General features: G+C 58.8%; 102 protein-coding genes and 1 pseudogene (2 of these 103 cut by a window edge). 57 read left to right on the top strand and 46 right to left on the bottom strand.

Translation table 11 applies throughout. The features are described from left to right. Together NTD87_RS25730 and NTD87_RS25725 are read left to right on the top strand one after the other, a co-directional pair. A protein-coding gene (locus tag NTD87_RS25730; protein WP_262116993.1) for a GNAT family N-acetyltransferase crosses the window boundary here: on the top strand, positions 1-1,196 show its 3' portion. Its footprint begins 19 nt before the window's first position; only the last 1,196 of its 1,215 coding nucleotides appear in the window; its start codon lies off the left edge, out of view; the stop codon is at positions 1,194-1,196. Then, entirely contained in the window at positions 1,168-1,962 is a 795-nt protein-coding gene (locus NTD87_RS25725; protein ID WP_262116992.1) for a carbohydrate deacetylase, read from the top strand. Before NTD87_RS25730 ends, NTD87_RS25725 begins: the two co-directional genes overlap by 29 nt. A 63-nt stretch (positions 1,963-2,025) precedes the next feature. Here the strand turns inward: NTD87_RS25725 and NTD87_RS25720 are convergent, their stop codons facing one another. Then, positions 2,026-2,184 (bottom strand): hypothetical protein, encoded by a 159-nt coding sequence (locus NTD87_RS25720; RefSeq protein WP_262116991.1) that lies wholly within the window; start codon positions 2,182-2,184, stop codon positions 2,026-2,028. 613 nt (positions 2,185-2,797) lie between these two features. Between NTD87_RS25720 and NTD87_RS25715 the strand changes: the two genes are divergently transcribed. Beyond that, entirely contained in the window at positions 2,798-3,484 is a 687-nt protein-coding gene (locus tag NTD87_RS25715; protein ID WP_262116990.1) for an N-acetyltransferase, read from the top strand. Positions 3,485-3,799: 315 nt separating this feature from the next. Further along, positions 3,800-5,140, top strand: coding sequence for a phosphate ABC transporter substrate-binding/OmpA family protein (locus NTD87_RS25710; RefSeq protein ID WP_262117035.1), 1,341 nt, complete (start codon positions 3,800-3,802; stop codon positions 5,138-5,140). A gap of 15 nt (positions 5,141-5,155) precedes the next feature. On the opposite strand, the gene cobF is transcribed toward NTD87_RS25710, so the two are convergent. Further along, positions 5,156-5,923, bottom strand: a complete 768-nt coding sequence (cobF, locus tag NTD87_RS25705; protein WP_262116989.1) for a precorrin-6A synthase (deacetylating) — start codon at positions 5,921-5,923, stop codon at positions 5,156-5,158. Next, positions 5,920-6,507, bottom strand: coding sequence for a histidine phosphatase family protein (locus NTD87_RS25700; protein WP_262116988.1), 588 nt, complete (start codon positions 6,505-6,507; stop codon positions 5,920-5,922). Before NTD87_RS25700 ends, cobF begins: the two co-directional genes overlap by 4 nt. 340 nt (positions 6,508-6,847) lie before the next feature. Here NTD87_RS25700 and NTD87_RS25695 point away from each other — a divergent pair, with 340 nt between their 5' ends. The 7 genes from NTD87_RS25695 to astA all read left to right on the top strand — a co-directional run bounded on the left by NTD87_RS25695 (position 6,848) and on the right by astA (position 14,138). Further along, positions 6,848-7,702: a MurR/RpiR family transcriptional regulator gene (locus NTD87_RS25695; RefSeq protein WP_262116987.1), complete on the top strand. Its 855-nt coding sequence runs from the start codon at positions 6,848-6,850 to the stop codon at positions 7,700-7,702. 2 nt (positions 7,703-7,704) lie between these two features. Next, entirely contained in the window at positions 7,705-8,349 is a 645-nt protein-coding gene (locus tag NTD87_RS25690; RefSeq protein ID WP_262116986.1) for an isochorismatase family cysteine hydrolase, read from the top strand. After that, positions 8,346-9,698 (top strand): glutamine synthetase family protein, encoded by a 1,353-nt coding sequence (locus NTD87_RS25685; protein WP_262116985.1) that lies wholly within the window; start codon positions 8,346-8,348, stop codon positions 9,696-9,698. The genes NTD87_RS25690 and NTD87_RS25685 overlap by 4 nt, the downstream gene beginning before the upstream one ends. Beyond that, positions 9,682-10,434, top strand: coding sequence for an N-formylglutamate amidohydrolase (locus tag NTD87_RS25680; protein ID WP_262116984.1), 753 nt, complete (start codon positions 9,682-9,684; stop codon positions 10,432-10,434). Before NTD87_RS25685 ends, NTD87_RS25680 begins: the two co-directional genes overlap by 17 nt. Positions 10,435-10,579: 145 nt before the next feature. Next, positions 10,580-11,929, top strand: a complete 1,350-nt coding sequence (locus tag NTD87_RS25675) for an APC family permease (RefSeq protein WP_262116983.1) — start codon at positions 10,580-10,582, stop codon at positions 11,927-11,929. 132 nt (positions 11,930-12,061) lie between these two features. Further along, positions 12,062-13,078 (top strand): arginine N-succinyltransferase, encoded by a 1,017-nt coding sequence (locus tag NTD87_RS25670; protein ID WP_262116982.1) that lies wholly within the window; start codon positions 12,062-12,064, stop codon positions 13,076-13,078. 25 nt (positions 13,079-13,103) lie between these two features. Beyond that, on the top strand, positions 13,104-14,138 hold the full coding sequence (gene astA / locus NTD87_RS25665; RefSeq protein WP_262116981.1) for an arginine N-succinyltransferase: 1,035 nt from the start codon (positions 13,104-13,106) through the stop codon (positions 14,136-14,138). Positions 14,139-14,542: 404 nt separating this feature from the next. Here astA and NTD87_RS25660 read toward each other — a convergent pair whose 3' ends face one another. Next, complete coding sequence (locus NTD87_RS25660; protein ID WP_262116980.1) at positions 14,543-15,424, bottom strand: LysR family transcriptional regulator; 882 nt, start codon at positions 15,422-15,424, stop codon at positions 14,543-14,545. Between the two features lie 148 nt (positions 15,425-15,572). Between NTD87_RS25660 and NTD87_RS25655 the strand changes: the two genes are divergently transcribed. The 3 genes from NTD87_RS25655 to NTD87_RS25645 are packed head-to-tail and all read left to right on the top strand — an operon-like array spanning position 15,573 to position 18,167. After that, on the top strand, positions 15,573-16,271 hold the full coding sequence (locus NTD87_RS25655; RefSeq protein WP_262116979.1) for a CoA transferase subunit A: 699 nt from the start codon (positions 15,573-15,575) through the stop codon (positions 16,269-16,271). 31 nt (positions 16,272-16,302) lie between these two features. Further along, positions 16,303-16,962, top strand: a complete 660-nt coding sequence (locus NTD87_RS25650; protein ID WP_071550730.1) for a CoA transferase subunit B — start codon at positions 16,303-16,305, stop codon at positions 16,960-16,962. A 23-nt stretch (positions 16,963-16,985) separates the two neighbouring features. Next, positions 16,986-18,167 (top strand): acetyl-CoA C-acetyltransferase, encoded by a 1,182-nt coding sequence (locus NTD87_RS25645; RefSeq protein ID WP_262116978.1) that lies wholly within the window; start codon positions 16,986-16,988, stop codon positions 18,165-18,167. 93 nt (positions 18,168-18,260) lie between these two features. Here the strand turns inward: NTD87_RS25645 and NTD87_RS25640 are convergent, their stop codons facing one another. Further along, positions 18,261-19,130: a LysR substrate-binding domain-containing protein gene (locus NTD87_RS25640; RefSeq protein WP_262116977.1), complete on the bottom strand. Its 870-nt coding sequence runs from the start codon at positions 19,128-19,130 to the stop codon at positions 18,261-18,263. A 133-nt stretch (positions 19,131-19,263) separates the two neighbouring features. Here NTD87_RS25640 and NTD87_RS25635 point away from each other — a divergent pair, with 133 nt between their 5' ends. Next, on the top strand, positions 19,264-20,160 hold the full coding sequence (locus NTD87_RS25635) for a DMT family transporter (RefSeq protein WP_262116976.1): 897 nt from the start codon (positions 19,264-19,266) through the stop codon (positions 20,158-20,160). Between the two features lie 266 nt (positions 20,161-20,426). Here NTD87_RS25635 and NTD87_RS25630 read toward each other — a convergent pair whose 3' ends face one another. Beyond that, complete coding sequence (locus NTD87_RS25630; RefSeq protein ID WP_262116975.1) at positions 20,427-20,975, bottom strand: DUF4174 domain-containing protein; 549 nt, start codon at positions 20,973-20,975, stop codon at positions 20,427-20,429. A gap of 338 nt (positions 20,976-21,313) precedes the next feature. Between NTD87_RS25630 and NTD87_RS25625 the strand changes: the two genes are divergently transcribed. Both NTD87_RS25625 and NTD87_RS25620 read left to right on the top strand, forming a co-directional pair. Continuing rightward, complete coding sequence (locus NTD87_RS25625; protein ID WP_262116974.1) at positions 21,314-21,442, top strand: hypothetical protein; 129 nt, start codon at positions 21,314-21,316, stop codon at positions 21,440-21,442. A 62-nt stretch (positions 21,443-21,504) separates the two neighbouring features. Next, positions 21,505-22,551 (top strand): class I SAM-dependent methyltransferase, encoded by a 1,047-nt coding sequence (locus tag NTD87_RS25620; RefSeq protein ID WP_262116973.1) that lies wholly within the window; start codon positions 21,505-21,507, stop codon positions 22,549-22,551. Positions 22,552-22,667: 116 nt separating this feature from the next. Here the strand turns inward: NTD87_RS25620 and NTD87_RS25615 are convergent, their stop codons facing one another. Next, positions 22,668-23,453 (bottom strand): sulfite exporter TauE/SafE family protein, encoded by a 786-nt coding sequence (locus tag NTD87_RS25615; RefSeq protein WP_262116972.1) that lies wholly within the window; start codon positions 23,451-23,453, stop codon positions 22,668-22,670. 184 nt (positions 23,454-23,637) lie between these two features. Between NTD87_RS25615 and NTD87_RS25610 the strand changes: the two genes are divergently transcribed. The 7 genes from NTD87_RS25610 (at position 23,638) to NTD87_RS25580 (ending at position 30,281) form a co-directional block, all read left to right on the top strand. Next, positions 23,638-24,762: a patatin-like phospholipase family protein gene (locus tag NTD87_RS25610; protein WP_262116971.1), complete on the top strand. Its 1,125-nt coding sequence runs from the start codon at positions 23,638-23,640 to the stop codon at positions 24,760-24,762. A gap of 299 nt (positions 24,763-25,061) precedes the next feature. After that, positions 25,062-25,838, top strand: coding sequence for an ABC transporter substrate-binding protein (locus tag NTD87_RS25605; RefSeq protein ID WP_262116970.1), 777 nt, complete (start codon positions 25,062-25,064; stop codon positions 25,836-25,838). Between the two features lie 106 nt (positions 25,839-25,944). Then, entirely contained in the window at positions 25,945-26,634 is a 690-nt protein-coding gene (locus NTD87_RS25600; protein WP_262116969.1) for an ABC transporter permease, read from the top strand. Positions 26,635-26,651: 17 nt separating this feature from the next. Then, the gene (locus NTD87_RS25595) at positions 26,652-27,347 is read left to right on the top strand and encodes an ABC transporter permease (RefSeq protein WP_262116968.1); all 696 of its coding nucleotides are present in this window, start codon (positions 26,652-26,654) and stop codon (positions 27,345-27,347) included. Positions 27,348-27,356: 9 nt separating this feature from the next. Then, complete coding sequence (locus tag NTD87_RS25590) at positions 27,357-28,469, top strand: succinylglutamate desuccinylase/aspartoacylase family protein (RefSeq protein ID WP_262116967.1); 1,113 nt, start codon at positions 27,357-27,359, stop codon at positions 28,467-28,469. Positions 28,470-28,487: 18 nt separating this feature from the next. Then, complete coding sequence (locus NTD87_RS25585; protein ID WP_019689777.1) at positions 28,488-29,252, top strand: ABC transporter ATP-binding protein; 765 nt, start codon at positions 28,488-28,490, stop codon at positions 29,250-29,252. 120 nt (positions 29,253-29,372) lie between these two features. Next, positions 29,373-30,281 carry a MurR/RpiR family transcriptional regulator gene (locus tag NTD87_RS25580; protein WP_262116966.1) on the top strand — a complete coding sequence of 303 codons (909 nt, stop codon included), beginning with the start codon at positions 29,373-29,375 and terminating at the stop codon, positions 30,279-30,281. Between the two features lie 9 nt (positions 30,282-30,290). Here the strand turns inward: NTD87_RS25580 and NTD87_RS25575 are convergent, their stop codons facing one another. The 3 genes from NTD87_RS25575 to NTD87_RS25565 form a co-directional block, all read right to left on the bottom strand. Continuing rightward, positions 30,291-30,602, bottom strand: a complete 312-nt coding sequence (locus NTD87_RS25575; RefSeq protein WP_262117034.1) for an AzlD domain-containing protein — start codon at positions 30,600-30,602, stop codon at positions 30,291-30,293. Next, positions 30,602-31,300, bottom strand: coding sequence for an AzlC family ABC transporter permease (locus tag NTD87_RS25570; protein WP_262116965.1), 699 nt, complete (start codon positions 31,298-31,300; stop codon positions 30,602-30,604). Before NTD87_RS25570 ends, NTD87_RS25575 begins: the two co-directional genes overlap by 1 nt. A gap of 137 nt (positions 31,301-31,437) precedes the next feature. Continuing rightward, complete coding sequence (locus NTD87_RS25565) at positions 31,438-32,229, bottom strand: SDR family NAD(P)-dependent oxidoreductase (RefSeq protein ID WP_262116964.1); 792 nt, start codon at positions 32,227-32,229, stop codon at positions 31,438-31,440. A gap of 122 nt (positions 32,230-32,351) precedes the next feature. On the opposite strand from NTD87_RS25565, the gene NTD87_RS25560 reads away from it, so the two are divergent. The 7 genes from NTD87_RS25560 to NTD87_RS25530 all read left to right on the top strand — a co-directional run bounded on the left by NTD87_RS25560 (position 32,352) and on the right by NTD87_RS25530 (position 37,379). Then, positions 32,352-33,290 (top strand): GlxA family transcriptional regulator, encoded by a 939-nt coding sequence (locus NTD87_RS25560; protein ID WP_262116963.1) that lies wholly within the window; start codon positions 32,352-32,354, stop codon positions 33,288-33,290. 206 nt (positions 33,291-33,496) lie between these two features. Further along, positions 33,497-34,216, top strand: coding sequence for a phosphatidylcholine synthase (gene pcsA / locus NTD87_RS25555; RefSeq protein WP_262116962.1), 720 nt, complete (start codon positions 33,497-33,499; stop codon positions 34,214-34,216). Positions 34,217-34,226: 10 nt separating this feature from the next. Further along, positions 34,227-34,628: a DUF488 domain-containing protein gene (locus NTD87_RS25550; protein ID WP_262116961.1), complete on the top strand. Its 402-nt coding sequence runs from the start codon at positions 34,227-34,229 to the stop codon at positions 34,626-34,628. Between the two features lie 208 nt (positions 34,629-34,836). Then, the gene (locus tag NTD87_RS25545) at positions 34,837-35,142 is read left to right on the top strand and encodes a panthothenate synthetase (protein WP_315975346.1); all 306 of its coding nucleotides are present in this window, start codon (positions 34,837-34,839) and stop codon (positions 35,140-35,142) included. Between the two features lie 248 nt (positions 35,143-35,390). After that, positions 35,391-36,140 (top strand): hypothetical protein, encoded by a 750-nt coding sequence (locus NTD87_RS25540; protein ID WP_262116959.1) that lies wholly within the window; start codon positions 35,391-35,393, stop codon positions 36,138-36,140. An 83-nt stretch (positions 36,141-36,223) separates the two neighbouring features. Then, entirely contained in the window at positions 36,224-36,625 is a 402-nt protein-coding gene (locus tag NTD87_RS25535) for a hypothetical protein (RefSeq protein ID WP_262116958.1), read from the top strand. Between the two features lie 262 nt (positions 36,626-36,887). After that, positions 36,888-37,379, top strand: a complete 492-nt coding sequence (locus NTD87_RS25530) for a pyridoxamine 5'-phosphate oxidase family protein (RefSeq protein ID WP_262116957.1) — start codon at positions 36,888-36,890, stop codon at positions 37,377-37,379. Positions 37,380-37,500: 121 nt separating this feature from the next. Here NTD87_RS25530 and NTD87_RS25525 read toward each other — a convergent pair whose 3' ends face one another. Beyond that, the gene (locus NTD87_RS25525) at positions 37,501-37,695 is read right to left on the bottom strand and encodes a hypothetical protein (RefSeq protein ID WP_262116956.1); all 195 of its coding nucleotides are present in this window, start codon (positions 37,693-37,695) and stop codon (positions 37,501-37,503) included. A 268-nt stretch (positions 37,696-37,963) separates the two neighbouring features. Between NTD87_RS25525 and NTD87_RS25520 the strand changes: the two genes are divergently transcribed. Then, the gene (locus NTD87_RS25520; RefSeq protein ID WP_410017526.1) at positions 37,964-38,911 is read left to right on the top strand and encodes a Dyp-type peroxidase; all 948 of its coding nucleotides are present in this window, start codon (positions 37,964-37,966) and stop codon (positions 38,909-38,911) included. A gap of 57 nt (positions 38,912-38,968) precedes the next feature. Here the strand turns inward: NTD87_RS25520 and NTD87_RS25515 are convergent, their stop codons facing one another. The 4 genes from NTD87_RS25515 to NTD87_RS25500 all read right to left on the bottom strand — a co-directional run bounded on the left by NTD87_RS25515 (position 38,969) and on the right by NTD87_RS25500 (position 44,041). Further along, positions 38,969-39,145 carry a DUF2474 domain-containing protein gene (locus NTD87_RS25515; protein ID WP_262116955.1) on the bottom strand — a complete coding sequence of 59 codons (177 nt, stop codon included), beginning with the start codon at positions 39,143-39,145 and terminating at the stop codon, positions 38,969-38,971. After that, complete coding sequence (gene cydB, locus NTD87_RS25510; RefSeq protein WP_262116954.1) at positions 39,132-40,148, bottom strand: cytochrome d ubiquinol oxidase subunit II; 1,017 nt, start codon at positions 40,146-40,148, stop codon at positions 39,132-39,134. The genes NTD87_RS25515 and cydB overlap by 14 nt, the downstream gene beginning before the upstream one ends. Positions 40,149-40,163: 15 nt before the next feature. Then, entirely contained in the window at positions 40,164-41,585 is a 1,422-nt protein-coding gene (locus NTD87_RS25505; RefSeq protein WP_262116953.1) for a cytochrome ubiquinol oxidase subunit I, read from the bottom strand. A 131-nt stretch (positions 41,586-41,716) separates the two neighbouring features. Further along, on the bottom strand, positions 41,717-44,041 hold the full coding sequence (locus tag NTD87_RS25500) for an FdhF/YdeP family oxidoreductase (RefSeq protein WP_262116952.1): 2,325 nt from the start codon (positions 44,039-44,041) through the stop codon (positions 41,717-41,719). 415 nt (positions 44,042-44,456) lie between these two features. Here NTD87_RS25500 and moaA point away from each other — a divergent pair, with 415 nt between their 5' ends. From moaA to NTD87_RS25480, 4 genes are read left to right on the top strand one after another with little or no spacing between them, the layout of a single operon-like run. Further along, positions 44,457-45,455: a GTP 3',8-cyclase MoaA gene (gene moaA, locus NTD87_RS25495; RefSeq protein WP_262116951.1), complete on the top strand. Its 999-nt coding sequence runs from the start codon at positions 44,457-44,459 to the stop codon at positions 45,453-45,455. 44 nt (positions 45,456-45,499) lie between these two features. Next, the gene (locus NTD87_RS25490; RefSeq protein ID WP_262116950.1) at positions 45,500-46,399 is read left to right on the top strand and encodes a bestrophin family protein; all 900 of its coding nucleotides are present in this window, start codon (positions 45,500-45,502) and stop codon (positions 46,397-46,399) included. A 46-nt stretch (positions 46,400-46,445) separates the two neighbouring features. Further along, complete coding sequence (moaC, locus tag NTD87_RS25485) at positions 46,446-46,952, top strand: cyclic pyranopterin monophosphate synthase MoaC (protein ID WP_262116949.1); 507 nt, start codon at positions 46,446-46,448, stop codon at positions 46,950-46,952. Then, positions 46,949-47,200 (top strand): MoaD/ThiS family protein, encoded by a 252-nt coding sequence (locus NTD87_RS25480; RefSeq protein WP_262116948.1) that lies wholly within the window; start codon positions 46,949-46,951, stop codon positions 47,198-47,200. Before moaC ends, NTD87_RS25480 begins: the two co-directional genes overlap by 4 nt. Positions 47,201-47,235: 35 nt before the next feature. On the opposite strand, the gene glp is transcribed toward NTD87_RS25480, so the two are convergent. Both glp and moaB read right to left on the bottom strand, forming a co-directional pair. Beyond that, positions 47,236-48,441 (bottom strand): gephyrin-like molybdotransferase Glp, encoded by a 1,206-nt coding sequence (glp, locus tag NTD87_RS25475; protein ID WP_262116947.1) that lies wholly within the window; start codon positions 48,439-48,441, stop codon positions 47,236-47,238. Further along, the gene (gene moaB, locus NTD87_RS25470; RefSeq protein ID WP_262116946.1) at positions 48,438-48,977 is read right to left on the bottom strand and encodes a molybdenum cofactor biosynthesis protein B; all 540 of its coding nucleotides are present in this window, start codon (positions 48,975-48,977) and stop codon (positions 48,438-48,440) included. The genes glp and moaB overlap by 4 nt, the downstream gene beginning before the upstream one ends. Positions 48,978-49,281: 304 nt before the next feature. On the opposite strand from moaB, the gene NTD87_RS25465 reads away from it, so the two are divergent. The 4 genes from NTD87_RS25465 to NTD87_RS25450 all read left to right on the top strand — a co-directional run bounded on the left by NTD87_RS25465 (position 49,282) and on the right by NTD87_RS25450 (position 52,395). Then, positions 49,282-50,169, top strand: coding sequence for a LysR family transcriptional regulator (locus tag NTD87_RS25465; protein ID WP_262116945.1), 888 nt, complete (start codon positions 49,282-49,284; stop codon positions 50,167-50,169). 104 nt (positions 50,170-50,273) lie between these two features. Further along, on the top strand, positions 50,274-51,101 hold the full coding sequence (fdhD, locus tag NTD87_RS25460) for a formate dehydrogenase accessory sulfurtransferase FdhD (RefSeq protein WP_262116944.1): 828 nt from the start codon (positions 50,274-50,276) through the stop codon (positions 51,099-51,101). A 104-nt stretch (positions 51,102-51,205) separates the two neighbouring features. Next, positions 51,206-52,057 (top strand): CAP domain-containing protein, encoded by an 852-nt coding sequence (locus NTD87_RS25455; RefSeq protein ID WP_262116943.1) that lies wholly within the window; start codon positions 51,206-51,208, stop codon positions 52,055-52,057. A 143-nt stretch (positions 52,058-52,200) separates the two neighbouring features. After that, a complete protein-coding gene (locus NTD87_RS25450; protein WP_262116942.1) occupies positions 52,201-52,395 on the top strand; it encodes a DUF1059 domain-containing protein in 195 nt (64 codons plus the stop codon). Between the two features lie 121 nt (positions 52,396-52,516). On the opposite strand, the gene NTD87_RS25445 is transcribed toward NTD87_RS25450, so the two are convergent. Continuing rightward, the gene (locus tag NTD87_RS25445; RefSeq protein ID WP_262116941.1) at positions 52,517-53,635 is read right to left on the bottom strand and encodes a polyamine ABC transporter substrate-binding protein; all 1,119 of its coding nucleotides are present in this window, start codon (positions 53,633-53,635) and stop codon (positions 52,517-52,519) included. Positions 53,636-53,746: 111 nt separating this feature from the next. Beyond that, a complete protein-coding gene (locus NTD87_RS25440) occupies positions 53,747-54,562 on the bottom strand; it encodes a carbon-nitrogen hydrolase family protein (protein WP_262116940.1) in 816 nt (271 codons plus the stop codon). A 210-nt stretch (positions 54,563-54,772) separates the two neighbouring features. On the opposite strand from NTD87_RS25440, the gene NTD87_RS25435 reads away from it, so the two are divergent. From NTD87_RS25435 to NTD87_RS25425, 3 genes are all read left to right on the top strand, one after another. Then, entirely contained in the window at positions 54,773-55,453 is a 681-nt protein-coding gene (locus tag NTD87_RS25435) for a glutathione S-transferase family protein (RefSeq protein ID WP_262116939.1), read from the top strand. Positions 55,454-56,145: 692 nt separating this feature from the next. Continuing rightward, the gene (locus NTD87_RS25430) at positions 56,146-57,522 is read left to right on the top strand and encodes a cystathionine beta-synthase (protein WP_262117032.1); all 1,377 of its coding nucleotides are present in this window, start codon (positions 56,146-56,148) and stop codon (positions 57,520-57,522) included. Then, on the top strand, positions 57,519-58,697 hold the full coding sequence (locus NTD87_RS25425) for a cystathionine gamma-synthase (protein ID WP_262116938.1): 1,179 nt from the start codon (positions 57,519-57,521) through the stop codon (positions 58,695-58,697). The genes NTD87_RS25430 and NTD87_RS25425 overlap by 4 nt, the downstream gene beginning before the upstream one ends. Positions 58,698-58,764: 67 nt before the next feature. Here NTD87_RS25425 and mqo read toward each other — a convergent pair whose 3' ends face one another. Continuing rightward, positions 58,765-60,414 carry a malate dehydrogenase (quinone) gene (gene mqo, locus NTD87_RS25420; protein ID WP_262116937.1) on the bottom strand — a complete coding sequence of 550 codons (1,650 nt, stop codon included), beginning with the start codon at positions 60,412-60,414 and terminating at the stop codon, positions 58,765-58,767. 426 nt (positions 60,415-60,840) lie between these two features. Next, positions 60,841-62,568 (bottom strand): gamma-glutamyltransferase, encoded by a 1,728-nt coding sequence (ggt, locus tag NTD87_RS25415; RefSeq protein ID WP_262116936.1) that lies wholly within the window; start codon positions 62,566-62,568, stop codon positions 60,841-60,843. Positions 62,569-63,180: 612 nt separating this feature from the next. On the opposite strand from ggt, the gene NTD87_RS25410 reads away from it, so the two are divergent. Continuing rightward, a complete protein-coding gene (locus NTD87_RS25410; protein WP_262116935.1) occupies positions 63,181-66,711 on the top strand; it encodes a hypothetical protein in 3,531 nt (1,176 codons plus the stop codon). A gap of 390 nt (positions 66,712-67,101) precedes the next feature. On the opposite strand, the gene NTD87_RS25405 is transcribed toward NTD87_RS25410, so the two are convergent. From NTD87_RS25405 to NTD87_RS25385, 5 genes are all read right to left on the bottom strand, one after another. Beyond that, the gene (locus NTD87_RS25405) at positions 67,102-67,581 is read right to left on the bottom strand and encodes a hypothetical protein (protein ID WP_262116934.1); all 480 of its coding nucleotides are present in this window, start codon (positions 67,579-67,581) and stop codon (positions 67,102-67,104) included. 9 nt (positions 67,582-67,590) lie between these two features. Continuing rightward, positions 67,591-68,658 (bottom strand): endonuclease NucS domain-containing protein, encoded by a 1,068-nt coding sequence (locus NTD87_RS25400; protein WP_262116933.1) that lies wholly within the window; start codon positions 68,656-68,658, stop codon positions 67,591-67,593. Positions 68,659-69,347: 689 nt separating this feature from the next. Next, positions 69,348-69,620, bottom strand: a complete 273-nt coding sequence (locus tag NTD87_RS25395; protein ID WP_262116932.1) for a hypothetical protein — start codon at positions 69,618-69,620, stop codon at positions 69,348-69,350. 371 nt (positions 69,621-69,991) lie between these two features. Further along, on the bottom strand, positions 69,992-70,483 hold the full coding sequence (locus NTD87_RS25390) for a DUF2269 family protein (RefSeq protein ID WP_262116931.1): 492 nt from the start codon (positions 70,481-70,483) through the stop codon (positions 69,992-69,994). 2 nt (positions 70,484-70,485) lie between these two features. Further along, entirely contained in the window at positions 70,486-71,613 is a 1,128-nt protein-coding gene (locus tag NTD87_RS25385) for a saccharopine dehydrogenase NADP-binding domain-containing protein (RefSeq protein WP_262116930.1), read from the bottom strand. A 152-nt stretch (positions 71,614-71,765) separates the two neighbouring features. Here NTD87_RS25385 and NTD87_RS25380 point away from each other — a divergent pair, with 152 nt between their 5' ends. The 9 genes from NTD87_RS25380 to nhaA all read left to right on the top strand — a co-directional run bounded on the left by NTD87_RS25380 (position 71,766) and on the right by nhaA (position 83,114). Continuing rightward, positions 71,766-71,942, top strand: a complete 177-nt coding sequence (locus NTD87_RS25380) for a hypothetical protein (RefSeq protein ID WP_262116929.1) — start codon at positions 71,766-71,768, stop codon at positions 71,940-71,942. Between the two features lie 471 nt (positions 71,943-72,413). Continuing rightward, on the top strand, positions 72,414-72,506 hold the full coding sequence (gene kdpF, locus NTD87_RS25375) for a K(+)-transporting ATPase subunit F (protein WP_262116928.1): 93 nt from the start codon (positions 72,414-72,416) through the stop codon (positions 72,504-72,506). After that, positions 72,503-74,275: a potassium-transporting ATPase subunit KdpA gene (kdpA, locus tag NTD87_RS25370; protein WP_262116927.1), complete on the top strand. Its 1,773-nt coding sequence runs from the start codon at positions 72,503-72,505 to the stop codon at positions 74,273-74,275. Before kdpF ends, kdpA begins: the two co-directional genes overlap by 4 nt. A gap of 10 nt (positions 74,276-74,285) precedes the next feature. After that, a complete protein-coding gene (gene kdpB / locus NTD87_RS25365; RefSeq protein WP_262116926.1) occupies positions 74,286-76,364 on the top strand; it encodes a potassium-transporting ATPase subunit KdpB in 2,079 nt (692 codons plus the stop codon). Positions 76,365-76,376: 12 nt separating this feature from the next. Next, positions 76,377-76,949 (top strand): potassium-transporting ATPase subunit KdpC, encoded by a 573-nt coding sequence (gene kdpC / locus NTD87_RS25360; RefSeq protein ID WP_262116925.1) that lies wholly within the window; start codon positions 76,377-76,379, stop codon positions 76,947-76,949. Positions 76,950-76,975: 26 nt separating this feature from the next. Beyond that, on the top strand, positions 76,976-79,675 hold the full coding sequence (gene kdpD, locus NTD87_RS25355; protein ID WP_262116924.1) for a two-component system sensor histidine kinase KdpD: 2,700 nt from the start codon (positions 76,976-76,978) through the stop codon (positions 79,673-79,675). Next, a complete protein-coding gene (gene kdpE / locus NTD87_RS25350; RefSeq protein ID WP_262116923.1) occupies positions 79,672-80,361 on the top strand; it encodes a two-component system response regulator KdpE in 690 nt (229 codons plus the stop codon). Before kdpD ends, kdpE begins: the two co-directional genes overlap by 4 nt. Positions 80,362-80,674: 313 nt before the next feature. Next, positions 80,675-81,877: a sodium/glutamate symporter gene (gene gltS / locus NTD87_RS25345; RefSeq protein ID WP_262117031.1), complete on the top strand. Its 1,203-nt coding sequence runs from the start codon at positions 80,675-80,677 to the stop codon at positions 81,875-81,877. 73 nt (positions 81,878-81,950) lie between these two features. After that, entirely contained in the window at positions 81,951-83,114 is a 1,164-nt protein-coding gene (nhaA, locus tag NTD87_RS25340; RefSeq protein ID WP_262116922.1) for a Na+/H+ antiporter NhaA, read from the top strand. A 38-nt stretch (positions 83,115-83,152) separates the two neighbouring features. Here the strand turns inward: nhaA and NTD87_RS25335 are convergent, their stop codons facing one another. From NTD87_RS25335 to NTD87_RS25265, 15 genes and pseudogenes are all read right to left on the bottom strand, one after another. Beyond that, positions 83,153-84,187 carry a DUF2955 domain-containing protein gene (locus NTD87_RS25335; RefSeq protein WP_262116921.1) on the bottom strand — a complete coding sequence of 345 codons (1,035 nt, stop codon included), beginning with the start codon at positions 84,185-84,187 and terminating at the stop codon, positions 83,153-83,155. After that, positions 84,177-85,313 (bottom strand): HlyD family secretion protein, encoded by a 1,137-nt coding sequence (locus NTD87_RS25330; protein ID WP_262116920.1) that lies wholly within the window; start codon positions 85,311-85,313, stop codon positions 84,177-84,179. The genes NTD87_RS25335 and NTD87_RS25330 overlap by 11 nt, the downstream gene beginning before the upstream one ends. Positions 85,314-85,319: 6 nt before the next feature. After that, positions 85,320-86,852, bottom strand: coding sequence for an efflux transporter outer membrane subunit (locus NTD87_RS25325; RefSeq protein ID WP_262116919.1), 1,533 nt, complete (start codon positions 86,850-86,852; stop codon positions 85,320-85,322). Beyond that, a complete protein-coding gene (locus tag NTD87_RS25320; RefSeq protein WP_262116918.1) occupies positions 86,849-87,952 on the bottom strand; it encodes an AI-2E family transporter in 1,104 nt (367 codons plus the stop codon). Before NTD87_RS25320 ends, NTD87_RS25325 begins: the two co-directional genes overlap by 4 nt. Before the next feature lie 316 nt (positions 87,953-88,268). Then, positions 88,269-92,231 (bottom strand): RHS repeat protein, encoded by a 3,963-nt coding sequence (locus tag NTD87_RS25315; RefSeq protein WP_262116917.1) that lies wholly within the window; start codon positions 92,229-92,231, stop codon positions 88,269-88,271. Positions 92,232-92,389: 158 nt separating this feature from the next. Then, positions 92,390-93,292: an RHS repeat-associated core domain-containing protein gene (locus NTD87_RS25310; protein ID WP_262116916.1), complete on the bottom strand. Its 903-nt coding sequence runs from the start codon at positions 93,290-93,292 to the stop codon at positions 92,390-92,392. Positions 93,293-93,508: 216 nt separating this feature from the next. Continuing rightward, positions 93,509-93,619: pseudogene (locus NTD87_RS25305) on the bottom strand (IS5/IS1182 family transposase); the annotation flags it as partial. A 277-nt stretch (positions 93,620-93,896) separates the two neighbouring features. After that, on the bottom strand, positions 93,897-95,219 hold the full coding sequence (locus tag NTD87_RS25300; RefSeq protein ID WP_262116915.1) for a DUF1329 domain-containing protein: 1,323 nt from the start codon (positions 95,217-95,219) through the stop codon (positions 93,897-93,899). Between the two features lie 399 nt (positions 95,220-95,618). Next, the gene (locus NTD87_RS25295) at positions 95,619-97,265 is read right to left on the bottom strand and encodes a fatty acid--CoA ligase (RefSeq protein ID WP_262117030.1); all 1,647 of its coding nucleotides are present in this window, start codon (positions 97,263-97,265) and stop codon (positions 95,619-95,621) included. Between the two features lie 48 nt (positions 97,266-97,313). Beyond that, a complete protein-coding gene (locus tag NTD87_RS25290; RefSeq protein WP_262116914.1) occupies positions 97,314-99,092 on the bottom strand; it encodes an acyl-CoA dehydrogenase C-terminal domain-containing protein in 1,779 nt (592 codons plus the stop codon). A 96-nt stretch (positions 99,093-99,188) separates the two neighbouring features. Continuing rightward, the gene (locus tag NTD87_RS25285) at positions 99,189-101,645 is read right to left on the bottom strand and encodes an efflux RND transporter permease subunit (RefSeq protein WP_315975344.1); all 2,457 of its coding nucleotides are present in this window, start codon (positions 101,643-101,645) and stop codon (positions 99,189-99,191) included. 31 nt (positions 101,646-101,676) lie between these two features. After that, the gene (locus NTD87_RS25280; RefSeq protein WP_262116913.1) at positions 101,677-102,750 is read right to left on the bottom strand and encodes a WD40/YVTN/BNR-like repeat-containing protein; all 1,074 of its coding nucleotides are present in this window, start codon (positions 102,748-102,750) and stop codon (positions 101,677-101,679) included. Between the two features lie 154 nt (positions 102,751-102,904). Further along, complete coding sequence (locus NTD87_RS25275; RefSeq protein ID WP_262116912.1) at positions 102,905-104,263, bottom strand: DUF1329 domain-containing protein; 1,359 nt, start codon at positions 104,261-104,263, stop codon at positions 102,905-102,907. A 40-nt stretch (positions 104,264-104,303) separates the two neighbouring features. After that, entirely contained in the window at positions 104,304-106,325 is a 2,022-nt protein-coding gene (locus tag NTD87_RS25270) for a DUF1302 domain-containing protein (RefSeq protein WP_262116911.1), read from the bottom strand. A 128-nt stretch (positions 106,326-106,453) separates the two neighbouring features. Next, the gene (locus NTD87_RS25265; RefSeq protein WP_262116910.1) at positions 106,454-107,020 is read right to left on the bottom strand and encodes an RBBP9/YdeN family alpha/beta hydrolase; all 567 of its coding nucleotides are present in this window, start codon (positions 107,018-107,020) and stop codon (positions 106,454-106,456) included. 376 nt (positions 107,021-107,396) lie between these two features. On the opposite strand from NTD87_RS25265, the gene NTD87_RS25260 reads away from it, so the two are divergent. The 4 genes from NTD87_RS25260 (at position 107,397) to NTD87_RS25245 (ending at position 111,010) form a co-directional block, all read left to right on the top strand. Next, positions 107,397-108,434 (top strand): AraC family transcriptional regulator, encoded by a 1,038-nt coding sequence (locus NTD87_RS25260; RefSeq protein ID WP_262116909.1) that lies wholly within the window; start codon positions 107,397-107,399, stop codon positions 108,432-108,434. Positions 108,435-108,700: 266 nt separating this feature from the next. Continuing rightward, the gene (locus NTD87_RS25255; protein WP_262116908.1) at positions 108,701-109,270 is read left to right on the top strand and encodes a hypothetical protein; all 570 of its coding nucleotides are present in this window, start codon (positions 108,701-108,703) and stop codon (positions 109,268-109,270) included. Beyond that, positions 109,236-110,354, top strand: coding sequence for a T6SS phospholipase effector Tle1-like catalytic domain-containing protein (locus tag NTD87_RS25250; protein ID WP_262116907.1), 1,119 nt, complete (start codon positions 109,236-109,238; stop codon positions 110,352-110,354). Before NTD87_RS25255 ends, NTD87_RS25250 begins: the two co-directional genes overlap by 35 nt. 2 nt (positions 110,355-110,356) lie before the next feature. Beyond that, the gene (locus NTD87_RS25245) at positions 110,357-111,010 is read left to right on the top strand and encodes a DUF2931 family protein (protein ID WP_262116906.1); all 654 of its coding nucleotides are present in this window, start codon (positions 110,357-110,359) and stop codon (positions 111,008-111,010) included. Between the two features lie 184 nt (positions 111,011-111,194). Here NTD87_RS25245 and NTD87_RS25240 read toward each other — a convergent pair whose 3' ends face one another. The 5 genes from NTD87_RS25240 to NTD87_RS25220 form a co-directional block, all read right to left on the bottom strand. Next, complete coding sequence (locus NTD87_RS25240; RefSeq protein ID WP_262116905.1) at positions 111,195-112,205, bottom strand: YeiH family protein; 1,011 nt, start codon at positions 112,203-112,205, stop codon at positions 111,195-111,197. Next, entirely contained in the window at positions 112,202-112,528 is a 327-nt protein-coding gene (locus NTD87_RS25235; protein ID WP_262116904.1) for a Rieske (2Fe-2S) protein, read from the bottom strand. The genes NTD87_RS25240 and NTD87_RS25235 overlap by 4 nt, the downstream gene beginning before the upstream one ends. Beyond that, positions 112,525-113,187, bottom strand: a complete 663-nt coding sequence (locus NTD87_RS25230) for a DsbA family oxidoreductase (protein ID WP_262116903.1) — start codon at positions 113,185-113,187, stop codon at positions 112,525-112,527. Before NTD87_RS25230 ends, NTD87_RS25235 begins: the two co-directional genes overlap by 4 nt. Next, positions 113,184-114,518 (bottom strand): MFS transporter, encoded by a 1,335-nt coding sequence (locus NTD87_RS25225; protein WP_262116902.1) that lies wholly within the window; start codon positions 114,516-114,518, stop codon positions 113,184-113,186. The genes NTD87_RS25230 and NTD87_RS25225 overlap by 4 nt, the downstream gene beginning before the upstream one ends. Before the next feature lie 103 nt (positions 114,519-114,621). Further along, positions 114,622-115,343, bottom strand: the 3' portion of a protein-coding gene (locus NTD87_RS25220; protein ID WP_262116901.1) for a 3-keto-5-aminohexanoate cleavage protein. The gene runs 331 nt beyond the window's last position; the window shows 722 of its 1,053 coding nt (coding positions 332-1,053); the start codon falls outside the window, past its right edge; it ends in the stop codon at positions 114,622-114,624.

Raw genomic sequence — 115,343 nt, 5'->3', positions numbered from 1 at the left:
GGCGCGCGTCGCTCTGTGCCGCAGACTTTCCGGCCACAGCCTTTGATGCCTTGCGCCAGCGGGTGACGGATCATACGCCGTTCAACACGCTGGCCTGGTTGTGTGCCGCCGAACGTTCGCTACAACGCGGCGCGACATTGCACGTGCTGCTGGGCTGGCAAGGCGAACAGCTCTGCGTGTGTCTGCCACTGATCGCCTTGCGCGAACGTTTCGGGGGGCTGTCATTTCGCGTTTTGCACCACCTCGGCCATCCCCTCGCAGACCGCATTGTCCTGCTCGCCTGCCTGGACGCACAGAGCATCCGCCAGGCATTGAAGGAGATCCGCCGGCACTTGCCGCACGCGTTGCTGCAACTCAACGAGCTGCCGCAACACCCGGACCATGAAAGCGTGCTGACGCAATGGATGCTGCTCAGTTCCACGGGCGAGCATCGCATCAGTTGCCGGGTGCCGGTGCACCTGATCAGCGACAACGACCGTCAGGAAGTCTCCGGTGATCCGCGTTACAAACTGCGCCGGGCGCGCAAACGCATTGCAGCCTGTGGCGCCGAAGTCCGGCGATTGACCCCGGACGCGCAGAGCATGAGGCCCTTGCTGCACGCCATCAGCGAGGTCGAGGCGGTCAGCTGGAAAGGTGACGAAAGTGTCGGGATTTTCTCCGACGTCCGGCACCGACAATGGATGGACGACGCCTTTACCGCCCTCGCCGCTCAGGGGCTGGTACGCGTGGTCGTGCTGGAGCTGGACGGGCGTTGCATCAGCTATCGCCTCGGCCTGCTGGAGCAAGGTCGGCTCTACGACTACAACCTGGCGTTCTTGCCGCAATACGCCGATCTGGGCAGTGGCCGGGTGCTGCTTGAGGAGTGGATTCGCTGGGGCCTGGACGAAGGCTGGACGTGGATCGATGCCTCGCGGGTGAGCCTTCACAACTCCCGCCATCAACTGCATGAACGCATGACCGGGCAGCTCGAACACTGGCGCTGGAGCTTCTACTCCTGGCGCCCCAGCGGGCTGCTGCTGGGCCTTGGCCTGCGGCTCTGGCACCACCTCAAACCGCGACAGCAACGGTGGCAAGCCAAACGGGCGGCAGTGGTCGCAGCCAGCACACCCGTCGTGACCCGCGGCGATAAAAACATCGCACCCAGTGCACACTCCATGGAGGGTAAAAATGCCTCGCCAAGTCATAGTCAACGCTGACGATTTCGGTCTCAGCATGAATGAAAATACGGTCATCCTGCGGGCCTTCCAGTCCGCAGTGATCAGCTCCGCCACGGCCATGGCCAACATGCCGGCCTTCGAAGCCGCCTGTGCGCTGGCGCAACAGCCACTGCTCAAGGGACGCGTAGGCCTGCACTTCAACCTCACCTATGGCCGACCCCTGAGCCGGGCGATTCTCGAGCAGCCCACCTTCTGCAACGCAGCCGGCGAGTTCGACCTGAATCTGCCCCGCCACAGCCTATGGCTCGCCCGTCAGCAACGCGATGCGGTGCTGCAAGAGCTCGAAGCGCAATGGCAGCACTGCCTGGACCACGGCCTGCGCCCCAGCCACCTCGACTCCCATCAGCATGTTCACAATATCTGGCCGATCGGTGAGATCGTCGCGCGCTTTGCCGCGCGCCAGGGTGTGCCGGTTCGTCTGGCGCGCAACCTGGGGCAAAACCTCAGCCTGCCCAAGCGCCTGTTCAAACACCTGCTCAACCAACGTTTACGCGGCCTCGCCGGTGCGACAGCGGACTACGTCTGTACCCCGGTGGATGTGCGCAACGCCGCGCCACCGGCAGACGGACTGCTGGAAATCGTCGCCCATCCGACGATGCTCGGCAGGGACTTTGGCGACGCGTATCTGAATCAGGGCGAATCCTTGAGCAAGTTGCTCGATAACCGCCTGCCCGGCGTTCGCCGGGTGTCCTATAGCGTGCTCGCACGCCCGCAGCCGGCAGACACCACGACAGCCCTGGAGTAAGCGCAACGTCGGCAACACACTGCCCGGGACGGGTCACGGGCAGTGTGCAAAGGGCTGTGGAGCTCAGGGTTTCAGAGGCCACTCTTCGTCGAGATCTGAAAGGCTTTTCCCGTCGTCCGGATGCTTCCAGGTAGGATCCGGCGGATTCTCTTCCGGGGTCGCCTCGTCTGGACTTTCGTCTTCGGAATCTTCGTATTGCTCATACTTCTTTTCGTTTGCCATAGGTCCTCCTCCTGAGGTTTGTCTTCAACTTTCAGGATAGAACAATGCCACTGCTTCGCTATGGGCCAGGGGTTTCAACAGCTCGGAACACTGTCCGGATTCTGGCGTTTCGACGAACGGTCATTACTGAACGTTAATGAATGTTTGACGCTTGATAACCGTCAGTGTGCCAGACAATGGCGAACCCTCATCGTGTACGCGGAAGCCGGCCAGACAAGGCATTGGGCCATTACTTGCCGGGGTTTCGAGACCCGCATGAACACCTGAATCGATAAAACAGCCGGCCTTTTGAATCGCCATTCGCGATAAGCACGCAAGGCGGTTATTCGAATCGTATGAATGCCCTTGGCACTCCTCAGGCCGCTGGTTGACTTCGCCCATAAGCTGATCCAGATTCTCAAACAAGCAACCGCCATTAAATTGCCGATTTGCTCCACAGCACCTCAAGAGCGTCAAAAAAGCAGTCACGAAACTGGTTTCAATGCACGCAGACATGGACGTGAGCGCTCTTCGTCTTCTACTGATTCTGCGTCCGGCTCTACCCCGCTGCGCAGCCCCGTGTGCCTTCCACACCTCGCCGCCAGCCAACCGACGAGCGACATCAGGAGGCTACATGAGCGTATTGCATACACTTCGTGACCGTATCCGGCAAAAAGGCCTGCACCGCACCCTCAAGAAACTCTGGGAGCGCTATGTGTTCTTTCACCTGGAACTGCTGTGGATGGAGCGCGATCTGGTCAGCCCGATCAAACCACACACGCTCAAACCCTATTCGCCGTTAAGCCTGGTGACCATCACCGCGCAGAACGCCGATGCCTTCGCCAAACATTTTGGCGACCGCGTCGAGACCATGCGCGAGCTGGCGGCCGAGGACCACACCGGGCACATGTACCTGGACGACGAAGGCCACGCGGTCGCCTTCATCTGGGGCAGCAAACGCGACTACTTCGATCGCCATTACTACCGCTGCCGGTTCCCGGTCAAAGCCGGTGAATTCTTCGAATTCGGCGGTGAGATGGCACGCCCCTACTTTGGCACCAGCCTCTCGGTGGACGTGCAGGTCAACCTCTGGAACGCCATGCAGGCCCAGGGCTGCGACAAGGTGGTGGACGTCTGCGAGACCCGCAACATCCCGGCCCTCAAACTGCACATTCGCATGGGTTACCACGAGCAGGGTCGGGTGACTCACGTCTATGGCTTGTTGGGTCGCTGGCGCCTGTTCCGCGAAACCCGCTACGACGGTTCGCGCCTGGAGCCGCTGCGCAAGCCCGGGCAACCGGTGGTGACGGCGCCAGCCTGAGAAATACGCTGCAGGACTGCTTCCGTAGCAGCTGCCGAGCCTGCGAGGCTGCGTTCGGTCTGGGCCGCATCCGGACGCAGCGGTCGTGAATCAGGCAACGCGTTCTTCCAGGCAAACCGCAGGTTCAGGATTTACGAGGACTTCGTCCGAACGCGGCCCGCCTCGAACGCAGCCTCGCAGGCTCGGCAGCTGCTACGGGGGCTGGAACGAAAAATGTGCAGATCCTAGCCTCGTCACGTTTCATCAGATGTCATATTTTCGCAACCTTACTGTCTTATTATCCCGGCACTTCCTTTGGCCTTAGAAGGTGCCAGCCTGATGCTGCGCGTTCTGTTACCGCTGCTGCTCTGCGGTTTGCTTCCTCTCTCTGCCACCGCCACTGCGCTGCCGACACCCGAGCGCGGCCCTGCCCTGCGCATTCAGGGCTCCAACACCATCGGTGCAACCCTTGGCCCGGCGCTGGTCAAAGGCTTGATGCTGGAACAAGGCTTACTCAAGATTCACAGCGAAGTCTCGGACAAAGACAACGAACAGCAGATTGTCGGCCAGACCGCCCAGGGTCGGCGGGTGGTCGTGGATATCGCCGCCCACGGCTCCAGCACCGGTTTCGCCGCCCTGAAAAACACCGGCGCCGATCTCGCCGCGTCATCACGCCCCATCAAGGACAGCGAACTGGTCGACCTCGAAGCCCTCGGCGACCTGAAAAGCCCAAGCGCCGAGCAAGTCATCGCTATCGACGGCCTGGCAATCATCCTGCATCCACAAAACCCGCTGACTCAATTGAATACCGAACAATTGGCACACATTTACAGCGGCGAAGTGAAAACCTGGGAAGAACTCGGCGGCACCGGTGGACCTGTGCACCTCTACGCGCGGGACGACCATTCAGGCACCTATGACACCTTCAAGGAGCTGGTGCTGAGCCATCGCGGCAAAGCGCTGGCCGGCTCGGCAAAACGCTTCGAATCCAGCGAACAGCTGTCCGATGCGGTCAGCCAGGACCCGCAAGGCATCGGCTTCATCGGTTTGCCTTACGTGCGCCAGGCCAAGGCAGTGGCGATTGTCGACGGCGACTCGCAGCCGATGTTGCCGCTCAATAGCCTGATAGCCACCGAGGACTACCCACTGTCGCGCCGGTTATTTTTCTATTTGCCGCCCACTAACCAGAACCCTTGGGCGGAAGCGTTGGTGAAATTCACCCAGGGCAGCAAGGGCCAGGAGATTGTCGCCGCCAATGGTTTTATCGCGCAGACCGTGCAAGCCATGCGCGTCGCGTCGAGCCCGCAAATGCCTGACGGCTACCGGGCGATCACCGATCACGCGCAGCGACTGACGGTGAATTTTCGTTTTGAGGAAGGTAGCGCCAGCCTGGACAACAAGGCCCGGCAGGACCTGTCGCGCGTGCTCGACTATTTAAGGCAGCACGACAAGCTGAACAAACAGGTGACGCTCGTCGGTTTCGGCGATGCCAAGACCGATTCGGAGCGGGCCGCCCTGCTATCGAAGCTGCGCGCCATGGCGGTACGCCGCGAGCTGGTGAAAGGCGGCGTGGTGTTTCGCGAGATTCGTGGCTTCGGGGCCGAGATGCCAGTGGCGGCTAACAGTGGTGATGAGGGGCGAATCAAGAATCGTCGAGTCGAAGTCTGGGTTTACTGAAGCTTTGCGAGCCACTCACTCGGGTGATTCAGGCTTGCGCAGCAAATAAGTGTCCATGATCCAGCCGTTGGCCAATCGTGCCGCTTTCCTGACCCGCTCGATCTCTTCAGCCACGTCTTTGAGCTTGCCGCAAATGAGGATTTCATCCGGTGTGCCAAGGTAGGCGCCCCAGTAAATCTGTTGATCCTGATCGGCAACCTGCCGGTAGGAATCCTCTGCATCCAGCATCACCACCAGGCTGTCGGCATCGCTGACCTGACCCGCCGCCAGTCGGCGGCCGGTGGTGATTTCAATGGAGCGTCCAATCCGGTTCAACGGCACCTTGTGCTGCGCCGCCAAGGCCTGGACGCTGCTGATGCCGGGGATCACCTCGAAGTCGAAGGCGCAGCGACCCGAATCAAGAATCGCCTGCAAGATCCGAAGGGTGCTGTCGTACAACGCCGGATCGCCCCACACCAGAAACGCCGCACATTCGCCGTCCGCCATCTCCTCGTTGATCAGCCGCTCGAAGGTCTGCTGCTTGTCGCGGTTCAGGTCCATGACGCTGGCGTTGTAGTCCACATCGCCGCGCACGCGCTCGGGACTCTGGGCCTCGACGAAGCGGTAGGCAGGATCGGTGATATAGCGCTCACAGATTTCCCGCCGCAGGTCGATCAGCTTGTCCTTGCTCTGACCCTTGTCCATCAGAAAGAACACGTCGACCCGGTTCAATGCCTTGACCGCCTGCATCGTGATGTAGTCGGGATTACCGGCACCGATGCCAATGATCAGTAGCTGCTTCATGGATGCTTCACCTCGACAGATGCAGTGGTGTCCAGCAAACGCAGGCGCCAGCGGCCATTGAAACGCAGTTCAGTGGCTGACAGCGGTTCGACGTCAATCAGGTTGAACGCCTCGGGGCCGCACTGCATCACCTTCATCAAGGCTGCACGGATCACGAAAGGATGGGTAATCGCCACGAAATGCCCAGGCGTTGTGCAGAGGGCTTGCAGCCAGTCGCCCACTCGCTGGCACAGTTGCGCCACCGATTCACCACCGTGCGGGGCCGAGGCCGGGTCGTTGAGCCAGGCCTGCAACGCCTCTGGCTCGGTCTTTTGCAGATCGTCGATCCGCTGCCCGCGCCAACGCCCGATATCGTAATCGCCGAGCGCCGGCACGATCTTCAGGTCGCTACCGAACAGTTCGGCGGTCTGCCTGATGCGGGTTTCCGGCCCACCCAGAAACTGTGGCGCGCGCCTGACACTTCCCGCACGACTGCCCTTCGCCGCCTGCCAATCCATTTCCAGCGGCTCATCCATAGGAAAACGCGCCAATTTCTGTGCGACGGTTCGAGCGTGGCAGATCAAGGTCAAGCGAGTTACCGGCACGTAGGATCACTCAGGTTGATGGGTAAGAAAGTGTACAACCGATCACACAACAGACAAATTTTTACGCAACAACAGGCATTTGCGGCTTTGCTGTTGCAATGAAAAGCACGAGTTCCAACACAGATACGCAGCGCCAATAGCCACTTTCCTACACAAGCTAAAGCGATGGCTTACAGCATCGTTAGAAACCCGTGAAAGCCACGTCAGACAAGACTTTCGCCCCACTTTGGTGCCTTGCCAATAACAGAAAAAATTCACTAGACATGTAGCATAAATTACATAAATACTTATTTAGCTAATTATGAAATAAAAGCAACACACCCCTCTAACAGGAGCTCGGATGCCCTCACTCAGAGACCGGATCACCGACCCCGGCCTGGACCTCACGCCGTCGGAACGCAAAGTCATACGGGCATTGCTGGACCAGTACCCGCGTAATGGACTGGGTCCGATGTCGCGCCTGGCCGAGCATGCCGGCGTCAGCGATCCGACCATCGTGCGTCTGGTGAAAAAACTCGGCTTCGGCGGCTATGCCGAGTTTCAGGACGCGCTGCTCAGCGACATGGATCACCGGCTGCGCTCACCCAGCGCGCTGTTGCAACCGCGCTCTCATCTCAAGCAAGACGATGCCTGGACCCACTACCTGGCGGACAGTCATCGCGCCCTGCTGGAAACCCAGGCCCTGACCCAACCCGAAGATGTGCGCATTCTGGCGCAATGGCTGCTGGATATACGGCATCAGGTGCATTGCTTCGGCGGACGCTTCAGCAGCTTTCTCGCCCAGTATCTGCTCAATCACTTGCGCCTGTTACGTCCGGGCTGCTTCGCCCTGGAAGACAACGCGCAACTGCCCGACCGGCTGTTCGATGTGCAGCGCCAGGACGTGGTGCTGGTGTTCGACTATCGCCGTTATCAATCCCAGGCACTGCGCGTCGCCAGTGCAGCCAAGAACCGGCATGCGCGCGTCGTGCTGTTCACCGACATCTACACCTCACCGCTGCGCGAGCTGGCCGACCTGGTGATTACCGCGCCGGTGGAATCAGCGTCAGCCTTCGACACCTTGGTGCCAGCACTGGCCCAGGTCGAAGCATTGATTGCCTGCCTGACCCTGCGTTGCCCCGATCTTGCCGAGCGGTTGGAAGGTATCGATGCGCTGCGGACCGATTTCACCACTCACCTGCTGGAGGAAAAATAAGGATGTTTACGCTCCCCCATCGCTCGCCCCGCGACCTGCCATTTGCCACCGAACACACCGCGCTGTTGCTGGTAGACATGCAACGCGCCTGGCTGGAGCCGCAGTTCGACCCGCATCTGCAAGGGCCTGACGCCGAGTACTTCCTCAACCGCACCCGCCAGCAGGTGATTCCCAATCAGCGCAAGCTATTGGCCGCAACGCGCGCGGCCGGGCAGAACATTGTGCACACGATCATCGAAAGCCTCACCGCCGACGGTCGCGACCGCTCGCTGGACCACAAGCTGTCAGATATGCACCTGCCAAAAGGCAGCCGGCAAGCCGCGATCATCGAAGAACTGACACCGGTCGAAAACGAAATCGTGTTGCCCAAGACTTCCTCCGGGGTCTTCAACTCGACCAACATCGACTACGTGCTGCGCAACCTGCAGACCCGCCACCTGATCATCGCCGGCATCGTCACCGACCAGTGCGTCGACATGGCCGTGCGCGATGCCGCTGACCGCGGCTATCTGGTGACGCTGGTAGAAGACGCCTGCGCGACCTACACCGAACAACGCCATCTGACGTGCCTGAGCGCAATCAAGGGTTATTGCTGGATCACCGACACCCACACCGTGCTCGACCGTTTGCAGGCGTTGCAGGCATGAGCCGCGCCAACAGCGGTGAGCCCCTGGCACCCGTGGCAATGACCACCCTCGTCACCACCGACCTGATCGGCGTGACCCGTGGCCGGTCGTTTCCCACGGATGAACTGGAACACTACCAAGTCGCCGGTTGCGGCTGGGTTCCGGCCAACAGCGCGCTGACCCCGCAAGACATCATTGCGTCGAGCAACCCGTGGGGTGCCTACGGCGACTTACGGCTGATCCCCGATCTGGCCAGCCGCGTGACGGTCGGCAACGGGCCCGATGCCAATGCGCCGGCCCTGGATTTTATCCATGGCGACATCTGCGAAACCGATGGTCGCCCGTGGGCTGCCTGCCCGCGGACGCTGTTGCGCAATGAAGTACAGCGCTACCACGATGAACTGGGGTTGCACATCACCTCAGCCTTCGAGCACGAATTCAACCTCACCACGGTCTGCGCCCAGGCCGAGCATCTGGCGTTTTCACTGGAGGCCCAGCGCCAGGGCGCAGCGTTCGGCGGCTGGCTGCTCAGCGCATTGCGCGCAGGCGGGGTCGAGCCGGAAATGTTCCTGCCCGAATATGGCAAACACCAATACGAAATCACCTGCCGGCCGACCCAGGGTGTCGCGGCGGCCGACCGGGCGGTCAACGTGCGCGAGATCACGCGCGAGATCGCCCGGCAAATGGGCCTGAACCTGAGCTTTGCGCCCAAGACCTCGGAACACGCGGTGTGCAACGGCGTGCACTTGCACCTGAGCCTGCACGACCTGTCCGGCCATCCGGTGCTGTATGACGCCGGGACCGCCAACGGCCTGTCGACCCTCGGCCAGCACTGGGCCGCCGGGGTGCTGCACTACCTGCCAGCACTGTGCGCGTTGACGGCACCGACGCCGATTTCCTATGAGCGCCTGCAACCTCATCACTGGAGCGCGTCGTACGCGTGCCTGGGGCAGCGCAACCGCGAAGCCTCGTTGCGGATCTGCCCGACCGTGAGCCTCGGCGGGAAATCCGAGGCCGCGCAGTACAACCTCGAATTCCGCGCCATGGACGCCACGGCCTCACCTCATCTGGCGATGGCCGCCGTACTGATTGCCGGCCGGCTGGGCATTGAGCAACGTATGGCGTTAAACGCGATCACCGATGAAGTCCCGGATTCGCTGAACGAAGAACAACGCCAGCGTCGCGGTATCGTCGCCCTGCCCGCGTCACTCGCTCAGGCGCTGGACCACTTGCGGGGCAGCGAGGCCTTGCTCGAAGCCTTGCCACGCGCCTTGCTCGACACCTATTTCGCCGTCAAAACCGAGGAACTGACCTTGACCCAACACCTGTCACCCGCCGAACTGTGTGAGCACTATGCGCGCCGCTACTGAGACCACTGAATTCGGACTCTACACCGAGCCGGCTTACAGCCTGAGCCGGGAAGCGTCCGGGCACCCGCTTATTCTGGTGTGTGAGCACGCCAGCCGCTACATCCCCACGGCCTTGAACGATCTGGGGTTGAGCAGCGAGGCCGCGCACGAGCACATTGCCTGGGACATCGGCGCCCTGGCGCTGGCCGAAAGCCTGTCCAAAGCCCTTGGGGCGACCCTGCTGACGGCCAACTACTCACGACTGCTGATCGACCTCAATCGGCCGTTGCAGGCCCCGGACAGCATCCCGGTCAAGAGCGAGATCTACCCGATTCCGGGTAATCAGAACCTCGACGAGGCGACCCGTGAATACCGGCGCCAATGCCTGTTCACGCCGTTTCACACGCGTCTTGGCGAACTGATCGATGCACGCGTGGCCGAGGGCCGCAGGGTGCGAGTGGTGGGCATCCACAGTTTCACGCCGGTCTATTACGGCCAGCCCCGAGCGCTAGAGGTCGGTGTGCTCTACGGGCGGGCCGAGAATTATGCAGAACGACTGATCGACGGGTTGGCCAGGCATCCACTGCGAGTCGCCGGCAATCAGCCGTACACCATCAATCCAGCGGGAGACATGACGGTGCCGGTTCATGGCGACGCCCGTGGTCTCGATTCGGTGCTGATCGAAGTGCGCAACGACCTGTTGCGTAACCGGCTGGCGGTCCAGACCTGGAGCGATTATCTGGCGCCGCTGCTGTAGAACCGCGATTTCAAGTGAACCGTTTCACGCTGAAAAGAAGCTGAGAGAGTGGTACCGGTAAAACAACGATAACAAACACCGTAGGGTGTTTTGACCTGCCAGGTTCAAACACTTTGCCATAGTGGCTTACAAGGAGAACTGCTTCATGGAAATAGAAGAATTCGGCTACAAGCAAGAGTTGAAACGTAGCCTGTCGCTGACCGATCTGGTGGTTTACGGGATGATTTTCATGATCCCCATCGCACCGTTCGGGGTCTATGGCTACGTGAACCAGGAAGCACCGGGAATGGTGCCGCTGGCCTACATCATCGGCATGGTGGCGATGCTGTTCACGGCATTGAGTTACGGCAGCATGGCCCGCGCGTTTCCTATCGCAGGCTCGGTCTACTCCTACGCACAACGCGGGCTGAATCCACATGTCGGCTTCATCGCCGGCTGGCTGATGCTGCTCGACTACCTGCTGATCCCACCGCTGCTCTACGTGTATGCGGCGATGGCGTTGAATCACCTGTACCCGGACATCCCCAAGGTCGGGTTCATCCTCGCCTTCCTGGTCAGCGCGACCTTCGTCAACCTGCGAGGAATCACCTTTACCGCGCGGATGAACATTATCTTTCTGCTGGCACAACTGGTGGTGCTGGGGATCTTCCTGTTCTACGCCTGGACCGCCTTGCACGGTGGCGCCGGTAATGGCCAGCTGACCCTGGCGCCGTTGTACAACCCTGCGAACTTCAACTTCGCGTTGCTGATGCAGGCGGTGTCGATTGCGGTGTTGTCGTTCCTGGGCTTCGATGCCATTTCGACCCTGGCCGAAGAGATCAAGGGCGATCCGGGCCGCAGCGTTGGCAAAGCTGCGCTGATCACCCTGGTGGTGATGGGGGTGATCTTCGTCGTCCAGACCTGGATCGCTACAGACCTGGCCGCCGGCATGGGCTTCAAGTCCGCCGATACCGCGTTCTATGAAATCGCCGAAATCGCCGCCGGCAGCTGGCTGGCGACGGTAACCGGTGTCGCTACTGCCCTGGCCTGGGGCGTGGCGGTAGCAATCACCTCGCAAGCCGCCGTGTCGCGCCTGCTGTTCGGCATGGCACGGGACGGCAAACTGCCGAAGGTGCTGGCCAAGGTACATCCCAAACACAACACCCCGCACATCAGTATTTACCTGGTGGCAGTGCTGTCGCTGCTGATCTGTTACCTGTTCATCAACTCGGTGGACACCCTGACTTCACTGGTGAACTTCGGTGCCCTGAGCGGCTTCATGCTGCTGCACTTAACCGTGATCAACTACTATTGGCGTCGACAAAAGTCCGGCCAGATGGTTCGTCACCTGATCTGTCCGGTGATCGGTTTCATCATCGTCAGCGCCATCCTGTACAACATGGGCGTCGATGCGCAGAAGCTGGGCGGTATCTGGATTGCGGTGGGTCTGGTTTACCTGTTTTTCCTCAACAGAATCGGCGCCAGCACCGTGTTGCCGGATCCCTCGAACAGCTGACGCAGGACTGTTTTTGAAAAAGAGAGCGGTCGCTGACAGGGGTTGGCCGACCGCCGTTGTAACGCGTGGAAACCGACAGTGATAGTCAAGCCCGGTGCCCGGCATCAGGCCCTTTGATACAGGAGTACATCCATGCTGGCCTTACGCCCAGTTCAGTTATCCGACCTGCCTCAGCTGCAGCAACTTGCGCGCGACAGCCTTGTGGGCGTTACCTCGTTGCCGGACGACACCGAGTGCCTGCGCCAGAAAATTCTCGGCTCCTGCGCTTCGTTTGCCAGCGAGGTGCACAGCAATGGTGCGCAGAACTATTTCTTCGTGCTGGAGGATCTTGCTAGCCAACAGTTGCTGGGCTGCTCGGAAATCCTCGCGACCGCCGGCTTCAACGAGCCCTTCTACAGCCTGCGCAACCGCCCGTTCACCAGTGAGTCCCGCGAGCTGAACATCCAGCACGGGGTGCCGGCGTTATCGTTATGCCAGGACCTCAGTGCCCACACCTTGCTGCGCGGTTTCCACGTCAACACCGAACTTGAACGCACACCGACCTCGGAATTGCTTTCACGGGCCCGGCTGATGTTCATCGCCGCCCACCCTCAACGCTTTTCCGACGCGGTGATTACCGAAATCGTCGGCTACAGCAGCGAAGCGGGTGAATCACCGTTCTGGGACGCCCTGGGCAAGCACTTTTTCGACCTGCCCTACGCCGAAGCCGAACGCCTCTGCGGCGTGCAGAACCGGAGCTTTCTCGCCGAGTTGATGCCGCACTACCCGATCTACGTGCCGATGCTGTCGCAAAGTGCTCAGGCGTGTATCGGCCGGATTCATCCCGATGGTCAGGAAGCCTTCGATATCCTTGAACGAGAAGGCTTCGAGACCAACAGCTACATCGACCTCTTCGACGGCGGGCCAACGCTTTTTGCGCGAACCCCGAGTATTCGCTCTATCGCCCGCACCCGCACTGCCGTTGTGCGCTTGAGCTCACAAAGCGCAGGCAAAACGCTGTACCTGCTGAGCAATGACGCCCTGGAAAACTACCGGGCGATTGTCGCCGAACTGGACTGGAGCGCGGACGAGCCCGTCATGCTCAACGCCGCCTTGCTCGATGCCTTGCAACTGGATGAGGGCAGCCGGGTTCGGCTGATTGCGCTATGAAGCAGATCTTGCTAGGAGCGCCCTCATGATCGTGCGCCCGGTGCAAATGACCGACCTGCCTGCGTTGCTGGCGCTGGCACAGCGCGCCGGCCCCGGGTTTACCACGCTGCCGGCCAACGAAGAGCGTCTGACCCACCGCGTGCGCTGGGCGCAACGGACCTTTGCCGAGCAGGTTGAACGGGCCGACGCCGACTACCTGTTCGTGCTCGAAGACGACGATCAGCAAGTGATCGGCGTCAGTGCCCTGGCAGGCGCCGTCGGGCTGCGTGAGCCCTGGTACAACTACCGCGTCGGATTGACGATCAATACATCGGCGGACCTGGGAATCCAGCGGCAGATCCCGACCTTGTTTCTCAACAACGAGATGACCGGCCAATCGGAAATCTGCTCATTGTTCCTGCGCCCGGATCAGCGCCAGGGCCATAACGGCCGGCTGCTGTCGGTTGCGCGATTACTGTTTGTCGCCGAGTTCCCGCAGTTGTTCGGCGAAAAACTCATTGCCGAGCTTCGCGGCTGCGCCGACGAGCACGGGTGCTCGCCGTTCTGGGACAGCCTCGGTCGACATTTTTTCAAAATGGATTTCAGCCACGCCGATCACCTCTCCGGGCTCGGCAACAAGTCGTTCGTCGCCGAGCTGATGCCACGCCAGCCGCTGTACACCTGCCTGCTCACCGAGCAAGCCCAGGCAGTGATCGGCAAGGCCCACCAGAACGCCGAACCGGCGCGCAGAATCCTTTGCGCCGAAGGTTTTTCCCACAAGGGTTACATCGACATTTTCGACGGCGGACCGGTGATCGAAGCCCAGGTCTCGAAGATCCGGGCCGTGCGCGACAGCCAGTCGCTGGACCTGGCGGTCGGTACGCCAGACGACAACGCACCGATCTGGCTGATTCACAACCGACGCCTGGGAAACTGCCGCATCACCACCGCCCGCGCCCGCCGGGTCGGCAACAGTCTGCTGGTCGATCGGATGACCGCCAAGCGCCTGCAACTGCAACCGGGTGATTCGGTGCGCGCCGTACCGTTGCTCAAGCACCAGCAGCAGGCGGTTGCCGCATAATTTGCCAAACCATTTTGAGAACTCTTGGGTATGAATAAGAGCTGCCAACGGCCTTTCCTACGGGCTTGGGTGGCAGCCGTACGCGGGAGTAGGAAACCGAGCACCCAGAGATCTCAGCCACGTAGAAACGGGTCCCGCGCACAGCCGCCGCGAATGATCTTCTGAGGGTTCCTACACCCTGTCACTGAATTTGCAGTGACAGCCAAAAGACTATCGATGAAGCCCATCACGCACCAGTTCATGCACACCGCTACAACATGCGGGAAATCTCCGACGAGTTTGCCCTGAAACTTCACCGCCTGACCTACCGTCATCGCGAGCAGGCTCGCTCCCACAGTTTTGATTGAGGTACATCTGCGGGAGATTGGTCGGCTGTCGGGCCGTCTTCGCAAGCCAGCTTCAGGTTAACGGACTTCGCCTTTAAGAATGTCGAACAACGCCTGCGCCGCCGCCGAGAGTTCGTGACCGGGTTTGGTCAATACGCCGATGGCGCGTTCGATCACCGGATCTCTCAGGGTGATGCAGCAAGCGCCTAGTTCGCGCATTTGCTCGGCACACAGTGCCGGCACCGCGCTCACCCCCAGTCCGCTGGCGACCATGCGCCCGACGGTTGCCAACTGATGACTTTCAAACTCAACCGGCAGCTTCATCTGCCGCGCCTGCAAGTGTTCTTCGAGCATCACCCGCACCGTCGACGGCCGTTGCAAGGTGATGAACGGCTGCTCCAACAGGGTTTGCCAGTCGATCTCGACGCGCTCGGCCAGTGGCGAATCACTGGGCACGACAGCGACGAAACGGTCGATGTACAACGGGGTGAACGCAAGCGACGAACTCTGCATCGGCTCGAAAGCCACGCCGAGTTCCACCTGACGGTCACGGACCATTTCCAGCACCTGTTCGTTGATCACGTCGTTCACCGTGACGTTGACCTTGGGGTAACGCGCGCGAAAGGTCTTGAGTATCGGCGGCAGCAAATTGCCGGCAAACGACGGCATCGCCGCCAGCGTCACCCGACCGCGCTGGAGAGTGAATCGCTGGCGCATTTCATCTTCGGTGTTGTCCCAGTCAGCAATCAATCGCCGGGCCAGCGGCAGCAACGACTCACCTTCCGGGGTCAACGCGACGTTACGTGTGGTCCGGCTGAACAGCCGCCCGCCCAGCCCGTCTTCCAATGCCTTGATGGTCAGACTCAACGCCGACTGTGACAAATGCAACCGCTCACAGGCCACCGCAAAACTCAAACTCTGCGCTACTGCCAAAAACGCCCTGATCTGCTTGACTGTCATCACCGTTCCTCAATGCACTGCTTACAGCCTATTGCTGAGTTTTATCTATCAATCAACCTTAAAAATCAACTTATCAAATTAATCTGGTAGAGCAACACTCCACTCCATACGGCTAGCCAGCCGCCCACCAAGAATAAAAGAGGTGTCTATGGCAGGTTTCGATAAGCGCGTGGCTTCCTACGAGGAAGCATTGGCCGGTCTGGAAGACGGCATGACGGTGATCTCCGGTGGTTTCGGTCTGTGCGGCATTCCGGAAAACCTGATCGCCGAGATCAAGCGCAAAGGCACCCGCGATCTGACCGTGGTGTCCAACAACTGCGGCGTCGACGGTTTTGGCCTGGGGGTACTGCTGGAAGATCGGCAGATCCGTAAAGTCGTGGCCTCCTATGTCGGTGAAAATGCGCTGTTCGAGAAGCAACTGCTGAGCGGCGAGATTGAAGTCGTCCTGACCCCGCAAGGCACCCTGGCAGAAAAAATGCGCGCTGGCGGCGCTGGCATTCCGGCGTTCTTCACCGCCACCGGCGTCGGTACTCCGGTGGCCGAGGGCAAGGAAATCCGCGAGTTCAAGGGCCGTCCGTACCTGATGGAAGAATCCATCACCGGCGACTTCGCCATCGTCAAAGGCTGGAAAGCCGACCATTTCGGCAACGTGATCTACCGCCACACCGCACAGAACTTCAACCCGCTGGCGGCCACCGCCGGCAAGATCACCGTGGTCGAAGTCGAAGAGATCGTCGAACCCGGCGAGCTGGACCCTTCGCAGATCCATACCCCCGGCATCTACGTCGACCGAGTCATCTGCGGCACGTTCGAAAAACGCATCGAACAACGCACCGTGCGCAAGTGATCCCCTGCCCCCAGCTCAACGGAGAATAACAATGGCTCTTACCCGCGAACAAATGGCTCAGCGCGTCGCCCGTGAAATGAAAGACGGCTATTACGTGAACCTCGGCATCGGCATTCCGACCCTGGTCGCCAACTACATCCCCGAAGGCATGGAAGTCATGCTGCAATCGGAAAACGGCCTGCTCGGCATGGGTGCCTTTCCGACCGACGATGAAGTCGACGCCGACATGATCAACGCCGGCAAACAGACCGTCACCGCGCGCATTGGTGCCTCGATTTTCTCCTCCGCCGAATCCTTCGCGATGATCCGCGGTGGCCACATCGACCTCACCGTACTCGGCGCCTTTGAAGTCGACGTACAGGGCAACATCGCCTCCTGGATGATCCCCGGCAAACTGGTCAAGGGCATGGGTGGCGCGATGGACCTGGTGGCCGGTGCCGACAACATCATCGTTACCATGACCCACGCCTCCAAGGACGGCGAGTCCAAGCTGCTGCCACGTTGCAGCCTGCCGCTGACGGGCGCCAACTGCATCAAGCGCGTGTTGACCGATCTCGCGTACCTGGAAATCGAGAACGGCGCATTCATTCTCAAGGAACGTGCGCCCGGTGTGAGCGTCGAGGAAATCGTCAGCAAGACCGCTGGTAAACTGATCGTTCCCGACCACGTTCCGGAAATGCAGTTCGCCTGAACCGCACCGTGAGGAGAAATTCGATGCAAGAAGTTGTGATTGTCGCGGCTACCCGTACCGCCATCGGCAGTTTTCAGGGTTCACTGGCGAGCATCCCGGCACCGGAACTCGGTGCAGCCGTGATTCGCCAATTGCTGGCGCAAACCGGTCTGGCGGCGGATCAAGTGGACGAAGTGATCCTCGGCCAGGTACTGACCGCAGGCTCGGGCCAGAACCCGGCGCGTCAGGCGTCGATCCTCGCCGGGCTGCCCCATGCCGTACCCGCGCTGACCCTGAACAAGGTCTGCGGCTCCGGCCTCAAGGCCTTGCATCTGGGCGCCCAGGCGATCCGTTGCGGCGATGCCGAGGTGATCATCGCCGGCGGCATGGAAAACATGAGCCTGGCGCCGTATGTGTTGCCGGCCGCTCGTACCGGTCTGCGCATGGGCCACGCGAAAATGGTCGACAGCATGATCAGCGATGGCCTGTGGGACGCGTTCAACGACTACCACATGGGCATTACCGCCGAGAACCTGGTGGACAAGTACCACCTGACCCGTGAGGAACAGGACGCTTTCGCCGCCGCTTCGCAGCAAAAAGCCACCGAGGCTATCGCAGCCGGACGTTTTGTCGACGAGATCACGCCGATCCTGATCCCACAACGCAAAGGCGATCCGCTGTCCTTCGCGGTGGATGAACAACCCCGCGCCGAGACCACCGCTGCGTCCCTGGCCAAGCTCAAACCGGCGTTCAAGAAAGATGGCAGCGTCACTGCAGGCAACGCCTCGTCACTCAACGACGGTGCCGCTGCGGTGTTGCTGATGAGTGCTGAGAAAGCCAAACAACTGGGCCTGCCAGTGCTGGCGAAGATCGCGGCCTACGCCAATGCTGGCGTTGACCCGGCGATCATGGGCATTGCCCCGGTATCGGCGACCCGCCGCTGCCTCGACAAGGCCGGCTGGACGCTGGATCAGCTGGATTTGATCGAAGCCAACGAAGCCTTCGCCGCACAGTCACTGGCAGTCGGCAAAGAGCTGGAATGGGATACAAGCAAGGTCAACGTCAACGGTGGCGCGATTGCGTTGGGTCACCCGATTGGTGCGTCGGGTTGCCGGGTGCTGGTGTCGCTGCTGCACGAGATGATCAAGCGTGACGCCAAGAAAGGCCTCGCCACCCTGTGCATCGGTGGCGGTCAGGGCGTCGCATTGGCGATCGAACGAGCCTAAGCCCGCACGCGTTCTACAGTCAGCGTGCGGACCCACGATATCCGCTCGCTGACTGGCAACACACCCGGCGCGACTTTGGTTGCGCCGGGTTTTTTACGCGACGGAAAACTCCGCTTGCAACATCGCCACGAAGGCCTCGCGCGCCGGATGGTGCCGGGAATGCTCGTGCCAGTAAAACAGGTTGTCGATGGCCGTCAGCTCTGGAAACTCGTAGCTGGCCCAACCGGCGCCCTGCCCGTATTGCTCAAAAATCCCCCGGGGCACCAGCGCTACCCCCGCCCCCGCGCTGACACAACCGACAATGCTGCCATAGCTCGCGATGCTGATGATCGGCAACGCCTGCCCATGCAGCTGAAGCCAGCGCTCCAGTGCCGCCCGGTAAGGACAGCCCGACGGCCACATGAATATCGCCTTGCCTTGCAGATCCGATGCATCGCGCAACGGCCCCAACGACGGTGAGGCGATCAGCACCAGATCCTCGCGGTACATCAGTGCTCGCTTGAGCAGCGGACGCTCGACATCCACCGCGACGATGACACCGTCGAGCTTGTGATTGAGCGTGTCCTCCAGCAACTGTGCCCAGGTACCGGTGGTCAACTCAAGGGCTACGGCGGGGTAACGCGCATGGAACTTGGCCAACAGCCGTGGCAGACGCCCACTCGCCGACGATTCAATTGCCCCGATCCGTAATGGCCCGGACGGCGGCGCCCCAGGATCAACCGCACGTTTCGCCTCATCCGACAGCGCCAGTATCTGCGAGGCGTAGGTCAGGAAAATTTCCCCGGCCGGACTGATCCGCAACCCCCTGCCCGCTCTGTAGAACAGATCGACGCCGAGCTCGGTTTCCAGGGACTTGATTCGTGCCGTGATGTTCGACGGTACGCAGTGCAGTACCTCGGCAGCCCGGGCGATGCTGCCGGTATCGAAAACCGTCTTGAACATTCGAATCTGAGCCAATTCCATACATCACCAAAAGTGAATATTAGACTCAGGTTAAGTCAGTTGTGGTGAATAAGTAAGCCTCCAATACTCAGCAGGCAGAAGCCGTTACGTCGTAGCGGTCTTCGTTGCACACCTGACCAGGCAGCCGAACCTCATGCCCTCTCGCTCGACGCTGAAAATCATCTTTGCCGTGATGTTTGTCATTTTGTGCTGGGGCTATTCGCCGACGGGAATCCGCATTGGTTTGCAGGCCTATGATCCCGCTCATCTGGCGTTGCTGCGGTTTCTCATTGCCTCGGCGTTCATGGCCGTCATTGCGGCATGCAAGGGCATCGCGTTACCGCGAGTGAGTGACCTGCCACTGCTCGCCCTGCTGGGATTTTTTGCCGTGAGCCTGCACCACATCGCACTGAATTTTGGCCAACGCGGTGTCAGCGCCGGCGCCGCCAGTGTGCTGGCGCAATCCACTCCGCTGTTCAGTGCGTTGCTGGCGCATTTCATCTTCCATGAACGCGTGAGCGCATGGCGGTGGTTCTGTGTTTTTTTGGGAATGTTCGGTGCAACCATCGTCGTCGCTGGAGACAAAGGCCTGGGCAGCGTTGACCCGCACGGTTTGTTGATCTTGCTCGCGGCCTTGTCCTGGAGCCTCTACTTCGCACTGCAAAAACGCCATTCTCATCGTTACAGCGGTTTGACCATGGTCTGTTACACGGTGTGGTCAGGCACTGCGCTGTTGCTGGTTTTCTTGCCTGGCCTTGCCGACGAAGTGGCCAAAGCTCCCGCGCAAGCTCATGTGGCAGTCACCCTTCTCGGAATTTTCCCGAGCGCGCTGGCCTATCTCGCCTGGGCTTACGTATTGAGGCAGATTGAGGCCAGTCGTGCATCGATGGCGCTTTACCTCACGCCACCGACGGCCATGTTGATTGCCTCTGTCCTGTTGGGGGAACAACCCGCGTTGATGGTCATCGTCGGGGCATTGATCGTTCTGGTCAGCGTGCTGGCATTGAATCTGGAGCGTGTACGGCTGGTGGCGGCTATCGAAAAAGTCTGATCAAAACGTCAGGCTCATTATCAAAACAGAAACAAGGACGCCTCGACTGATACCAACCAGTTAAGAGAAAAGCGCGTCGAACGCGAAACCTTGTGGCGAGGGAGCTTGCTCCCGCTGGGTCGCGAAGCGACCCTGAAATCAGTCTCCGCGAGTATTCAGATAGAACGCGATTGCCGGATTACGACCGCTTCGCGGCCGAGCGGGAGCAAGCTCCCTCGCCACAATTGATCACCAGGCGATAGATTCAGGCATGCCGTACGCAACGATCAATCGTCCAATGGTTGCGGTGGCGCTGCCAGTTTCCCGGCTTTACCGCCCTTCGCCCCTTTGCCGCCCTTGGTTGGTGCGGGCTCTGGCGCCGGAGGAGGTGGTGGTGGCACTGCCTCTTTCTCGGCGGCAGGAAGCTGGTCAATGGTGCTGAAGAGTTCCTTGGCCTCTATCGGGCCGAGGTGGTCGAGTTTTTTCTCGCCGTCCTTACCCACCAGTATCACCTTGGTCTCGCCACTGACCCCCAGTTTCAGTTCACGAATCAGCGCCATGGTGGTTTGCGCATCGAGGTCCTTGCCGTCACGCTGGCCCATGAGGTTGACCACGGTGTACAGCACCATATTGCGTTCTTTAAAGGCCTGGCTGTTGGCGGGTTCGGCGAGGGATTTTTTCAGGCTGACCAGCGTCGGGTCGATGCTGCTGGGGGCGATGACGATCAGCGGCCGGTTCCTGCCGAGTTCCTGGGCCAGGGGGGTGTCGTTGTCTGCAGCGAACAAAGGGCCTGCAACAGCGAGCAGCGTAGCGAGGGTCAGTGACCGAATGAGCATGCGCATCTCCTTTTGATATCCATGCTTTATGATTGCGCATCAAAGCGAAAGATTCAGCTCAATTGCCTGAAATTTCTATCGCCCTGTTGCGAAGCTTAGGTCAGCGGGCTTAATCCGCAACCGGCTTAGGCCACTCCGTTTGTCCAGGCTCGCACCGCTCATGCCATCACACACGGCACAGCGCTTAATCTCGGACTACACTTAATTTGTCCCCCGTAGGGGGGGCGTTGCCAAATCCGGGTCCGTAAGCAGCGAGTCGTCCCATAAACCTCGCCCACGACGCTGGAATCAGTGGCTTATCGCAATCGTCCTGTGGGGCACGGCCCCACAGTGACATCATGCAGGACGACGTTTTCGCGTCCCACTCGCCCGGACATACCTCATGCCCGGGCATTCGCGTGGCAGACGGTTTGGCTCCACAACGCGCCTGCACTGTCGCCCTGATCATCCATCCGACCACCGCCTGAAAGGCTGCTGCCTCTACACGTGCCCCGCCTTCGCCGGTGGCCTTTTTTCAGGAGGTCCGGTTATGGACGAAGCCAAACTGAACGACTTCATGGGCAAGCTGATTTCCGACATGGGCGGGGCAGCGATGCTCGCGAACATTATCCTTGGCGATGAACTCGGTCTGTATCGGGCCATGGCCGACAGCCAACCCGTCACCCCCGAAGCACTGGCCAGCAAGACCGGCTGCAATGCGCGCCTGCTGCGCGAATGGCTCAGTGCCCATGCGGCCTCTGGCTATATGGAACACACCGACGGGAAATTCCGCCTGCCAGAAGAGCAAGCATTGGCGCTGGCTGTCGAGGACTCACCGGTTTATGTCGCAGGCGGCGCCGCGGTGGTTGCCTCGTTTTACCATGACAAAGACAAACTGATTGCGGCCATGCGCGGCAATGGCGCCCTCGCCTGGGGTGATCACCATAGCTGCATGTTCAGCGGCACCGAGCGCTTCTTCAGACCCGGCTACCGGGCACACCTGGTCGGCGAGTGGTTGCCGGCACTTGAAGGCGTGGTCGAGAAACTGCAAGCCGGTGCCAAGGTCGCGGATGTCGGCTGCGGCCACGGCGCGTCAACCGTGGTCATGGCCAAAGCCTTCCCGGCCTCGAATTTTATCGGCTTCGACTATCACGCACCCTCCATCAGCACCGCCACCCAACGCGCCGAAGAAGGCGGCGTGGCTGATCGTGCTCGCTTCATTCAGAGCACGGCCAAGAACTACCCGGGCAATGACTACGATTTGATCTGCTACTTCGATTGCCTCCACGACATGGGCGACCCGGTGGGCGCGGCCAAGCACGCCTATGAGTCGCTCAAACCCGACGGAACGGTGCTGCTGGTGGAGCCTTATGCCAATGACCAGCTCGACGAAAACGCGACCCCGGTAGGACGGCTGTTCTACGCCGCGTCGACGTTCATCTGCACGCCCAACTCGCTGTCTCAGGAAGTCGGTTTGGGGCTCGGGGCCCAAGCGGGAGAAGCACGGCTGCGGGATGTCTTCACTCAGGCCGGATTCAAGCATTTCCGCCGGGCAGCAGAGACGCCGTTTAACCTGATTCTGGAGGCACGCAAGTAATCGGAGGGGCATCCCTGAAGCACGGCGCTGAGAGGGGCAGCGCCATGCCGGGGATCAGGCATCGCGGCGTCTGGAACAGTCGCCTGAAAGGTTGAATGTGAGCAGTTGCCGCAGGATCAAAACGCCAACTTGTAGCCGATAAACACCAGCATGACCGCCAGGCATGGGCGCAATACACCATCAGCAATGCGCCCGGACAAATGACTGCCGATGTAGATCCCCGGCAATGACCCCATCAACAGAAAACCCAGCAAATGCCAATCCATGTTGCCCATGCTCGCATGCCCCAATCCTGCGACCAGGGTCAGCGGTACAGCGTGGGCGATCTCTGTGCCTACCAGGCGTTTGGTCGCCAGAAACGGGTACAGGATAAACAGCGCCACAGTGCCGAGTGCGCCAGCACCGATGGAGGTCAACGCCACCATCATGCCAAGTATCGCGCCCGTGACGATGGTCAGCAGGTTCAGGTTCCGGCTACTGAGGTGGTAATGGTCGCCCGCATGTTTTTGGGCAAACGCCAGCAACTGTTTTTTGAAGAAAATCGCCAGTGCCGTCAGCAGCAAAACAAAGCCCAAGGCCTGTTTGATGATCGCATTGGTTGCTTGCGGATCAGTATTCAAATACTTCAGGAACACTAAGGTCAGTGCAACGGCCGGCACGCTGCCCAGCGTCAGCCAGCCGGTAATTTTCCAGTCGATGTTCCGGTTCTTTTGATGAACCAGCACACCACCGGACTTGGTGATCGCCGCATACAGCAAATCGGTCCCGACGGCGGTGGCCGGGTTGATGCCGAACCACAGAAGAATCGGCGTCATCAAGGAGCCGCCACCCACACCGGTCATGCCGACAACGAACCCGACAACCAAGCCCGCGACCACAAAACCCAAATTACCGAAGTCCATTGCCATACCCTACAAAACCAGCGCGACTATCTAAAAATCTTGCAGGCAGCATAGCCATTTTTCTTATAACCACTTATACCAATATGATCTGACTTTATAACCTGCGACCGCAAAGGTATCGTCACATGGCAAGGAAATGAGCGCTCGACTAAGGTCAGCGTCAGGAAACCAATAGGAGTTGATGATGCCGTTTGGAAGTGAGCCGCGAGAGCATGGGATCGCCCTGGCGCTGTCGGGCGGAGGGTTTCGCGCCGCATTGTTCCATATCGGCGTTCTATGGCGCCTCAATGAGATGGGTGCGCTGAAACAGCTCGCGCGTATTTCGAGCGTCTCAGGCGGATCGATCACTGCAGGACTGCTCGCCGTGCGATGGGACCGCCTGATCTTTGGCAGCGACGATGTGGCGACAAACTTCCAGCATGAAGTGGTTGCGCCCCTACGGAGTTTTTGTTCCCTCAATATCGACGTCTCTTCCATTTTTACGGGAGTGCTCAACCCCTTTCACACTGCGGGTGAGGAAGTGGCTGACGAGCTTCGCAAACATCTCGCGATGGGGGTTTCGCTGCAGACGTTACCGGATACACCCCGCTTTGTTTTCAACTCGACCAACTTCGCCACAGGTACAGGCTTCAGATTCTCCAAGCCATACGCTGGCGACTACCGCATTGGCCTGATCCCCAACCCTGATTTCGATGTGGCGACTGCCGTGACCTGCTCCAGTGCGTTTCCTCCCGTGCTGTCTCCTTTTGTCATCGACATTGCCGATCCGGACATTTTCACGCAAACCATCGGAGCCGACCTGTGGGACCAGGTAGATTACCGGCGCAGGCTACAACTGGCCGATGGCGGTGTGTACGACAACCTCGCGCTGGAGACGGTCTGGGGACGCTACGATACCGTGCTTGTCAGCGACGCGGGCAAGCCTTTTGAGCTGGACGCCAGCATCAGTTCCTTCGTGCCAAATCAGATACTTCGCGTCATGGATATCGGCTTGAACCAGGCTCTGGCTCTACGCAAACGGATGCTGATGCACGAGTACAAATCCCACTCAGTGAAGGGGGCTTTTTGGGCGATCAACACACCGATACAAAACTATAAAACGCCCCAGGTCATTTGCGTATCCGACCAGAAAATACAGGCACTAAGCGCTCTTCGAACCCGGCTCGACCGCTTTAATGAGCAGGAGCAATGCGAGCTGATCAACTGGGGATATGCGGTCAGTGATGCCGCTATCCGAGCCTATGCACCCCAGGTGGCAACCGTGACGACTGCAGCCACACTACCCTTCGCCGGGTATCCGTTGAACTGAGCACCTACCCGATTCAGGCGGTAACACCAGAACGCCCCTGAGTGGAGCCGCCCCCCACCTGCTGCGCCCGACCACCGAGCAAACCCCTCCCCCAGGCCGGCAACGATAGCCTTCACAGGCCATTGCGCCGTGACCGTCTGGCAGACATCGCTCTCGTTTTGATATTTTTATTTTCACTAGATTGATTTATGAAATAAAACATGTCAATCATATGCACCATGGACAGGTAACCCGCTGCACCTCCCCGCCAGACCGGAAGGCATTCACCTCTCAATCGCCCCACCCACGGAGTCAACAATATGAACAAGACAGGACTTCTGGCTGCTCTGGCATTTTGTGCCGTCAGCACCCTGGCCCACGCCGACGAAGACAGCCTGCGTATCGGTATCGAAGCCGCGTACCCACCGTTTTCCTTCAAGACCCCGGAAGGCAATATCAGCGGGTTCGACTACGACATCGGCAACGCCTTGTGCGAAGAAATGAAGATCAAGTGCCAATGGGTCATCCAGGAATTTGACGGGATGATCCCTTCGTTGAAAGTGCGCAAGATCGATGCAGTGCTGTCGTCGATGTCGATTACCGACGACCGCCTGAAGTCGGTCGACTTCAGCGAAAAGTACTACCACACCCCCGGCAAGTTCGCGATGAAGGCCGGCCAGGTCATGAATGACCCGCTGGTCGATCTCAAAGGCAAGAAACTCGGTGTGCAACGGTCCTCGACCTACGACCGTTACGCCACCGAGAAGCTGGCGCCCGCCGGCGTCGAGATCGTGCGTTACTCATCGCAAAGCGAAGCCTCCCTGGACCTCGCGTCGGGCCGACTGGACGCCACCCTCGCCGACATCGTCAACACCAACGAGAGCTTCATCAAGACCCCGGCCGGGAACGGCTTCGCCCTGGTGGGACCGGACATCAACGACCCGAAATACTTCGGCCGGGGCGCAGGAATTGCGTTGCGCAAAGGCGATACCGCAAACGCGGCACGCCTGAACGCGGCGATTGATGCAATCCGTGCCAATGGCAAGTACCAGCAGGTGATGGCCAAGTACTTCGCGTTCGATATCTACGGCGAATAAGCCTTGTGGGAGCGAGCTTGCTCCCACAGGTTATGCACCTTGATTGATAGCAATTAACCCGTATGGTCCCGCGCGCCTGTCGGCGCTTCGGGTGAGGAATTTCATCATGCTCCACGGCTACGGATCGAGCATTCTCGATGGCGCCTGGCTGTCGATCAATCTGGCTCTGAGCTCCATGGCACTGGCCATTACCCTGGGCCTGATCGGTGCAGCGTTTCGCCTGTCACCACTCAAATGGCTGGCGACGCTGGGCGAAGGCTACACAACCGTGATTCGCGGCATCCCCGACCTGGTACTGATTCTGCTGATCTTCTATGGCGGCCAGGACCTGGTGAACCGCATTGCACTTGGGCTCGGTTACACCCACTACATCGACATCAACCCCTTTGTGGCGGGTGTCTGCACCATGGGCTTCATCTTCGGCGCCTACCTCTCGGAAACCTTTCGTGGCGCCTTCATGGCGATCCCTCAAGGTCAGGCTGAAGCCGGGGCGGCCTACGGCATGACCGGTGCTCAGGTGTTCTGGCGGATTATGGTGCCGCAGATGATTCGCTTCGCGATTCCCGGGTTTACCAACAACTGGCTGGTGCTGACCAAGTCCACCGCGCTGATCTCGGTGATCGGTCTGCAGGACATGATGTTCAAGGCCAAAAACGCCGCCGATGCGACCCATGAACCCTTTACGTTTTTCCTCGCGGTGGCAGCGCTGTACCTGATGCTCACCAGTGTTTCGTTGCTGGTGCTGCGCTCACTGGAAAAACACTACTCGGTCGGCATCAAAGCCGCCGATCTTTGAGCGGGAGCCAACCGACCATGCTCGACTACAACCTGATCTGGGAAAACCTGCCGCTGTACTTCAGCGGTGCGTTGTTGACCCTCAAAGTGCTGCTGATTTCCCTGGCCTTTGGCCTGATGCTGGCCGTTCCGCTGGCGCTGATGCGCGTCTCCCGCTCGCCGCTGATCAACTGTCCCGCCTGGCTCTACACCTATGCCATCCGCGGCACGCCGATGCTGGTGCAGTTGTTTTTGATCTATTACGGCCTGGCGCAGTTCGAAGCGGTACGCCAAAGCGTGCTCTGGCCTTATCTGTCCAGCGCCACCTTTTGCGCCTGCCTGGCCTTTGCGATCAACACCAGTGCCTATAGCGCGGAACTACTGGCCGGCAGCCTGAAGTCCACGCCCGGCGGCGAGATCGAAGCGGCCAAGGCCATGGGCATGTCGCGCCTGACCCTGTACCGCCGCATTCTCCTGCCGTCGGCCCTGCGCCGGGCGTTGCCGCAGTACAGCAACGAAGTGCTGATGATGCTGCAGACCACCAGCCTGGCGTCGATCGTCACCCTGGTCGACATCACCGGTGCGGCGCGTACGGTCAGTGCACGGTTCTACCTGCCGTTCGAAGCGTTTATCACCGCCGGCCTGATCTACCTGGCCCTGACCTTCATTCTCGTGCGCCTGTTCAAGCTCGCCGAGCGCCACTGGCTGGCGTACCTGGCCCCACGCAAGCATTAAGGAAATCCCATGCAGCACATTCATTACGTCCTGCCCTGGAGCGCCTGCGGCACTGAACGCACGCTGTCGCTGTTTCGCTTTGGCAGTGGCTCGCGCAAGGCCTACATTCAGGCGTCCCTGCACGCCGACGAACTGCCCGGCATGCGCGTCGCCGTCGAACTCAAGCGCCGCCTGCGGGAGCTGGAAGCACAAGGCCGCTTGACCGGACTGATCGAACTGGTGCCGATGGCCAATCCGATCGGTATCGGGCAAATGTTCCAGGCCACCCATCAGGGCCGCTTCGAGTTCAACAGCGGCAAGAACTTCAACCGGGACTTTCCAGAGCTGGCCGAAGCCGTTGCCGTGCAACTGGAAGGTCAGCTGGGCGCGGATGCCGACGCCAACGTGAAGCTGATCCGTCGCGCCATGGTCGAGGTCATTGCCGACATGCCGCTGGCCGGATCGGAACTCGATGGCCTGCGCCGCCTGCTGTTGCAGCACGCCTGCGATGCCGATGTGGTGCTGGACCTGCACTGTGACTTCGAGTCGATCATGCTGCTGTATGCCTTGCCGCAAAACTGGCCACGTCTGCGTTCACTGGCTGCACGCCTGGGCGCCGGCGCCGCGCTGTTGGCCGAAGACGCCGGCGGCAATGCCTTTGATGAAGCCTGCGCGGTGCCCTGGTTGCGCCTGGCCGAACTGTTCCCGCAGGCGAACATTCCGCTGGCTTGCGTAGCGACCACTATCGAATTGCGCGGCATGGCCGACACCGAGCGCGAACCGTGCATGGCCAGTGCCGAGCAGATCCTTGGCTATCTGGCCGAACAAGGTTTGATCAGCGGCGACTGGCCAGACGCGCCGTCCACCTGCTGCCAAGCTTCGCCTTTCGCCGGCGCGCAATACGCCTATGCGCCGCACCCCGGCGTGGTGAGTTTCCTGCAACCGCTGGGGGCTCGGGTCACGGTCGGCGACCCGCTGTTCGAAGTGATCGACCCGCTGACCGATCGCCACAGCGTGGTGACCGCCCGCACCGACGGCATCCTTTACGCCCGCGAACGCTTGCGCTTTGCCCAACCCGGTTTGTGGCTGGCCAAGGTCGCAGGCTCTACCCCCATTCGCCAGGGTCGCTTGCTCAGCGACTGACACCAGAGACTCGACACCATGAACACACTTGAAATTCAGGATCTGCACAAACGCTACGGTACCCACGAAGTGCTCAAAGGCGTGTCCCTGGAAGCAAAAGCCGGCGACGTGATCAGCATCATCGGCTCCAGCGGCTCGGGCAAAAGTACCTTCCTGCGCTGCATCAACCTGCTGGAGCAACCCAACTCAGGCAACATCCTGCTCAATGGCGAGCAACTGAAACTGGTCGCCAACAAAACGGGCGGGCTCAAGGCGGCCGAGCCAAAACAGCTGCAACGCATGCGCTCACGGCTGGCGATGGTGTTTCAGCACTTCAACCTCTGGTCGCACATGAGCGCCCTTGAAAACGTCATGGAAGCGCCGGTGCATGTGCTGGGCTTAGACAAAAAGCTGGCTCGGGAAAAGGCCGAGCACTACCTGAACAAGGTCGGCGTGGCCCATCGCATGGGCGCGTATCCGGCGCACATGTCGGGTGGCGAACAGCAGCGCGTGGCAATTGCTCGCGCGCTGGCGATGGAACCGGAGGTGATGCTGTTCGATGAACCGACCTCGGCCCTCGACCCGGAACTGGTCGGCGAAGTGCTTAAAGTCATGCAGGACCTGGCGCTGGAAGGCCGGACCATGGTGGTGGTGACCCACGAAATGGGCTTTGCCCGCGAAGTGTCGAACCAATTGGTGTTCCTGCACAAAGGCCAGGTTGAAGAACGTGGCAACCCGCGTGAAGTGCTGGTCAACCCACAGTCCGAACGCCTCCAGCAGTTTCTGGCCGGCAGCCTGAAGTAAGCCACCCGCCGACCGTTGGCCTGCTGCACGCCAACGGCCGGCTTCGGATACACTGGCGCCCACTCATGTCGGGGAACCAGACCTGGTCCCTTCCAACCTCCAGCGGATGTTGAGCCGGTTATGCCTACTCCTTCGAAAAACACCACGGTCTACGCCGCGCCGGTGATGCGCAAACTGGCAGAAATCCTTGCCGACTTGCAGCCGTCGCTGCGCAAGGTGGCGGACTTTATCCTGCGTCATCCGCTGAAGGCGGCCACCCTGACCATCGAAGAGATGGCCCTTGAGACCGCCACCTCGCCAGCGGCGGTCAATCGTCTGGCCAAGGCGTTGGATCTGGGGGGTTACAGCGGCATGAAAGCCGAACTGGTCGCGACCTTGCAGCAGATGGTGTCCCCGGTGGACAAACTGCGCAACGAACTGGCGCACCGCCCTGGTGGTGCGTTCGGCCTGCATGAGCAAATCCAGAGCGCCACCAGCAACCTTGGCACTGCCGGCACCAATAATCACCCGGACACCTTCGAAGCCGTGGTCACGTGCCTGACCCAGGCGCGCAAGATCTACATCCTCGGGTTTGGCAACAGCGTCTACATGGCAGGCCTCGCGGCCTCGACCCTGATGCCGTTCTGCGCCGACGCCACGGCGATCAGCATGGAAGGTGGCAACGAAAACGCCGCCTACCGACTGGCGGCGATCACCGACCAGGACGTGCTGCTGGCGATCTCGCTGCCGCGTTATTCCCTCGATACCCTGCAACTGTCGCGCTTTGCCCACGAGCGTGGCGCGACCGTACTGGCGATCACCGACTCACCCGCCTCGCCCTTGACCCACATTGCCCGGCATGTGCTGTTTGCGCCGGCCGACCACCCAGTGCTGACCAGCTCCAACATCGCCGTCCTGGCGTTGATCGAAGGCCTGGTCGCCGGGGTGATGGCGCGTAACAAAGAGGCGGTGAAGCTGGCGACCGAACTCACCGAAAGCGTGATGAATTACCTGCACATTCCCGGCAGCAGCAAAACCTCGAAAAAGTGAGTCGGCGCCTCACAACCACCAGCGCAGCAGGAAAAAGAACCCCATGCTCAGCAGCATGCTGATCAAGGTACTGCGGGTGTAGAGCACCAGGCCGATGGCGACCAGCGAACTGATCAGGTACGGATTGTCGTACTGCAAATTCAATTGATGGTCAGGCATGAACACAATCGGCCCGCAGATCGCCGTGAGCATGCCCGGCACCGCGAAACCCAGAAATTGCCGCGCATTGCTGCTCAAGCGCACCGGCAGCCGTGGCTCAAGGAACACGTAGCGGTTGAGGAACACCAGCAAACCCATCCCGACAATAACCGCCCAGACCATCATGTGCGCCCCTCATAAAACTTGTTGCAGATAAACCCGGCGCTCATCCCCAGCAACCCGGCCAGCACCAGCGCCGAGCCCCAGTGCCAGTAGTTGAACAACACCGAGCAAAACAGTGAAACCGCCACACAGACGACCGTCGCAAGGTTGCGCACCACGGGGGTAATCAACGCGATAAACGTGGCGGCGATGGAGAAGTCCAGACCCAGATGTTCAAGACCCGGAATGCTGCTGCCCAGCACAATCCCGGCCAGGGTGAAGAGATTCCACGCCACATAAAAGGTCAGGCCCACCCCAAGGGCGTACCAGCGATTGAACTGCCGTTTGTCATGTTGGCTGGTCAGCGCGAACAGTTCATCGGTGAGCAAAAAGCCCAGCCCTGCCCGCCAGCGACCCGGCAAGGGTGAAACCACCGGGCGCATGCTCATGCCATACAGCAAGTGTTGCGACGTCAGCAGCAAGGTGGTCAGCAGAATCGAGAAAATCCCGGCACCGCCCTTGAGCATCCCGATCGCCACCAGTTGCGCAGCGCCCGCAAAGACAATGCTCGACAAGCCCTGACCTTGCAGTGGAGTGAGGTTGGCCTCAATGGCCATCGAACCCGCCAGCAGCCCCCACGGCGCAGTCGCCAGGGACAAGGGCATGACGGCAGCGGCACCGCGCAGGAAAGCACTGCGCGGCAATAGATTGTCAGACATAGCTCTCTACAACGAAGAAAAGGTCTCCAACTGTGCCAGCCGATCAGCCTTCTGTCTTGAACGATCTTGCGCAATTGCACGTCGAGCCGGGTGATTGAGCGGGGACGTACCTGTCCACCCTCAATCACACACTCGCTTTACTGATAGCGGGTCGCTGGGGTCGAGTTGCCCATCAGGCCTGAAAGTTCCTGACGCTGTGCTTCGAAGCGCGCCCACTTATCACCTTCGTTCAGGCCAGGAATCGTCACCCACTCGCCGTTGCTCAAGCCAACCAGCGCCGCATCGACCATGTCCTCGGCGCTCATGACAATGCCTTGCGGCAGGTTCTCGACCGGGTGGCCTGCCACGTTCCAGAACTCCGTCGCGGTCGCTCCCGGCAACACCGCCTGAACCCGCACACCCTTGTCGGCCAATTCGTGGTGCAGCGACTGACTAAACCCCAGAACAAACGCCTTGGTCCCGCCATACACGCCATTCAAGATTTCCGGGGCAATGGCGACGATCGACGAGATGTTGATCACGGTGCCCTCACCTCGCGCAACAAAACCTGGTACCGCGGCATAGGCCAGACGCATCAACGCCGTGACGTTCAGCGCTACCATGTCTTCCATCTCATCCACTGGGCTGTCGAGCAGTGGCATCACCGCCCCAACCCCGGCGTTGTTGACCAGCAAGGTAATACTCGGGTCGCTGCGCAGGACGTTTTCGACTCGCAACAAATCGGCCTTGTCCTTCAGATCGGCTGCCAACACCGTCACAGTCCGGCCCGTTTCGTTGCTCAGCGTGTCCGCCAATGCATTCAGTCTGGACTGGCTACGGGCGACAAGAATCAGGTCGTAACCTTGCCGGGCCAGTCGATCAGCGTAGACCGCACCAATGCCCGATGACGCGCCAGTCACCAATGCGGTGCCTTTGGAAAGTTGTGTCATGTCGATGTCCTTCACAGTGAGGCAAGTTGTTTGCCGCGTGGGAGGATTTATAAAACGGCTGACGAATGTCTCAAAGGACGTATAAAGTACGTATTCAGGACATAGCATGTGAGGACAAGCTCATGCCTTCTGTAGCGTTCGTGGTGTTTGAAGGTTTTCAATCCATGGCCCTGGCGGCTTTGCCGGTCTTCGAGTACGCCAATTTCTGCGCGGGTGAGGCGGTCTACAGCGTCAGCGTGCTGTCGGAACACGGCGGCGTTCTTCCGGCATCCGGAGGGCTTGGCGTCGACACTCAGGCTTTCGATGACAGAACCTTCGACACGCTGATCGTCGGCGGTGGCGACTCGATCATCGAACAGGCACCGCCGGCAGTCCTGGCCTATCTCCAGAAAAGTGCGCAAACGGCGCGACGTACCGCGTCAATCTGCTCGGGGGCTTTTGTGCTGGCGCAAAGCGGGTTGCTCGATGGTCGACGGGCAACAACCCACTGGGCCTATGCCCGGGAGTTGCAAGCACGTTATCCGTCGATCCACGTTGATGAAGACCGGATCTACGTCATCGACGGTCCGATCTGGACCTCGGCCGGCATGACCGCCGGCATCGACCTGGCGTTGGCGATGGTCGAAAAAGACCTGGGCGCTGAGCTGGCCCGCAGCGTGGCGCAGAAACTCGTCATGTTTCACCGACGAGCCGGCGGCCAGTCACAACACTCGGCACTGCTGGAACTGGAACCCAAGTCCGACCGCATTCAGACCGCCCTCAACTACGCCCGAGAGCATCTCGCCGAGGCCCTGTCGGTGGAGCAACTGGCCGATGTCGCCCATCTCAGCGCCCGCCAGTTCAGCCGTGCCTTTCGCGCGGAAACCGGCCAGTCACCGGCCAAGGCCATCGAGAACCTGCGCCTGGAAGCCGCGCGGTTGATGCTCGAAACCAACCGCCTGACCCTCGACCAGATTGCCGCGCAAACCGGATTCACCGATCGGCGGCGCATGCGTGAAGCCTTCCTGCGCGCCTTCGGACAGCCACCGCAGAGTATTCGGCGCAATGCCCGGGTCGGTTAAAAAAATCCGGGCCGACTAACGTGATACCCAATAGACCAGAGGGTGACAAAAGATAGGCTATTTTTATTGAGTGTCGCCTTCGGGTCATTTCAGTGCAGGTGAACCTTATCGCCGAATACCCGGTCGATAGGTGCAACCCAGCCAGGTTTCCGGTGACCCCGTCGGTGGTAGCAACTGGCCCGTTTCATTTGTTGGAGAACACCCCCTTGATAACGACTCGACGCATGGCCGCGCTTAAAGCGTGGGGCGCCCACGGCTTTACCGCCACCGGCGTGGTGACCGCCTTCCTGGCGACCCTCGCCTTGTTCGATAATCAGCCCAGAGCCTGCCTGATATGGCTGGGTGTAGCGCTGATCGTCGATGGTGTGGACGGCTCGCTGGCACGCAAGGTCAATGTCCAAACCGTACTGCCCCATCTCGACGGGTCGGTGCTGGATCTGGTCATCGACTACCTGACCTACGTGTTCATCCCGGCCCTGTTCATTTACCGTTTCATCGATTTGCCGGCCTACACGCCACTGCTGACTACCTCGGTTATCCTGGTCTCGTCGCTCTATTGCTTCTGCAACGTCAACATGAAAAGCAAGGACAACTACTTCCAGGGCTTCCCCGCCGCGTGGAACGTCGTCGCCCTGTGCCTCTACATCATTGCGCCAACACCCTGGCTGACGCTGTTGACCATCATCGGCCTGGCGCTGTTGACGGTGACCCGGATGAAGTTCCTTCACCCGTTTCGTGTGCGGCGGTTCATGCCGATCAACATTGCCGTGACGTCCATCTGGCTGCTGTGCAGCCTGTCACTGGTCCTCAACCACCCGGCCATCAATCCGTTGGTGATGGGGCTGTGGCTCGCGATGTCGGCTTACTTTCTGGGGATCTGCATCTGCCGCACGGCCGCGGACTGGCTCGAGCGCACCCATCACTGATGGAGCATGAATGCCTATCCATATCGTGCAACTCGGCTCCCCCCGAACACCCCACGAAGGACTGCGCCTAGGCACGGTCCGCCGCCCACCCCGTGGCGTTCCGAAGGCCGAATTCGCCAGCCGTGACTTCTACGACACCTGGCTCCCCGCCCTCTCCCCCAGCGCAGAGCTGGTGGCCGAAGCTAAAGTTGCGGTAGACGAAAAAGCCTGGGAAGCCTTCCGGCGCAAATTCAAGGCCGAAATGAACCACCCGACCCCCAGCCAACTGCTCGATCTGTTGGCCGCCCTGTCCCATCAAACGTCGCTGACCATCGGCTGTTATTGCAAGGATGAACGCCACTGCCATCGTTCGGTGCTGCGCGAGCTATTGAATGCTCGGGGGGCGGTGGTTGTAGCGCCTGAAGAGGTGTAGTTGGAACCGGGTGTTTGCCGGGGGTGTTTTCGACGGGATGTGGGTGAAAGGCATCTTCATGACCACCCGTAACCCCGGATGGGCATTAGCTCAAGCTTCGCTACTCTTAATGACACACCGCTGGAGCGGTTAAAAGCAGGTCTGGCGGCAAGAGAGCCAGGCGCACAGGTAGGGAGACGGGTCAGCCACGAGAAAAGAGAATCGAATGATGAAAATGCTATTGATGGTCGAGTTCCCTCATGAACCCTTCAACGCACTCGTCAGAACCGGGAAGGTAGGCGAACTGATGGGGCGTATTCTGGAAAGCATCAAACCGGAGGCGGCCTACTTTACCGAGCAGGATGGAATGCGCGGTGGGATTTTCCTGATCAACGTACAAGACTCATCCGAAATCCCCAGTTTTGCAGAACCCTTTTTTCTCAACTTCCAGGCCAATTGCAAGTTCCGTCTTGTCATGAGCCCACAGGATCTGCAAAAGGCCGGACTGGAAGCGCTCGGAAAAACATGGGCGTGAGGAATGATCGGGGCGGGTCGGTGACGCGAAAATAGAAGACCGCGTTATTTCGCGTGCCCAGAAGCAGGCACTCTATAGTCGACCGCCCCTTATCCAGCGACCCAACACCAACGACCTCCAGCCGCCGATCCGAGCCGCACCTGCCGCCCGCAGGCCCAAGCCAAACCCATCAAACCGTCTACGCTCAAAGCATCCACCGCAGCCTCAAAAAAGCCGTAACGGAGGTTCAACGTGAAGTGAATCATCTGATGATCGCACTCATCGTGTTCATCTGCGTGTTTGGTAGCGCGCTGCTCGGTTCATACCTGCGCGACCGGCTGCCGTCTCATCATCTGAGCGATGACTCCATCGGCGTGGTGAAACTTGCGACGGGCCTGATCGCGACCATGGCCGCGCTGGTGCTTGGCCTTCTGGTTTCTTCCGCCAAAGGCACGTTCGATACCGCCAACGCCGAGCTCGTGGGAACGGCGGCGAAGGTTGTCCAGTTCGACCGGATGTTGGCCAGGTATGGACCAGAGACCCAAGAGATCCGCGGCCAGCTCAAGCAGAATTACGCGGGCGTCATGCAACTGCTTGCCGCACATGATGCGGCGCAGCTGGCAAAACTCGACAGCCCCGAGACCATCAACCGCTCTGAAGAACTACAGCGCAAGGTCGAAGCACTGACTCCTGGCACAGAGACCCAGCGCGCACTCAAGGCGCATGCCTTGCAGCTCATGGATGAGGTGTTCGCAACCCGTTGGCTGATACTGCTGCAGGCCAATGCATCGATCCCGCCGACGATGCTGGTGATTCTGGTGGCATGGCTGGCCATTATCTTCGGCACGTTCGGTTTGTTCGCACCGCGTAATGGCACCATTGTGGCAGTGTTGATGATGTGCGCGCTCTCAGCCTCGGCGTCGATTCTGCTGGTCGAAGAGCTGAACAGACCGCTTGATGGTTTGGTCGGTGTATCCCTTGCCCCCATGCGCGATACGCTCAGTCGGCTTGGTCGGTAGCCGAGGTAGATTGCGCCTGGCGCAATCAAGTCGCTACGAACCCCGTGGGCAAAGGCGATTGTGCATAGCTATGATGGGAGACCATGACAGCCTCTATCCAGATTCGACAACCCTGCCCACCCGGTGCCTGCGACTGCGGGCGTGAGCAGCTGCTGGACATACCCAGCGCTGATTTGCGCATCCTGCACCTGACCCGCCAGGAGGAAAGACGCCTGCTCGACCGGTTGGAGAATCTTCAAAGCCTGACCGACCTCGAACATTTGCAGCGTCGGATGTACGAGCAGTTAGGCATTCGCCTGCAAATCACCCCCAGCGTGCACGAAGTGCGAAGCATGCGTGGGATCGGCATTCACCTCCTGGAACTGCCCGGACTGTGTCGCAAAACCCGCCAATCGATCCCGGCAGCCATTCGCCGTGGTCTGGAGAAGCACCCGGAAATCGCCTACGAGCTGCTCAACGCTCATGACCTGTTGCGCGATGCTTGAGCGTCCTGCTAATCCGGATCCAGAGAGGGGCGTTGCAACGGCTGGATGACCTTATAGGGAGGTATTCACACGGGTTGGTAACACCGTTCCCGCTGGCTTTTGATTGAAAATCAGAACACATTTGTTTTCCAGAGCCTGAACGGCTGCCTTAGCCGTTTGCCAGCGTCGATAATCGGTAACAAACATTTATCCGCTCAACGCCTTACAACGTGGCATCGCCTTATTGAGCAATCTATGCCTGCCTCCTTATGGAAGAGAGCTTATGCAGACCGACAAGACTGAATCACTGCTTCACATAGCCCGCAGCATCGTTGCCAAAGTGCCGTATTGCATGGCAATTACCGCTACCGAAGCGGGCGATGCGAATGCTCGTATCGTTGAACCCTATTCATTGAGCGAACACTGGTCGGTGCGCTTCCTGACGGGGCGGCAGTGCCGCAAGGTCCAGGAAATGCAACACACTGGGCGAATGACCCTGTCTTACCAATGTGATGAAGATCATGCGTACGTGACACTGCTTGGACAAGCAAAAGTGCTGGATCACGATCCAGCACTCAAGAGCACGTTGTGGCGCAAGAATTCAGACTTGTGGTTCCCTGGCGGCCCCTTTGACCCGGACGTGGTGGTGATCGAATTGCGGGTCGAGCAGATTGAATTGTGGTGTCTGAAACTCGGCGTGGCCCCACCTCCGGTCGGCCTGCAAGCTGCCATCCTGAAACGCGATGGCGCCGAATGGATTACGGTGGTGGGCTGAACACAGAGACCATTGCCCACGTTGCACACAAGCCGCCTGCAAGAGACGACACCTCAGCCTGCCCAGTCCCCGGAAACAACAAAGCCCAGCGGCCAGGCTGGGCTTGCTCATTCCATTGACGTCAGCTTTTCGGAGGTGTCTTGAGGCTATCCAATCGGCCGCTCTCCAGCAAAGCCTTGTACTTCAACGCATCGGCTTCACTGTGATAAACGCCTACCAGAACATCTCCTTGAAAAACATCCCACATCCTGACGCCCGAGCTACTTGATTCATGAGACATGTGATGCTCATCGCGCTCTTTGACTGTAATGACCATTTTCACATCCTCTGGATTGAGGCAGGTAAAGTACTTTTACTCCAGTAACCTCCAGGATTCCATACTGAAAACCGTCCTCCCCCTTCACCCAGGCCTCACTGCGGGTTGAACTCATGATCAGGGATCGGATTACTGCGGCCGGGAAGGTCTATGTCCTCGGCGCCCGCAGGCAGCCGAGTCAATGAAAGCGAGTGCTTTACCTGCTACTCTCCGGTCTTTCAATCCTGTTCCGACGCGTGTGGAACTATCAATGACTACATTCACAGCAATGGCTAACAATCCCCCTGATCCTCAATCCGTCTGTAGCCCCATTACAAGCAGCGCGATTTTCATCGTTGCAACATTGGCTCCCGGCAGTGACCCTGCCGATAAAGTGCGGGCCTGGAGCGCAGACGTCGCGGCCCTCACGCGATCAGTCGGCAAACGTGTTCCCTCGGGTAATTTGTCCTGTGTCTGCGGCTTTGGTTCCAGTGCCTGGGACACCCTGTTTGGCAACCCGCGCCCTGCCTCACTGCACGCGTTTCGCGAGTTCGGTGCGCAGGGGCGTCGAGCGGTTGCAACACCTGGCGACATTTTGCTGCACATTCGTGCGGATCAGATGGACCTCTGTTTCGAATTGGCGACGCAATTGCTCTCATCGCTTGGCGATGCAATCTCGGTCGTAGATGAAGTTCAGGGTTTCCGCTATTTCGATATGCGCAGCATGGTCGGCTTTGTCGATGGCACCGAAAACCCGGCCGGTCGCCAGGCGGTCAACTTCACGATCATTGGTGATGAAGACCCGTCGTTCACCGGAGGCAGCTACGTGCTGGTACAGAAGTACCTGCACAATATGAGCGCGTGGAACGAGTTATCCGTTGAGGCTCAAGAGCGCATTATCGGACGTACAAAACTGTCCGACATCGAACTCGGTGATTCGGTTAAACCGAGCTGTTCGCATAGTTCTTTGACGACCATCACCAAGGACGGACAGGAAGTGAAAATCCTGCGCGATAACATGCCGTTCGGTCGACCAGGCGCAGGAGAGTTCGGTACATACTTCATCGGCTATGCGCGTTCGCCAGAACCCATCGAGCAGATGCTCGAGAATATGTTTGTCGGGAGACCGCCAGGCAATTATGACCGCTTGCTCGATTTCAGCACGGCGGTCACTGGCGGCTTGTTCTTCGTGCCTTCAGCCGACCTGCTCGAAGAACTGGCTGATCGCAAGCCTTAGGATCGAACAAAAAAGGGCCCGGCGCGAAAGATCGCGCCGGGCCCCTATTGTCTGAAATCAGTGACTGGTCATTCCGGCCATGTGCATCATGAACCGGAACACGCTGGCCACGATCCCCAGTGCAATCACACTGCCGAACCAAATGGCAATCAACCAGAGCACCCGCCGATACCAAGGGGGGGCTTCGTCTTGTGCAGCCGAAACTTCAGTGTTTTCGCTATCAATGGTAGCCATCGCCAATCCTCACTTTTCCGCGGAACACGTAGTAACTCCAGCAGGTGTACATCAGGATGATCGGCAGAATGAACAACGTGCCGATCAAGATGAACAGCTGGCTCGAGGGCGGTGATGCGGCATCCCACAGGCTGATCGAGGGAGGCACGATATTCGGCCAGATACTGAATGCCAGACCGATATACCCCAGAAATACCAGCGCCAACGTGAACACAAATGGCCAGTGAGAGTGATATTGGCGCAACGTCCCAAGCAGCCCGAATAGCGCCAGCACGCCGAGGATCAACAACCCGCCAAAGACCACGATATGCGCGTGCGTGAACCAGCGAGTCGCAATCTCGGGATGCAGCAACGGTGTCCACACACAGAGCACCGCCACGACCGCCGTGAGGGTGAACGCCAGCGGCCGAGTGTAGTGACGCATGCGTGATTCAAGCATGCCTTCCGTCTTGACCAGCAACCAGGTACTGCCGAGTAACGCGTAGGCGACGATCAACCCAAAACCACAGAACAATGGAAAGGGTGACAACCAGTCCAGGGTGCCGCCTGCAAACTGACGATTGACCACCGGGATTCCAGCGATATAAGCGCCAATCACGATGCCTTGGCAAAACGTTGCCAACAGTGAGCCACCGATAAAGGCCATATCCCAGATGTGGCGTTTTTCAGGGCTGGCCTTGAACCGGAACTCAAACGCCACGCCGCGAAATATCAACCCGGCCAGCATGAAAATCAGTGGCAGATACAAGGCCTCCAAAATCACCGAGTAAGCCAAGGGGAATGCACCGTAAAGTGCCGCCCCACCGAGTATCAGCCAGGTTTCGTTACCGTCCCAGACCGGCGCTACGGTGTTCATCATCACATCGCGCTCTTGCCTATCCGGGATGAGCGGGAACAGGATGCCCAACCCCAGATCGAACCCGTCCATGATCACGTACATCATCACTCCAAAGGCGATGATGACGCCCCAGATCAACGACAGATCTATACCTTGAATACCCATGATCCATCTCCTTGCTCAGTTGACGTGATCGCCGGACGCGAACGTCTCGGCAACGGCGGACAGGGGGCGGCGTGGCGTACGCTCCTGACCGGGACCGCCCTGAGGCGGATGCTCGTGATGCGGCTGAGGGCCTTTGCGCACCAGCTTCATCATGTAGCCGATGCCCACCGCGAACACCGAGAAGTAAATCAACACAAACAACGCCAGCGAAATGCTGAGCTGCGTGACAGTGTGGTTGGACGCCGCATCGGCAGTTCGCAGAAGTCCGTAGACGACCCACGGCTGACGGCCGACCTCGGTAGTGATCCAGCCCGCCAACATCGCGATAAGACCGGTTGGGCCCATGAACAACACCAGGCGCAGGAACAGGCGATTGCGGTACAGCGCGTCATGACGACGTAACGCAAGGCCCAGCAAACCGGTGAGGATCATCAACATTCCAAGCCCGGCCATAATCCGAAAGCTGAAGAAAATGATGGTCGCGTTCGGACGGTCCTCTTTCGGGAAACTCTTGAGCGCGGGGATCTGCTTATCCAGGCTATGGGTCAGGATGAGACTGCCCAGATACGGAATTTCGATCGCATAACGGGTCTTCTCGGCCGCCATGTCCGGGATGCCGAACAACACCAGCGGCGTCGGCTCGTTACCAACGTTTTCCCAGTGCCCTTCCATCGCGGCAATTTTCGCCGGTTGATGTTCCAGGGTATTCAGACCATGGGCGTCACCGACCACGGCCTGGATCGGCGCCACGATCAACGCCATCCACAACGCCATCGAGAGCATTTTGCGTACGTGAGGCGTGTCATTCCTGCGCAGCAAATGCCAGGCCGCGCAAGACCCGACAAAGAACGCGGTGGCCACAAACGCAGCAATGGCCATGTGAGCCAGTCGGAACGGGAACGACGGATTGAAGACGATGGCCAGCCAGTCCATCGGCATAATCCGGCCATCCACGATCGAGAACCCCTGTGGTGTCTGCATCCAGCTGTTGGAGGCCAGAATCCAGAAGGTCGAGATTAACGTACCGATGGCGACCATCACCGTGGCAAAGAAGTGCAGCCCTCGCCCCACCCGGTTCCAACCGAACAGCATCACCCCAAGGAAACCCGCCTCAAGGAAAAACGCCGTCAACACCTCATACGTGAGCAATGGCCCGGTAATGCTCCCGGCGAAGTCAGAGAATCGGCTCCAGTTGGTGCCAAACTCGTAAGCCATGACCAGCCCGGAGACCACTCCCATACCGAAGTTCACGGCAAAAATTTTCGACCAGAAGTGATAAAGGTCTTTGTAAACCGAGTTGTTGCTTTTCAGCCAGAGACCTTCGAGGACAGCCAGGAAACTGGCAAGCCCGATGGTGATGGCGGGAAATATGATGTGAAACGAGACCGTAAACGCGAATTGAATTCGCGCCAGGTCCAGCACTCCCGGATTTATCATGACGATACCCTCATAGTGGCTCGATGCGCGTGCACACAAAGCCCGGCCGCAGTGAGCCTCCCGGCTCGCCGCGAACAGATTTCCAATGATCTGGTGAGGCTGGGGCGACACTCACGCCACCCCGGCCAGGCTCAAGCGCCGAAGGACTGGATCAGGTTGCTGGCCTTCGCCTGCTCAAGGCGAATCGCGATGAACTTCGAGGTCGGCGTGAACGTGCGGTCGCCGTAGCTTTCCAGCGGCACCAGCGGGTTGGTTTCCGGGTAATAGGCGGCGGCCTGACCGGGCGGAATGTCGTAGGCGATCAAGGTAAAGCCGCTCACTCGACGCTCACGACCATCCCCCCACAGCGAGACCATGTCGACCTTTTGCCCCGGCTCGAAACCCAGTTTGCGAATGTCCTGCTCGTTGACGAACACCACATCGCGCATGCCGTAGACGCCGCGATAACGATCATCCAATCCATACAAGGTGGTGTTGTACTGATCGTGGGAGCGCATGGTTTGCAGGATCAGATCCGGCTTCACATCCAGGTTGCGCACCCCTTCGCTGACCAGGTGTTCCGGCAATTCGCTGGGGGCAAACTGCGCTTTGCCGGTAGCCGTATTCCAGATGCGTTTGGCGGCATCGTTACCCAGGTGAAAGCCACCGGGGTGCAGCAGTTTTTGATTGAAATCCTCGAAGCCCGGAATGGTGTCGGCAATCAGGTCACGGATGCGACTGTAATCTGCGACCGTCCAGAGCCAGTCGATGGGGTGTTTACCCAATGTCGCGTTGGCAATCCCGGCAATGATCGCCGGCTCCGAACGCATCAACGGGGATTTGGGTTTCAACTGGCCGTGGGAAATGTGCACCATGCTGAAGGTGTCTTCCACCGTCACGCCTTGCGGACCTTCCTCTTGAATGTCGATGTCGGTGCGCCCCAGGCACGGCAAAATCAAGGCCTCACGGCCGGTGACCAGATGGCTGCGATTGAGCTTTGTGGCGATGTGTACCGTGAGGTCGCAGTTGCGCAGTGCGTCATGAGTGCGCGGGCTGTCGGGAGTCGCCTGGGCGAAGTTGCCGCCCAAACCGATGAAGACTTTCGAGCGACCCTCTTCCATGGCCGCAATCGCCATCACCGTGTTATGGCCGTGTTTGCGCGGAACCTTGAAGGCAAAGCGTGCCTCCAGCGCGTCAATAAACTCAGGGGGTGCCAGTTCGTTGATGCCCATGGTGCGGTCGCCCTGCACGTTACTGTGCCCGCGCACCGGCGACAGCCCTGCCCCTGGGCGACCGATATTGCCACGCAACAACTGCACATTGATGATCTCCTGGACGGTCAGCACCGAGTGCGTGTGCTGGGTCACCCCCATCGCCCAACACATGATGACCCGCGTGGCCTTGCGGTACATGCGGGCAGCCAGTTCGATGTCCGCCAGGGACAGGCCAGACTGTTCGACGATGTGCTCCCAGGTCGTGGCGTCGACTTCGGCAAGGTAGGTGTCCAGGCCCGAGGTGTGCTCGGCAATAAACGCGCGGTCGAACACCGCCTCGCTGTTGTTCGCGAGCGCTTCACGCTCCCACTGCAACAGAAACTTGGCGATACCGCGCATCGCTGCCATGTCACCGCCCAATGCCGGACGAAAGTACGCAGACGAGGTCGGTTCGGAGCCGTTGGTGAGCATTTCCAGTGGATGCTGCGGGTGCTGGAAGCGTTCCAGCCCCCGCTCTTTCAGCGGATTGAAACAGATCACCTGCGCGCCCCGCTTCACCGCTTCGCGCAGTGGCTCAAGCATCCGTGGGTGATTGGTGCCCGGGTTCTGGCCGATGACGAAAATGGCATCGGCTTCCTCCAGATCATCGAATGTCACCGTGCCTTTGCCCACGCCGACGCTGTCATCCATGCCCAGGCCGCTCGCCTCGTGGCACATGTTCGAACAGTCAGGGAAGTTATTGGTGCCGTAAGCGCGAACGAAAAGCTGATAGAGATAAGCCGCTTCGTTGCTGGCCCGACCGGACGTGTAGAACTCGGCCTGATCGGGCGACGTCAGCCCTTTCAGGTGCTTGGCGATCAAGGCAAAAGCGTCGTCCCAGCTGGTTTCGACGTAACGATCAACAGAGGCGTCATAGCGCATGGGGTGAGTCAGGCGCCCTTGGTATTCGAGCCAATAATCGCTTTGCGCCGCCAGCGACGACACCGTGTATTTGTTGAAGAAAGCCGGGTTGACCAGACGGCCGGTGGCTTCCCAGTTGACCGCTTTGGCGCCGTTCTCGCAGAACTTGACCATGCCATTTTCCGGCGACTCGCCCCAGGCACAGCCCGGGCAGTCGAATCCGCCGTTCTGGTTGGTCTTGAGCATGGCTCGAATGTTCTTGAACGCATTTTCGCTGCCCAACCAGTTCCTGGTAACAGCAATCAGCGCGCCCCAGCCAGCGGCCGCCCCCTTATACGGTTTATAACGTTCAACTTCGCTCATGATACTTCTCCAAGACTTTGTACGCAGGCGGCGGCCTAACTTAAAGTCATTGTTAATGGCTGTTTTTATGCGCATATAAAACGCGAACGCATTTAACGTCCGTTACAGACTTGTTCACGTCGAGCCACTGAATGGGCCCAATTCAGGATTACGAAATAAGCCTATTCGGTGCATGACCTGCCTGTCTAATCACAAATAATGACCAACCCATCGAAACAATCTATCACGACATAAATCATGAAAAATCAAGGCGATGCAGATTTAATATCACCTTAAATAAAGCGACTTTCGGGCCAATAGATTTGCTCGATCACTCGGTTGTTAATAGTGATTAGACGACGACTCAAAACAACTTTAGCCTTGGTTCAATAAGGCCCTCATATAACAGTGGACCTGCCCGTTGCTGGAGGTTGTGATGACCGATCAAATATTGATGGACAGTTTTTCTCGTCGGGTCGACTACCTCAGAATGTCGGTGACCGACCGCTGCGATTTCCGCTGTGTTTATTGCATGGCCGAGGACATGGAGTTTTTGCCGCGCCAACGGGTATTGGCCCTTGAAGAGATCTATCAGTTAGCTGAACGTTTTGTGGCGCTTGGCACCCGAAAAATCCGCCTGACCGGTGGAGAACCGTTGATTCGTCCTGGCGTAGTGGACCTGTGCAAGCGCATTGCAGCGCTGCCGGGTTTACGCGAGTTGTGCATGACCACCAACGGCTCACAACTGGGCAAACTGGCGGCACCGTTATTCGATGCGGGGCTCAAGCGCCTGAACATCAGCCTCGACAGCCTGGACGCCGATCGCTTTCGTGAACTGACGCGCACCGGTGATCTGGCCAAAGTCATCGCCGGTATTGACGCAGCGAATGCCGCAGGTTTTCAACATACCAAGCTCAACTGCGTCGTCATGAAAGGACGCAACGATCACGAAATAAACGACCTCGTCGACTTTGCGATCGATCGTGGGCTGGACATTTCCTTCATTGAAGAGATGCCACTGGGTGTCATCAGCGAGCACAGCCGTGCCGGGGCGTTCTTTTCAAGCGCGCACGTGCGCGAGCGTATTGCCGAACGCTACACCCTCATCGACTCCGCGGAATCGACCCAAGGCCCTTCGCGCTATTGGCGCCTGGCTGAGGCGCCGCATATTCGCCTGGGGTTCATCTCGCCCCACAGCCACAACTTTTGCGCTACATGCAACCGTGTTCGACTGACCGTCGAAGGCCGACTTCTGCTGTGTCTGGGCAATGAGCATTCCATCGACCTGAAGGCAGTGCTTCGCCGCTATCCAGGAGAGCCAGAGCGCCTGGAGCAGGCAATCATCGAGGCGATGAAAATCAAGCCGTACCGACACAACTTTGAACTCAATGATGACGTGCAAGTTGTCCGTTTCATGAACATGACCGGCGGATAGCCTGCCCTGTTTTCACATCATTACTCTCAAGAAGGCTGTTTCCCATGATCGTTAGAGCCAAACCTAACCTGATCAATGTCTTGATTTCACTCAAAGGCTCGATTGCCAAGCGTATCGCACTGCGAAGCCTTCTGGTGACACTCCTGGCCTCTGCGATTGTCTTGATCGAAACACTGCATCCTGCGTACTTCTCAAAGGTGAATGCCACACCCTTCACGTTGTTGGGGTTATCACTTTCTATCTTCATGAATTTTCGCAACAACGCCTGCTACGACCGCTGGTATGAAGCGCGCAAAGCGTTCGGCGCGATGGTGATGGACATACGCTCGATGGTCCGGGAAAGTCAGGTCATCAAGGATAAACAGGAGCGCAGCAGGATTTTGCGCAACCTCTGCGGGTTTGCCCACGCGCTCAACGCCAAACTTCGCAACGAAGACGAGCTCAGTGCGGCGGGCACGTGGCTTAGCACATTACCCTCATCCAACACACCTAACATCCCTGAAGGGATTCTGCGTCGAGTCGGCCAACAGTGCTCAACGCTCGCCGAATCAGGTCAGATCAGCGAATGGCGTTACACGCTGATGGCCAATCACTTGACCAATCTGACAACCACGCAAACAACCTGCGAGCGAATCAAAAGCACGCCTCTCCCGTTCCCCTACACACTCTTGCTGCACAGGACCATTTACATATTTTGCATCTTGTTGCCCTTCGCGATGGCCGAGCCGCTGGGCTGGCTTACGCCGGTCTTCACCGCCATTGTCAGTTATACGTTTTTTGGGCTGGATGCGATTGGCGATGAATTGGAAGACCCGTTTGGTCTTGATGAAAACGACCTTCCAACCAATGCCATCGTGCGCAACATCGAGCGTGAGGTGCTTGACGCCCTGGGTGCGACAGAACTCCCTCCCCGGCTTCAACCCGTGGACTTCGTACTGAACTGATTTGCACAAACCATTCATTAAACACCCATAAGGGTGAGGGATAAGCATGAACGAATTCAAACAGCCCGATTCAGCGGCGCTGACCCATTTAGATGCTGAGGGCAGAGCCAATATGGTCGATGTCAGCGAAAAAAATCCGACAAACCGTGAAGCCAAAGCACAGGCCTGGGTACGTATGCGACCTGCCACGTTGAAACTTATCCAACAAAATGGCCATCCCAAAGGGGACGTGTTTGCGGTCGCTCGAATCGCCGGGATCATGGCGGCAAAGAAAACCCATGAACTCATCCCTCTATGCCACCCATTGATGCTCAGCGCCATTCACATCGAGGTGAAAGCCGTTGAGCCCGATAGCGTAAGAATCGTAAGCACCTGCCGACTGAACGGCAGAACAGGCGTTGAGTTGGAAGCCCTCACGGCGGCGAGTGTCGCGGCACTGACGATCTACGATATGTGCAAAGCCGTCGACCGAGGGATGATCATTGACAGAATTCAGCTGCTCAGAAAACAGGGCGGAAGATCAGGTAACTTTGAAGCCGGTGACGTTCAATGATTCTGATCAACTACTTTGCGCGTTATCGAGAACAACTCGGTATTGGCGGAGAAAAAATTGCGCTGACATCGTCATTGCGAAGCATTGACGATGTCAGAAAACTGCTGATCGCCAGAGGTGAGGTTTGGGAGCAAGTCCTCGGTGAAACCAGCCTCATGTGCGCGCTGAACCAGGAGTTATGTACGCTCGACGCCTCCATCGAAGCGTTCGATGAGATCGCCTTCTTCCCCCAAGTGACGGGGGGTTGAATGATGACTATGGCTGAGAGGTGGGATGGGACGACCTAGAACAAGTCGCAGAACGGAATAAACCGCGCCAAGTCACCGGCCTGCAGCGTACAGCCCTCCGGAATCTCGACCAGGCCATCAGCCCAGGATGCGCCCAGCAACACGCCTGAACTCTGGTTCGGATAGAGCACGGCTCGACCCGCCTCCAGCCTGGCTCTCAGGTACTCCCTGCGACCGCCTGCTTTAGGCCAGTCAAAACCGACGTTAATCGGGAAGCTCAATGGCGTGACGTCTTCGACCCCCTGGATGCGCAACACGTAAGCCCGGGCCAACAGCCCAAAAGTCACCAGAGCCGACGTCGGGTTTCCTGGCAGGCCAATGACCGGCACGGTGCCAAAGTACCCCACTGTCAGCGGCTTACCCGGCTTGATAGACAGCTTCCAGAACAACGGTTTACCGCATTCACGCAGCACCTGCCCAAGACAATCGGCATCACCTGCGGACACGCCACCGGTGGTCAGAATCAAGTCCGTAGCGTGTTGCAACTGTTCGAGTTTGAGCCGCGTCTGCTGCGGCTGGTCGGGGAGAATACCGGCATCAATGACGTCACAACCCAATGCACTTAACCAGTGGCTCAGTAAGATGCGGTTGCTGTTGTAGATACAACCGGGCTTCAAGGGCATACCCGGTTCGGCCAGTTCATCACCTGTGGAGAGCAGCGCGACCCGTGGGCGCCGGACGACATGCACATGCGTACATCCCTGCCCCGCTGCGATGGCCAACTCGAAAGGTCCCAGTCGTTTGCCTGCATGAAGCAAAACCTGCCCGACACGGTTCTCCTGGCCTTGAGGTCGAATGTTCTGGCCAACCGTCAGCGCCTGTTTGAAACGTACTCGGCCGTCATCCAAAAGCTCAACGTTCTCCTGCATCTCTACACTGTTGGCACCCTCGGGTACGGGCGCTCCGGTAAAGATTCGCGTACAGGTTCCCGGTAGCAGCGCTTCGGGCGCCTGACCGGCAAAAATTCGTTGTGACACGACTAACGGCTGTCCGCTCCAGTCGTCCACATTCAAGGCATAACCATCCATGGCACTGTTGGGCCAAGGCGGAAGATCCAGGGTCGCCACCAGGTCGCTGGCCAGCACCCGTTGCCGTGCGGCACTCAGCAGTACTGGCTCGCTTTCATGCAGACGTTGGGTCTCAGCCATGGCCAGTAACCTGGCGATGGCTTCCTCCACAGGCATCAGCGGTGACTGACTCATCCCCGTGATCCGCAGGCTTGCACAGGCTTGAGGTGCGGCACGAAATTGCACGGCCGGTGGCGGGCATCCAATTGCTCGGCAAGAATGCCTTCCCACGCAGTTCGACAGGCGCCAGTCGAACCTGGCAGACAGCACACCAGCGTGCCGTTGGCCAGTCCGGCCAAGGCCCGGCTCTGTACCGTGGACGTTCCGATATCGAGAATAGAAATCGCCCGAAACAACTCACCAAAGCCGTCAATCTGTTTATCCAGCAAGCAGGTCACAGCCTCAGGTGTGCTGTCGCGGCCCGTGAATCCAGTCCCCCCGGTAATCAGCACGACCTGAATCCCCTCGTCGGCAATCCAGTTCGCAACCTGCGCCCGGATTTTGTACAGGTCATCCTTAAGCAGGTTTCGCTCACTCAGGGTGTGGCCCGCTTCCAGTAATCGACTGACAAGCAATTGCCCGGAGGTATCATTGGCGTATTCCCGGGTATCGCTGACGGTCAACACAGCCATATTCAACGGTACAAACAACGCATCCGACTTCACGCTCATGTCATTCTCCGGCAGGCAATAATGAAAACAATTGCCAGAGGCTAAATCGCTAAAACAGTCACTGTCTAATCACTCTGGCCAACCGGTTTATCGAGCGCCTCTATCGACAGCTTTCTCACCCGCAATGATGACTTGTTCTAATTAAATTCGGTCGTGATAGAGCCAACCAATCGGTCGTTCAATACTTGTGATTGGACTGACAAGAAGGACAGTGAGATCGTTTGCTCACCCCACTTTCCGTGTTTTTAATCATGAGACTTACCTGCTTTACTGACATCCCATTCATCCCTCAGCAGGTGCCATTGTGGACATCAAGCAACTCAAATTCCTGATCGCGCTGGAGCAGACCCGACACTTCGGGCAGGCCGCTGCGCGTTGCCACATTACTCAGCCGACACTGTCCATGCGCTTGCGCAATCTTGAGGATGAACTGGGTCTGGAGCTGGTCACCCGAGGCCAGCGCTTTGAAGGTTTCACCCAGGCCGGTGAACGCGTGCTGGCATGGGCCAGAACATTGCTCGCCGCCCATGACGGGCTGTTCGCCGAGGCCGCCGCGTGTCGCGGTCAGTTAGTCGGCAATTTGCGCCTGGGCCTGGTGCCTCTCAGCGGTTTTAATCCAATCAGCTACGTTCAGGGGCTTTCCCATACGTTCCCGGAGCTCAAATTCAGCCTGTCATCCATGAGCTCTGACCGAATCATCGAAGGTATAGGCAACAACCAATTGGATCTGGGCATCTGTTATCTCGATCATGTGAGTCCGGATTACCTGGACTTTTTCGAAATCGGAGAGACCCGCGTCGGCTTGCTGTACGACACTCGTCACTTCCATTTCGAAGGAACAGAAATAAGTTGGGAAGATGCCGCCGAGCTGCCCTTGGGGATGATCAGCAATGGCATGCACTATCGAAAATCCGTTGATCTGAGCTTCCGCAGCCGCGGGCTTGACCCACAGCCAATACTCGAAACCGATTCGACTTATCAGTTGTTCCAGGCAATTCATGAAGGTTTTTGCTGCTCTGTCATGCCGCTGGACAGTGGCCTGAAAAACCCTATTGAGAATCTGGCCTTTATCAACCTTCCAGATGCAAGTGTTCTAGCGCCCCTGGGTCTGGTGATGCGCAAGACCGAACCTCGCTCGGCCATCGCCGAGAAATGTTTTGCTGAAGCCAAGAAACTATTTTCCGTTATTTGAATTCACTGATAGACAACGCCAATCATTGCATCGGAACAAGCGATTGGACGCAATAACGGGTTATTCGTAGCCTAAACTCAATTGAGGATTTCGAGGGTTTTGTCATGCATTGCCGAGTCGAACAATCATCTGAACAAGGCGATGCAAATGCACCTGCACCGAAGCCTCTGAACGTCACCTATCGAGATTATGATGCGCGCGCACTGGTCTCCCAGGCTGCGTTAGCGTCCGAGATCGCCTTGGCCATCACTTACAACGGTCTGAGCCAGGCCGTGATGATGGTTTCACCCGGTAACATCGAGGATTTCATCCGGGGTTTCAGTGTGACAAACGATATTGTTGAAGATCTGAGCGAAATCTACGATATCCGTCTCTCGCACTTCGACCAGGCCTGTCAGGCAGATGTACAGATTTCCAGTCGTGCCTTCTGGGCACTGAAGAATCATCGCCGGCAAATGGCCGGTACCAGTGGTTGCGGGTTGTGTGGCGTAGAAGCACTGGAGCAGGCACTTCCGCAACTGGACATTCTGGAGCCTGTTCCACTCCCTCCTGCGGAACACTTCAGCGGCCTGCGTGAGCGCATCGAACAGGCGCAAATAATGGCGCGCAGCAGTGGCGCCCTGCATGCGGCGCTGTACTTCGACACTCACGGCTCGGCGCTCTTGTGCCGTGAAGATATCGGCCGCCATAACGCGCTGGATAAATTGATCGGCGCTATGCAGCGTGCACAGATCGATGCGCGTTGCGGGTTCGTGGTAGTGACCAGCCGCTGCAGCCTGGAGCTTATTCACAAAGCGGTAAGGGCGAAGTTTGGCACGCTGGTCAGCTTGTCGGCCCCCACCGCATTGACTGTGCAGTGGGCCATCAAGCACCGCCTCAACCTGATCCACGTCCCCCATCGAAGTGCGCCACGGATTTACAGCCCGACTTAACGCCCCTGACACTGACGTCCAGTTCATGGATGTACATAAAAGGCATTGCGCCGGGTAGGGTGAAATCGCGCATGATGGGCGCAGTCAGCTCAAGGGAGAGTTCCATGCGCGTCCTGTCATCTGTTATGCATCTTGCTGCGTTATCGCTGGGTCTGGTGTTCGCCACCACTGCCGTGGCGACCGAAGAAACACAGCTGGTCCAATCGATTAATACCTACCGCAGCCAAGTGCAACGCTGTGCGGGCCAGGTGTCGCAGGAACTGCCCCCGCTAGCGGCTGATCCGCGCCTGGTCCTGTCCGGCAGCAATATCGGCGACCTGCAGCAGGCGCTGGCGCGTACGGCTTATCCGATGGTCACCGTACAGGCGATCACGTTGTCCGGCCCACGTGATGCGCAATCGGCCATGAAGGCGGTACAGGAGAGTTTCTGCCAGGTGGTGCTGGACCCACAATTCGTCGATATCGGCGTGAGCCACGAAGCAAATGCGTGGCGCATCGTGCTGGCGCGCCCACTGTTGACTGGCCGCCTGGGCGACTGGCAGGCAGAGGGACAGAAGCTGCTCGACATGATCAACAGCGCTCGCAAGCAAACGCGCCAGTGCGGTGCTCAATCCTTTGCCGCCACCACGCCACTGGCCTGGAACGCCACGCTCGCGACGGCGGCCCAGACCCATACCCGAGCCATGGCCAATAACAACTTCTTCGATCACAAAGACCGCGATGGCCGTACGCCAGGTGACCGGGCTGAACTGGCAGGCTACGCCGGCCAGCAGATCGGCGAGAATATCGCCGCCGGACAAGACACCGTGCGCAAGGTAGTCGATGGCTGGCTGTCCAGCCCCGGCCACTGCGCCAACCTGATGAACCCACAATTCCGCGAGCTGGGCGCGGCTTATGCGGTTGATCCAAAGAGTGATGCGGGGATTTACTGGACGGCGATGTTCGGTACGCCGTAAGTGCCTTTAGCGATCCTGCGATCGACCTATACTTTATGGATTACCCCACTCGATGCGACGCGCAATCGTGTTCGATGGACCCCGCGACGTGTCGAGCGGTCGTTCACGCAGGCCCCGCCTGCCCTTGTATGAAGGAGAGCATCATGACGCGCAAATATATCGATTGCCGCGAATTTCCAAGCGCAACCAAGTGTTCTGTCGCACTGTCCGCGGACTCTGAAAAGGAATTGCTGGAAGCCGCCGCGCAGCATGCGGTCACGGTTCACAAGCACGTCGATTCGCCAGAACTACGCGCGCAATTGAAGACCATGTTTCACGATGGCACGCCGCCCGCTTGAAGCACCGCACCGCGCGTAATACAGAAAGTCTGTCGGGGAATGTCTAACCACCTGCGGGGCTCATCTTCATGAGCCCCGCAGTGCTAACGCGGCAACCTGTTGCCCGCTCCGATCAATCCATTCAACTGCCGGTTTTGACCGTGCTCCACACGCGGGTGCGTATGCGCTCCGCTTTCAGCGGCAAGGCCTCAAGCGGGAACAACGTGGCCATGGTTTCTGCTGATGGATACACCCCAGGGTTATCGCGGACCTTCTGCTCGACCAGTTCGGTGGCGTCCTTGTTGGCATTCGGGTAGCCCAGGTAGTTGGAGGTTTGTGCGATGACTTCAGGACGCAGCATGTAGTTGATGAAACTCAGGCCCTGTTGCGGGTGTGGCGCATCGTTGAGCAACACCAGATTTTCCACCCATACCGGCGCGCCCTCACGCGGGATGCTGTAGACCAGATTGCGCACGTTACCGGCTTTGGCCGATGCCAACTGTGCGTCATACACGCCTCCCGACCAACCGAGCACTACACAGACGTTGCCGTTGGCCAGGTCGGAAATGAATTTGGAAGAGTCGAAGTAACGGATATACGGACGAACCTTGAGCAACAACGCCTCGGCCTTACGGTAATCGTCGGGGTTCTGGCTGTTGTAGGGCAGCCCAAGGTAGTGCAGCGCAATCGGAATGATTTCGCTGGGCGAATCCAGCATCGCCACGCCACATTGACTCAATTTGGCGACGTTTTCTTCCTTGAAAATCAGGTCCCAGGAATTGACCGGCGCATCGGTTCCCAACAGCGATTTGACCTTGTCGGCGTCATACCCCACGCCAGTCGTGCCCCACAAGTAAGGGACCGCATAGCGGTTTCCTGGGTCATTGCGTTGCACTTTGGCGAGAATCTCCGGGTCCAGGTGCGGCAGGTTCGGCAACTGGCTTCGATCCAGCTCCTTGAGCACACCCGACTTGATCAGGTTCGGAAGTGTATCGCTGCTGGCGACCACAACGTCATAACCGCTGCGGCCGGCCATGAGTTTGCTCTGCATGACATTTTCGTTATCAAACACGTCGTAAACCGTGCCAACGCCGGTTTCCTGCTGATAATTCTTGGTGGCATCCGGTGCAATGTAGTCATACCAGTTGTAGATCGAGACGCTGGGTTTAGCGACATCGGCGGCATCGGCGGCATGGGCGCAGGCAATACCCAGGCTGAGCAATGAGGCGACGACAAGTTGCAAGCGACACAGAGGTTTCATGGGGAGACTCCAAAGCGATGGCGCGATCATCGGTAAATGAGCGCGGCGTCTGCTGTTATTTTATTGTTATGGCAGCACCGAAATCGGCTGAAGGTTCCAGCAATGCAGCGGTCAGGGAATCAGCAGCTCACGACGACCATCGGCATGTGCAATCTGCTCGCCAACGAGTCGTAAGCGACGATCCTTGAGGTAGTCATAATCGTGCCGAGCGGTTTTCAGCAGCTGGAAATCCAGCTCGACCACCTGTCTGCATTCTTCGCGCCCGGCTTCGAACAACAGACGCCCCATCGGGTCGACCACAGCGCTGGCACCGGCAAACATCAAACCTTCATCACCGCCACCGCAACGATTGACCATCACGGCAAAGGCCTGGTTTTCCTGGGCCCGGGCCATGATCGCAGTGCGATGCACGGGACCGTAGGGGTCCATGTTGCCGTTGGTGACCAGAATCAGCTCTGCCCCCAGTTGCCCCAAGGCCCGCGCCGTTTCCGGCAGTTCGATGTCGTAGCAGATCAACAGCCCCACCCGAACCCCCTTCCACAGTGCCGTGGCAAAGCGATCCCCAGGCTGGAACAGGTCGCGCTCCGATGGCCACAAGTGCGTCTTGCGATAACTCAATGCCACGCCTTGCGGTGTCAGCAGCAGCGACGTGTTAAAGAAACGATCACCGTCTCGCTCGGCCAGACCCACCACTACCGCGACATCACGCTCGCGCACTGCACGCAGCACCGCCTGCACAGTGGGCCCATCAACGGGCTCAGCCACACCGTTCAATTGCTCGGCGCTGGCAAATCCCATCAGCTGAGTCTCGGGGAACACCAGTAAATCTGTATCGGGCGTGCACGTTTCAATGGCTTCTATGGTTCGCTTGAGGTTATACGCCGTGTCGCCATCGCGACCGGCCAGCTGTACCAGTTCAATCTTCATGGGTTTTCCTTCGAGGTAAAAGCGGACGCTGTGCCGCCAGACTCAACAGCCCACACGCAAGGCTGGCACGAAGTATGGGGTGCCACATGACAGCAACGTAATGACGTCGATGGGGTAACCCGAGAGGGGTAGAGAGTGGCATCAGGCTCCACCCTTCGAGCCGTCACGCCAGCGACTATGATGAGTGCAACACCACTGAGGAGTTGAAAGATGCCACTGACTCTTTACTACCATCCGCTGGCGTCGTACTGCCACAAAGTGCTGATCGCACTCTACGAAAACGCTATCGAATTCGAAAAGCGGATCATCGATCTTGCCGATGATGCAGACCGGGCGGAGCTTCAAGCCCTATGGCCAATCGGTAAATTCCCGGTCATCAGTGACCACCTGCGCCAGCGCGCTCTGCCAGAGGCCACGATCATCATCGAGTACCTGGACCGCTACTATCCGGGTGAGCAACTGTTGATTCCGAACGATTGGGAGGCCGCGCTGGAGGTGCGTCTATGGGACCGCTTTTTCGACAATTATGTGCAGGAGCCGATGCAACAGATTGTCAGTGATCGCCTGCTTAGCGCCAACGCTGATTTGAGCAAACAACGATCCACACTGGAGACCGCCTACGCCATGCTCGACCATCGGATGGCGTCGCGAATCTGGGTGGCCGGTCAAGACTTCAGCCTGGCCGATTGCGCCGCCGCCCCGGCGCTTTTCTATGCCAGCACACTCTTGCCGTTCCCGAAGGAATTCAAGCATTTGAGTGCCTATTTCGACCGGTTGACGCGCAGACCGTCCGTCCAGCGAGTCATTGATGAAGCCCGGCCTTACTTTTCCCTCTACCCGTTTGCGGACGCCATCCCCAAGCGGTTTCTCCAGGCGCCGGACGTCACTTGAACTAGCCCGGTGAAAGACAGGACACAAGCCCCCACAACACTAGACTAACGGTACTTGAGCCCACGCCCCCACGTTCCTACGATAGTTCTACGCAGCTGTTTAAATGCTCCGGCAGCTGCGTAAGTGGTGAGTGATCTGAACCCCTACCAAGCTCACCACTTGTTTCATGCGCATCTTGAGCCTCATGGGCTCTACTTCCTCCCCATCAAAGAGCTTTGAGGCTCTTTTTTGGCCGTTACAAATGCCAGAAACAACAGACCCCAGACTGCAATGCTGTTCAGGCGGCGTCGCTACCGGTTGGCTGCGCTAGGGTCTGTTGACGTTTGGTGACGAACCGCGTTGCGATGCCAACGTGCGCGAGGCAAGGCGCGGGATGCCGCTAATGGTTGTTCCCTTGGCAAATCCCGCAACGCAGCCTCGCGCACGTTGGCGCGCAACCCGAAGGGACGGAGCCCATTTGGCGCAGGGCGGCGTTGCTCGGAACTTATTTGGAACAACCAGACTACGTTCCTCGCGCCTTGCCCTGCGCCAAATGGGCCGCCGTCGCGGTCGCCACCAAACGTCAACAGACCCTAGGTTGCGGGTTGCGCAATCCCGGCCTATGGTCCAAGCGAGGCATTACCTGCGACTGGCGCTTGACCGACCGCAGATTGCTGTCCATCCAGCGCAAATTCCCGCAGCGAGGTGACAACATGCCGAACGACTCCCGCCCTGCCGTGCTCGAACTGATCGGCAATACGCCACTGGTGCGCGTCAGCCGCTTCGATACCGGCCCGTGCACGCTGTTCCTCAAGCTCGAATCGCAGAACCCCGGCGGTTCGATCAAGGATCGCATTGGCCTGGCGATGATCGACGCCGCCGAGCGCGATGGCCGCCTGCGACCCGGCGGCACCATCGTCGAGGCCACTGCCGGCAACACCGGCCTCGGGCTGGCCCTGGTCGGCCGTGCCAAGGGTTACCGGGTGGTGCTGGTGGTGCCGGACAAAATGTCCACCGAGAAGGTCCTGCACCTCAAGGCGATGGGCGCCGAGGTGCACATCACCCGCTCCGATGTCGGCAAGGGCCATCCCGAGTACTACCAGGACGTTGCCGCCCGACTGGCGCAGGAGATTCCCGACGCCTTCTTCGCCGATCAGTTCAACAACCCGGCCAACCCGCTGGCCCACGAGTGCAGCACCGCACCGGAGATCTGGGCGCAGACCCAGCATGATCTGGATGCCATCGTCGTCGGCGTCGGTTCGGCCGGCACGCTGACCGGGCTCACCCGTTTCTTTCGCCGCGTGCAGCCGGACCTGGCCATGGTGCTGGCCGATCCGATCGGCTCGGTGGTCGCCGAATACAGCCGCAGCGGCACCCTCGGCACACCCGGTTCCTGGGCGGTCGAGGGCATCGGCGAAGACTTCATTCCGTCTATTGCCGACCTTTCCAGCGTGCGCCAGGCCTATTCGATCAGCGACGAGGAAAGCTTCGATCATGCCCGCCAACTGCTGCGCGCCGAAGGCATTCTCGGCGGCTCTTCGACCGGCACATTGCTGGCGGCGGCACTGCGCTACTGCCGTGAGCAAACCGAGCCGAAGCGGGTGGTCAGCTTCGTCTGCGACACCGGCACCCGCTACCTGTCGAAGGTCTACAACGACCAGTGGATGACCGATCAGGGCTTGCTTGCGCGCAAGCGCTACGGCGATCTGCGCGACCTGATCGCGCGGCGCTTCGAGGATGGCCGGGTGATCAGCGTGGGCCCGGACGACACGCTGCTCACCGCCTTGCAGCGCATGCGCCTGGCGGATGTGTCGCAACTGCCGGTGCTGCTGGACGGACAGCGGCTGATCGGCGTGATCGACGAGTCCGATATTCTGCTTGGCGTGCACGAAGACGCTTCGCACTTTCGTATGACCGTGGCCAGCGCGATGACCGACAAGCTGGAAACCCTGCCTCCCGGCGCCAGTCTGGCTGAACTGCAGGCAGAGCTCGACCGTGGGCTGGTGGCGATCATCAAAGACGCCTCGGGCTTCCACGGCCTGATTACCCGAGTCGACCTGCTCAATCACTTACGGAGATCCCTCACATGAGTCAACACGATGAAACCGCCGCGCCCCGCGCCTTCGCCACCCGTGTGATCCATGCCGGACAGGCGCCGGACCCTTCCACCGGGGCGCTGATGCCGCCGATTTACGCCAACTCCACCTACTTGCAGCAGAGCCCCGGTGTACACAAGGGCCTCGACTACGGGCGCTCGCACAACCCAACGCGCTGGGCGCTGGAGCGTTGCGTGGCGGACCTCGAAGGCGGTACCCGGGCCTTCGCCTTCGCCTCCGGGCTGGCGGCGATCTCCACCGTGCTCGAACTGCTCGACACTGGCGCGCACATCGTTTCCGGCAACGACCTGTACGGCGGTACTTTCCGACTGTTCGACAAGGTGCGCCGGCGCAGCGCCGGGCATCGCTTCAGCTTCGTCGATCTGACTGACCTGGCGGCATTCGAAGCGGCGCTGCAGGACGACACGCGAATGGTCATGGTCGAGACGCCGAGCAATCCCTTGCTGCGCCTCACCGACCTCGCCGCCATCGCGCGCATCTGTCGCGAGCGAGGCATCATCTGTGTGGCCGACAACACCTTTGCCAGCCCGTGGATACAGCGCCCGTTGGAGCTGGGTTTCGACATCGTGCTGCACTCGACGACCAAGTACCTGAATGGTCACTCCGACGTGATCGGCGGCATCGCGGTGGTTGGGCAGAACACAGAACTGGGCGAGCGCCTGGGATTCCTGCAGAACGCGGTGGGTGCTATCGCCGGGCCGTTCGACGCGTTCCTCACCCTGCGCGGAGTGAAGACCCTGGCGCTGCGCATGGAACGCCATTGCAGCAACGCGCTGAAACTGGCGCAATGGCTGGAACGTCAGCCGCAGGTGGCGCGCGTCTATTATCCGGGCCTGCCATCGCACCCGCAGCACGAACTGGCGCGGCGGCAGATGCGCGGTTTCGGCGGGATGATTTCCCTCGACCTGAACAGCGACCTGGCCGGCACCAAGCGCTTCCTCGAGAGCGTGCGGATCTTCGCCCTGGCCGAGAGCCTGGGCGGGGTGGAAAGCCTGATTGAGCACCCGGCGATCATGACCCACGCCAGCATCCCGGCAGAAACCCGCGCACAGCTCGGCATCGGCGATGCACTGGTGCGTTTGTCAGTGGGTGTCGAGGATGTCGAAGACCTGCGCGCCGACCTGGCCCAGGCGCTGGAGCGAATTTGACCAAAGACCGGTTTTGAATGACCCCAACGTAAAAGCCCCGCCAAACAGTGTTTGGCGGGGCTTCGTTTTACAGCGCCATGTCAGACGCTGGAGTGCTTTCGTGCTGTGGTTTCGCTGGAGCTGGAGCAGCTGTTTGCGGCGCCACTGCCGGGTTGATCACAGGCGGCGGGGCAAGTTGCAGAACCTCACTGGTGTAGGCCCATTCCTGGGAAACGCGCTCAGGACTGTCGTTGAGCTTGGTGCCGTAACTCGGAACGATCTGGTGCAGCTTTTCCTGCCAGGCCGGGGTTGCAACCTTGTCCTTGAAGATCTTCTCAAGCACGCTCAGCATGATCGGAGCCGCGGTGGACGCGCCTGGCGATGCACCCAGCAAACCGGCAATGCTGCCGTCCTGGGAGCTGACGATCTCGGTGCCCAGTTTCAGGACACCGCCCTTCTCTTCATCGCGCTTGATGATCTGAACGCGCTGACCGGCTTGCCACAGACGCCAGTCTTCCTTCTTGGCATTCGGGAAGTATTCCTTCAGGGCGTTCATGCGGTCTTCATCCGACAGCATCAACTGGCCAGCCAGGTATTCAACCAGTGGGTACTGCTCGATGCCCACCTTGGTCATAGGCCAGACGTTGTGCGTGGTCGTGCTCGTCAGCAGATCGAAGTAGGAACCTTCTTTCAGGAACTTCGTGGAGAACGTCGCGAACGGGCCAAACAGGATCACGCGCTTGCCATCCAGCATGCGGGTATCCAGGTGTGGAACCGACATCGGCGGTGCGCCGACCGAGGCCTTGCCATAGGCCTTCGCCATATGCTGTTCAGCGATCGCCGGGTTATCAGTCACTAGGAAAGAGCCGCCAACCGGGAAGCCTGCGTACTCTTGGGCTTCAGGAATGCCCGACTTCTGCAGCAGGTGCAGTGCACCACCGCCCGCACCAATGAACACGAATTTGGCGTCGGTCTGGGTTTCCGAGCCGTCTTTCAGGTTCTTGTAGGAAACGCGCCAGCTGCCATCTTCATTGCGCTTGATGTCTTCCACTTCACTCGAAAGCTTCAGCGAGAAGTTCGGCTTGGTTTGCAGGTAACCGGCGAACTGACGGGTGATTTCACCGAAGTTCACATCCGTACCGATTGGGGACCAGGTCGCCGCGATCTTTTGATTCGGGTCACGCCCTTCCATCATCAGCGGAACCCATTTCTTGATCTGCGCCGGGTCTTCCGAGTACTGCATGCCAGCGAACAACGGGCTCGCCTGAAGTGCTTCGTAGCGTTTCTTCAAGAACTGAATGTTGTCATCGCCCCACACAAAACTCATGTGCGGAGTGGAGTTGATGAACGAATGGGGATTCTTCAAGACACCATTCTTGACCTGCCAGGCCCAGAATTGGCGCGAGACCTGGAAGGCCTCGTTGATTTCAATGGCCTTGGGAATCTCGACCTTGCCGTTCTTGTCTTCTGGCGTGTAGTTCAGCTCAGCCAGAGCAGAGTGACCGGTCCCGGCGTTGTTCCAGCCGTTCGAGCTTTCCTGGGCGACGCCATCGAGACGCTCAACCATTTCCATCGACATTCCAGGTTCGAGCTCATTGAGCCAAACGCCCAAGGTCGAACTCATGATGCCCCCACCGATGAGGAGCACATCGACTTTCTTTGTCTCAGCTGCGTGCAAAGGCATGAGGACCATCGACATGGCCAGGCCGAGTAGCCCCGTGTTCACTTTTTTAAACATTCAGTAATACCTAGGATAGAACGCCATCCCCCCACCACTCTTGATCATGAAGTGCCCCGGCTCACGGCATGCAATACCGCATACCGTCACCCCCTGCACTCAGAAAGACTGATGGGTGGACATATAAGACCGATAGACACTATCGGCCTCACGTTTAGGCCCCTCCCGCGCTGACTTCTTGTTAGTCATTGGCTTCAGCTACTTGGGTGACACTAATTCTGTTTTTAAATCAAATACTGAGCATGAACAGATGGAATCTGCTCACTGAATACGCCCGTCAACCTCTTCGCGAATCCTTCGACACCTGACCTTATCGGCCAGGCACGCCTGACGGCGAGCATCCATTGCGCGACATTCTACCTCAGGTCCCGAAGAAATCGACGAAGACGCATGAAAGTGCAGCCCTGAAACAGGGCTGCGCATCACTCAATAGCCCAGTGAAAGGCCGGTGTTACGCCGCGGATCGTTCGCGCCGTAGAAACGGTTCTTGCCGACCGGTTTTGCGCCGAGTGCAGGCGCGCCGACCAAAATGGCCGCCAGATGGTTGGCGTCCTGCGGGACGGTGAATTTTTGCCCCCAGCTTTCGAGGATTTTCCGGGTGTCCGGGCTGACGGCGAATGCTTCGAGATTGGTCTCTTCAGGCAGCCACTGTTGATGGAATCGTGGCGCATCGACCGCTTCCTGAATATTCATTCCGTAGTCGATCACATTGAGGATGGTCAGCAGGGTCGCCGTGATAATGCGACTGCCTCCCGGCGTGCCAACGACCATCACGGTTTTGCCGTCTTTGGTGACGATCGTCGGGCTCATCGACGACAGCGGTGCTTTGCCTGGAGCGATAGCGTTAGCTTCACCCTGCACCAGACCGTACATATTGGGCACACCTATCTTGGAGGTGAAGTCGTCCATTTCGTCGTTGAGCATGATGCCGGTCTTGCTGGCCATGACCCCTGCACCAAACCAATCGTTGAGGGTGTAGGTCACCGAGACCGCATTCCCCCACTTGTCGACGATCGAGTAGTGCGTGGTGTTGTTGCCTTCGTGTGGCGCTACCCCAGGTTTGATATCGCGGGAAATGCCGGCTTTTTGCGGGTCGATGGCGGCACGCAGCTTCGCCGCATAAGCTTTGTCCAGCAGATGCGCTACCGGATTCTTGACGAAGTCGGGATCGCCCAGATAACTGTTGCGGTCGACATAAGCGTGGCGCATGGCCTCAATCTGATACTGCAGCCCCTGAGCCGAGTGAAAGCCCAGGCTTGGCATCGGGTAGCCTTCGAGGATGTTCATGATCTCGCAAATAATCACCCCACCCGAGCTCGGTGGCGGTGCAGAGACGACGTGGTAGCCACGGTAGTCGCACTCGATCGGCGCAAGCTCGCGGGTCTGATACTTGTCGAGGTCGGCTTGAGTGATGAGGCCCTTGCCGGCCTTGCTTGAGTCGACGATGGCCTGGGCAACCCAGCCCTTGTAGAAGCCGTCAGCACCTTTACCGGAAATTTCCCGCAGCGTCTTGGCCAGGTCCTTTTGCACCAGCTTCTGGCCAACCTGAAGCGGCTCGCCTTTGCTCAGGAAGATCGCGCCCGAGTCGTGCATGTCTTTCTTGAATTGGTCGGTTGCGGTATCGAGCAGGTCGACGTCACCCTGCTCAAGCACGAAGCCGTCCTCGGCGTACTTGATGGCCGGTGCGATGACATCGGCACGCTTCATCGTGCCGTATTTCTTCAGCGCCAGCTCCATTCCCGACACAGTTCCCGGTACGCCGACGGCCAGATGCCCCTTGGAGCTCAGGTCCGGGACGACATTGCCTGCCTTGTCGAGGTACATATTCGCGGTGGCCGCCAGGGGCGCCTTCTCGCGAAAGTCGAGGAAGGTCTTGCGGCCATCGGCCAGCTGGATAGTCATGAAACCACCACCACCGATGTTACCCGCCGCGGGGTAGACCACCGCCAGCGCATAACCGACCGCGACCGCTGCATCGACTGCGTTGCCGCCGTCCTTGAGGACATCGACGCCAACGTGAGTGGCCAGGTGTTGGGCGGTGACCACCATGCCATTCTCGGCGGCGACCGGGGCTTGCGAAGCGGCTTGTGCGCAGGCGTAACCAAGAGCGAGTGCAGTCGCTATCAGCGATTTGGCAAGGGGCTCGAATTTCATAAGTCGATTCTCTTGTTTTAAGGAAGGGGAACGTCGTGTCGGATGGCCGACAACCCACAAACTGTAGGACAGTTTCCGCATTCCCGAGTCGCCAAATCTCCACAATGGGGCTATCGCCCCTGCTCCCCCCCAACGACAGGCGTCACCGGGGCAATCCGTGTGTTTATGTCACTGTCTACGTTGGGTTGTGGATTCAACCGGTCGCAACAGGCAGAAAACGACCAGAAGTGGTCATTAGCACTTGAGCTAGACTGGGCTGTGGAGCGGCATTAGCTTGCGTGAGTTGTTACACCGCTGGCGCTCACCTTTGTTACAAACTAAATGCTCCTATCCTCAGTTATGATCGCCTTAATGAGATTTAACCAGGACGTCGTAGTTAGCTATGTTCGAAATAACAGGGACCGACATCGCGAACTTGAGCGACAGCGATCTACGCACTCTCGTAGCGCGTTTGGCGTTGTCAGAATTACGCTCACGAGGCTGCCCACTCTCGTCCGTGACCGCTGGTGGTAACCAAGACGCTGCAGACGGTGGACTCGATGTTCGCGTTGAGTGCCCTAGTGCAATTGCAAAGCCCGACTTCGTACCACGGGCGCTCACTGGTTTTCAGGTATGCCAGCCAGTGCGATTCGCGACGAGATGCGCCCCGAAGGCACATTGCGACCTGTAATCGGCGAACTTGCGGCGGCATCCGGCTCATACATCATTGTGAGCGCCCAAGGGTCAGTCGCCGACAAGCCGCTGGCGGATCGACGTAAGGCGATCCGCGAACAGCTCCACGATCTTGTCGATGCCCAAAAGCTTCACACTGACTTCTACGATCGGGACCGGTTGGCCACCTGGGTCAACGAATATCCGGGCATCGTGGCATGGGTTCGTTTACGGGTCGGTCTGCGCCTAGCAGGGTGGAGCAGCATCGGCAATTGGGTCGGGACGACGGTGGACGAGCCCAGCACATATCTTTTCGACGATAAGGCATGTCTAACGGATGAGAGATCGCGAGAAGGACTACAACTGACTATCGGCGAAGGGATCGCAAAGCTTCGCGAGACCTTACGCACTCCAGGACAATGCATTCGATTAGTCGGTTTGTCGGGGCTCGGCAAGACGCGATTGGTGCAGGCCCTTTTCGAGAGTCAAGTTGGGTCGGAGCCACTGGACCCTAGCCTCGCGGTTTACACTGATTATTCGGTAGAGACCGATCCAACGGCTCGGGATATGGCGCGTCAACTCATCATGCGAGGTCATCGCGCCGTTCTCGTGGTAGACAATTGCAATCCAGCCACTCACAGCGAGCTAGCCCGCATCTGTTCTGATAGCACGAGCAATGTCAGTCTGCTGACTATTGAGTATGACGTCGGCGATGATGAACCCGAACGGACCGAAGTTTTCCGCCTGCAATCAGCGTCAACCGAACTGGTTTCACAATGGCTTAAACACTCCTTCCCCAATGTCTCGCAGGTCGACCGGAGCACGATAGCAGACTTCAGCGATGGCAATTTTCGCGTTGCGCGGGCGATCGCCGACACACTGGGTAAAGGCGAAACCCTAGGCAAGCTTAAGAGTCGCGACCTATTTGAGCGAATCTTCCAGCAACGCAACGAACCCGATCAAGGCCTACTCCTTGTGGCCGAGGATCTCTCTCTCCTCTATTCGGTGGATGGTGAAGACAGTTCGAGCAACGGCGAACTGGCAAACATCGGAAACATCCGTTCTATCAGCGCACATGCTATGTATGCGGCGCTTATTAGGCTGGGTCGTCGCGGTATCGCCCAGTCGCGCGGCCGGTGGCGCGCGATATTACCCCATGCGATTGCCAACTCCTTGGCTACATCCGCACTGGAAAGAATACCCCCGGAGGAATTCGATCGTTTTTGCGCTTCTCTGACACCGCGGATGCAGAAGTCGCTCTCACGGCGGCTAGGTTTTCTTCACGACAGCGCCGAGCCCCAGGCAACAGTCGCCCGATGGCTCCGCGTAGACGGCCCGCTAGGAGATCTTTTCTCGTTGGGCAAGGACGGGCTCCAGATCATCACCAATATAGCGCCGGTCGCTCCTGAAGCGGTGCTCGCGAGAATTGAACGCGAACTGAATAGTTCCAATGGTGAACTGATACTGGCGCCCAATTCTTCAGACCGCTGGCAGTGGATCCGTCTTATCAAGAAACTTGGTTACGATCCACAAATGTTCGAGCGCGCAGCGATGTTGCTTGCACGCTTTGTAGGCATCGAGCCCGAAGGCAACAAGAGTAATTCTGCGCGAGATGCGTTTGCCGAACTTTTTCATTTGTACTTATCCGGAACACAGGCCCTGCCGGCCCAGCGATGTGACGTCGTCCGGCGATTGGCGACGTCAATTGACCCGGAGCAACGCCGCTGTGCATCAATCACTCTCGATGCACTGCTGAGCACAGGTCATTTCACTTCATCGAGCAACTTCGACTTCGGTGCCCGTCCGCGTGACTGGGGATGGTGTCCGAAGGTCAACAGGGATGTTGGGGACTGGTATAACGCCGCCATTGCGCTCGTTGTAGATCTTTCACAGGGCATTGATGAAGCCCCTAAAATCCTCGCGCGCAGAGTTCGCGAGCTTTGGGCCATAGATGCCTGTCATGAAGCGCTCGAATGCGCCGCCGCCGCTTTCGCGAAGAAAAAACCTTGGATTGAAGGTTGGCTTGGCTTTCGCGCTGCGCTTCGTTTCGAAGGTAAGGCGATGCCTGCTGACGTCAGAGCAAAGCTCGAAACAATCATCCAGCGGTTGAAACCGTCCGATCTTCTGCATCAGGCACGTGCTGTGGTGCTGAACGGCTCGAACAGCGGATGGGACATCGTCGATGGCGACCCCGATGACGACGTGATGCGGCCGTGGCATAAGGCTTCACAGATGGCTCAGGAGGTAGGACGCTTGTTGGCCCAAGACTCCGAGACGCGTAAGCAATTTATCGTTGAACTCCTACCTGGACCGAATCAGCAACGCGCCTTTGAATGCGGTCTCGGCCTTGCCGAAGGGGCGGTTGATCTACTTGCCATGTGGCACGAACTAGTCGCTGAGTTTGCGTTAATCGACCCAAAAAAGCGCAATGCAACAGTGCTCGGAGGTTTCATCTACCAAGCGCACCGACGGGACATCACGTTCACATCGTCGGTACTGGAGGCAGCTATTGATGATCGCGATCTTGGGTCAAGCCTGCCTTATCTCCAAGCACGCGTCGGAATTGATAAAGATGGTATCGAACGGTTACAACGCGCAATTGGCAAGGACGTACTCCTAGCTGCGGACTTCTACAGTATCGCTAATGGTGTTGTCGTAGACTCGCCTTCCGAAGAACTCAGCGCACTCCTTTTCGATATCGCCAAATTGTCAGACGGCGTGGAGATCGCACTCGACATTCTACATATGCATTTCTATCGAGACCGAGAGAATGGTCAGCTATGGAACCAGTCACTGATTGAGGCCGGTCGGGATCTTTTACGCCGCGCCGATTTCAGCCAAAAAGGGCAGCTACGCGATTTCGGTATGCAAACGGTAGTTTGCATTTGCTGCTCAGGCAGTGAGGGTGAAGAGACTGCGCGTGATATTTGTATACACCTTTGCGACGCCATTGAGTCGTTTCATCTTTCTCCCCATGATGTGAGTTATGTGCTCAAAGGGTTGTTCAAGACTCAGACCTTCATCGCATTGGACGTGTTTCTGCTCCACGGGGTTACGCCCGGAACCGCAGCGTTCTTCGAAGTACATTTCAGTTTTGATACTCCAGTTGAAGATATCGATTCGGTGGTTCTTCGTCAGTGGGCAGACATGGATGCCACATTACGATACCCACTGCTTGGTCAAGCCATCCCGATGTTTGCGCGTAAGCATGGCGAAGAAAGCGATGACTTGAACCCGACTCTCTTGGAGCTGCTCGTGTATGCGCCGGACAAACACGCCTTTCTCGGAAGCTACTGGACGCGTTTGCAGCCTCGGAGCTGGATGGGGCCACTAGCCGATATTTTGGTTCGACGCCGGTCGAAGATGCTCATGTTTCGAGATACCCCACATGCGGAAGTACGCCGCTGGATTGATGAGTTGCTTCCTGATCTTGATCTTTGGATTGAGAAGGAACGGAAACGTGATCGGGAGCAGGAAGAAAGTTTTGAATAATGCGCTTTGCTTTGTTTAGAAGCCTGTTCTCCGGTTGGGCGTCCATTACCGCACGATATGAAGGCTCCTTGCCAAGCTATAGACGAATTAGGGCGATTCATTCAACGCTAAGACCGGGGTTGGCCGAATGCCGCCCCTCCTCAAACGGCAGCCTCTGGCCGATAGCAGATATACATTAGCTCCAAGGTAGGTGCCAGCTCGTCTGCGTATAGCAGATATGATTGCGTTGGACCTAACTCTTCATATTGGCGAAATCTGGCAATGCAGCAGCTGCGTAAAGACAACCGCTATGTACCGAAGCTCTACCTGAAACAGTGGGCGAATGACCGATTCTGCCAGCAGCCAGTTGAACGGATACCATGGGCTCAGAAGTCGATGTGGCACCTAGCTTCAATCGAAGCTCGCAAAATTACGTGGGATTGGCTCCAAACACTGCGAGACCTCATGGCAGTAGTCAGGATTAGCCGTTACGAACGCTTTTAGTCCCTGCGCCAGGCTGGCATGGGTAGGCGCCTCGGCCGGACCGTATAGTTTGAACGAGCCCGCTTTCCTGTCCTCGACGGCAACGTAGGGGAAAAAGCCGTGTTCGCTGTTTACGGAATCGTACCGGCGCTGATCTACCGCGCTGTGGAGAAGGACCCACAAGGATGCCACGCAACCATACGTCTGTTCGATGTTTGCGCGTGCATTACCGGGCCGGGTCACTCCGTCCCAGAGCCAGCCACCGACAACATTGACATGCAGATCATCACCACAGGTGATGGTTACGCCAAACGTAGACAATTCCGCTTCCGGATATTCCACTGCTTGATGCACTGCATAGTAGAAATGGCGCATGTGAAAGCCACCGAACTGAACGATCGCGTCCACCGGAATCTCCTACTCCAGCTGCTTATACATCGACAGCCAGAACTCGTTGTGCCCGATAAACTCCTCAAATGCACCGGATGCATAATCCCACGCCTTGCCGGTGGATTTACTGGAGGTCTTTGCGAAGTGATGCTGGTTCGCCCGGCTCGATTTCGCGGAGACGTCCTTAGCCACTAAGCAGCGCATGACTTCATCCAGATCGTTCACCAAGTCATTGCGTGGCCAGTCTCCGAGCTTAACGAGCTGGGTATACCGGTGATGCGACTTGTAGTTCTCGACCTTTTCTGGCGTTGCCCGCGAGTCTGAGGCGAAGACAAAACTGGCCTTGTCGCTCTGGTCCTCCAGCCAATCACAAAGATCCGTCTCAAGTTCCCATCCTAGAAACAAATAATGCTCCTCCTGAAAGTCGGGGTTGAAGATCAGTGCTTTCACGTCGGCCAGCGCTATGTCTGGTACTCGCCACGCGCATAGCAAGCACATGCGCTCACGGTCAGCGATCGGTTCCATTACGATCAACGCCGCGCGTACGTGCGGGACGCCGCGTAAGGCCTTCTGCAGATCATCACAAAAGTCCTGCTGGCGCTCGGCGGAATCGAAGAAACTGAATCGCATGTCTGGAGATAAGCGCGACTCCAGGCTTACCTTTGGCAGGGGTCTCTCCTTAGTGATTACGGTCTTCCCAACCGCAGTGACCTCGAACCCCTTGACCTCCACAGGACAGGAATCCTTGAAGAGTGACAGCGGGACATCGAGTTCATGCCAGTGCGTGGACACAACGAAGCACCGGATTTTGTGGCTGTCTACCTTCTGGTCTTCCATGAATAGCGCGATGTACTTGCTGAGCTCATGTAGGGCCTGCCTCGCAGCCTGGTCACTGCGCTTGACCTCTATGATCACGAAATTGCCGAACTGATCCCTGCCGAGGATATCGAAGGCGCCGCCGACACCGAGGGGATTATCTACGACGAAATTCGTCCTGATCAGGCGAAGCCCCGATTCAATGATCGTCAGGTTTTGAGCCAAATGGTCACGAAGCTCGTCTTCGTCATCGAACAGTCCTAATACACTTTTCGTCATGCACAGCATCCTTGCGTTGTTATGGGTGGTGGGCGCAAGCCGCCACAGGTAACATTGTACGCTCACCCAACTATTCGCTTTCTACACTCAGCCGCCAAAAAACGGCAGGAATCTCGCTAAGCACTGGATCTGGCTGCAGGCAAGGCAATGCCCTGTGCTGTGCTGTGCCTGGAAGGCGATCTTCGAAAGAATGGGGCTCCTGGAAAGTAATCGCCTGGCTGCGGAGGAATCCGGCCACACCCGTCTCGGTGGCCGCTTTAGCCCGGTAGCGCGAGTGTCCACTATGGGTCCAGGCTGTATGAAAACGTTTTAGAGCAAGTTTGACAGTCAGAATCGGAACGAAAGTCGCGTTCCTACGTAAATTGCAGGTGGTCTACTGGCTAACCAAACGCTGGCAGACTTTACGTAGCAACGCAGACTTCAAAACGGTGCATGCGTTTTCACACAGCCTGGGTCGGTTGTCGCCGTTGGTGATGAAATACCTTTGCCAAGAGCGTTAGCCAGATGAAATCTCCTAGTCTGTTTTTACTAAAATAAATCCCTTTTTGTGCAAGCGTCGCTCGCATCCTCCGACAAACAAAACGAGCGCCTTCAGGGCTTAGTAAACCGGAGACTTTCGGCGGGTGCAGGCTGCGATCTTTTAAACGCTTAACGGACTCGCATTACGCCTTTAGAGCGCCCGTTTTCATTCACTTCGACGCCTGCGCCCGCAAGCGTCTGCCGATCACATCCATCACGTCACACCCATCGCGCAACGGAATGGCCAGCAGCTTGGCGAAGTCGGCCAGTACCACTGTGTCGCTCTCGATGTCGGCACGAAAAGCGATATTTTCCAGCACCTGAGTGACCGTGCGGATGCGGTAGTCGGCGGTGGCTTGCAGCACGTCGAGTGGGACTTGGGTGTCGATCAGCAGGGAGGCCGGGATCAGGTCGATTCCGGTGAGGGGCATGTATCTATTCATTTTGAAGATCTCTGTTTGATTGGCTCAAGGCCGTCACACAGTCGTCGCCAAACGATTGGGTGGCAGCTGTGCGCAGGTTGGCGAACCGGCACAGAGAACACCGGCAGACCCAAAGGTCTCCCGCGCACAGCCGCCATGGAAAGCGGCTTTGCGGGTGCGTTGGCCCCTGCAATAAAGCGGATAGCCCTCGCATTCTCTGTGATCAGGTCGCCAAACCTGAATCGCCATTTGGGCGACGGGGCGGACTATAAGCTTCATCCAATCAGGGGGCAAGGTGAGGGATTCTCAGGTTGATGTAGGACCTGTGTTGATACGGTCCTGGACCTTTCATGAGCCATTCGCCTAACTGAAGGAACGCTCAAGCAGCCCTCCTACCCCAACACTTCAACCCAGTACCTCGGCGTCATCTTCGTCACCATAATCATCACAATCACAAACATCCCCAAAAAACCCGCAATCCCCATCCAGAACCATTTCCTGTAAACGGACTTGTACTCATCATCGAGCCCCACCCCCGCCTCAACCGCGCTCAAGGCCATCACGTGCAGCCGCTTCTGAAGCACCAGCACCGGAAGCCAAAGCGAACCCACGCACAGGAAGATGATCAGCGACGTCAGAACCCATTCCGTGGTCAGTGAAAGTCCGGCAAGCCTCACCAGCAGGTAGCCCGTCGCGATCTGAATGAAGCCTGCCGGTGTGGTAATCCAGGTGTCGAACCGCACAACCATTCTGGTCACGTGCGCGATCACTTGAGGGTTGGCCGTGCGGCTGGCGGCGATCAGGTAGAGGTAAGACCCCATGCCGAATCCGAACAGGAAAATGGCGGCGATGACGTGGATGTACTTCAGGCACAGATAGAGCATGGTCAGCTCTGCTCGTCAGAGAAGTGTACGGACAAATGCAAATTCGCCGGATCGTTAATCGCGGCCATGTATTCATCGACGGTGATCACGCCCACGCAGGCTCGGGCACCGGGCTCGGGCAAGTACCCCTGGGCGATTTTTGCAGCCAGCGCGACAGCTGCGCAGCTAGGAATTTCCGGGCCCTTGTCATTCATGGCCGTCAGTTGCACGTTCATGGACAGCGGCTTTCCTTCAACATCGATGCCCTGGACGTCGATGTACATTGCGCTTTTGCCATCGCCGAATCGTTCGAACCGCCGCCCCCAGCGATGCAACCTTGCAGCCCATGGCGCAGGGTCCCGTACCAGCCCCACTCTCAGCGCCTGAGCAAGCAGGTAGTTGGCCACACCGCCGAGCTTCAGGCCCGATCCCGCCTTGAAGCTCAGGGTCTGGGCGCCATAACGGTGGGCGAAGATATCCATGTCCGGCACGTCGACATTAGCCAGGACCCGGGTGCCCAGTTGTTGCAGCTTGCGAAGCGTCAGGCCCTGCCAGCCCAACACTGTGTGCACCTGTCCATCCTTGAGTTGCGTGATCGGTTTACCTGCGTAGGCGAGTACGCCTTCGACGGTCGACAGTCCCGGCATCTTGGCTGAAGATGAAATACCGTGTTCGATCGAGTCGATACGGTTAAAGCGATGTCGGTGCTGGTCGATTATTGCTGCCGATAGCGTCGGTACCGAACTGCAACCGCTGAGGATAGCCACTCCCGCACGCTTGGCTCGTGCGTCGAGCGCGTCTATACCGGTGACGAAGGTACGGCAGTCAGACAGGTCGCAGTAGTTCACACCCGCGTCGATGCAACCCTGCGCAACGGCATAGGACTGCCCCTGAAACGGGCCACCAGTATGGATGACCAGCTGGATGCCCATCGCGCTCAAGGCAGACTTGAACGCAGTGCCCATGGCATCGCCGCACCAGCTTTCATAGGGTGTGCCCGATTGGGCTTTCAACTCATCGACTTTGCGCAACAACTTGTGTGGGTCACGCCCCGAAATCACCAGAGATACGCCTGGCATCACAACTAAATGCCGGCAAACGATGCTGCCAAAGTTTCCGTAGCCACCGATCACCATCACCCTGAGTGTCATTCAACGCTTCCCTAAACCATTCGATCATACGGCTAACCCGCCCCGAGAGAGGGGCTGGGGCGGAGCTTCTCTGATATCGAATGGCCAGGCAAGCGCCATTGGCATTAGTTGTTGCGGACCACTAGGCTGGAGAGCGAGACAGCACATTATCGATGCCCGAGATCCTCAACAGCCTTGATAAATGGCTGGTGCCATTCGGTAAGCGATACCTCCACTTCGACGCTGGTGGCGACAGTTATGAAGGGGTCATAGTCGACTCTGAAAAGGTGCAGCAAATCACTGAACTCGCAAAGCGTGCCGGCGTTAATGTGAGTCTTGATCACTTCTGATTCCGAAAAACGGAAATAACCCAGGAAAAACTAGCCCATTCATATTCTTCCCCTTATGTGGGAGAGATGGTGGCCAGTATTCCAATCATGATCGTTAACGCTAAAAAACCACCCAAGAAAATTGCGAGCTTAGCCATCAGGCCTCCTAAAAATCGAGTCACATAGAAACTCTCCCGTCAGGCTCCACTTGGCCCCCCGGGTGGGGAGCATTGTCGGACGGGGGCTGGTTTCGATACAGAGGCAGGTAGCGAAGAAAAATACGGATCAGTGCAATGAATTTGAGTGGGGTCTTTACACGATCTTTATTTCCCGCCCCCCAATCCTTTTAACAATTTACTGATCATGCAACTAGGCTTGCCTCATCGCTGGAGGGAACGCCATGGACTTCTATTTTTTGCTACTCGGTGCACTGTTTTTCATCATCCTGGTCGGTTTGGCGCAGGGCTGTGCGGCGCTTAACAGGAGACGGTCATGACGGGCTTCTATCTGTTCGGCGGCCTGATAGCGGCCGGCCTGCTGGTTTACCTGATCGCTGCCCTGCTGTTTCCGGAGGACTTCCTATGACTATTCAAGCCTGGGTCCTGCTCGGGGCCTTCCTGCTGGCGTTGGGTATTCTGGCCTGGCCCCTTGGGCGCTGGTTGACCACCGTGATGGAGGGCCGATTTGCCTTTGGTTCGCGCATCGAGTCGCCTCTGTACCGCCTGGCCGGCGTCAAGCCTGATACGCAGATGGGCTGGCTTCAGTACGCCCTCGCCCTGATTCTGTTCAATGCATTGGGGCTACTGGCTGTCTACGCATTACAACGGCTACAAGGCGTTCTGCCCTTCAACCCGCAGGGGTTCGCTGCGGTTACGCCTGACTCATCGTTCAATACCGCCGCCAGTTTTGTCACCAACACTGACTGGCAAGGCTACAGCGGCGAGTCGACGATGAGTTACCTGACCCAGATGCTTGCGCTGACGGTGCAGAACTTTTTGTCCGCCGCCACCGGCATTGTGGTGGCGATTGCCCTGATCCGCGGGTTCGCGCGCCACAGCGCGGATAGCATCGGCAATGCCTGGACCGACCTCACCCGCATCACGCTGTGGGTGTTGTTGCCACTGTCGTTGATATTCGCGCTGTTCTTCGTCAGCCAGGGCGCGATCCAGAATCTTGACCCTTACAAGGACGTCACGACGATGGAGGTCATGCAGTACCAGGCCCCGGTGCTCAATGCCGCCGGCCAGCCGACCCTTGATGCCCAGGGCAATCCGGTGACCGTGGCCAGCAGCACTGACAAACAGACCATCGCAATGGGGCCGGTCGCCTCGCAAGAGGCGATCAAGATGCTGGGCACCAATGGTGGCGGTTTCTTCAACGCCAACTCGGCACACCCCTACGAGAACCCCACCGCCGTCACCAATTTCTTTCAGTTGATCGCGATCTTCCTGATCCCGACCGCGCTGTGTTTCGTCTTCGGCCACGTCGTTGGCGATATACGCCAAGGCTGGGCGCTGCTGGCGACGATGACGATCATCTTCGTGATCGCGGTGGTGGCCGTCACCCATTACGAGCAACTCGGTAATCCGCAGTTTTCCGCGATGGGGATCGATACGGCGGCGGGCAACATGGAAGGCAAGGAATTGCGCTTCGGCATCAGCGGATCAAGCCTGTTCGCGGCCGTGACGACCGCGGCTTCATGCGGTGCGGTCAACGCGATGCACGACTCGTTCACCCCACTGGGCGGCGCGGTGCCGCTGGTGCTGATGCAACTGGGTGAAGTGGTGTTCGGCGGCACCGGCTCCGGACTGTACGGCATGCTGGTATTCGCGATCCTCGCGGTGTTTATCGCCGGCCTGATGATCGGCCGTACCCCCGAATACCTGGGCAAGAAAATCGAAGCCTATGAGATGAAGATGGTCGCCATCGCGATTCTGGTGACGCCGTTGCTGGTGCTGTTCGGGACCGCCATCGCGGTCATGGCCGAGGCCGGCAAGTTGGGGATCGCCAACCCCGGCGCCCATGGTTTTTCGGAAATCCTCTACGCCTTCACCTCGGCGGCCAACAACAACGGCAGCGCATTCGCCGGGTTATCGGCCAACACGCCGTTCTACAACACGATGCTGGCCATCGCCAGCTGGTTTGGCCGGTTCGGCGTCATCGTACCGGTGCTTGCGGTCGCCGGCAGCCTGGCCGCCAAGAAACGCCTGGCGGTCACCGGCGGCACGATGCCCACCCACGGAATGCTGTTCATCGTGCTGTTGATCGGCACGGTGTTGCTGGTCGGTTTGCTGAACTACGTACCGGCGCTCGCGTTGGGGCCCGTCGTCGAACACCTCATCATGACCAAGTGAGATCAGGCACATGACACGTAAAACGTTCTCCTTGTTCGACCCGAAACTGATAAGCCCGGCCATGGTCGAGTCGGTACGCAAACTCAGCCCCAGGATCCAGTGGCGCAACCCGGTGATGTTCGTCGTCTACATCGGCGCAATCATCACCACCGCGCTGTGGGTCCAGGCCCTCAGCGGCAAGGGTGAGGCCAGCACCGGGTTCATCCTCGCCATTGCCTTGTGGCTGTGGTTCACCGTGCTCTTCGCCAACTTTGCCGAAGCACTGGCTGAAGGTCGCAGCAAGGCCCAGGCGGCCTCCCTGCGAGACCTCAAAAAGCAAACCTGGGCCAAGAAACTGCGCGAGCCTCACTACGGCGCCGAGTGGCAGTTGGCTCAGTCGAGCGACTTGTGCAAAGGCGATGTGATGGTGGTTGAAGCCGGTGATCTGGCGGACTCGGTGATCCCCGCCGACGGCGAAGTGATCGAAGGTGCCGCCTCAGTGGATGAGTCCGCCATTACCGGCGAATCGGCCCCGGTGATTCGCGAGAGTGGCGGCGACTTCTCGGCGGTGACCGGCGGTACGCGGGTACTGTCGGACTGGATCGTCGTCCGCGTGACCACCAACCCTGGCGAAACCTTCGTCGACCGGATGATCGCGATGGTCGAGAACGCCAAACGGCAAAAGACCCCGAATGAAATCGCCCTGTCGATCCTGCTGGTCGCTCTGACCATCGTGTTTCTGGGGGTCACGGTGACGCTCCTGCCCTTCTCCCTGTTCGGGGTCGCGGTGGCCAAATCCGGTTCGCCGGTCTCGATCACCGTGCTCATTTCACTGCTGGTGTGTCTGATACCGACGACCATTGCCGGTCTGCTGTCGGCCGTCGGTGTGGCGGGCATGAGCCGGATGATGGAGGCCAACGTGATCGCCACCTCCGGCCGTGCCGTAGAGGCTGCCGGTGACGTGGATGTTCTGCTGCTCGACAAGACCGGGACCATCACCCTGGGCAACCGTCACGCCTCGGCGTTCTTGCCGGCGCCGGGCATCAAGGAGGCGGAACTGGCGGATGTCGCGCAGCTCGCGTCCCTGGCCGACGAAACGCCTGAAGGGCGCAGTATCGTGGTCTTGGCCAAACAACGGTTCAACCTGCGAGAACGCGATATCGCGGCGCTGCATGCGCACTTCGTGCACTTTTCAGCGCAGACCCGCATGAGCGGTGTCAACCTGGATGACCGGCAACTGCGCAAGGGGGCCGGCGAAGCGATCGTGCGGCATGTCCAGAGTCTGGGCGGGCAATTCCCCGAAGCGGTACAAACCGTCGTCGAAGAAGTGGCGCGTCGGGGCAGCACGCCGCTGGTGGTTGCCGACGGGGCCAAGGTGTTGGGCGTCATCGAGCTCAAGGACATCGTAAAAGGCGGCATCAAGGAGCGTTTCGTCGAGTTGCGCCGCATGGGGATCAAGACCGTCATGGTGACGGGCGACAATCGGGTCACCGCCGCCGCCATCGCCGCCGAGGCCGGTGTCGATGACTTTCTGGCCGAAGCGACGCCCGAACAAAAGTTGCAGCTGATCCGCAACTATCAGGCTGAAGGCCGGTTGGTGGCCATGACCGGCGACGGCACCAACGACGCCCCGGCACTGGCTCAGGCGGACGTCGCCGTGGCGATGAACTCCGGGACTCAGGCCGCCAAGGAAGCCGGCAATATGGTGGACCTGGACAGCAACCCGACGAAACTGATCGAGGTGGTGGAAACCGGCAAACAGATGCTGATGACCCGAGGTTCCCTGACCACGTTCTCGATTGCCAACGACATCGCCAAGTATTTCGCGATCGTCCCGGCGGCCTTCGTCACCACCTACCCTCAGCTCGCGGCACTCAACGTCATGGGCCTCACGAGCCCGAACTCAGCGGTGCTGTCGGCGGTGATTTTCAATGCGCTGATTATCATTTTCCTGATTCCCCTGGCCCTCAAAGGCGTGAAGTACCGCCCGGTCGGTGCAGCCCTGCTGCTGCGCCGCAACCTGTTGATCTATGGGCTGGGTGGGGTGATCGTTCCATTTATAGGCATAAAATTGATCGACATGGCGTTAACCCTTGTCGGTCTGACTTGAGGGAGCATTGTCATGATATCTCTGCTGCGTCCGGCCTTGACCCTGCTGATTGCGCTGTCACTGATTACCGGGCTGGCCTATCCGCTGATCACCACCGGGATCGCCAGGCTGGTTTTTCCTCATCAGGCCGCTGGCAGTCTGGTTGAAAGAGACGGCAAAACCGTGGGTTCTCTGTTGATCGGCCAAGGCTTCAGCGATCCGAAATACTTCTGGAGCCGCCCTTCCGCCACCAGCCCCATGGCCTACAACCCGCTGGCCTCGGGCGGCTCGAACCTGGGCCCGCTGAACCCGGCGTTGGCGGAGGCGATCAAGGGCCGCATCGACGCGTTGCGCGCCGCTGATCCGGGCAACACCACCACGGTGCCCGCCGACCTGGTCTACAGCTCCGCCAGTGGTCTTGATCCGCATATCAGCATTGCTGCCGCGCTGTATCAGGCAGGCCGGATTTCGCGAGTGCGCAACCTGCCCATCGAGAAGGTTCGCGAACTGATCAACGAACACGCTGAAGGCATGCTGCTCGGGTTCCTCGGCGAGCCTCGGGTCAACGTACTGGAACTGAACCTGGCACTCGACGCCGCACATTGAGCGCTAACTCACACACGGTGAGCTTGATGGCCGAAGAACGTCCTGACCCGGACCAGCTACTGGCACAGATTCGCGAAGACGAAGCGCAAGCCAAACGCGGTCGGCTGAAGATTTTTTTCGGCGCCAGTGCCGGTGTCGGCAAGACCTACGCGATGCTGGCCGCTGCCCAGACAGCGAAACAACAGAACATCGATGTGCTGACTGGCGTGATCGAGACTCACGGTCGCGCCGAAACCCTGGCCCTGACAGTGGGGCTTGAACAACTGCCTCCAAGGCAAGTCGTCGACAAGAACCGCACACTGACCGAGTTCGATCTGGACGCCGCACTCGCGCGCAAACCGGGCTTGATCCTGATCGATGAACTGGCCCATTCCAATGTCGTCGGCTCCCGGCACCCAAAGCGCTGGCAAGATGTGGAGGAGCTGCTCAGTGCCGGTATCGACGTCTGGTCGACCATGAACGTTCAGCACCTCGAAAGCCTGAACGACATTGTCGGCGGCATCACTGGCATTCGGGTCTGGGAGACCGTGCCTGATCATGTTTTCGACACCGCCGACGAAGTGGTCATCGTCGACTTGCCGCCCGATGACCTGTTGCAGCGCTTGAAGGAAGGCAAGGTCTACATGGCGCAACAGGCCGAGCGCGCGGTGCAGAACTTCTTTCGCAAAGGCAATCTGATCGCCTTGCGCGAACTGGCGCTGCGTAGAACGGCCGATCGCGTCGACAGCGAGATGTTGCAGTACCGCAAGAGCAGCGCGGTCAAACCGGTCTGGGGCACCCGCGAGTCGCTACTCGCCTGCATAGGTCCTCATGAACAGGCAGAAAAAACCGTACGTTCGACGGCACGGCTGGCCGCTCAACTCAGCGTGCCGTGGCACGCTGTGTATGTCGAAACCCCGGCCTTGCAGCGCCTGCCGGAAGCCAAGCGCCGTCGCGTGCTGGCGACCTTGAAACTGGCCCAGAACATGGGCGCGCAAATCGCGACCCTGGCCGGCCAGGACATTGCCGAAACACTGGTCAAGTACGCACGGCAGTACAACCTCTCCAAAGTCGTGCTGGGCCGTGACGAACGTCCGCGTCACCGACTCTGGCGACGGGTGCTGGCGGATCGGATTGGAGCACTGGCCGCTGATCTCGACGTGATTCAGGTCTCGCTGCCAAGCAGCAGCCGCCCGCAAGCCGAGAGCACGGCCACCGTCGGCGAAAGCCCGATCACGTGGCAGCCCTATATCTGGAGCGCGGTACTCTGCGCGGTAACGACCCTGCTTGCCTTGCCTCTGGCCGGGCTACTGGAGCAGGCGAACATCGTCATGATTTTCTTGCTGGCGGTCGTCGCTGTCGCGGTGCGCTTCGGTCGTGGCCCGGCCGTGATGGCGGCCTTCGTGTCAGTCGGTGCCTTCGACTTTTTCTTTGTCTCGCCGCGCTTTTCTTTCGCCATTTCCGATGTCCAGTACCTGGTGACCTTCAGCGTCATGCTCGTTGTCGCCCTGGTGATCGGGCAAATGACCGCCGGCCTGACCTTCCAGGCGCGGGTGGCGCAACGGCGCGAAGACCGCATGCGGGCGCTGTACGAGATGTCGCGTTTATTGTCCGCCGCGCTGCTGACCGAGCAGGTCGCCGAAATCGGCGCACGCTTTCTGTCCGCCGAGTTTGGCGCAAGGTCGGCACTGCTGGTCGCTGACGACAACAATAAACTACAAGCCCCACTGGTCACGGGGGATGCACCGCAAGTCGACTTTGCCATTGCCCAATGGTCGTTCGATAAAACCGAGCCGGCCGGCTACGGCACCGACACCCTGCCCTCAAGTTCCACGCTCTACCTGCCCTTGTCGGCCCCCATGCGGGTACGCGGGGTGTTGGCCGTGCAGCCACTGGACACCACACGGCTGGCGGTGCCGGAACAGCGACGCCTGCTCGATACCTGTGCGTCGTTGCTGGCCATCTCGCTCGAACGGATTCACTACATCCATGTGGCCCAGGACACGACGGTTCAGATGGAGTCCGAGCGGTTGCGCAACTCGTTACTGTCAGCCATCTCCCACGACCTGCGCACGCCGCTGTCGGTCATGGTCGGGCTCGCCGAAGCGCTCAAACTGACCAGGCCACCCTTGACCGGAGACGCCGCCGAGATCGCCACGGCGGTGGGTGAATCTGCACTGCGCATGAACACACTGGTCAACAACCTGCTGGACATGGCTCGCCTCGAATCCGGCAAGGTGGTGCTGAATCGTCAGTGGCAACCCATCGAAGACGTGGTCGGTAGCGCCCTGAGAGCCATCCAACCGATTCTGGGAGGACGTTCGGTGCACGTCGCCCTGGATGATGACTTGCCACCGGTGCGCATCGACGCCGTACTGATCGAGCGCATTCTCATCAACCTGATCGAGAACGCCGTCAAGTACACACCGCCTGACACCGCCATCAGCCTGGGGGCCGTTGCGACGCCCGACAACATCGAATTATGGGTCGCCGATGAGGGGCCAGGATTGCCCCACGGCCACGAAGAGGCGATCTTCAGCAAGTTCATGCGTGGCAAGAAGGAAAGCTCGATTCCCGGCGTCGGACTGGGTCTGGCCATCTGCCGGGCCATTGCCCAGGCTCATGGGGGAACCATGCTCGGTATCACCCGCCCGGAAGGCGGTGCGCGCTTCACGTTACGTCTGCCCCGTGAAGAGCCACCGGTGATCGAGCCGTTTGCGCAGCAGACTGACGAGGACCAACCATGAGCGAGCCGGTGCTGCGTGTCCTGCTGATTGAAGACGAGAAGGAAATCCGCCGTTTTGTGCGGATGGCCCTGCAAGCCGATGGCCTGGAAGTGCATGAAGCCGAGACCTTTCAGCGAGGCCTGATCGACGCTGGAACGCGCCGGCCGGATCTGATCGTGCTCGACCTCGGACTGCCCGACGGTGACGGCGTCGACCTGATCCGGGACGTACGGAGTTGGTCAGAGGTGCCGATCATTGTCTTGTCTGCCCGCGGCGCGGAATCCGACAAAATTCTGGCCCTGGACACCGGGGCTGACGACTACCTGGTGAAACCCTTCGGCACCGGAGAACTGCTCGCCCGTGTCCGTGCCCTGTTACGCAGGCGCGTGAAAGATGCCGAGAACCACGCAGTGCTGAGCTTCTCCGACATTCAAATCGATCTGGATCGACGCGTCGTGGAGCGTGCCGGCGCCCCTTTGCACCTGACACCACTGGAGTACCGTTTGCTGGTTCATCTTTGCTCGCACCCGGACCGGGTGCTGACACACCTGCAGCTACTCAAAGCGGTATGGGGTCCTTCGCACACCACCGATACACCTTACCTTCGGGTCTTCATGGGGGGGCTGCGCAAAAAAATCGAAGCCGACCCGTCCCAGCCACGGCACCTGGTGACCGAAACCGGTATTGGTTACCGATTTATTCCCTGAGCAGATGACTGAGGTTCTTGTCGCCGCGTGTACAGCGTTTGACCGGCATTGGAATGACGTCGGCATCAATAGCTCTGCACGTGCACTATCATTATCTGGAGACGGGCCACTGCACCCGACTCGACACAGCCACTGGGGACGCTCTCCCCCGCTTTCAAAGGCCCCGAATATTTCTCGCAACTGCGATGGGGCGTGAGCGTGGGCTCAATGCTATCGAGCGTTACCGGTCATCTGTTTCTCAGGTTCGCGGCGGCTCATTCCAGGACAGCCCGACTGCGCGCAGATAACGAATCTATCTCTACGGGAGAGGAATATCGTGCGCCTCGACACGCTGGAAACGCTGATGGCCGCGTCCCTCGTTCTTCTTCTCGGGCGACTGATCCTTGCTCGGGTACGAATATTGCGCACCTACAGCATCCCCGAACCCGTGGTCGGCGGGCTGCTGGTAGCGCTGCTGGTTTTTGCATCAGGCCGCGCCTTCAACATCGACGTGCGTTTCGATACAACGCTTCAAGCGCCGCTGATGCTCACGTTCTTCGCCACCATTGGCCTTAACGCAGACCTGGCAGGGCTCAAAGCTGGCGGACGTTCACTGGTGGTTTTTCTCGGTGCGGTGGTCGGCTTGCTCGTGATGCAGGATGCGCTCGGCATTGGACTTGCCTGGGCGTTGGGGCAAGAGCGCATTCTCGGCCTGCTGGGGGCGTCGGTGACGTTGTCGGGTGGGCATGGCACAGGTGCGGCCTGGGCTGCCGTGTTTTCGGAACGCCATGGGCTCGCCTCGGCGACAGAGATTGCGATTGCCTGTGCCACGTTCGGCCTGATACTGGGGGGATTGATCGGCGGCCCGGTCGCGCGCTTTCTGATCATGCGGCATGGCCTTACCTCAACCCCGCAATCCAACATCGCAAGCGCGACTGCTTTCGAGCAACCCAAAGCCGTTCGCCCGATCTCGGCGGACGTCTTTATTGAAACCGTGGCACTGATTGCCATTTGCCTCGCTGTCGGCTCGACGCTTGCCTCATGGCTGGCCAACACCGCATTCGAGCTGCCGGCGTTCGTGTGCGTATTGTTCGTTGGCGTTGTTCTGCGTAACGGCCTCGCCCTACGCGGCTGGTATCAGGTGTTCGAGCGCGAAGTGTCGCTGCTCGGCAATGTCAGCCTCGGGCTCTTTCTGGCGATTGCGCTGATGAGCCTGCGCCTGGGTGACCTGGCGTCGCTTGCGCTGCCGCTTCTCGCGATCCTGGCTGTGCAGGCGCTGGCGATGGCCGGCTACGCCATTTACATCACCTTCCGGATCATGGGGAGCAACTACGATGCAGCGGTGCTGGCAGCCGGGCACTGCGGTTTCGGCCTTGGGGCCACGCCGACGGCGATCGCCAACATGCAAGCCATCACGGCGCAGTTCGGCCCTTCCCATCTTGCCTTCCTGGTCGTGCCGATGGTGGGCGCGTTTTTCATCGACATCGTGAATGCGGTTGTCATCAAGTTGTTCCTGCTACTGCCCATCTACGGGTGAAGAATGGGTGTCTGGTCATTCATTAGACGACTACAGTTAACCCATTACCTCTTTAGCAACTCTGAGGAATTTGATGACCAAGCAGCGCGCTATGGCTGAAACACCTAGGGCCGCTGCGATTCTGGCCCGATTCTTATCGTCGGAATCTGCAGGCGGTCTGGTTCTAATGGGCGCAGCGTCAGCGGCCCTGATTGTTGCCAACTCGCCACTCTCTGGAGGCTATTTTGCACTTTTGAATAGCGTCTGGTTGGGCCTGTCAGTCGAGCACTGGATTAATGATGGTCTGATGGCGGTTTTCTTTCTATTGGTTGGTCTTGAGATCAAAAGAGAGGTGCTTGCGGGGGGGCTCGCTACATGGGGGCAGCGTGCATTACCAGGGCTTGCCGCCTTGGGTGGATTGGTAGTCCCTGCACTGATCTATATCGCGATTAACTGGGGAAATGCTCAGACCCTGAACGGCTGGGCCATTCCTGCTGCCACCGATATTGCGTTTGCCTTAGGCGTTTTGTCGCTATTGGGTAAGCGAGTACCTATTTCGCTGAAGATTTTCCTGGCAGCCTTGGCGATCATCGATGATCTTGCAGCGATATTGATTATTGCTGTTTTCTATACTTCGGGCCTTTCACTGCCGATGTTGTTGGCTTCATTTGCCACACTGATCGCTCTCATTGCAATGAACCGTCTGGGTGTAAGACGGTTGCTTCCTTATCTGGTGATGGGGGGCTTGTTGTGGCTCCTCGTCCTACAGTCTGGGGTACACGCTACGTTGGCGGGTGTTGCTTTGGCGCTCTGTATCCCCATGGGCGAACCGGAGGAGGAATCACGATCTCCACTGCTGTTCCTGGAGGAAAAACTTCACTCTTTGGTAGCGTTTGCCATCGTTCCAATTTTTGGCTTTGCCAACGCTGGGGTTTCGCTGGCTGGTATCTCCATGGAGAATTTGGTTGATCCAGTTCCGCTGGGCGTTGCACTGGGTCTGCTGGTTGGTAAACAGATAGGTATTTTCCTCTTGGCTGCGCTAGCCATTCGTCTGGGATTGGCCAGGTTACCGGAGGGCAGTAACTGGATGCAGGTCTACGGCGTCGCGCTCTTGTGCGGCATCGGTTTCACAATGAGTCTTTTTATTGGAAATCTTGCGTTCCCTGAATCGCCTCATCTGGTTGATGAAGTCAAAGTCGGTGTGCTGATCGGTTCGATCCTGTCAGCCATAGCCGGCGTAGTCGTACTGCGCCGCTGAAGCGTTATACCTGCGAACTACCGCATACCGCTTGAACCTCAGGCGCGAATGGCGCGCCGTTGTCGACGAGCCCGTAGATTATCGATCACATAGACCACGCCGCAGGCATACAGGGTCACCGCGATGAACAGCCCCATGCGCACGGCGAATGCACTGTAGACATCCTTGCCGGCGATACTGTCCTGGACCGATTGCCCCAGCAGGATGATCAAGGTCGACAGGGTACTCAACCAGAATCCCGGACTTCGCCGGCTCGGGTCAAGACCGTACAACTTGCGCGCCAGCCACAGACAGAACAGCAGCATCCACAGGAAGAACATCCACAGGTGGGGGAAGAGACCCAGTGCCCCCCAAAACAGGATGGCCAGCAGACCACCGAGTAGGGTCGAACCCAGCAGCTCGCGACCAGCATCGCGGGCATTAGTGCTGCTGACCTGCTGGCCAAGGCTGACTAACTTTATGACCAGCGGTACATAGCTGGCTGGGTCGATCAGGACCATGAGGAAAGTCGGCAGCACCACCAGCGTGGCACGCAGGGCCACCCATGCCGCCTCGGCCGGCGCCAAGGCGGGACGCGGTGGATCGGCCGGGGTATCGATCGGCTCCGGGAACAGCCAATGGCCCAGCATCACGAACAGGACTGCCAGCAGCATGCCCTTGGTCAGGGCCTCTACCACGAGCAGGGCCAACGTGAAGCTTGCGGTGCCGGAAGCAGAGACCAGCGTCAGACCGATCACCAACAAGGTCGACAGCAACGCATTGCCGCCGAGCTGCTCGAAACGAAAGCACAGGAACAGCCCCAGCCCGACCAACAAAAACCCGCTCAAGGCGGCATGACGCAGCAGGGGAATCAGCAGCAGGCCGACACTGGAGGTCAGCAAGACCATGAGCACCAACATCGGTCCGGCCTTCAACGGCAATCGCCGATTGCTCAGGGCCAGCAGGAGCAAGGCCAGCACCGGGGCCAAAAACGGAATTGGCAGGTCCAGGCCGAAACTCGTGGCCAGGCACAGCGCGGTACCACTGGCTAGACGCAAGGCGCGCTGGCTGCGTGGATCGCGCTCAGTACGCATACGACAGCCAACTCATCAGGCGCAAAAACAGCCGACCCAGCGGGTTGAGCGGATTGCCCGGGCGGGGGAACGCCATGACTTCCGCCTGACCGCCGACCCGTAAACCGCGCAGGTCAGTCAGTTCGCCCGGGGTGAACTCGATGATGACCGGAAAACGCTGAGCGGGACGCAACCAGTCGCGGCTGTTCTGCACGTTCGGCAGGGTCCCGGGCGCCGTGTTCAGACCGACGCTGACGCCATAGCCAACGCTGCGTACCCGCCCTTCAAAGACCTCGCCGGGCAAGGCGTCCAGCACAATAGACACCGGAGTGCCCGGCTCGACATGCCCCAGGTTGTTCTCGGTCATGTCGGCACTGATCCAGACGTCATGGATGGCAATCAGGGTCATCACCGGATTTCCTGCGGCGGTATATTGGCCGACCTCCGTACGCAAGTCGGTGATGAGGCCCGCCAGGCGGGCATGCACCTGAGTATTGGCCAGGTCCAGCTCGGCCTTTTCCAGCGAGCTGGTGGCGCTGCGGATCTGGGCGTTTTCCCCCTCGCTGCCGCCCTGCTGTTCCCGTGCGCGCTGCACCTCGGCCCGGGCGGCCTGGGCCTGGCTGATGGACTGCTGACGGGTGGCCTGCGCACTCTCAAGCCGGCGCTGGGAGATTGTGCCAGGGTCATCGCGGTACAGACGCTCCAGCCGGTCGCTGTCCTGGCGCGCCCTGAGTTCAGCGGCCTGGGCTGCGCGCAGCGTCGCCTGCGCCGAGTCGATCCCGGCCGTGCTCGCGCCGATCTGTCGGCGCGTCGTTTCGAGATCGGCACGGGCCCGGTCGACGGCGATCTGGTACTGCTGCGGGTTCACTTCAAATAACAGGTCTCCGGCTTTAACGTCCAGGTTGTTGCGCACCAGTACCCTGGACACCCGCCCCGACACTTCTGCTGCCACCGGTATCACGAAAGCCTGCACCCGCGCTTGCTGGGTGTAAGGCGTAAAGCGGTCGGCCATTAAGTACCAGGCGAGACTGAGTACGATCAGCATGGCCACCCACTTGATTCCCTTGCCAGCGGCATCGTCTTCCTTCGCCGCAGGTGCTTTGGCCTGCTCTGGTTCTGGCGAGTCGGGTTGCGCTCGTTCACTCATGTTCTGTCACCTTGTCGGAGTTTGCCCGGGCCTGACGGACGGAGTCGCGGCGTCGTGCAGCAGGTCGCCCCAGTCGGTTCGTTGACGCATCTGCTCGCGGGTGTCCTGCCTGACCCTGGGCTGCTCGCTGTACCAACCACCACCCAACGCCTTGTACAGCGCGACCAGGCTGCCCGCGGCATTACCATGGCTAACCAAATAGTTGTCCTGTTGCTGGAACAGTTCGCGCTGGGCATCGAGCACGCGCTGGAAGTCCGCGAAGCCTTCACGATACTGCGCATTGGCCAGGGTCAACGAACGTAACGCTGCCTGCGCCGCTTCAGCCTGCAAGCGCTCGCTTTCCAGCGCCTTAGTCAGCCCCGTGGCGGCATCATCGGCCTCGCGCGCCGCCTGACGGACACCGTCGCGGTAGGCTTCGATCAGCTGCTGAAGGCGCGCATCCTGCACCCGCACGTTGTTCTTGATCCGGCCGTAATCGAACACATTCCACAGCAGGCTGGGACCTGCGATGAGGTCCAGGTTGCTGGAAGCGCCGCTCAGCGTCGTGGCGCTCCAACCGATACTGCCCAGCAGGGTCAGCGAGGGGTACAGATCGGTCTCTGCCACGCCGATGAGCGCCGATTGCGCCGCCACCGCATGCTCTGCCGCACGTACGTCAGGGCGGCGTAACAGCAGGTTGGCCGGCACGTCCTGCAGGATGGCGCGATCCGGCAGCGGCGCCAGCTCGGTGGTTTTCGACAACTGCTCCAATGGCCCCGGCGGGTGCCCGATCAGCACGGCGAGGGCATTGCGAGTGCTCAGCACCTGGCTTTCAAGATTGGGAATAGTTGCCAGGGTGGCCACGTACTGCGCCTTGGCCTGCTGAAAGTCCAGCTCGGCATTCTCGCCGCTTTTGAACAATCGCTCGGTAATCTCCAGGCTGCGCTTCTGCCGGTTGGCGTTCTCGCGGGCAATGCGCAGGCGGGCTTCACTCGTGCGCAAGGCGAAATAGGTGGTGGCCACCTGGGCACGCAACAAGACCAGCACATCTTCATAGTTGTCCTGGGACGCCAGGTAGGCAGCATCGGCCGACTCGATGGCACGGCTGAAACGCCCCCAGAAGTCCAGCTCCCAGCCAATGTCGAAGCCGGCGCTGTATTGCCAGATATGCAGGTCCTGCGGGTTGCTGCCGCCAAACTGACGACGATCCAGGCGCAGGCTGTCGGCACGCGCCTGCTGCAATTGCGGGTAACGCCCGCTCTGGGCGATACCCAATTGAGCACGAGCCTCCATCACGCGAAGTCCGGCAATTTCCAGCGTGGAGTTATGGGTGTCGGCCTCGGCGATCAGCGTATCGAGGCTCGGATCCTTGAACACCTGCCACCATTGGCGCAGGTCGGGTTGCGGGCGCTGCTCGCTGGCTTGTTCTATCGCCGGGCTGTTCCAGCTCTCGACCCAGGCCGGGCGTGGCGACTGGAAGTCCGGCCCCAGTTGTGTGCAACCGGCAAGCCCGAGAACAGAAAGCAACACTGCCTGGACCGGGCTGGGCAATCTCCTCATCCGTTCGGTTTCTCGTCTGGCTCGCTGTTTGGCTGCGAGTCTTCGACCCACTGCCAGAAAAGTTCATAACCGACCGCCAGCACCACCGAACCGGTGAACAGCCCAATGATGCCCCCGGTGACCATGCCGCCCAGTGCACCGATCAGCACGATGGGCATCGGCACATTGACGCCACGCCCCAATAGCAGGGGCTTGAGCACATTGTCCGTCTGGCAGGCGACAAGGCTGTAAATGGCGAAGGCAATGGTGGCCGCATTGGTCCCTTCGAGAGCAAAGACCACGCCGATGATCGGAACTATGATCACCAGGCTGGGTAGCTGCACAATACTGACCAACAGCACCACCAGCGCCAGGAAACCAGCGCCGGGCACGCCCTTGACTACGAATCCGGCACCGACCAACAGCATCTGAATGAAGGCGATACCGACCACGCCCTGAGCGACCGCTCGAACAGTGGCAGTACACAAGGCGGCAATCTGCGGTCCCTTGTCCGGCCCGGAGATTCGCGAGGCGATCATCACCGAACTGCGGCTGCCATTCTCACCGTAGGCCATAAAAATTCCGGCGATGATCAGGGCGGCGATGAACATCAGGAAACCAAGGCCAACACCTGCCATCCTGCTCAGAAGTCTGAGGCCCCCGCTTCGCACGTAGGGCATGACCTTTCTCAACAGACTGGTCAGATCGTCCGAGGCATGCTGCCAGAAGTCGTACAGGTTCTGTCCTATCAGCGGCCAGGTGGCGATCGAGTCGTTCGGTGGAGGGATACGCACGTCACCCGACCTGAACAAGGTCACGGCGCCCTCCACGGACGAGGTGATCGAAGCGCCCATGAGGTAGGCCGGGACCAGCAGCAAGATGATAGCGACCAGGATGATCAAGCTGGCCGCAAGCCCGTCACGGATACCCAGCCGGTTCTTCAACATCCCTTGCAACGGGTAAAGGGTGATCGCCAGGATAATCGACCAGAGCATCAGGTTGAGGAACGGCTGGAACACCTGAAAGCAGAAAAAGGCCAGTACGCTGATCAGCCCGGCACGGATCAGTACGTCGAGCTGGCTGCGCGTTGCTGTCTTGTCTGATGGCGCGGGCGGCAACATGGTGTGCTCCTTGAAGAGCGCTACGCCTCCCTAGCGGGAACTCATCGCAAGCTTCTACTCCCTGGTTCGTCCGTTCCCGAGATAGGCCTTGTCAAATAGTTATGGCCCATTCCACGCTGATTGCAAGGACGGAAGTCGTTCGCGACCGGGTGATCTCCACAGCCTCCTTGAGCATTGCCGCTTCCATCGTCTTCTTACCCGTTCCTATTCCAAATCCTTCAAGGCCCAAGAAAAACGCCGCTTTCCCATGTTGGGGTAAGCGGCGCTTTTACTTACAGGCGGGGTCAAGACTCAATCAGCGCCCTCCCTTCACGACTTATCCCGGCGTTTGCACGCCGTAATCCGAATAGTCGAAGTACTGCGTCGACAACTCGCTGCCGCCAATCGCCAGCCGCTTGACGTAGCGCACCGAACCGGCCGAATCGGTTCCATACAATTCCAGTTCCTCTGTGCTACCACGCAAAATATAGCGACCGATAATGAAGTCGCCTACTGTCAGATACAGCGTTTTGGTATCGCCACTCATCTCGCCGATCAGTTTTCCTTCGTCATAGAGATAAATGATGCTGTCACCCGCATCACTCTTGATTCGACTGAGTTGCCCGGAGGGTTCATACAGGTATTGATAAGTGCGAGGGCCGTTCAACTGACATTTGACCAGGCTGTTTGCGGCATCGAAGGTCAGCGATTTGTCAGGAAGCGGGCTGTTGGTAATATTCCCCTTGAGGTCGCGATTGAACTCCGTTGTTGTCACGCCATCGGATAGCCTGGATGGCGTATCGTTGATGTAGGTATACGTGATCGGGGTTTGTTCCCCTTCTGTCACCGTATTCAACCTGAGACCACCAGAGAAATCATAGGTCGTCAACACACCCTCGGCAGTACCGATAGATGTATTCGATGTTTTCAGATGGCCATAGGCCGCTTGATAGCTGTAGCGTTGATTGACGTCAGGAGAACGACTCGATCCGTCCTTGACGATGGTTCTGGACGTCAATGTGCCGTTTTCAGCGTAATGATTAGTGACATCCAAAACGACACGGGTTTCATTTGTCACTTCGTTGAGAACAACGAAATTAGTGATTCGCCTTGTCTCAAGCTTGTGGGCGTTATGTTGAAAATCCACTCTAAAATGAAGTGGTACTTGCGCGCTGCCAAATTTTCTCGATTTCAATGTAACGCGGCCAATATATTTGCCGTAATAATCAATACTTATATTAATATCATCGCACGTTTTCTTATTCAACCTGCCCGACGATGCAGAATAATAATAGCGCTGTGCTTTTCCAAGATGGTTAGTAGCCGTTAGTACACGTTCTCCGCTCGCTGAAAATGTTTTTGCCAACGATACGACCGCCCCATTATCATAATAAGTAGACGTGAGGTTACTGACTTGGCCGCGGTCGTTATACGTGTACTGGAATTGCGCCTGTTGTACGTTGTTTTGCGAAGATGTTGCCCGTGTCATCCAGCCGCTTGGCCTCTCATATAAGTAGCTGAAATCCATCCCATTGTCGCCGGGTCCACGACGCGCAACAGTGTTCGGCAACAACGTCGTGGGATCCACGGTCTCGGTAATGACGGCATCGGGAGTGCCACTTGTCGAGGGGCGCTCATCGTAAGCGTTTGCGTAGGTAAACTCCAGATCGCCCTGCTTGATCAGTCGACCGAAACCGTCATACATGCGGGTTTCAGAGAGAATCGTGTCTTCGATGTTATTCAATGTCGTCTTGCTGGTGACCGAGATCGGCAGCGTCATGCTTTGCACCGCGCTGGAATAGACATAACTATTCGTATCGATGCGACCGCCGCCATCGGTGTTTTCTACCGTTTCGACAGTCAGTCTGTCGAAGATGTCATAGCGATACCGGGTCACGCCGCCGGTGGCATCGATTGATTGCGTTTTTCTGCCAAAGCCGTCGTAGGTATGCTGTGCCAATATGGTATTGCCGTTGTTGGCCCTGACCTCGATCTTCAAAATATTGTCGGCATCGTCATAAGTGGTGGTGGTCGTCGCTGCGTCATACTGGAAGGTTTCCGTATTTAACGCCGCATTTTTGCTGAAATTTTCTACAGTGCCATCGGCATACCGCTTTCTGGTCAGATTGCGCAAATGGTAGAGATAGCTGGTGGTGGTGGTGATGAGTTCCGGTTCGTCATAGAGCGACACCACCAGATCGTAAGAAGACTCGCTTTCCAACAGCCCGGCAGCGTTATACAGCCTGCTCTTGACCAGCATCGGATCGGCTTGCGGTAATGCTTCGAAGGAATAGCTGGGCTGGTTATTGAAATCGAGGTAGTCGATATACTGTATGCCGTCCGGTTTGGTTGTGGTCACAACGTTTTGGTAATTATAGCTACCGCTGATGAAGTGATAAGACTCATAGGCAATCGTTTCCGTCTGCTCCCAATCCGTGCCGGCGTAATTGGTTTGCTGTGTGAGACGACCCTGCGCATCATATTGGTAATTGGTGACGGCACCATTGAAATCGGTTTCAGATTGCACTAAACCGGAAGACAAGCTGAAAGTCTTACTTTCTTGTTTTCTCAGTGTGACGGCTCCCGCGACCGATTCATATGTTGTCGTCTCTGTAGCGCGGCCATTATTACTGGTGTATTCGAAAGATGTTCTATAAGTCTGACCACCAGACGCCGCCTGTTTCCATAACGGCATGCCGACAAAGGGGCGGCTAGCGGCATCGCTGTTCCCGTTGGACGCCATATAGCCGTTGGATTCTATTTCGACGTCATTGATCGTCGTCTTTTCCGGCAATACCATGATCGACGACCGGATGCCGCTTTTCGGCGCCGGATAGTTTAATCCCCGCACCGATTGATAGCGCAGCGTGAGTATCTTGAGACTACCCCCATCTACCCCACCTGCGGTGAATGCGGTTTTTAAATAGTTAACAAAGCCATTCGGGTCTGCCGGGCAGCCATCCGCACCGGCTGCCGGATAATATGTGTATACATCGATGATCCCGCTTGTCCTGCGCTGGGAGAGCAAATTGCCGGACTCGCCAAATGCTCGCTCTTGAAAGATGCTTCTCTGCCTGCCGGCGGCATCCTGGAATACGGTCTCCTTGCGCACCCACTGCGCGTAGATTGCACGCTGCTCATTAATATTCTCAGTGGGAATAATCGGATAAGAGAACGTGACAATGCGCTTTTCCAGCGTCTCATTCACGCTGTTGGCGCTCTTTGTTTCCCTCACCAGAAGGTGGAACCGATTAAACGTTTTGACGATCTTGATATCGTCGTGTTTCTCGGTGACATCGTAGGTGTACTCATCGGTGCGCAGTACGCAATTGTCTACTCCAGGCTGCATCGTCGATCCGGACGAGTAACCGGTGAAGTTATTGCTGCTGTATTCATACCTCACCGTGGTCTTGCCTGTATCACCGGTGCGGGCTCCGGTGATATCCACTTGATTCACGACTGGAATAGTTTGGTTGCTCGCGTATGGCACGGTGCCATAGCTGAACGTTTGCAGTTGGCCATTCGGATTAGTGAATGTGCTGATATAAGCCAAGCCATTCAATACCGTATATTCAAATTTGTAACGATCGGATTCGCTGTTTGGCAGTGAAATCCCCCTCACAAGCATAGTACCAACACCCGCTGTTCCGTAAATTTTGGTGACTTTCGTCTCATCCGCCATGACCTGCCTGACCATAATGATCTGGTCTTGGGGGTTTATCTGGTTGGGGGCGTCGTTCCAGTCGATAGCAATATAATTGCCATTCCGATCTTGAATCCTGAGTAATCGTGGACGATTGCCGGTGTTTGCCTCATACGTAAAGTCTAGATAATTCCCACTTACCGACGCCAGGCGAGTTATTTTGCCCAATTCATCAAAGTATTCAATCACACCATTTTTATGGGTAACAATGTAATTATTATAACTAACAAGCCCACCACCACCCGGGGTTGTTTCATCAATACGCAACACCTCGATCTTGATATCCTGGAGGCGATGATATTGCAGCTGGTAATTACCGGTGTATTTTTCCGCCAACCCATTACTCAAATAAATGATTTGGTTGGTAAAATCAATGCGTGGTGTATTCGGTATCCAATTACCACCAAATCCGTACGAAGAAACAAGGGATCCAGGCCTGTAATTGAGCGCCAGCGTGAAAGATGCCGGCGACTGCAAGCCACTGCTGATGCTTCCCAAAGGGAAATAGATATCCACCGCGCCGGTTCTGTCATTGATGGATGAAGAAACCGGCGGAAAATTAAACGCTTGCGAAAATAGGTTAGGCGTCGTGCTCATGATAGGAACCTCATTATTTTAATGAGTGAAATCACATGCAGTTCTGCGACTGCAAAAGATCAATGTGCGTGTTTTGGATCGAGAATATTGTCGCCACTCGGCCAGGAAGCGAAGTCTGGCCAGCGCAAAAGCCACCTTGATCGTCGGCTTACCAAAAACTATTCTTCAGGGTAATATTGCTGATGCCTATTTATCATCCAAGCACTAAAGAAAGCTATCGAACCGCTGGCTATTAGCTCTCCTACCAATATTGCCCTGACTGTTTTATCAAGGCTAGCAAATGCTTTATAAGGTAAGCTAGTGACTGCAGCAAAACCAAGCTGGTAATTCGTGTTAATTCGGCCACCCTGAGAAGCAAGGGGGGAGTTTTTTGTGTTGCCGAAATAATTGGGCACCGTGCCACGCACAAGTCTTGAGCCCTGCCCAGCTCTTGAACCCGGAAAAGCTGTTACACCCGGCTTATATCTTGCAAACGGCATGAGTCTTGAACCCGGCGTGAGCGTCACCGGAGCGCGCATTGCCGCCCGGCCCATGGCGCGCAGGGCATTGTAACTACCCATCGCAAGCACCGCAGAGGCGAGGCCAGTACTTAACGAAACCCAAAACAGTGAATTTGCAATCTCCGGGTGGCTCTCCTCAAGAGCCGATGATGCAATCCCAGTCGCTGCGGAAACAATACCCAGTACGCCGCCAACAACACCAATTACGCCAGCGACGACCGCGCCCCCGGCAATCAAGGCAATCGCTGCGCCGAAGGTGACGATCCCCAGAATAACCCCCAGCACACCTAAGCCAATTCCTACGCCTGAGTACGCGTTTATATGACCGCTAGGATCGGTGAAATTGATGGGGTCCAAGTGGCAATAATGGTAACGGTTAATACCGGCACCACCGAATGGGCTGAGCGAATCTCGGCTGTGGAAAGTTCTGAGTCGGGGGTTATAAGCGCGATAACCATTGCCGAGCAGATAAGTGCCGGATGCACCATCATAGGGATACCCGTTGAACCCGAGTGTATTACTGTCAATCAGCGAAAAAGGTGTGGTTGAAGAAGTTGTCATTGTTGTGATCCTCAATGAAATTGAGTGTCTACTTTCTCATGTTCATGCGGTCCGTCATATTGTAGTGGTGGAATGAAATCAGACTTCCATTTAGGGAAACTTCGAATAACTTGCGGCGAATGCCTTGCCGATCGAAATGGCAACCACTTCAGCTTTTTCAGCGCAAAAAATGGTCGCTGAACCGGGCAATCGAGCTTCACGGTCCGATCTACCTTGTTACACGCGCATCTCGCCGCTACCCGTCAGCTGTTTTCGAGCCATCCAAAGATTCGACAAAACAAACAGTGTGGTCAGTCGGGCGGTATTTTTCATCAGGCCTCGAAAGCGCGAAGGACTGGGCCATTGCGTGCGGACTCGACACCTAAAAAAACCCTAAAGCACTGTTGGACTTTGATGGGTTTGGGATAAGAGGTTCGTTGGTGCATGGCGATCCGCTAGTTGAAGCTAAAAATGGTGCCCACTTAAATATGGACACCGTCGCCCTAAGCGCTGGGATCAGGAAGGTGAGTTTGCCGGGCGCTTACCCTTTGACACCACACCGACAGTCATCAGGTCGCACTCTCGGAAGGCCTGTGGACCGAACGGGCACTGTGTCACCCTGTGCTTAGCGAATGCCGGCACCTGCCATGGACTCCGGCGACCACTGCGCCATCGATAGCGGCTCGATGTACTTGATGCCGCCGTGAGGGCCTACCACCCCATTGATGTTGTAAGAGCCGCGCGCCAAATCGTAAGTCATGAAAGGGGTGGCGTCCGGGACCTGCTGGTCATAGCTCTGGCTGAGGAAAGCGAAGGAACCACGGTAAAGCTGGCCACTCGCGTCGTACTGATCAGAGGCCAGAGCGGCCCAGCTGTCTTCATCCAGGTAGAAGCGGCGTTTCTGGTAGATGTGCTGTGCGCCAGCCTTGAGGTTGCCCTCCACGACCCAGACGCGGTGTTTTTCCCAGCGCACGAAGTCGGGGGCGATATGGTTGGGGGTGGTCAGCGACTTGGGATCCCGAACGTAGGTCAGCTTGTAGGTGTTGTAGGGCACGATCATTTCTTGCTTGCCCACCAGCGTCCAGTCGTAAAGTTCGAGTGCATGGGCGGTACCGGGGTTAGGCGTGTCGTAGGCCAGGATCGATATCTGTTTGACGCGGCGCTGGCCAGGCAGGTACTGCCAGGCGCGGCCCGGCTGCTGCACCGGGTTGGCGGCGTCCTTGAGCATGATCGACTCGCCGGCCCGGCGCGCAGGGCCGGTGTAGGACAGCTTCATCTGATAGTAGATGTCGGAGTTGTTGATAGGCTTCGACAGGTTTTCGTAAATCGGGAAAGAGATGAACGCCTCACCGGTGACAGCCAGGCTCGGCACGCCCGCCGAGTCGACGCTCCAGGAGTCGTACTTGGAATTGATGTTGACGCCTTGGTAGCGCAGCAGGAAGTTCCACATCGCCTCGGCGCCCGATTGCGGGATCGGGAATGGCACCCCGGGCAGTGCGTTGTCGATGGCCAGCCCGCCTTCGAGGGACTTGGCGGCGGTGGCATTCTTGCGGCTGTTGTTCAGCACCGCCTGCGGCAGTGCTGCCGTGCGGTGGGTCGGATACACATCGATGCGGTAGCTGGGGAAGCGCTTGGCCAACTCCGCGGTGGTGGCAGTGAGCATGCCCTTGTACTGGTCAACGTTCTTGCCATTGATCACCAGCAGCGGCTTTTCACTGGCAAAGGGGTCCGGACGCATGCTATCGCCCGTCTTGAAGCTGGCCGGAGCGGTGGTCAGACCACCGTTATAAGCCGGAATGGAGCCATCGGCATTACCGGCCTTTTCGGCCCCCACCAGGGTGAGGCTAGTGCCCAACCTGGCGGCGTCCTGACTCGATACGGACGCCTGAGCATCAATGGCCAGTGTCATGATGAGCGAAGCAGCCAGCAGACTTTTCACGAATATCATTTTGTTATTCTCCTGCTTAGTGGACTAAGCAACTCGTGAATCAGGCGGAGCAGTCGGGCGTGTCGGTTTCAAACGGCAGCTCGATGACTCGACTGGCTCAATCGCCAGAAGCCTTTACAGGGCCGACATTAAAGCCCCCCCTGCGGGTGCGCTTTTCATTTGACGACAGTCACTTTGCTATTGATGACAATCCTGAATCCTTCCAAGTCGGCATGGCCCTCCCCCGACCAGGCAGCCGACCCTCGGCCTGCTTCGCTTCGCGGGTTCTGGAGGCGAGCGCAATCACCAGAACAACGTCACCATTCGTCTGATCGATCCCGCTACCCTGCGTCACAAACGAAAAGGCCCCGCTCGGATAGCGGGGCCTTTTGACTGGAACTGAATCGTCCTGAATAGGGTTTACCGGGACAGTTCGTTTTCCCGGATCAGCTTCTTGTTGATCTTGCCGACACTGGTTTTCGGGATCTCGGCGACGAATTTGAACTGCTTGGGGATCGCCCATTTGTTAATACGGCCAAGCTCCACAAACTGTTGCAGGTGGGCTTCCAGCATCTGTTTATCGACGTACTTTCCAGGCTCGCAAACCAGCAGCGCCATGGGCCGCTCCCCCCACTGCGGATCGGGAATGCCCACGACCGCAACGGAGCTGACCGCCGGGTGTTCGCTGATCAGGCTTTCCAGTTCCAGCGAGCTGATCCACTCCCCTCCCGTCTTGATGACGTCCTTGATCCGATCCTTGATCTCCACCACACCTTGGGCGTCGATAGAAGCAATGTCACCGGTATGCATCCAACCGTTCTCCCATAGCTGCGCCCCCTGCTCCGGCTCCTTCAGGTAACCCTGGGTCAACCAGGGCGCACGGACCACGACCTCACCCAGCGCCTCACCATCGTGAGGCGCGTCGTTGCCGCTGGCATCGATGATTTTCAGATCCACCATCGGCACCGCGATCCCGGTCTTGATCCGCGCAGCCACCTGCTCCTGCGCCGGTAGTTCAAGCTCGGCCTCACTCAGGTGCGTCGCACACAGCAACGGACAGGTCTCGGACATCCCATACCCGCTATGGACGCGGATACCCCGTGCCGTCGCCTGGGCCGCGATGCCCTGCGTCAATGAGCTGCCGCCCAAGAGCATCTTCCAGCCGTTGAAGTCAGTCCGGGCCGCTTCGTCGCAACTCAGGATCATCTGGAGAATCGTGGGCACGCAATGGGAAAAGCTGACCTTCTCTTCACGGTACAACCTGACCAGGCTATTGGGCTCATACCGACCCGGATAGACCTGCTTGATGCCCATCAATGTTGCGACATAAGGTACGCCCCAGGCGTGCACATGAAACATCGGCGTGATGGGCATATACACATCGTCCGAGCGTAACAACGGCAAGCCCTGGTACACGCCCAGGGTGCCCACGGCATTCAACGTATGCAGCACCAACTGACGGTGCGTGAAGTAAACGCCCTTGGGATTCCCGGTGGTGCCGGTGGTGTAGAAAATGGTCGCCACCGAGTTCTCACTAAAGTCCGGGAAGTCGAAATGACAGTCAGCCTGCGCCAACAGGCTTTCATATTCCCCCACCACCGGCAGCCCGGTCGGTGCTGCGCTGATGTCACTGAGCTGTATGTAGCCTTTGACGGTCGTCAACTGATCATGAATCGGCTCGATCAAGGGCAGGAAATCATCGTGCACCAATACCAGGTCATCCTCGGCGTGGTTCATGGTGTAGAGAACCTGCTCCGGGGAGAGACGGATATTGACCGTGTGCAGCACCGCGCCAATCATCGGCACGGCAAAGAAACACTCCAGATAGCGATGGCTGTCCCAATCCAGCAGCGCCACCGTATCCCCGGCCTTGACGCCTGCATTGGTCAGCGCGTTGGCCAATTGCTTGATGCGCTCGTTCAGCGTTCGATAGCTATAGCGCAGCTTGTCCGCATAGACGATTTCCTGCTCGGGTGCGTAGCGCGCGCCCGAGAGCAGCAGGCTTTTGATCAACAGTGGGTAGGTGTACGCGCCCTCTGCGGGCGGGATAATTTTTGTTGTCACCACGGGGGCTTCCTGAATCTGTTGTTTGGTGATCATCTCCGGCTCGCCGGGTCAGAACTGCGCTGCGTCGAGCAGGTAAAGTGATTCGCTACCAGCCTTGACCGACGCGGCCAACGAATGGACACGCGGCAGCAGGCGGGCGAAATAGAAGCGCGCGGTGCCCAGTTTGCTGGCGTAGAAATCGTCCTGAACCTCCTTGCCCATGGCCGCCCTGGCCATCAACGCCCACATGTAGGCATAGGCGGTGTAACCGAAGGCCTGCAGATACTCGACCGACGCCGCGCCGATTTCGTTCGGATTGTTTTTCGCACGATCCAGCACCCAGGCGGTGAGCTCGTCGAGGTTGTCCAGCGCGCTGTTCAGTGGCTTGGTGAACTCAAGCAAATCAGCACTGGCGGTTGCGGTGAAATGGCGAATCTCGTCAGCGAACAGTCTGTACAACTCGCCGCCTGTGCCGACCACCTTGCGCCCGACCAGGTCCAGCGCCTGAATGCCGTTGGTGCCTTCGTAGATCTGGGTGATCCGTACATCGCGCACCAGTTGCTCCTGACCCCACTCGCGAATGTAGCCGTGGCCGCCAAACACCTGCTGGCCATGTACAGTGGTTTCCAGGCCCAGATCGGTGAGGAACGCTTTGGCCACCGGCGTCAACAGCGCCACCAGTGCCTCGGCGCGTTTGCGGGTGGTCGGGTCTTCGTTGAATTTGGCGATGTCGAGCTGCATCGCCACGTAGGTGGAGAATGCACGACCGCCTTCATTCGAGGCTTTCATGGTCAGCAACATGCGGCGCACGTCCGGGTGGACGATGATCGGGTCAGCCGCCTTGTCCGTGGCTTGCGGACCAGTTGGCGAACGGCTTTGCAGACGATCACGGGCGTACTCCACCGCATTCTGGTAAGAGCGCTCGCCAGTGGCCAGACCCTGGATGCCGACACCCAGACGCTCGTAATTCATCATGGTGAACATCGCCGCCAGCCCCTTGTTCGGCGCGTCGACGATCCAGCCCGTGGCGCCGTCGAAATTCATCACGCAGGTGGCCGAGCCCTTGATGCCCATCTTGTGTTCGATTGAACCGCAGGACAGCGCGTTCTTCCGGCCCAGACTGCCATCGGCGTTGACCATGACTTTAGGCACCAGAAACAGCGAGATGCCTTTCGGACCTGCCGGTGCGTCCGGCAGTTTGGCCAGTACCAGGTGAATGATGTTCTCGGTCAGGTCGTGCTCACCGCCGGTGATGAAAATCTTGGTACCGCTGAGGGTGTAAGAGCCGTCGGCTTGCGGTTCGGCCTTGGTGCGAATGATCCCCAGGTCGGTACCGGCATGAGGCTCGGTCAGGCACATGGAGCCCGTCCAGACGCCGGCGTACATGTTCGGCAGGTACGCGGCTTTCAGCGCTTCGCTGGCGTGAGCGTTGATGGCCAGGCAGGCACCGGCGGTCAGCATCGGGTACAGGCTGAAAGACAGGTTGGCCGCGTTGACCATTTCTTCGACCTGCGCGCCGATCACCTTGGGCATACCCATGCCGCCGTACGCCGGGTCACCCCCCACGCCGACCCAGCCGCCCTCGGCAAAGGCACGGTAGGCAGCCGGGAAACCGGCAGGCGTGTGCACAACACCGTCATTCCACGAGCAGCCCTGCTCGTCTCCACTGCGATTGAGCGGTGCGATGAGGTCCGCAGTAATCTTGCCAGCCTCCTCGAGGACGGCATTGGCGGTGTCTTCATCCACCGCCTCGGCCAGGGCCGGCATCGCGGCCCACAACCTGGAGACTTCGAAGACTTCGTTGAGTACGAAACGAATGTCACGCAGGGGTGCTTTGTAATCAGACATGATTGAAATACTCGGGCAATGTCAGGGCATTGAACATGCCCTGGTCAGTGGAAACTCACCCTCTCGGGTGCACGCTGGAAAACTCGAACAGGGCTATCAATGGAACTTGATTGACCGGGTGCCGGCCCTTTGCAGCAGAAAGTAGGACAGCGCCGGAATCAGGATCAGGGCACCGAGCATGTTCCAGATGAACATGAAGGTCAGCAGGATGCCCATGTCGGCCTGGAACTTGATCGGCGACCAGGCCCAGCACACCACACCGGCAGCCAGCGTGATGCCGACCAGGCCGACCACACGGCCGGTAAAGGCCACCGCATTGCGATAGGCCTCCGACAGCGACAGGCCTTGGCGCTGGTAATGCAGCTGTACGCTGAGCAGGTACAGCGCGTAGTCCACGCCAATCCCCACGCCCAGGGCGATCACCGGCAGGGTCGCCACCTTCACGCCGATGCCCATGACCACCATCAACGCCTCGCAGAGGATCGAGGTGAGCACCAGTGGCAGCAGCGCCACCAGCGTCGCGCGCCAGCTGCGGAACGTGATCAGACAGAACAGGGTCACCGCCGCATAGACGTAGAGCAGCATGGTGTGGTTCGCCTCGCGTACCACGATGTTGGTCGCGGCCTCGATACCGGCAGTGCCGGCGGCCAGCAGGAACTGACGATCCCCAGTGCTGTTTCCCCTGGCAAACTTGTCGGCAATGGCGACCACTGCGTCCAGCGTTTCGGCTTTGTGGTCCTTGAGGTATGCGATCACCGGCATCACGGAGCAGTCGGTATTGAACAACTCCGGCGCATTGACCGAGGCCTGCTGCGCGGCGTAGTTCAGCACGTTCTGGTTGCGCTGGATGCTGTTGAGCTTGGGGTTGCCCTCGTAGGAGCCGGCGGTGATCTGGCGTACCGCGTTGACCAGCGATGACGTCGCTTGCACGCCCGGGTATTGCTGCAGCTCCCAGGCCAGTCGGTCGGCCAGGATCAGTGTCTTGTAGTTCAGGCAGCCTTCGGTCGGGGTCTTGATCATCACCGCGAACAGGTCGCTGGACAGCGCATAGTGGCTGGTGATGTAGGCGTTGTCGCGGTTGTAGCGCGAGTCCGCGCGCAGCTCCGGGGCGCCGCTGTCGAGGTCGCCGATCTTCAGCTGCTGGCTGACCATGAAGCCACCGATACCCAGCAACACCGCGACCAATAAGGTGCCGGTGGCCCACTTGGGCGTCGTGAAGCGGTCGAGCATGTCCCATAGTTTGCCGAAGCCGCGATGTTCGGCGGCCCGGGTGTCGATCTTCAGTGCGCGCTCGGCGGCCTTGGCGCCAACGCCGATATAGGACAGCGCCACCGGCATCAGCAACAGCGAAGTGAAGATCAGCACCGCCACGCCGATGCTGGCGGTGATGGCCAGGTCCTCGATCACTGGAATGTCGATCAGCATCAGTACCGCGAAACCGACCGCATCGGCCAGCAGCGCGGTGACGCCGGCGATGAACAGGCGGCGAAAGGTGTAGCGCGCCGCCACCAGTTTGTCTGTGCCGCGGGCGATGTCCTGCATGATGCCGTTCATCTTTTGCGCCGCATGCGACACGCCGATGGCGAAGATCAGGAAAGGCACCAGCACCGAGTAAGGATCGATGGCGTAACCCAGCCACGCCACAATGCCCAGTTGCCAGACCACCGCCGTCAGCGAACAGAAGATCACCAGCAGGGTGCTGCGGATGCAACGGGTGTAGAGGTAAATGATGACCAATGAGGTGATCACGGCCAGACCGAAGAACATCATCACCTGGATCAGGCCGTCGATCAGGTCGCCGATCAACTTGGCGAAACCGATCACGTGGACCTTGTACTTACCGTGGCCTTCTTTCCCGGCCTTGCGCGCGGAGCTGTCACCGGCAAACTCGATCTTGTCACGCAACTGCTCTTCGAGAATCTGGGCGAACTGATAGTAATTGATGCCGTGACCGGTGGCCGAGGTCTTGTCCAGCAGCGGCACGATCAACATGGTCGACTTGAAGTCACTGGCCACCAGGCTACCGAGGATGCCGGCGCGGTTGATGTTCTCGCGCAGCTGTTCAATGTCTTCGGGCGAGCCCTGATAGGTATCGGGCATCACCGGGCCGCCCTGAAAACCCTCTTCGGTGACTTCGGTCCAGCGCACCGCCGGGCTCCATAGCGACTTCATCCAGGCGCGGTCGACGCCTTCGGTGAGGAACAAACTGTCATTGACCTGCTTGAGCACACTCAGATACTCGGGGTCGAAAATGTCACCCTGAGCGTTCTCTACCACCACCCGCACCGAGTTGCCCAGACCGCGTAAAGACTTACGGTTCTGCAGGTAGTTCTGGATATACGGCTGGCTCTGCGGAATCATTTTCTCGAAGCTGGGACGCAGCTCCGAACGAGTCGCCGCCATATAACCCAGTACCAGTGTGACCAGCGCCATGACCAGCATGAACAGGGGACGGTAGTTGAACACCCACCGTTCCAGGCGGTTGCCGGAGCGCTGATCGAAATCACGCAAGTGGTGGATCACCGGCATGGTGTCGTGCTTGATGTTGCCCATGTCAGGGTACTCGCTCTAATTGATCCGGTTCTTATTCGACGCGAAGCGCACGCACACCACGACTGCCCACCAACACCAGCGAGCCATCGGCGGCCAGCGCGGCACCTGCCACGGGTGACTGGCCCAGCTGCGGCACTGATTGCAACTGCGCACTACCGGCCTGCTCGACCAACATGTGCCCGGCCTGCGTGAACAGCCGGTAGTCGCCTTTCGAGTCCAGCGTGGCGGCGGTGATACTGACCGGCAGCCCGGTATTCAGCTCGCTCCAGTGGTTGCCGCCATCGACGCTGCGCAACACATGCCCGCGCAGACCGTAAGCCAGCACTTCGCCCGGCTTGCCGATGACACCGAAAAAGCTGCCCTGATAAGGCGTCTGCAGGGCCGTGAAACGCTGGCGGGACTCGTCCCACTTGAGCAGCAGGCCTTGCTCTCCGGCGATATACAGCGCGTCGCCCGTCGAGGCGATGGCATTGAGGTGCAAACTCTGCGGGTTGTCTGTCCGGTCCTGGAAGGGAGTCCAATGCTTGCCGCCGTCCTCGGTACGCAGGATCAGGTTGAACACGCCGACCACATAACCGAGCTTGTCGTTGGCGAACCAGACACCGAGCAGCGGCTTGTCGGCGCCCTCCTCCACCAGGCGCTGTCCATCGCCGACCAACTGCGCCCATTGTTCGTTGGCCGGATCGGCACTGGCCAACTCAGCGTAGTGCTGGACCAGCAAGGCACCGATTTGACGGCCATCGAGCTGTTTGCTCCAGGTCGCGCCGGCATCGCTGCTGTGCAGCACCACGCCGTCATTGCCGACCGCCCAGCCCTGCGTTGCTGAAGGAAAATTCACCGCCGTCAGATCGGAGCTGACCGGCACAGCAGCCTGTTGCCAGTGCTTGCCGGAATCATCGGAATAGAGAATGTGACCGCGCTGTCCGACAGCAACCAGTCGCTCACCCGCACGAGCCGTATCCAGCAAGGGACTGCGTACCGCCAAGGCACTGGCCCTGGCCGGCAGATCCAGCACGTCAACGTAGCTGTCCGCCTGAGCGACACCCTGCAACAGTGCCAGCGTGACGCCCAGCGCCAGCAACACGTACTTCTTGTACGAACACATACTGCGTCCTCTTGAGGGAACTGCGCCGGGGGCACGCGCTGTGCGTCCCGGCGTTGAAATCAGGCGCCCTGCCCCCTCGGCACCACACCGAGAGTCGTCCGGTCACGCTGTCGGGGGAGCCAGTGGACCAAACGGGCGCTGTGTCACCCTGTACTTAACGAATACCGGCACCCGCCAGGGACTCCGGCGACCACTGCACCTTCGAGAGTGGTTCGATGTACTTGATGCCTCCGTAAGGGCCTACCACCCCATTGATGTTGTAGGAGCCACCGACCAGGTCGTAGATCATGAAGGGCGTGGCGTCTGGGATCTGCTTGTCATAGCTCTGGCTGAGGAAAGCGAAAGAGCCGCGGTAGAGCTGACCACGCGCGTCGTACTCGTCGGAGGCCAGAGCGGTCCAGCTGTCTTCATCCAGGTAGATGCGGCGTTTCTGGTAGACGTGCCGTGCACCTGCCTTGAGGTCGCCCTCCACAACCCAGACACGGTGTTTTTCCCAGCGCACGAAGTCGGGTGCAAGGTGGTTGGGAGTGGTCAGCGATTTGGGATCCTGGGCATAGGTCAGCTTGTACGTGTTGTAGGGCACGATCATTTCCTGCTTGCCCACCAGCTTCCAGTCGTAGCGATCCAGCGCACCGTTGAACACGAAGACATCGTCGTAGGTGCCTGCGCCGGCAGTACCCGGATTAGGTGTGTCGTAGGCCAGGTTCGGTGCCAGTTTTACCCGACGCTGGCCAGGCAGGTACTGCCAGGCGCGGCGCGGCTGCTGCAGCGGGTTGGCGGCGTCCTTGAGCATGATCGACTCGCCGGCCCGGCGCGCAGGGCCGGTGTAATACAGCTTCATCTGATAGTAGATGTCGGCGCTGCTGATGGGCTTCGACAGGTTTTCGTAAATCGGATAGGCGATGAACGCCTCGCCGGTGATAGCCAGGCTCGGCACGCCCGCCGAGTCGACGTTCCAGGAGTCGTACTTGGAGTTGATGCTGACCCCTTGGTAGCGCAGCAGGAAGTTCCACATGGCCTCGGCACCCGATTGCGGGATCGGGAACGGCACGCCGGGCAGGACGTTGTCGATGGCCAACCCGCCTTCGAGGGACTTGGCACCGCTGGCATTTTTCACGCCGTTGTCCAGCACCGCCTGCGGCAGTGCTGCGGTGCGGTGGGTCGGATACACATCGATGCGGTAGCTGGGGAAACGCTTGGCCAACTCTGCCGTGGTGGCAGTGAGCATGCCCTTGTACTGGTCAACGTTCTTGCCATCGATCACCTGCAGCGGCTTTTCACTGGCAAAGGGGTCCGGACGCATGCTGTCACCGGACTTGAAACTGGCCGGAGCGGTGGTCAGACCGCCGTTATAGGCCGGAATGGAACCGTCGGCATTACCGGCCTTTTCGGCCCCCACCAGGGTCAGGCTGCTGCCGAGTCTGGCCGCTTCCTGAGCCGATACGGCTGCCTGCGCATGAGCAGCGAAAGCCATGGCCAGAGATGCGGCCAGCAACGTGTGCACGAATTTCATCTTGTTATTCTCCTGCTTACTGGGGTAAGCCATTCGTGAATCAGAAAGTGGTTTTCAGCGTCAGGTAAACAGCGCCACGATCTGCAGTGGTTGCGCCAGCACCCGAGAACGACGAGTAGCCACCGCCATAACACGCATAGTTTTCGTTACCGCTGAAGGCGTTTGGCGTGGAACCGTCGCCCGCTTTGGAACCTGTACTCACGCCGCTGACATTGCACTTGTCTGTCTGGCCGAAGGAATTCACATACTTCAGATCGACAAAGTATTTGTTGTAAATAATCCCGCCGACGCCGAAGGCATAGTTGCCGGTGTCTTTCGCACCGCCGCCGTTCACCGGTGACACGCCAGCAAGCCCCACATTGACGGACATCGGCATGTTTAGGTCGACACCAGGGAATACCTGGTACCAGGTCGGCGTGAAGTTGACTGCAATACCCCAGTTGTCCCGGGTCGGCTGGTCGATGCCGTGGTAGCTGCTATTGCCCTTGTAGAGCGCGGCATTCTTGCTATCGAGGTGAAGCAAGTTGCTGTAATACAGTTCGGTGAGCAGGGTTGCCTGATCGAACACAGGCGTTTTGGGAAGGGTCATCAGGCCGTTGAGTGTCCAGTGCAGCGTCTCACCGGTGGCGCTCATGTTGTCATTGCTTGGGACTTCATAGACAACACCGGTGTCCGCCGTACGAGCAGGCAATAGACCTAGCCCCTGCCCCAGACCGTACGGGCTGTTATTGACGAGGATTGCCGGGATACTGGCCAGTGGCATGTTGTTGCGGATGTTCAAGTCCGAGCCAACACTCACACCGCCGACGTCCTTCGACAGGCTCAAACCGAAAATATGAATATTATCGGCATAGGCCATTTGATAGGTGGCGGTACTGAGCGAGTTAAGCGTATTGGCCACTCCCTGCACCTGCCCCGCTCCGGTCTTGAAATTGGGCACAGTCCCATTGGGGTTGGCCGAAGTAATACCGGTGGCGTTCAACCACGCCTGAGGCAAAATATCCGAGGTCTGGCGGTAGTAGACGCCCAGTGTCCCGTCCAGCCAGGCCGGTGACCATTTGGCCATAACGCCCCAGTCCCCGCTATTATCTGGCGTCAGGTCGTGACCACGACGCACGTTGGTCAGCCCGTTGCAAGGCGCCAGACCGCAGCCCAGCGGGCTTCCGGGTACGGTGGCATTGCTGTTACCCAGCAGGAAAGACTGTGCGCCGGTACCCGCCAGATCGGAGCCGCCATAGTAGGTACCGGCCTCTGGCAAGCGGGCGGCATCCCAATGCAGGAAGTACTGAGCGCCGATGGTCAACTCGGGATTGACGGTAAAGGACATCGAGAGTTGGTTACGCGGAACGAACAGCTCCTTGGCCTCGGTACCGGGCGAGGCTGCCAGTTTGGCAAGGTCCAGGCCCGACTGGCCGTAGCTGATCGAGTGCACCGGGTTCAGAATGGTCTCACCCCAGAACACGTTGTGCTGACCGGCCTTGAGGCTGATCTGCGACTGATCGCCCACTTCATGGTTCCAGAACACAAAGGCATCGAGGATTTCGCCGGACGGACCACTGTAGTAGCGCTGGGCATAGTTGCTCAGGTGGGAACTACCGTTGCCGACGCCAGGGTTGACGAGCCTGCCAATTCCAGGGCGTGTGTCATTGTTGACCAGCCCCGAAGTCGATCCATTGCCGTTCACGAAAGGATTGGAACTGGAGCCGACGTCGTCATAGGCCTGGTCGTACCAGCTCGCGGCGCTGACACGAAACCCCTGCTTGCCCTGGTTAACGACATCCAACTCAGTCAGCAAGTCAAGGCGGTTGGTGATATTAGTACCGGCCCGACGGAAGTTAGCGTCGCCGTCATTGTTGTTCGGCGTCCCGAGCATGCGCTTGTCAGCGTTTTCGGTACGCACACCGTAGTTGTACTTAACGGTATTGTCGAAGCGCACCGACCAATCGGGATTACCGGTATCCAGTTCGAAGGCGTGGGCCGTCGGCATGGACGCGGCCAGGATGGCCGAGGCCAGAAGGCTTCGACGCAAAGGGCTGTGACGGTGTCTCTTATTGTTATGCATTAGGTTGTCTCCGCCTTTTTATATTTTTTTTAAAGCGTAGTGACCCTCGCGCTGGCTGCTGGTGAAAGAGCCAGTGCTTTCAGGAGTGAGGGCAATTGCCGGAGGCTTGTGGCCAGGCCGGCTCCTGATTAGCTATCCAGTTCCAGAATGAGTGCCTCTGCCTGAGGCCATTGGCCATAACCCGAAGCCGGATTAAGGTGGCCGACCTCACCCAGATTGAGCAGCTCGCTCCCCCAGCCCTGAGCCAGGCGAGTGACAGCGTCCAGGCTGGCGAGGTGATCGTTGGTGCTGCCGGCGACGATGCTGCGAAATGGCAGCGCACCGTTGGGCAGAGGGTCCCAACCATGGGTACGAAGGGTTTCGGGGGCTGGATAACCTTGCGGCCAGTTGGCGTCGAGATCCGGTGGAGCAGCCAGCAGAGCACCCTTGATTGGACGACTGTGGCACGCCGCCCAGTGCGCCACCATCAGCGCGCCGGCACTGTGGGCCACCAGAATCACTGGCCCTTCGATCTGCTCCAGCTCGTGCTGGATGGCCCGGACCCGAGCGGCGCAGTCGAGCTTGTCGGTTTCAAGCGGTGGCACGCTACGTACTTTGCTCAATCTGGCCTCAAGCAGCGTTTGCCAATGTTCGGCAACATGCTCTCGCAGGCCCGGCACGATCAGAACGGTTGCGGCAGTTTGGAGTTTGTCCACTTGAACACCTTCGCCTTCTCGATGATTCGACTGGCTCAGTCGCCAGAAGCTTTTATAGTGCTGACATTAAAGAGCGTCCGGCGGGTACGCTTTTCATTTGACGTCAGCGCCTTTTCTTTTGATGACAGCTTGCGATTTCCCCTGAGTCCGTCTTGCGTTGAAACGTTCAACTCGCCAATGCAGCGAATGAGCCGTGGCTGCCACCTCGCCAGCCCGCGCAGCCGCGCTGATCAGCATTGACCCAGGAGGCTGAAAGTACTGGAGAACGGAATGCGTGAACCACGCAGTTCACGTCAAAAACTTTTCATTTCATGACTGGCTGGATATAGTCGGTCGCGCTCATTTCCATCGGAACCACTCCAGGAAAGACCTCAGCATGACAAAGCTCGTTCGCGCCGCCGTCTTGACCAACTACCTGGAGGTGAGCCAGTACCTGGGGCTCAACCCGCACGACTTGTTAGCCCGCGTCGGGCTGAGCAAGGCCGCGCTGCAAACCCCCGAACACCGAATTCCGATCGATGCGGCAGTCCGTCTGCTGGAGGAATCGGCCATCGCCAGCAGTTGCCAGAGCTTCGGCCTGAGCATGGCCGAGTCGCGCCAGCTCTCGGACTTTGGGGTGGTCAGCCTGCTGCTCACCCACCAACGCACGCTGCGTGATGCCTTGCAGACGGTGGTGCATTACCGCCATCTGATGAACGACTCGCTGGCAATCTTCATTGAAGAAGCGGGCAAGATGGTGATCATCCGCGAGGAAGTGGTCACCGAGTCGCCAATGCCCAGCCGACAGGCCAACGAACTGGCCATCGGTGTGATGTTCCGTTTGTGCGCGGCCCTGCTCGGTGCGCACTGGCAACCCTACAGCGTCAACTTCACCCACCAGGCCCCCGACAACGTGCAACTGCATCGCCGCCTGTTCGGGTGCAAGCTGGAGTTCGGCAGCGAATTCAATGGCATTGTCTGTCCCGATGCCAATCTGAACATGACCAATCCACATGCCGACCCGGCAATGGCGCGCTATGCCCAGAGCTACCTCGACTCGCTGCAAAACGAGGAAGAGCCGTCGATCCTGTTCGAGGTACGCAAGGCCATCTACCTGCTACTGCCCATGGGACGCGCCACCATCGAGCAGATTGCCCAGACCCAGGGCATGAACGTGCGGACCCTCCAGCGTCGCTTGAAAGACGATGGCTGCGCCTTCAATGACCTGATAAACGACGTCCGCCGCGATCTGGTGCTGCGCTATCTGGACAACCCGAATTACTCGCTGGGTCGCATCGCCGACATGCTGGGCTACTCCATGGCTAGCTCCTTTACACGCTGGTTCATCGCCCAGTTTGGAATGCCGCCAGCCGCCTGGCGTAGCGCGCACAAACAGGCCACCTCAAAAGCCCCCTCGGGCTCCAAAGAATCCTGAGCCAGCCGAACCTCCGAATAATCTGTGGCTGCGCGGGCAAAAAAAGAATCGTCACGGGATTCTCCCGCCACACATCCCATCTCCCCGCATTCATTCGCTGAAGGCTTTTCTGACAGCCCCAGGCTTCAACCATCCCAGCTCGATCCTGCACGCGAATAAGCCGCAACTGGCAGCGTCACCCATTCCCCAATGCGCACTGTTGTCCCTAGAAACCGATCACTGATTTGGCGCCCAGGGACGGGCTTTGCGCTAAAAGGGAGGCATTCATGGAAGACGATTTTGGGGGATACCACTGCGCCATCTGCCGTGACGATGCCTATAAGGAACGCACCCGACTAACGGCCGAACGCAACCGGAGAACGGCCGAACGCAACCGAGAAAAAGCACTGGACTCGGAACGGGTCCAGCGCCGATACGATGAGATGCAGGTTCGGCAGCGAGCACAGGAAGAGCAGTACAACGATGCCTGGGAAGCCAGGCAAGCGCGCGAAGAAGCCGCCCGCGTAAAGATCACCCTGCGTATCGGGGTGTTTTTCGATGGCACCGGCAACAACCCGTTCAACGTCGAGATGGGGCGAAAGTGCGGGGCTCATCATCCGGTGTCGGCGCAGGATATGGATGGGAATTGCAAGCCGTACATGCAAGACCCTGACAGTAGCTATGGAGGTGAAGTGACGAATGTTAAGCGGTTGTATGATTTGTACTCGAAATCTACTGACTCGGGAAAAGTCATCCAGCAAAAGCTGGCGTTCGATAAGGTCTATATCGAAGGTATTGGCACAATGGCAGGAGAGCAAGACCGTGTGCTGCTGGGCATGGCATTGGGTCGGGGGTGAGACGGGTATTGAAGCTCGGGTATTTGACGCGTTCGATCTGATCAAACGCCGGTTACGCAGCTTTCACGATGACTACCCAGACATCCAGATTCAGTCCCTGATCTTCGATATCTTCGGCTTCAGCCGGGGTGCGGCCGCCGCCCGACATTTCGCCTGCTTGTGCCTGGCCAGAACCGGCAGCCCGTTGCGCGAAACCCTGTCCCTGCCCGACAGATTGTTTGCACGGGGCTTCAGCAAGGTGTTTGGCGAAGGGGTCAACACCGGGTTTATCGGCCTGTTCGACACCGTCGCTTCCGTCGGCGGCCTGAGTAATCTGGGCTATGTGCGCAGTCCGACAACCCCCGGGGTCAAGTTGTATTTGATGCCGCGCTTCTTCCCCAATGTCCTGCAACTGGTGGCACGGGACGAGTACCGCGCCAACTTCGCCCTCAACAAGGTCGGCCCGGACCATCCGGAAATCAGCCTGCCGGGGGTTCATTCGGATATCGGCGGTGGTTACCGCGATGAAATCGAAGAGTGCGTGTTACTCAGCCCCATGCAAGCCTTGGAAGTGGGCGAATTCACCGACGTAAAAACCACCTCGATCTACCGCGATGCCCAACAGGAACGGGCAAAATGGCACGCCAAGGGCTGGCCACTGGAGATGCTGGAACTGGTCACCCCTGATCCGGTAAAGCTGTTGCCTGAACCAAGAGAGCAGAACGCGCCGAAACAAAAGCGGATATTTGTCGGCTTGCAGCTACGGCGCAAGATCGGCGCCGGACTGTCCCGAGTGTACCTGCGGGTGATGTATGAGGCAGCCAAAAAGCATGGGATTGAGTTTGACGACCTTCAGGAAGATCCCGAATTGGCTCCACCGGCCGATCTTCAGCCACTGTGCGAGCGGTTTGTCGCAGGTGACTACCGCATTACCGCCGCCGAGGAGCAACTGCTGAAGCAGCACTACATCCACCAGTCAGCGCACTGGAACCCGACCTTTCTCTCGGGGCCTCGCACCACCACCTTCGAACTGGCCTATGCCCATGTCCCGACGGCAGATGCCGTACGGGTGCACCACCCTCATGTACCGGAATGGATGCTGTAACCATGAAAATCCTGTTTGCATTATTAGCCATGTTGTCGATGAGCGCCTGCCATGCCATCGATCCGCTATCGGCAAAAAATGATTTTAAAACACGCTGGTGGTATATCGGTTTTACCGAACCTGCTCACATGACGGTGTGGGTCGAGACCTCCGCTGTCGAGGATATAAAGGGGCGGATAATTCACGATATCGCGGCGGGTGCTGCGGGCAGCAGCGACCACGAAAATGGAACTGAAAACGCTCGGGGATGGGTGGGCATCGGTGGTGAAGGCATGCCAGTCACGGGCGCCGACTTGCCGAAACGCCTCTTTGTGCGCTGGCAATCGATTGTCGAACGCAAGACCTACGCGGGCTGGATCGATATCTCCGAATCCACCCGCGACATCATGCGCAACTCGACGGCCCAGCGTTGCTATAAAACACCAGAGTATTCCGCCAACTCTGCTGCTTCCCTCAACGTGGGGTTGGCACCTGGAGGAATAATCCAGGTATGGACCCGCGACGACTGTTTCCGCGCTCATAAAGTCGACCGAGGGCAAGTCGGCATCGAGCCGTTAGGTCCCGATCAAGGCAAGTACAACGGCTTCTACGGCAAGATCAAAGACTCCTCCAAACGCTACATCGAACGCTTTGGCATTCCCTATGGCAGTTGGTGATGAGGTGTCTTTGTTCCTGAACCGGCCCCAAAAAAAGGCGACTGCTGGTACAGTCGCCGCGAAAGAGCCGGTGTTTTCGACACCGGCCAAGAGCCTCACTGCGCCGAGGAGCCAACGCAGTGCAACTCTCCGTAGCAGCTGGCTGCTACAAAAAAGTGCGCGCAACCAGAATTTCTCAACCGGCTCATAAGCCCCAATGCAGCAACAGCAACACCAGGACAGCGAGGAACACCGTCTCCCCTACCATCAGCAGAATGGGTTTGATGCCAACGGCGGCGAGCTCCTTGAGCTGAGTCTTCATACCCAAGGCACTGATGGAAACCACCAGGCTCCAGCGCGACAGTTCGTTGACCGAGCCCTGCACCGCCGGGGCAACCCAGCCGGTACTGTTGACGCAGGCAAGAATCAGGAAACCGACGGCGAACCAGGGCAGCAGCGGCGGCCGCTTGCCCGCCGTGTCGGCGCCCTGCATACGCGTGATCAGGGTGGCGCTGAGGATCACGGGTAGCAGCATGGCGACCCGCATCAGCTTGACCACGGTGGCGATGTCGCCGGTCTCGGTCGACATGCTGTAACCGGCACCGACGACCTGAGCGACATCGTGGATGGTGCCGCCGAGGAACACCCCTGCCACTTGTGGCGACAACGCCAACCAGTTAGCAATCATCGGGTAAAGGATCATCGCCGTGGTGGACAGCGCCGACACCCCGATGACGGTGAACAACGTGGCACGCTCTTTCTGCGGATGATTGGGCAACGCCGCCGCCAGCGCCATCGCCGCCGAAGCGCCACAGATCGCAGTAGCTCCACCAGTGAGCATGCCGAACAAGCGCTGAAAGCCCAGCGCCTTGGCCGCCACCACCGAGACACTGATGGTCACCACCACCAGGATCACCACCAGAGCAAACGGTTTCCAGCCCAGCGCGGCAATCTGTTCGAGGGTGATGCGCATACCCAACAGGGCCACGCCGATGCGCAACACGGTGCGCGCCGTGAATTCGATGCCGGCCTTGCACGGGCCCTCACCGGAAAGAAAGTTCAACCCCATGCCGAGCAGCAAGGCGAACAGCATGACCGGCGCACCGTAGTGTTCGGAGAGGAAGGACGCCGCCGCAGCTACGATCAGGCTGACGATAAAACCCGGTGCCAATTCACGCGTTCGGCTGTGGATGCTGCTGATAGCAATGGCGCTCATGGCACGGACTCCTCGGAGGCGATAACGATGTATGCGTGGCCATCGACTACCTCGACCGGGTAGTTGGCGACCTTGAGTTGGGTGGAGTTGAGCAAGTAGCCGCTGCTCAGGTCGAAGCGCAGGCCGTGGGCGCAGCATTGAATCACCCGACCATCGAGGCGCCCGCCACACAGCGAAGCGCCCTGGTGCGGGCAGCTGTCGTCGATGGCGTAGAGCTGCCCTTCGACGTTGAACAACGCCAGGCTTCTGCCATCGAATTCGAACAGCACGCGGCCACCGGCCTGCGGGAGTTTTCCGGCAGGCACGGGAATACGCAGACTCATGATGGCTGGCGCTCGGGATCGCTCTGCAGCAGCGTTGCACACATGGCGTCGAGCAGTACTTCGGCAGGCTGCGCCCCCGCCATCGCCAAACGACGGTCGAAGTGGAAATAGGGCACACTGCTGGCTGCCTTCACGCAGCCGACATAGGGACTGGCGTTGCCAAGCAGGCAGTCGGCCACATCAGCGCGGTCAAAGCCGCACGACTCGGCGATGTTGATCAAGGTGTCACAGCAACCCAGGTCCTCGCCGTTATAGAAGTAAGCAGCAAACAGACGATCGAGCAGGAGGTCGCACTGCACCGCACTGCCAAGCTTGACGGCACGCTCCAGCAGGCGATGGGCATCGGCGGTGTTGGGCATCTTGTCGATGCGCGTCAGGTCGATGTTCAGGCCGGCCACGGCAGCGGCCTGCTGTACTTGAGCCTGGCGCATGCGCACCGTCTCGACGCTGCCCAGGCGATTCAGATAGAACTCGGCGAACGGTTCGCCCTGTGCCGGCAGGTGAGGCAGCAACTGCACGCCATGCCAGAACACCTCGACGCCGATATCCGGCTGGTTTGCGTGTAACCGGGTCAGCGCGTGCTCCATCTGGCGCTTACCGATCAGGCACCAGGGGCAGATAAAATCAAAGTACACATCGATACGCAAACTACGACTCACGACTTCACCTCAAACACTACGTTTTTGCTAACGCTGTCATCGACGTGCTCGCCCTTAAGCCGAGCAATGTCATTGTGGTAATGACACTTGGCATAAAAGAACACGACCGCTGCGGCAATGCTGACCAGTGGCACCCACTGGAAGGCGGCATGCAGGCCGATCAAATCGGACACCTTGCCGGTGATGAATGGCCCTGGGGCCAGCCCCAGCATGTTGTTGGCCAAGGTAAGCGTGGCGAACGCCGTGCCGTGGACCGAATAGTGGGTCAGGTTGGCAACCATCGCCCCGGCAGGCCCGGTGGTACCGGCAGCAATCAGCATGCCCAGGCAGATCAGCGCCAGTTGGGCAGGCCCGGCCGGCAGGGCGAACGCCAGCGACAACAGCACACAACTGCCCAGGCAATACGCGATGGCCAGGGCAATCTTGCGTTCCGGCGATTGGTGGCACAGGCGATCGCTAAGCATGCCGCACAGAATCATCCCTGCACCGCTGCACAGCACGATGATCGCCGCGACACCACCGGCCTTGTCCGCCCCCATGTCGTAGTAACGATTGAGGTAGCTCGGCATCCACACGATCACAGTGCCACCGACGAACAGCTGCAAGCCGCTGCCGACATAGGCACCGATCACCGAACGACTGGAAAACAACGTACGCAATGGACGCTTGACCGCTGCAGCGGCTTCGCTCGCGGCCATGGCAGCGCGCTGTGGAGCGATCCGCGTTTCCTTCACGATGATCGGGTAAAGCACCGCCAGCAACAGACCGAACAGCGCCATGCCGGCGAAGGACCAACGCCAACCCAACTTGGTGGCAATCACTCCACCAAAGGCCATGCCCAATACCGAGCCGAACATGCCGCCGGCCATAAAGGCACTGGAAAGCGTGGCACGCAGGTGCTTGGGAAATACGGAGATCACCACCGCGATGCCGACGCTGCCGTAGGCGGCCTCGCCGACGCCCACCATGAAGCGGGCAATGAACATTTGCGGGTAGTCCTGCGCGAGCGCGCAGCCCAGCGTGGCCAGGCTCCACATCAGCGCCATCAGCGCCAGGCTTCTGACCCGACCGAAGCGGTCAGCCAGCAGTGACAGGGGAAACGTCAAGAGGCCCACCATCAAGGCGACGATGCCACTGAGCAGGCCAAGCTGGCCGTCGCTCAGCGCCCACTCGCTCTTGAGCATCGGGAACACGGCGTTAAGCACCTGCCGCGACATGTAGTCGGAAATCAACAGGCCGAACGTCAGCGCGAAGACGATCCAGGCGTATTTGCGCGCAACACCGACAGAGCCAGGCTCGTCATCGTCTACTGCGCTGGTGTGAAAGGCCATGCTGCCTCCTCGGAACTCTGCTTCTATTTATTATTGTTGTGCATCTGAATCTTGTTCCAATGCAGCGGGGCGAGAAGCCATCGGCCACCCGCCCCGCTACCGGTCAGCCGCGTTGTGGAACGCCTTTCTGACCCGGCTTGCGGTTTGGTGCCATGCCATTGGCCAGCAGGGTTTCTTCGATGCTGTTGTACTCGACACCGATGCGATAGATTTCGCGCGCTTCCTTGCCCGAAGCAATTTCACGGCCCAACTCATGCGCAACGCGCACGGTCTGCTGGATCTGCTGCACGGAAGAGAAACGCTTGCCTTTCTGATCGATGATCGTGTCTTCGATGCCGACGCGTGGGTGCATACCCATCGCCAGCGCCATGGTGTTGAACGGCAATACGTTCTTGAGCAACGACTCGGCGGTCACGGTGCTGCCATCCGGCGCACGGTGGATGAAATTGAAAAAGTTGAACGGATTGGGGCCGTCAAAACCGCCGCCGATGCCGATCCAGGTCAGGTTCAGCGGGCCCTTGTAGACACCCTTGCGCACCAGGCGCTCGAGGGTTTCCAGGGCATGCATACCGGTCAGCTGGAAATGTGGCTGGATGCCATTGGCCATCAAGCGCTTGAGGTGCTCCTCGACCCAGGCTGGGCCGGCCGGCACGGTCATCTCGCTGTAGGCGGCCTGATAGGCAGGATTGGCCAGGGAAGTGCCTTCCAGATACTCAGGATATAACAGCTCCATGATGTTCATCTGACAGGTGTTGATGGCGACGGTGACCTGGTCAGGCTTTGGCGTCAGCTCGGCGAGCATGTGACGGGTGTCGTCGGAGAGCC

The organism is Pseudomonas sp. 6D_7.1_Bac1 (assembly GCF_025465945.1).
GTDB lineage: Bacteria > Pseudomonadota > Gammaproteobacteria > Pseudomonadales > Pseudomonadaceae > Aquipseudomonas.
This window is presented reverse-complemented; position numbering and strand designations above follow the sequence as displayed.

Bases quoted from the DNA above. Each gene is read 5' to 3' on its own strand.
- NTD87_RS25480 (WP_262116948.1), top strand. From the start codon at position 46,949: ATGATTCTGATCAACTACTTTGCGCGTTATCGAGAACAACTCGGTATT.
- kdpB (WP_262116926.1), top strand. From the start codon at position 74,286: ATGACACGTAAAACGTTCTCCTTGTTCGACCCGAAACTGATAAGCCCG.
- NTD87_RS25720 (WP_262116991.1), bottom strand. From the start codon at position 2,184: ATGGCAAACGAAAAGAAGTATGAGCAATACGAAGATTCCGAAGACGAA.
- cobF (WP_262116989.1), bottom strand. From the start codon at position 5,923: ATGAAGCAGCTACTGATCATTGGCATCGGTGCCGGTAATCCCGACTAC.
- NTD87_RS25425 (WP_262116938.1), top strand. From the start codon at position 57,519: ATGAGTCAACACGATGAAACCGCCGCGCCCCGCGCCTTCGCCACCCGT.
- NTD87_RS25400 (WP_262116933.1), bottom strand. From the start codon at position 68,658: ATGACGAAAAGTGTATTAGGACTGTTCGATGACGAAGACGAGCTTCGT.
- NTD87_RS25605 (WP_262116970.1), top strand. From the start codon at position 25,062: ATGAACAAGACAGGACTTCTGGCTGCTCTGGCATTTTGTGCCGTCAGC.
- NTD87_RS25505 (WP_262116953.1), bottom strand. From the start codon at position 41,585: ATGATAAATCCGGGAGTGCTGGACCTGGCGCGAATTCAATTCGCGTTT.
- glp (WP_262116947.1), bottom strand. From the start codon at position 48,441: ATGAGTCAGTCACCGCTGATGCCTGTGGAGGAAGCCATCGCCAGGTTA.
- NTD87_RS25650 (WP_071550730.1), top strand. From the start codon at position 16,303: ATGGCTCTTACCCGCGAACAAATGGCTCAGCGCGTCGCCCGTGAAATG.
- NTD87_RS25435 (WP_262116939.1), top strand. From the start codon at position 54,773: ATGCCACTGACTCTTTACTACCATCCGCTGGCGTCGTACTGCCACAAA.
- NTD87_RS25395 (WP_262116932.1), bottom strand. From the start codon at position 69,620: ATGAATAGATACATGCCCCTCACCGGAATCGACCTGATCCCGGCCTCC.
- NTD87_RS25280 (WP_262116913.1), bottom strand. From the start codon at position 102,750: ATGTGTTCGTACAAGAAGTACGTGTTGCTGGCGCTGGGCGTCACGCTG.
- NTD87_RS25540 (WP_262116959.1), top strand. From the start codon at position 35,391: ATGATCGCACTCATCGTGTTCATCTGCGTGTTTGGTAGCGCGCTGCTC.
- NTD87_RS25695 (WP_262116987.1), top strand. From the start codon at position 6,848: ATGCCCTCACTCAGAGACCGGATCACCGACCCCGGCCTGGACCTCACG.
- kdpC (WP_262116925.1), top strand. From the start codon at position 76,377: ATGATATCTCTGCTGCGTCCGGCCTTGACCCTGCTGATTGCGCTGTCA.
- NTD87_RS25530 (WP_262116957.1), top strand. From the start codon at position 36,888: ATGCAGACCGACAAGACTGAATCACTGCTTCACATAGCCCGCAGCATC.
- NTD87_RS25610 (WP_262116971.1), top strand. From the start codon at position 23,638: ATGCCGTTTGGAAGTGAGCCGCGAGAGCATGGGATCGCCCTGGCGCTG.
- NTD87_RS25670 (WP_262116982.1), top strand. From the start codon at position 12,062: ATGCTGGCCTTACGCCCAGTTCAGTTATCCGACCTGCCTCAGCTGCAG.
- kdpF (WP_262116928.1), top strand. From the start codon at position 72,414: ATGACGGGCTTCTATCTGTTCGGCGGCCTGATAGCGGCCGGCCTGCTG.
- astA (WP_262116981.1), top strand. From the start codon at position 13,104: ATGATCGTGCGCCCGGTGCAAATGACCGACCTGCCTGCGTTGCTGGCG.
- NTD87_RS25575 (WP_262117034.1), bottom strand. From the start codon at position 30,602: ATGGTCTGGGCGGTTATTGTCGGGATGGGTTTGCTGGTGTTCCTCAAC.
- NTD87_RS25390 (WP_262116931.1), bottom strand. From the start codon at position 70,483: ATGCTCTATCTGTGCCTGAAGTACATCCACGTCATCGCCGCCATTTTC.
- NTD87_RS25680 (WP_262116984.1), top strand. From the start codon at position 9,682: ATGCGCGCCGCTACTGAGACCACTGAATTCGGACTCTACACCGAGCCG.
- kdpA (WP_262116927.1), top strand. From the start codon at position 72,503: ATGACTATTCAAGCCTGGGTCCTGCTCGGGGCCTTCCTGCTGGCGTTG.
- NTD87_RS25625 (WP_262116974.1), top strand. From the start codon at position 21,314: ATGCAGGACGACGTTTTCGCGTCCCACTCGCCCGGACATACCTCATGC.
- NTD87_RS25490 (WP_262116950.1), top strand. From the start codon at position 45,500: ATGATCGTTAGAGCCAAACCTAACCTGATCAATGTCTTGATTTCACTC.
- kdpD (WP_262116924.1), top strand. From the start codon at position 76,976: ATGGCCGAAGAACGTCCTGACCCGGACCAGCTACTGGCACAGATTCGC.
- NTD87_RS25645 (WP_262116978.1), top strand. From the start codon at position 16,986: ATGCAAGAAGTTGTGATTGTCGCGGCTACCCGTACCGCCATCGGCAGT.
- NTD87_RS25330 (WP_262116920.1), bottom strand. From the start codon at position 85,313: ATGAGTGAACGAGCGCAACCCGACTCGCCAGAACCAGAGCAGGCCAAA.
- NTD87_RS25325 (WP_262116919.1), bottom strand. From the start codon at position 86,852: ATGAGGAGATTGCCCAGCCCGGTCCAGGCAGTGTTGCTTTCTGTTCTC.
- NTD87_RS25535 (WP_262116958.1), top strand. From the start codon at position 36,224: ATGACAGCCTCTATCCAGATTCGACAACCCTGCCCACCCGGTGCCTGC.
- NTD87_RS25655 (WP_262116979.1), top strand. From the start codon at position 15,573: ATGGCAGGTTTCGATAAGCGCGTGGCTTCCTACGAGGAAGCATTGGCC.
- NTD87_RS25410 (WP_262116935.1), top strand. From the start codon at position 63,181: ATGCCAGCCAGTGCGATTCGCGACGAGATGCGCCCCGAAGGCACATTG.
- NTD87_RS25560 (WP_262116963.1), top strand. From the start codon at position 32,352: ATGCCTTCTGTAGCGTTCGTGGTGTTTGAAGGTTTTCAATCCATGGCC.
- NTD87_RS25275 (WP_262116912.1), bottom strand. From the start codon at position 104,263: ATGAAATTCGTGCACACGTTGCTGGCCGCATCTCTGGCCATGGCTTTC.
- cydB (WP_262116954.1), bottom strand. From the start codon at position 40,148: ATGGGTATTCAAGGTATAGATCTGTCGTTGATCTGGGGCGTCATCATC.
- NTD87_RS25545 (WP_315975346.1), top strand. From the start codon at position 34,837: ATGAAAATGCTATTGATGGTCGAGTTCCCTCATGAACCCTTCAACGCA.
- moaC (WP_262116949.1), top strand. From the start codon at position 46,446: ATGAACGAATTCAAACAGCCCGATTCAGCGGCGCTGACCCATTTAGAT.
- NTD87_RS25525 (WP_262116956.1), bottom strand. From the start codon at position 37,695: ATGGTCATTACAGTCAAAGAGCGCGATGAGCATCACATGTCTCATGAA.
- NTD87_RS25500 (WP_262116952.1), bottom strand. From the start codon at position 44,041: ATGAGCGAAGTTGAACGTTATAAACCGTATAAGGGGGCGGCCGCTGGC.
- NTD87_RS25615 (WP_262116972.1), bottom strand. From the start codon at position 23,453: ATGGACTTCGGTAATTTGGGTTTTGTGGTCGCGGGCTTGGTTGTCGGG.
- nhaA (WP_262116922.1), top strand. From the start codon at position 81,951: ATGACCAAGCAGCGCGCTATGGCTGAAACACCTAGGGCCGCTGCGATT.
- NTD87_RS25260 (WP_262116909.1), top strand. From the start codon at position 107,397: ATGACAAAGCTCGTTCGCGCCGCCGTCTTGACCAACTACCTGGAGGTG.
- NTD87_RS25675 (WP_262116983.1), top strand. From the start codon at position 10,580: ATGGAAATAGAAGAATTCGGCTACAAGCAAGAGTTGAAACGTAGCCTG.
- NTD87_RS25620 (WP_262116973.1), top strand. From the start codon at position 21,505: ATGGACGAAGCCAAACTGAACGACTTCATGGGCAAGCTGATTTCCGAC.
- NTD87_RS25590 (WP_262116967.1), top strand. From the start codon at position 27,357: ATGCAGCACATTCATTACGTCCTGCCCTGGAGCGCCTGCGGCACTGAA.
- kdpE (WP_262116923.1), top strand. From the start codon at position 79,672: ATGAGCGAGCCGGTGCTGCGTGTCCTGCTGATTGAAGACGAGAAGGAA.
- NTD87_RS25455 (WP_262116943.1), top strand. From the start codon at position 51,206: ATGCGCGTCCTGTCATCTGTTATGCATCTTGCTGCGTTATCGCTGGGT.
- NTD87_RS25270 (WP_262116911.1), bottom strand. From the start codon at position 106,325: ATGCATAACAATAAGAGACACCGTCACAGCCCTTTGCGTCGAAGCCTT.
- moaB (WP_262116946.1), bottom strand. From the start codon at position 48,977: ATGAGCGTGAAGTCGGATGCGTTGTTTGTACCGTTGAATATGGCTGTG.
- NTD87_RS25300 (WP_262116915.1), bottom strand. From the start codon at position 95,219: ATGATATTCGTGAAAAGTCTGCTGGCTGCTTCGCTCATCATGACACTG.
- NTD87_RS25715 (WP_262116990.1), top strand. From the start codon at position 2,798: ATGAGCGTATTGCATACACTTCGTGACCGTATCCGGCAAAAAGGCCTG.
- NTD87_RS25335 (WP_262116921.1), bottom strand. From the start codon at position 84,187: ATGCGTACTGAGCGCGATCCACGCAGCCAGCGCGCCTTGCGTCTAGCC.
- NTD87_RS25635 (WP_262116976.1), top strand. From the start codon at position 19,264: ATGCCCTCTCGCTCGACGCTGAAAATCATCTTTGCCGTGATGTTTGTC.
- NTD87_RS25245 (WP_262116906.1), top strand. From the start codon at position 110,357: ATGAAAATCCTGTTTGCATTATTAGCCATGTTGTCGATGAGCGCCTGC.
- NTD87_RS25310 (WP_262116916.1), bottom strand. From the start codon at position 93,292: ATGACAACTTCTTCAACCACACCTTTTTCGCTGATTGACAGTAATACA.
- NTD87_RS25600 (WP_262116969.1), top strand. From the start codon at position 25,945: ATGCTCCACGGCTACGGATCGAGCATTCTCGATGGCGCCTGGCTGTCG.
- NTD87_RS25595 (WP_262116968.1), top strand. From the start codon at position 26,652: ATGCTCGACTACAACCTGATCTGGGAAAACCTGCCGCTGTACTTCAGC.
- NTD87_RS25685 (WP_262116985.1), top strand. From the start codon at position 8,346: ATGAGCCGCGCCAACAGCGGTGAGCCCCTGGCACCCGTGGCAATGACC.
- NTD87_RS25440 (WP_262116940.1), bottom strand. From the start codon at position 54,562: ATGAAGATTGAACTGGTACAGCTGGCCGGTCGCGATGGCGACACGGCG.
- NTD87_RS25660 (WP_262116980.1), bottom strand. From the start codon at position 15,424: ATGACAGTCAAGCAGATCAGGGCGTTTTTGGCAGTAGCGCAGAGTTTG.
- NTD87_RS25450 (WP_262116942.1), top strand. From the start codon at position 52,201: ATGACGCGCAAATATATCGATTGCCGCGAATTTCCAAGCGCAACCAAG.
- NTD87_RS25725 (WP_262116992.1), top strand. From the start codon at position 1,168: ATGCCTCGCCAAGTCATAGTCAACGCTGACGATTTCGGTCTCAGCATG.
- NTD87_RS25290 (WP_262116914.1), bottom strand. From the start codon at position 99,092: ATGTCTGATTACAAAGCACCCCTGCGTGACATTCGTTTCGTACTCAAC.
- ggt (WP_262116936.1), bottom strand. From the start codon at position 62,568: ATGAAATTCGAGCCCCTTGCCAAATCGCTGATAGCGACTGCACTCGCT.
- moaA (WP_262116951.1), top strand. From the start codon at position 44,457: ATGACCGATCAAATATTGATGGACAGTTTTTCTCGTCGGGTCGACTAC.
- NTD87_RS25630 (WP_262116975.1), bottom strand. From the start codon at position 20,975: ATGCTCATTCGGTCACTGACCCTCGCTACGCTGCTCGCTGTTGCAGGC.
- NTD87_RS25520 (WP_410017526.1), top strand. From the start codon at position 37,964: ATGGCTAACAATCCCCCTGATCCTCAATCCGTCTGTAGCCCCATTACA.
- NTD87_RS25315 (WP_262116917.1), bottom strand. From the start codon at position 92,231: ATGAGCACGACGCCTAACCTATTTTCGCAAGCGTTTAATTTTCCGCCG.
- NTD87_RS25550 (WP_262116961.1), top strand. From the start codon at position 34,227: ATGCCTATCCATATCGTGCAACTCGGCTCCCCCCGAACACCCCACGAA.
- NTD87_RS25690 (WP_262116986.1), top strand. From the start codon at position 7,705: ATGTTTACGCTCCCCCATCGCTCGCCCCGCGACCTGCCATTTGCCACC.
- NTD87_RS25255 (WP_262116908.1), top strand. From the start codon at position 108,701: ATGGAAGACGATTTTGGGGGATACCACTGCGCCATCTGCCGTGACGAT.
- NTD87_RS25240 (WP_262116905.1), bottom strand. From the start codon at position 112,205: ATGAGCGCCATTGCTATCAGCAGCATCCACAGCCGAACGCGTGAATTG.
- NTD87_RS25515 (WP_262116955.1), bottom strand. From the start codon at position 39,145: ATGGCTACCATTGATAGCGAAAACACTGAAGTTTCGGCTGCACAAGAC.
- NTD87_RS25445 (WP_262116941.1), bottom strand. From the start codon at position 53,635: ATGAAACCTCTGTGTCGCTTGCAACTTGTCGTCGCCTCATTGCTCAGC.
- NTD87_RS25585 (WP_019689777.1), top strand. From the start codon at position 28,488: ATGAACACACTTGAAATTCAGGATCTGCACAAACGCTACGGTACCCAC.
- NTD87_RS25320 (WP_262116918.1), bottom strand. From the start codon at position 87,952: ATGTTGCCGCCCGCGCCATCAGACAAGACAGCAACGCGCAGCCAGCTC.
- NTD87_RS25285 (WP_315975344.1), bottom strand. From the start codon at position 101,645: ATGGGCAACATCAAGCACGACACCATGCCGGTGATCCACCACTTGCGT.
- NTD87_RS25235 (WP_262116904.1), bottom strand. From the start codon at position 112,528: ATGAGTCTGCGTATTCCCGTGCCTGCCGGAAAACTCCCGCAGGCCGGT.
- NTD87_RS25580 (WP_262116966.1), top strand. From the start codon at position 29,373: ATGCCTACTCCTTCGAAAAACACCACGGTCTACGCCGCGCCGGTGATG.
- NTD87_RS25430 (WP_262117032.1), top strand. From the start codon at position 56,146: ATGCCGAACGACTCCCGCCCTGCCGTGCTCGAACTGATCGGCAATACG.
- NTD87_RS25570 (WP_262116965.1), bottom strand. From the start codon at position 31,300: ATGTCTGACAATCTATTGCCGCGCAGTGCTTTCCTGCGCGGTGCCGCT.
- NTD87_RS25640 (WP_262116977.1), bottom strand. From the start codon at position 19,130: ATGGAATTGGCTCAGATTCGAATGTTCAAGACGGTTTTCGATACCGGC.
- mqo (WP_262116937.1), bottom strand. From the start codon at position 60,414: ATGTTTAAAAAAGTGAACACGGGGCTACTCGGCCTGGCCATGTCGATG.
- NTD87_RS25565 (WP_262116964.1), bottom strand. From the start codon at position 32,229: ATGACACAACTTTCCAAAGGCACCGCATTGGTGACTGGCGCGTCATCG.
- NTD87_RS25225 (WP_262116902.1), bottom strand. From the start codon at position 114,518: ATGGCCTTTCACACCAGCGCAGTAGACGATGACGAGCCTGGCTCTGTC.
- NTD87_RS25385 (WP_262116930.1), bottom strand. From the start codon at position 71,613: ATGACACTCAGGGTGATGGTGATCGGTGGCTACGGAAACTTTGGCAGC.
- fdhD (WP_262116944.1), top strand. From the start codon at position 50,274: ATGCATTGCCGAGTCGAACAATCATCTGAACAAGGCGATGCAAATGCA.
- NTD87_RS25380 (WP_262116929.1), top strand. From the start codon at position 71,766: ATGCCCGAGATCCTCAACAGCCTTGATAAATGGCTGGTGCCATTCGGT.